Origin of the sequence: Paludibaculum fermentans (assembly GCF_051172195.1) — a bacterium.
Taxonomy (GTDB): domain Bacteria; phylum Acidobacteriota; class Terriglobia; order Bryobacterales; family Bryobacteraceae; genus Paludibaculum; species Paludibaculum fermentans_A.
Genome location: NZ_JBPJAQ010000004.1, coordinates 115,344 through 230,686, shown reverse-complemented (window position 1 = coordinate 230,686; position 115,343 = coordinate 115,344). Strand labels below are relative to the sequence as shown.

General features: G+C 62.7%; 96 protein-coding genes, 1 tRNA gene and 1 pseudogene (2 of these 98 cut by a window edge). 60 read left to right on the top strand and 38 right to left on the bottom strand.

What is annotated here, in order from left to right:
• Positions 1–323, top strand: the 3' portion of a protein-coding gene (locus ACR9Y2_RS37725; protein ID WP_435047081.1) for an OPT family oligopeptide transporter. 1,669 nt of this gene lie to the left of the window's left edge; 323 of the gene's 1,992 nt are visible here — the last part of the coding sequence; its start codon lies beyond the left edge, outside the window; the stop codon is at positions 321–323.
• Here the strand turns inward: ACR9Y2_RS37725 and ACR9Y2_RS37720 are convergent.
• Entirely contained in the window at positions 317–1,873 is a 1,557-nt protein-coding gene (locus ACR9Y2_RS37720) for a serine hydrolase (RefSeq protein WP_435047080.1), read from the bottom strand. The two genes, ACR9Y2_RS37725 and ACR9Y2_RS37720, sit on opposite strands and share 7 nt — an antisense overlap.
• A gap of 5 nt (positions 1,874–1,878) precedes the next feature.
• Positions 1,879–3,399, bottom strand: a complete 1,521-nt coding sequence (gene hutH / locus ACR9Y2_RS37715; protein WP_435047079.1) for a histidine ammonia-lyase — start codon at positions 3,397–3,399, stop codon at positions 1,879–1,881.
• A gap of 49 nt (positions 3,400–3,448) precedes the next feature.
• On the opposite strand from hutH, the gene ACR9Y2_RS37710 reads away from it, so the two are divergent.
• Genes ACR9Y2_RS37710 through ACR9Y2_RS37700 form a run of 3 tightly spaced genes read left to right on the top strand, consistent with a single transcriptional unit; the run spans position 3,449 to position 6,667 of the window.
• Positions 3,449–3,904 carry a TrmH family RNA methyltransferase gene (locus ACR9Y2_RS37710; protein ID WP_435047248.1) on the top strand — a complete coding sequence of 152 codons (456 nt, stop codon included), beginning with the start codon at positions 3,449–3,451 and terminating at the stop codon, positions 3,902–3,904.
• Complete coding sequence (locus tag ACR9Y2_RS37705; RefSeq protein WP_435047078.1) at positions 3,901–5,664, top strand: gamma-glutamyltransferase family protein; 1,764 nt, start codon at positions 3,901–3,903, stop codon at positions 5,662–5,664. The genes ACR9Y2_RS37710 and ACR9Y2_RS37705 overlap by 4 nt, the downstream gene beginning before the upstream one ends.
• Before the next feature lie 31 nt (positions 5,665–5,695).
• Complete coding sequence (locus tag ACR9Y2_RS37700) at positions 5,696–6,667, top strand: alpha/beta fold hydrolase (protein WP_435047077.1); 972 nt, start codon at positions 5,696–5,698, stop codon at positions 6,665–6,667.
• Between the two features lie 2 nt (positions 6,668–6,669).
• Here ACR9Y2_RS37700 and ACR9Y2_RS37695 read toward each other — a convergent pair whose 3' ends face one another.
• Positions 6,670–7,968, bottom strand: coding sequence for a sulfatase family protein (locus tag ACR9Y2_RS37695; protein ID WP_435047076.1), 1,299 nt, complete (start codon positions 7,966–7,968; stop codon positions 6,670–6,672).
• A gap of 27 nt (positions 7,969–7,995) precedes the next feature.
• A complete protein-coding gene (locus tag ACR9Y2_RS37690; RefSeq protein WP_435047075.1) occupies positions 7,996–8,832 on the bottom strand; it encodes an ABC transporter permease in 837 nt (278 codons plus the stop codon).
• 74 nt (positions 8,833–8,906) lie between these two features.
• On the opposite strand from ACR9Y2_RS37690, the gene ACR9Y2_RS37685 reads away from it, so the two are divergent.
• From ACR9Y2_RS37685 to ACR9Y2_RS37675, 3 genes are read left to right on the top strand one after another with little or no spacing between them, the layout of a single operon-like run.
• The gene (locus ACR9Y2_RS37685) at positions 8,907–9,263 is read left to right on the top strand and encodes an NADH-quinone oxidoreductase subunit A (protein WP_435047074.1); all 357 of its coding nucleotides are present in this window, start codon (positions 8,907–8,909) and stop codon (positions 9,261–9,263) included.
• Between the two features lie 41 nt (positions 9,264–9,304).
• Positions 9,305–10,972 (top strand): hypothetical protein, encoded by a 1,668-nt coding sequence (locus ACR9Y2_RS37680; RefSeq protein WP_435047073.1) that lies wholly within the window; start codon positions 9,305–9,307, stop codon positions 10,970–10,972.
• Positions 10,969–12,138: an alanyl-tRNA editing protein gene (locus tag ACR9Y2_RS37675; RefSeq protein WP_435047072.1), complete on the top strand. Its 1,170-nt coding sequence runs from the start codon at positions 10,969–10,971 to the stop codon at positions 12,136–12,138. Before ACR9Y2_RS37680 ends, ACR9Y2_RS37675 begins: the two co-directional genes overlap by 4 nt.
• Here ACR9Y2_RS37675 and ACR9Y2_RS37670 read toward each other — a convergent pair.
• Positions 12,135–13,229: a hypothetical protein gene (locus tag ACR9Y2_RS37670; protein ID WP_435047071.1), complete on the bottom strand. Its 1,095-nt coding sequence runs from the start codon at positions 13,227–13,229 to the stop codon at positions 12,135–12,137. The two genes, ACR9Y2_RS37675 and ACR9Y2_RS37670, sit on opposite strands and share 4 nt — an antisense overlap.
• A gap of 680 nt (positions 13,230–13,909) precedes the next feature.
• On the opposite strand from ACR9Y2_RS37670, the gene ACR9Y2_RS37665 reads away from it, so the two are divergent.
• The gene (locus ACR9Y2_RS37665; RefSeq protein WP_435047070.1) at positions 13,910–15,013 is read left to right on the top strand and encodes an acetate/propionate family kinase; all 1,104 of its coding nucleotides are present in this window, start codon (positions 13,910–13,912) and stop codon (positions 15,011–15,013) included.
• Between the two features lie 14 nt (positions 15,014–15,027).
• On the opposite strand, the gene nuoI is transcribed toward ACR9Y2_RS37665, so the two are convergent.
• The 4 genes from nuoI to ACR9Y2_RS37645 all read right to left on the bottom strand — a co-directional run bounded on the left by nuoI (position 15,028) and on the right by ACR9Y2_RS37645 (position 17,832).
• On the bottom strand, positions 15,028–15,537 hold the full coding sequence (gene nuoI / locus ACR9Y2_RS37660) for an NADH-quinone oxidoreductase subunit NuoI (protein WP_435047069.1): 510 nt from the start codon (positions 15,535–15,537) through the stop codon (positions 15,028–15,030).
• A 69-nt stretch (positions 15,538–15,606) separates the two neighbouring features.
• On the bottom strand, positions 15,607–16,125 hold the full coding sequence (locus ACR9Y2_RS37655) for a peroxiredoxin family protein (RefSeq protein WP_435047068.1): 519 nt from the start codon (positions 16,123–16,125) through the stop codon (positions 15,607–15,609).
• A 7-nt stretch (positions 16,126–16,132) separates the two neighbouring features.
• A complete protein-coding gene (locus ACR9Y2_RS37650; RefSeq protein ID WP_435047067.1) occupies positions 16,133–17,410 on the bottom strand; it encodes an FAD-dependent oxidoreductase in 1,278 nt (425 codons plus the stop codon).
• Positions 17,407–17,832 carry an STAS domain-containing protein gene (locus tag ACR9Y2_RS37645; protein WP_435047066.1) on the bottom strand — a complete coding sequence of 142 codons (426 nt, stop codon included), beginning with the start codon at positions 17,830–17,832 and terminating at the stop codon, positions 17,407–17,409. The genes ACR9Y2_RS37650 and ACR9Y2_RS37645 overlap by 4 nt, the downstream gene beginning before the upstream one ends.
• A 23-nt stretch (positions 17,833–17,855) precedes the next feature.
• Between ACR9Y2_RS37645 and ACR9Y2_RS37640 the strand changes: the two genes are divergently transcribed.
• Positions 17,856–19,853, top strand: coding sequence for a hypothetical protein (locus tag ACR9Y2_RS37640; RefSeq protein WP_435047065.1), 1,998 nt, complete (start codon positions 17,856–17,858; stop codon positions 19,851–19,853).
• 17 nt (positions 19,854–19,870) lie between these two features.
• A tRNA-Val gene (locus ACR9Y2_RS37635) sits at positions 19,871–19,947 on the top strand.
• A 73-nt stretch (positions 19,948–20,020) separates the two neighbouring features.
• On the opposite strand, the gene ACR9Y2_RS37630 is transcribed toward ACR9Y2_RS37635, so the two are convergent.
• Genes ACR9Y2_RS37630 through ACR9Y2_RS37605 form a run of 6 tightly spaced genes read right to left on the bottom strand, consistent with a single transcriptional unit; the run spans position 20,021 to position 27,100 of the window.
• A complete protein-coding gene (locus ACR9Y2_RS37630; RefSeq protein ID WP_435047064.1) occupies positions 20,021–20,869 on the bottom strand; it encodes a CheR family methyltransferase in 849 nt (282 codons plus the stop codon).
• 14 nt (positions 20,870–20,883) lie between these two features.
• Positions 20,884–21,969 carry a chemotaxis-specific protein-glutamate methyltransferase CheB gene (gene cheB / locus ACR9Y2_RS37625; protein WP_435047063.1) on the bottom strand — a complete coding sequence of 362 codons (1,086 nt, stop codon included), beginning with the start codon at positions 21,967–21,969 and terminating at the stop codon, positions 20,884–20,886.
• 5 nt (positions 21,970–21,974) lie between these two features.
• Positions 21,975–22,337 (bottom strand): response regulator, encoded by a 363-nt coding sequence (locus tag ACR9Y2_RS37620; RefSeq protein ID WP_435047247.1) that lies wholly within the window; start codon positions 22,335–22,337, stop codon positions 21,975–21,977.
• Between the two features lie 22 nt (positions 22,338–22,359).
• Entirely contained in the window at positions 22,360–24,336 is a 1,977-nt protein-coding gene (locus ACR9Y2_RS37615) for a methyl-accepting chemotaxis protein (RefSeq protein ID WP_435047062.1), read from the bottom strand.
• Positions 24,337–24,366: 30 nt separating this feature from the next.
• Positions 24,367–24,846, bottom strand: a complete 480-nt coding sequence (locus ACR9Y2_RS37610) for a chemotaxis protein CheW (protein ID WP_435047061.1) — start codon at positions 24,844–24,846, stop codon at positions 24,367–24,369.
• A gap of 4 nt (positions 24,847–24,850) precedes the next feature.
• Positions 24,851–27,100 (bottom strand): chemotaxis protein CheA, encoded by a 2,250-nt coding sequence (locus tag ACR9Y2_RS37605; protein ID WP_435047060.1) that lies wholly within the window; start codon positions 27,098–27,100, stop codon positions 24,851–24,853.
• A gap of 309 nt (positions 27,101–27,409) precedes the next feature.
• Here ACR9Y2_RS37605 and ACR9Y2_RS37600 point away from each other — a divergent pair, with 309 nt between their 5' ends.
• The gene (locus ACR9Y2_RS37600; RefSeq protein ID WP_435047059.1) at positions 27,410–28,939 is read left to right on the top strand and encodes a glycoside hydrolase; all 1,530 of its coding nucleotides are present in this window, start codon (positions 27,410–27,412) and stop codon (positions 28,937–28,939) included.
• A gap of 46 nt (positions 28,940–28,985) precedes the next feature.
• On the opposite strand, the gene ACR9Y2_RS37595 is transcribed toward ACR9Y2_RS37600, so the two are convergent.
• Positions 28,986–30,155, bottom strand: a complete 1,170-nt coding sequence (locus ACR9Y2_RS37595) for an esterase (protein ID WP_435047058.1) — start codon at positions 30,153–30,155, stop codon at positions 28,986–28,988.
• Between the two features lie 156 nt (positions 30,156–30,311).
• Between ACR9Y2_RS37595 and ACR9Y2_RS37590 the strand changes: the two genes are divergently transcribed.
• Entirely contained in the window at positions 30,312–31,448 is a 1,137-nt protein-coding gene (locus ACR9Y2_RS37590) for an MFS transporter (RefSeq protein ID WP_435047057.1), read from the top strand.
• Complete coding sequence (locus ACR9Y2_RS37585; RefSeq protein WP_435047056.1) at positions 31,445–32,851, top strand: class I adenylate-forming enzyme family protein; 1,407 nt, start codon at positions 31,445–31,447, stop codon at positions 32,849–32,851. The genes ACR9Y2_RS37590 and ACR9Y2_RS37585 overlap by 4 nt, the downstream gene beginning before the upstream one ends.
• A gap of 123 nt (positions 32,852–32,974) precedes the next feature.
• Here ACR9Y2_RS37585 and ACR9Y2_RS37580 read toward each other — a convergent pair whose 3' ends face one another.
• The 4 genes from ACR9Y2_RS37580 to ACR9Y2_RS37565 form a co-directional block, all read right to left on the bottom strand.
• Complete coding sequence (locus ACR9Y2_RS37580; RefSeq protein ID WP_435047055.1) at positions 32,975–33,580, bottom strand: hypothetical protein; 606 nt, start codon at positions 33,578–33,580, stop codon at positions 32,975–32,977.
• Between the two features lie 12 nt (positions 33,581–33,592).
• Complete coding sequence (locus ACR9Y2_RS37575) at positions 33,593–34,129, bottom strand: hypothetical protein (RefSeq protein ID WP_435047054.1); 537 nt, start codon at positions 34,127–34,129, stop codon at positions 33,593–33,595.
• Between the two features lie 12 nt (positions 34,130–34,141).
• Positions 34,142–34,333: a hypothetical protein gene (locus ACR9Y2_RS37570; protein WP_435047053.1), complete on the bottom strand. Its 192-nt coding sequence runs from the start codon at positions 34,331–34,333 to the stop codon at positions 34,142–34,144.
• Positions 34,334–34,607: 274 nt separating this feature from the next.
• Entirely contained in the window at positions 34,608–35,750 is a 1,143-nt protein-coding gene (locus ACR9Y2_RS37565; RefSeq protein ID WP_435047052.1) for an aminotransferase class V-fold PLP-dependent enzyme, read from the bottom strand.
• 701 nt (positions 35,751–36,451) lie between these two features.
• Here ACR9Y2_RS37565 and ACR9Y2_RS37560 point away from each other — a divergent pair.
• Positions 36,452–37,075, top strand: coding sequence for a redoxin family protein (locus ACR9Y2_RS37560; protein ID WP_435047051.1), 624 nt, complete (start codon positions 36,452–36,454; stop codon positions 37,073–37,075).
• A gap of 5 nt (positions 37,076–37,080) precedes the next feature.
• Complete coding sequence (locus ACR9Y2_RS37555) at positions 37,081–38,463, top strand: ascorbate-dependent monooxygenase (RefSeq protein ID WP_435047050.1); 1,383 nt, start codon at positions 37,081–37,083, stop codon at positions 38,461–38,463.
• Positions 38,464–38,580: 117 nt separating this feature from the next.
• Here the strand turns inward: ACR9Y2_RS37555 and ACR9Y2_RS37550 are convergent, their stop codons facing one another.
• Positions 38,581–39,777, bottom strand: a complete 1,197-nt coding sequence (locus ACR9Y2_RS37550) for a Gfo/Idh/MocA family protein (protein ID WP_435047049.1) — start codon at positions 39,775–39,777, stop codon at positions 38,581–38,583.
• 350 nt (positions 39,778–40,127) lie between these two features.
• Here ACR9Y2_RS37550 and ACR9Y2_RS37545 point away from each other — a divergent pair, with 350 nt between their 5' ends.
• Positions 40,128–41,429: a Gfo/Idh/MocA family protein gene (locus tag ACR9Y2_RS37545; RefSeq protein ID WP_435047048.1), complete on the top strand. Its 1,302-nt coding sequence runs from the start codon at positions 40,128–40,130 to the stop codon at positions 41,427–41,429.
• A gap of 79 nt (positions 41,430–41,508) precedes the next feature.
• Here the strand turns inward: ACR9Y2_RS37545 and ACR9Y2_RS37540 are convergent, their stop codons facing one another.
• A complete protein-coding gene (locus tag ACR9Y2_RS37540; protein ID WP_435047047.1) occupies positions 41,509–41,847 on the bottom strand; it encodes a P-II family nitrogen regulator in 339 nt (112 codons plus the stop codon).
• Between the two features lie 329 nt (positions 41,848–42,176).
• Here ACR9Y2_RS37540 and ACR9Y2_RS37535 point away from each other — a divergent pair, with 329 nt between their 5' ends.
• Positions 42,177–42,923, top strand: coding sequence for a class I SAM-dependent methyltransferase (locus ACR9Y2_RS37535; protein ID WP_435047046.1), 747 nt, complete (start codon positions 42,177–42,179; stop codon positions 42,921–42,923).
• 104 nt (positions 42,924–43,027) lie between these two features.
• Positions 43,028–45,748: a tetratricopeptide repeat protein gene (locus ACR9Y2_RS37530; RefSeq protein WP_435047045.1), complete on the top strand. Its 2,721-nt coding sequence runs from the start codon at positions 43,028–43,030 to the stop codon at positions 45,746–45,748.
• Between the two features lie 249 nt (positions 45,749–45,997).
• Here ACR9Y2_RS37530 and ACR9Y2_RS37525 read toward each other — a convergent pair whose 3' ends face one another.
• A complete protein-coding gene (locus ACR9Y2_RS37525; RefSeq protein ID WP_435047044.1) occupies positions 45,998–46,387 on the bottom strand; it encodes a TraR/DksA family transcriptional regulator in 390 nt (129 codons plus the stop codon).
• A gap of 239 nt (positions 46,388–46,626) precedes the next feature.
• Here ACR9Y2_RS37525 and ACR9Y2_RS37520 point away from each other — a divergent pair, with 239 nt between their 5' ends.
• The 5 genes from ACR9Y2_RS37520 (at position 46,627) to ACR9Y2_RS37500 (ending at position 52,266) form a co-directional block, all read left to right on the top strand.
• On the top strand, positions 46,627–48,822 hold the full coding sequence (locus tag ACR9Y2_RS37520) for a patatin-like phospholipase family protein (protein ID WP_435047043.1): 2,196 nt from the start codon (positions 46,627–46,629) through the stop codon (positions 48,820–48,822).
• 205 nt (positions 48,823–49,027) lie between these two features.
• Positions 49,028–49,411, top strand: coding sequence for a hypothetical protein (locus ACR9Y2_RS37515; protein WP_435047042.1), 384 nt, complete (start codon positions 49,028–49,030; stop codon positions 49,409–49,411).
• Positions 49,412–49,562: 151 nt separating this feature from the next.
• Positions 49,563–50,153, top strand: a complete 591-nt coding sequence (locus ACR9Y2_RS37510; protein WP_435047041.1) for an RNA polymerase sigma factor — start codon at positions 49,563–49,565, stop codon at positions 50,151–50,153.
• A 3-nt stretch (positions 50,154–50,156) separates the two neighbouring features.
• Complete coding sequence (locus tag ACR9Y2_RS37505; RefSeq protein ID WP_435047040.1) at positions 50,157–50,801, top strand: hypothetical protein; 645 nt, start codon at positions 50,157–50,159, stop codon at positions 50,799–50,801.
• Positions 50,773–52,266, top strand: a complete 1,494-nt coding sequence (locus tag ACR9Y2_RS37500; protein WP_435047039.1) for a hypothetical protein — start codon at positions 50,773–50,775, stop codon at positions 52,264–52,266. The genes ACR9Y2_RS37505 and ACR9Y2_RS37500 overlap by 29 nt, the downstream gene beginning before the upstream one ends.
• Before the next feature lie 130 nt (positions 52,267–52,396).
• Here ACR9Y2_RS37500 and ACR9Y2_RS37495 read toward each other — a convergent pair whose 3' ends face one another.
• The gene (locus ACR9Y2_RS37495; RefSeq protein WP_435047038.1) at positions 52,397–52,897 is read right to left on the bottom strand and encodes a hypothetical protein; all 501 of its coding nucleotides are present in this window, start codon (positions 52,895–52,897) and stop codon (positions 52,397–52,399) included.
• A 572-nt stretch (positions 52,898–53,469) separates the two neighbouring features.
• Here ACR9Y2_RS37495 and ACR9Y2_RS37490 point away from each other — a divergent pair.
• The 9 genes from ACR9Y2_RS37490 (at position 53,470) to ACR9Y2_RS37450 (ending at position 62,679) form a co-directional block, all read left to right on the top strand.
• Entirely contained in the window at positions 53,470–54,321 is an 852-nt protein-coding gene (locus ACR9Y2_RS37490) for an RNA polymerase sigma factor (protein WP_435047037.1), read from the top strand.
• A gap of 58 nt (positions 54,322–54,379) precedes the next feature.
• Positions 54,380–55,579 (top strand): hypothetical protein, encoded by a 1,200-nt coding sequence (locus ACR9Y2_RS37485; protein WP_435047036.1) that lies wholly within the window; start codon positions 54,380–54,382, stop codon positions 55,577–55,579.
• A 79-nt stretch (positions 55,580–55,658) separates the two neighbouring features.
• Complete coding sequence (locus ACR9Y2_RS37480) at positions 55,659–56,186, top strand: DinB family protein (protein WP_435047035.1); 528 nt, start codon at positions 55,659–55,661, stop codon at positions 56,184–56,186.
• A gap of 189 nt (positions 56,187–56,375) precedes the next feature.
• Positions 56,376–57,167: a 50S ribosomal protein L11 methyltransferase gene (locus ACR9Y2_RS37475; protein WP_435047034.1), complete on the top strand. Its 792-nt coding sequence runs from the start codon at positions 56,376–56,378 to the stop codon at positions 57,165–57,167.
• Positions 57,168–57,386: 219 nt separating this feature from the next.
• Entirely contained in the window at positions 57,387–58,124 is a 738-nt protein-coding gene (locus ACR9Y2_RS37470) for a PEP-CTERM sorting domain-containing protein (protein ID WP_435047033.1), read from the top strand.
• A complete protein-coding gene (locus ACR9Y2_RS37465) occupies positions 58,117–58,683 on the top strand; it encodes a hypothetical protein (protein WP_435047032.1) in 567 nt (188 codons plus the stop codon). Before ACR9Y2_RS37470 ends, ACR9Y2_RS37465 begins: the two co-directional genes overlap by 8 nt.
• Positions 58,684–59,076: 393 nt before the next feature.
• Positions 59,077–59,478: a BlaI/MecI/CopY family transcriptional regulator gene (locus ACR9Y2_RS37460; RefSeq protein ID WP_435047031.1), complete on the top strand. Its 402-nt coding sequence runs from the start codon at positions 59,077–59,079 to the stop codon at positions 59,476–59,478.
• A complete protein-coding gene (locus ACR9Y2_RS37455; RefSeq protein WP_435047030.1) occupies positions 59,475–61,208 on the top strand; it encodes a M56 family metallopeptidase in 1,734 nt (577 codons plus the stop codon). The genes ACR9Y2_RS37460 and ACR9Y2_RS37455 overlap by 4 nt, the downstream gene beginning before the upstream one ends.
• A 118-nt stretch (positions 61,209–61,326) precedes the next feature.
• The gene (locus ACR9Y2_RS37450) at positions 61,327–62,679 is read left to right on the top strand and encodes a S41 family peptidase (protein WP_435047029.1); all 1,353 of its coding nucleotides are present in this window, start codon (positions 61,327–61,329) and stop codon (positions 62,677–62,679) included.
• A gap of 85 nt (positions 62,680–62,764) precedes the next feature.
• Here ACR9Y2_RS37450 and ACR9Y2_RS37445 read toward each other — a convergent pair whose 3' ends face one another.
• The 4 genes from ACR9Y2_RS37445 to ACR9Y2_RS37430 form a co-directional block, all read right to left on the bottom strand.
• A complete protein-coding gene (locus ACR9Y2_RS37445; RefSeq protein ID WP_435047028.1) occupies positions 62,765–62,965 on the bottom strand; it encodes a hypothetical protein in 201 nt (66 codons plus the stop codon).
• A 43-nt stretch (positions 62,966–63,008) separates the two neighbouring features.
• Positions 63,009–64,550, bottom strand: coding sequence for a family 43 glycosylhydrolase (locus tag ACR9Y2_RS37440; RefSeq protein ID WP_435047027.1), 1,542 nt, complete (start codon positions 64,548–64,550; stop codon positions 63,009–63,011).
• Entirely contained in the window at positions 64,547–65,281 is a 735-nt protein-coding gene (locus tag ACR9Y2_RS37435; RefSeq protein WP_435047026.1) for an acetylxylan esterase, read from the bottom strand. The genes ACR9Y2_RS37440 and ACR9Y2_RS37435 overlap by 4 nt, the downstream gene beginning before the upstream one ends.
• A 307-nt stretch (positions 65,282–65,588) precedes the next feature.
• Entirely contained in the window at positions 65,589–66,899 is a 1,311-nt protein-coding gene (locus tag ACR9Y2_RS37430) for a glycoside hydrolase family 2 (RefSeq protein WP_435047025.1), read from the bottom strand.
• 38 nt (positions 66,900–66,937) lie between these two features.
• On the opposite strand from ACR9Y2_RS37430, the gene ACR9Y2_RS37425 reads away from it, so the two are divergent.
• The 20 genes and pseudogenes from ACR9Y2_RS37425 (at position 66,938) to ACR9Y2_RS37330 (ending at position 85,965) form a co-directional block, all read left to right on the top strand.
• Positions 66,938–67,561, top strand: a complete 624-nt coding sequence (locus ACR9Y2_RS37425; protein ID WP_435047024.1) for a CGNR zinc finger domain-containing protein — start codon at positions 66,938–66,940, stop codon at positions 67,559–67,561.
• Between the two features lie 533 nt (positions 67,562–68,094).
• Positions 68,095–69,399 carry an RHS repeat-associated core domain-containing protein gene (locus ACR9Y2_RS37420; RefSeq protein WP_435047023.1) on the top strand — a complete coding sequence of 435 codons (1,305 nt, stop codon included), beginning with the start codon at positions 68,095–68,097 and terminating at the stop codon, positions 69,397–69,399.
• Positions 69,400–69,608: 209 nt separating this feature from the next.
• The gene (locus ACR9Y2_RS37415; protein ID WP_435047022.1) at positions 69,609–69,833 is read left to right on the top strand and encodes a hypothetical protein; all 225 of its coding nucleotides are present in this window, start codon (positions 69,609–69,611) and stop codon (positions 69,831–69,833) included.
• A 25-nt stretch (positions 69,834–69,858) separates the two neighbouring features.
• Entirely contained in the window at positions 69,859–70,791 is a 933-nt protein-coding gene (locus tag ACR9Y2_RS37410; RefSeq protein WP_435047021.1) for an RHS repeat-associated core domain-containing protein, read from the top strand.
• On the top strand, positions 70,792–71,244 hold the full coding sequence (locus ACR9Y2_RS37405) for a hypothetical protein (RefSeq protein WP_435047020.1): 453 nt from the start codon (positions 70,792–70,794) through the stop codon (positions 71,242–71,244).
• Between the two features lie 2,010 nt (positions 71,245–73,254).
• Positions 73,255–73,929, top strand: a complete 675-nt coding sequence (locus ACR9Y2_RS37400) for an RNA polymerase sigma factor (protein ID WP_435047019.1) — start codon at positions 73,255–73,257, stop codon at positions 73,927–73,929.
• A gap of 15 nt (positions 73,930–73,944) precedes the next feature.
• Positions 73,945–74,040, top strand: a pseudogene (locus tag ACR9Y2_RS37395) (hypothetical protein); the annotation flags it as partial.
• A 36-nt stretch (positions 74,041–74,076) separates the two neighbouring features.
• Complete coding sequence (locus tag ACR9Y2_RS37390; protein WP_435047252.1) at positions 74,077–74,637, top strand: hypothetical protein; 561 nt, start codon at positions 74,077–74,079, stop codon at positions 74,635–74,637.
• A 9-nt stretch (positions 74,638–74,646) separates the two neighbouring features.
• Entirely contained in the window at positions 74,647–75,393 is a 747-nt protein-coding gene (gene rsmA / locus ACR9Y2_RS37385) for a 16S rRNA (adenine(1518)-N(6)/adenine(1519)-N(6))-dimethyltransferase RsmA (RefSeq protein ID WP_435047018.1), read from the top strand.
• 80 nt (positions 75,394–75,473) lie between these two features.
• Complete coding sequence (locus tag ACR9Y2_RS37380; protein WP_435047017.1) at positions 75,474–76,535, top strand: NAD(P)-dependent alcohol dehydrogenase; 1,062 nt, start codon at positions 75,474–75,476, stop codon at positions 76,533–76,535.
• A 3-nt stretch (positions 76,536–76,538) separates the two neighbouring features.
• A complete protein-coding gene (locus ACR9Y2_RS37375; RefSeq protein ID WP_435047016.1) occupies positions 76,539–77,552 on the top strand; it encodes an AraC family transcriptional regulator in 1,014 nt (337 codons plus the stop codon).
• 13 nt (positions 77,553–77,565) lie between these two features.
• The gene (locus ACR9Y2_RS37370; protein WP_435047015.1) at positions 77,566–77,907 is read left to right on the top strand and encodes an ArsR/SmtB family transcription factor; all 342 of its coding nucleotides are present in this window, start codon (positions 77,566–77,568) and stop codon (positions 77,905–77,907) included.
• Positions 77,908–77,947: 40 nt separating this feature from the next.
• A complete protein-coding gene (locus ACR9Y2_RS37365; protein WP_435047014.1) occupies positions 77,948–79,408 on the top strand; it encodes an alpha-L-fucosidase in 1,461 nt (486 codons plus the stop codon).
• A gap of 5 nt (positions 79,409–79,413) precedes the next feature.
• Complete coding sequence (locus ACR9Y2_RS37360; RefSeq protein ID WP_435047013.1) at positions 79,414–80,541, top strand: serine hydrolase domain-containing protein; 1,128 nt, start codon at positions 79,414–79,416, stop codon at positions 80,539–80,541.
• Between the two features lie 51 nt (positions 80,542–80,592).
• Complete coding sequence (locus ACR9Y2_RS37355) at positions 80,593–81,627, top strand: aldo/keto reductase (RefSeq protein ID WP_435047012.1); 1,035 nt, start codon at positions 80,593–80,595, stop codon at positions 81,625–81,627.
• Between the two features lie 213 nt (positions 81,628–81,840).
• Positions 81,841–82,629 (top strand): 3-methyl-2-oxobutanoate hydroxymethyltransferase, encoded by a 789-nt coding sequence (gene panB, locus ACR9Y2_RS37350; RefSeq protein ID WP_435047011.1) that lies wholly within the window; start codon positions 81,841–81,843, stop codon positions 82,627–82,629.
• Complete coding sequence (panC, locus tag ACR9Y2_RS37345; RefSeq protein ID WP_435047010.1) at positions 82,626–83,390, top strand: pantoate--beta-alanine ligase; 765 nt, start codon at positions 82,626–82,628, stop codon at positions 83,388–83,390. The genes panB and panC overlap by 4 nt, the downstream gene beginning before the upstream one ends.
• Position 83,391: 1 nt before the next feature.
• Positions 83,392–84,171 carry a type III pantothenate kinase gene (locus tag ACR9Y2_RS37340; RefSeq protein ID WP_435047009.1) on the top strand — a complete coding sequence of 260 codons (780 nt, stop codon included), beginning with the start codon at positions 83,392–83,394 and terminating at the stop codon, positions 84,169–84,171.
• A gap of 1 nt (position 84,172) precedes the next feature.
• Positions 84,173–84,529 (top strand): aspartate 1-decarboxylase, encoded by a 357-nt coding sequence (panD, locus tag ACR9Y2_RS37335; protein WP_435047008.1) that lies wholly within the window; start codon positions 84,173–84,175, stop codon positions 84,527–84,529.
• Between the two features lie 44 nt (positions 84,530–84,573).
• Entirely contained in the window at positions 84,574–85,965 is a 1,392-nt protein-coding gene (locus tag ACR9Y2_RS37330) for a C45 family autoproteolytic acyltransferase/hydolase (protein WP_435047007.1), read from the top strand.
• On the opposite strand, the gene ACR9Y2_RS37325 is transcribed toward ACR9Y2_RS37330, so the two are convergent.
• Positions 85,962–87,248, bottom strand: coding sequence for a hypothetical protein (locus ACR9Y2_RS37325; protein WP_435047006.1), 1,287 nt, complete (start codon positions 87,246–87,248; stop codon positions 85,962–85,964). The two genes, ACR9Y2_RS37330 and ACR9Y2_RS37325, sit on opposite strands and share 4 nt — an antisense overlap.
• Positions 87,249–87,430: 182 nt before the next feature.
• Between ACR9Y2_RS37325 and ACR9Y2_RS37320 the strand changes: the two genes are divergently transcribed.
• The gene (locus ACR9Y2_RS37320) at positions 87,431–87,868 is read left to right on the top strand and encodes a recombinase family protein (RefSeq protein ID WP_435047005.1); all 438 of its coding nucleotides are present in this window, start codon (positions 87,431–87,433) and stop codon (positions 87,866–87,868) included.
• 4 nt (positions 87,869–87,872) lie between these two features.
• On the opposite strand, the gene ACR9Y2_RS37315 is transcribed toward ACR9Y2_RS37320, so the two are convergent.
• Together ACR9Y2_RS37315 and lipA are read right to left on the bottom strand one after the other, a co-directional pair.
• Positions 87,873–88,790 (bottom strand): MBL fold metallo-hydrolase, encoded by a 918-nt coding sequence (locus ACR9Y2_RS37315; RefSeq protein ID WP_435047004.1) that lies wholly within the window; start codon positions 88,788–88,790, stop codon positions 87,873–87,875.
• A 19-nt stretch (positions 88,791–88,809) separates the two neighbouring features.
• Positions 88,810–89,745, bottom strand: a complete 936-nt coding sequence (gene lipA / locus ACR9Y2_RS37310) for a lipoyl synthase (protein ID WP_435047003.1) — start codon at positions 89,743–89,745, stop codon at positions 88,810–88,812.
• Positions 89,746–89,786: 41 nt separating this feature from the next.
• On the opposite strand from lipA, the gene ACR9Y2_RS37305 reads away from it, so the two are divergent.
• The 3 genes from ACR9Y2_RS37305 to ACR9Y2_RS37295 all read left to right on the top strand — a co-directional run bounded on the left by ACR9Y2_RS37305 (position 89,787) and on the right by ACR9Y2_RS37295 (position 98,245).
• On the top strand, positions 89,787–93,278 hold the full coding sequence (locus ACR9Y2_RS37305; protein WP_435047002.1) for an FAD-dependent oxidoreductase: 3,492 nt from the start codon (positions 89,787–89,789) through the stop codon (positions 93,276–93,278).
• A 185-nt stretch (positions 93,279–93,463) separates the two neighbouring features.
• Positions 93,464–96,796, top strand: coding sequence for a carboxypeptidase regulatory-like domain-containing protein (locus ACR9Y2_RS37300; protein ID WP_435047001.1), 3,333 nt, complete (start codon positions 93,464–93,466; stop codon positions 96,794–96,796).
• 6 nt (positions 96,797–96,802) lie between these two features.
• Entirely contained in the window at positions 96,803–98,245 is a 1,443-nt protein-coding gene (locus ACR9Y2_RS37295; protein WP_435047000.1) for a sulfatase, read from the top strand.
• A 51-nt stretch (positions 98,246–98,296) separates the two neighbouring features.
• Here ACR9Y2_RS37295 and ACR9Y2_RS37290 read toward each other — a convergent pair whose 3' ends face one another.
• Both ACR9Y2_RS37290 and ACR9Y2_RS37285 read right to left on the bottom strand, forming a co-directional pair.
• Complete coding sequence (locus ACR9Y2_RS37290; protein ID WP_435046999.1) at positions 98,297–100,801, bottom strand: ABC transporter permease; 2,505 nt, start codon at positions 100,799–100,801, stop codon at positions 98,297–98,299.
• A 127-nt stretch (positions 100,802–100,928) separates the two neighbouring features.
• Positions 100,929–102,278 carry a serine hydrolase domain-containing protein gene (locus ACR9Y2_RS37285; RefSeq protein ID WP_435046998.1) on the bottom strand — a complete coding sequence of 450 codons (1,350 nt, stop codon included), beginning with the start codon at positions 102,276–102,278 and terminating at the stop codon, positions 100,929–100,931.
• 68 nt (positions 102,279–102,346) lie between these two features.
• On the opposite strand from ACR9Y2_RS37285, the gene ACR9Y2_RS37280 reads away from it, so the two are divergent.
• A complete protein-coding gene (locus ACR9Y2_RS37280) occupies positions 102,347–102,700 on the top strand; it encodes a tRNA-binding protein (RefSeq protein WP_435046997.1) in 354 nt (117 codons plus the stop codon).
• A 72-nt stretch (positions 102,701–102,772) separates the two neighbouring features.
• Here ACR9Y2_RS37280 and ACR9Y2_RS37275 read toward each other — a convergent pair whose 3' ends face one another.
• Positions 102,773–104,983 (bottom strand): CotH kinase family protein, encoded by a 2,211-nt coding sequence (locus ACR9Y2_RS37275; protein ID WP_435046996.1) that lies wholly within the window; start codon positions 104,981–104,983, stop codon positions 102,773–102,775.
• A gap of 168 nt (positions 104,984–105,151) precedes the next feature.
• Positions 105,152–107,452 carry a M1 family aminopeptidase gene (locus ACR9Y2_RS37270; RefSeq protein ID WP_435046995.1) on the bottom strand — a complete coding sequence of 767 codons (2,301 nt, stop codon included), beginning with the start codon at positions 107,450–107,452 and terminating at the stop codon, positions 105,152–105,154.
• Between the two features lie 456 nt (positions 107,453–107,908).
• On the opposite strand from ACR9Y2_RS37270, the gene bfr reads away from it, so the two are divergent.
• The 3 genes from bfr (at position 107,909) to ACR9Y2_RS37255 (ending at position 111,563) form a co-directional block, all read left to right on the top strand.
• Positions 107,909–108,385 (top strand): bacterioferritin, encoded by a 477-nt coding sequence (bfr, locus tag ACR9Y2_RS37265; RefSeq protein WP_194448768.1) that lies wholly within the window; start codon positions 107,909–107,911, stop codon positions 108,383–108,385.
• Between the two features lie 188 nt (positions 108,386–108,573).
• Positions 108,574–108,918 (top strand): PadR family transcriptional regulator, encoded by a 345-nt coding sequence (locus ACR9Y2_RS37260; protein ID WP_435046994.1) that lies wholly within the window; start codon positions 108,574–108,576, stop codon positions 108,916–108,918.
• Positions 108,915–111,563 (top strand): ADOP family duplicated permease, encoded by a 2,649-nt coding sequence (locus ACR9Y2_RS37255; protein ID WP_435046993.1) that lies wholly within the window; start codon positions 108,915–108,917, stop codon positions 111,561–111,563. Before ACR9Y2_RS37260 ends, ACR9Y2_RS37255 begins: the two co-directional genes overlap by 4 nt.
• Positions 111,564–111,580: 17 nt before the next feature.
• Here ACR9Y2_RS37255 and ACR9Y2_RS37250 read toward each other — a convergent pair whose 3' ends face one another.
• The 3 genes from ACR9Y2_RS37250 to ACR9Y2_RS37240 form a co-directional block, all read right to left on the bottom strand.
• Positions 111,581–112,813 carry an aminotransferase class V-fold PLP-dependent enzyme gene (locus ACR9Y2_RS37250; RefSeq protein WP_435046992.1) on the bottom strand — a complete coding sequence of 411 codons (1,233 nt, stop codon included), beginning with the start codon at positions 112,811–112,813 and terminating at the stop codon, positions 111,581–111,583.
• Positions 112,814–112,928: 115 nt separating this feature from the next.
• Positions 112,929–114,500 (bottom strand): nucleoside hydrolase-like domain-containing protein, encoded by a 1,572-nt coding sequence (locus tag ACR9Y2_RS37245; protein ID WP_435046991.1) that lies wholly within the window; start codon positions 114,498–114,500, stop codon positions 112,929–112,931.
• 119 nt (positions 114,501–114,619) lie between these two features.
• Positions 114,620–115,343, bottom strand: the 3' portion of a protein-coding gene (locus ACR9Y2_RS37240) for an efflux transporter outer membrane subunit (protein ID WP_435046990.1). 749 nt of this gene lie beyond the right edge of the window; 724 of the gene's 1,473 nt are visible here — the last part of the coding sequence; the start codon falls outside the window, past its right edge; the stop codon is at positions 114,620–114,622.

Genomic DNA, 115,343 nt, shown 5'->3' with positions numbered 1-115,343 from the left:
TCGACACAAGCTCCGCCATCTTTCTGGGCGGGCTGATCAAGTGGGTGGCGGACAAGGTGATGACCTCCTACGGACCGGAGCTCAAATTGAAGGCGGAGGAGGCGGGCACGCTGCTGGCGTCCGGGCTAATAGCCGGGGAGGCCGTGGTGGGTATCCTGCTGGCTGTGCTGTTCCTGACGGGGGTCTCGTCGATCACCCACGTCTTTACAGGGACGGACCAGTTCTCGTGGTTCCCGGCCTGGGGCGGGTGGCTGTCGTGGCTGCCGATGGCGGCGATCGCCTGGATCCTGATCCGGGTGCCGATGCGGCGTTCGGGTCAATAGGGCTTGGCGTCGGCGGCGACTGGCCGCAGGAAGAGGTCGTGGAAGTCGAAGCTGAAGTCGGTGAGCGGCGAGACGGCGACCATCTTGGCGGAGTCGAGCTTGCCGTCGGGCTTCAACGTGAAGGTCATGTAGGCGTCCGCCAGCAGCGTGCGGTCGTTCCAGCGCGCCACGAAGGTATCGTACTGCCAGTGGACCAGCTCACCGGTCAATGACGGGGAGTGCGAGAAGCGGATCAGCAGCTTACCGTCTTTTTCTTCGATCAGCACATCGCCATACCAGGCATCGCGGAAGCGTCCGGCATAGCTGGCCAGCGGCAGGGAGGGCTTCGAATTCGTATTGCGGCCGGCTGCTGCTTTGCTGACGGTTTCGCCGGCTTCGGCCACACGCCCGGCCTGGTAGGTGGCGTAAGCACCCACCCAATCCTTGGCCGGGGCATTGAGGTAGTGGTCCAGCACGGTGTAGGTGATCGCGTTGAAAGCCGCGCCCACTTCCTGATTCGTGAAGACGAGCACGCCCAGCTTCAGGGACGGAAGCATGGTGACACGGGTGACCATGCCGGCCAGGCCGCCGGTGTGATGGATCATCTTCGTGCCGCGATAGTCGGACACCACCCAGCCCAGGCCGTACGCCTGGAAGTTCGGCTTGGCCTCGGAGAGTTCGCCGGGCGGATTGCCGACGGGCATCACGGTGTTGGCCGACCACATCTCCTGGTTCTGTTTGGCGCTGAAGAGCCGGGTGCCGTTGTACTCGCCGCCGTTCAGTTGGGCGACCACCCAATGGGCCATATCGTTGACGCTGGACTGAATGGCTCCGGCCGGCGCATTGTTGTCGAGATTTGTCAGGGCGATGGGCTCCAGTTTCCCTTCCGCGGCGGCATGTGGGGTAGCGTAGTCCATGCCGGGCTTCAAGACCGTGGAACTGGTGGTGGAGCGCGTCATGCCCAGCGGCTTGAAGAAGCGCTCGCGGACAAAGGCATCCCACGGTTTGCCGCTGACCGCTTCGATCACCTGGCCGGCCACCAAGTACAGGACATTGTCGTAGGCATAGCGGCTGCGGAAGCTGGTCGCCGGTCGTACCCAGCGCAGCCGCTTCACGATCTCAGCCGAACTCAGTGTGCTGGTGGGGAAGAACATCAGGTCGCCCGCACCCAGGCCCAGGCCGCTGCGATGGACCAGCAGGTCGCGAATGGTCATCTCCCGTGTGACGTAGGGATCGTACATCTGGAAGGCGGGCAGGTACTGGATCACGGGATCGTCCCACCGCAGCTTGCCCTCGTCCACCAGGATGGCCAGGGATGCGGCGGTGAAGGCCTTGGTGTTCGACGCGACTCCGAAGAGCGTATCCGGAGTTACCGGAGCAGGGTCGCCCAGCTTCCGCACGCCGTAGCCCTTCGCCAGTACCAACTGGCCGTCCTTGATGACGCCCACGGCGATGCCGGGGATGTTGAATTCCTTCAAGGCTCGCTCTACGGCGGAGTCGAGATTGGGCTGGGCCAAGCCGAACGAAGGTAGTGCGAAGGCGAGTGTGAGGAGGGCGGTTGCGAGACGCATTGGGACTATTGTGCGTCAATCGCGGCCACGGCGGGAGGCCGCACGGCTTGCCAGCGTTTCAGCCATTCGGCGGCGGCGGCCATGCCGGCGGAGAAGGGTTGGTCGTCCTTGCGCGGCGGACATACGGCGGTGAACGCGGTGCGAATCTCTTCCAACAGCGGACTGGTCTTCAACGGGCTGAGGCATTCGAGAGCCTGGGTGGCGGTCATGAGCTCGATCGCCAGCACTTGCCGGACAAGCTCCGCCATCTGGCTGAGTTTCAAAGCCGAAGTCATGCCCATGCTGACGAAATCCTCCTTGTTGCCGCTGGTGGTGATGCTGCCTGGCGAGGCCGGTGTGGCCAGCACGCGGCACTCGGCCACGAGGGCGGCGGCGGTCACCTGCAGCATCATGTAGCCGGATTCGAGGCCCGGGTGGTGGGCCAGGAAGGGCGGCAGGCCCTCGTTCAGGGCTGGATTCACCAGGCGGTCGATGCGGCGCTCGCTGATGCCGGCCAGGGCGGTGAGGGCGATTGCCAGGAAGTCCATGGCAAAGGCAAGGTGCTGGCCGTGGAAATTCCCGCCGGAGAGCGTCTCCTCGCCGAAGACCAACGGGTTGTCCGTGGCTGAGTTCAGTTCGATGCTGAAGACGCGCCGCGCCTCAGTGAGCGTGTCGCGGACGGCGCCGTGCACCTGCGGAGCGCAACGCAGGGAGTATGCGTCCTGGACGCGCCGGCAGGCCTGGTGCGAGGCGCGGATCTCGCTGCCTTCCAGCAACTGCCGCAGCAACTTCGCGCTGGCCACCTGGCCCGGATGCGGCCGGACCTCGTGGATGCGGGGATCGAATGCTTTGGGCGTACCGCGCAGGGCGTCCAGGGAGAGCGCGCAGGCGACATCGGCGGCTTGCGCCAGGTCTTCTGAGTCGAGCAGCGCGAGCGTGCCCAGCGCGAGCATGGCCTGGGTCCCATTGACCAGCGAGATGCCCTCTTTGGAATGCAATCGCAGCGGCTCCAGCAGGGCCGCCGAGAGCGCGGCTGCGCCACTCATCCGCTGGCCCTGGTAGATTGCCTCGCCTTCGCCGATCAGCACGAGGGCGATGTGGGCCAGGGGCGCGAGATCGCCGCTGGCGCCGACGCTGCCGCGGGAAGGAACCAGCGGCGTGACGCCTTTGTTCAACAGGCCGCAAATGCGCCGCGCCACGACGGGCCGGATGCCGGAGACGCCTTTGGCCAGGACGTTGGCCCGGATCAGCATGATGGCCCGAACCACCTCCAGCGGCAAGGGTTCGCCGACGCCGCAGGCATGCGAGCGCACGACATTGCGCTGCAACTGCTCGAGTTCCTCGGGCGCGACGCGGGTGTCCGCCAGCAGGCCGACGCCGGTATTCACGGCGTAGACGGGGGCGTCGCCGGCGGCCAGGCGGTCGATTACTTCGCGCGCGGCCCGCATGCGTTTGACGGCATGCGGGTCCAACTCCACCTCAGCGCCCTGGCGGGCTACCCGGGCGACATCTTCCAGGGTCAACACGGATCCGTTCAGACTAACCATACCTTCACGCTATCCTAGTCCTTTCATCGTGGATAGCCGATTGCCAGTCGTGGTCGTGCTCGATCATGTACGCAGCATGTACAACGTCGGAGCATTTTTCCGAACAGCGGACGCCGTGAGGCTCGAGCGCCTAGTGCTGTGCGGCATCACCGCGCACCCGCCGCAGGAGGGCATCGGCAAGACCGCGCTGGGCGCCGAGGAGACAGTGCCCTGGGAGTATCACACCGACGCGCTGGTGCCGCTGCGCATGATGCGAGCCCGGGGTTACCATGTGGCCGCTATCGAAACCGGCGACACTGCGACGGACATTTTCGACTGGCAACCGGCCTGGCCGGTGTGTGTTGTGTTCGGCAATGAGGTGGACGGGCTGGGCGAGGGCGTGCTCGCTTCCTGCGATGCCCACATCCGCCTTCCGATGAACGGTGTCAAAAACTCATTGAACGTCGCCACCGCGGGCGGCGTCGTGGTGTACGAACTGCTGCGCAAATTCCGGGAGAGACGATGAACCGACTTTTTCTGCTGTGCCCACTTTTCGTGATGCTTGCCGAAGCCCAGCCGGCCACCATGTTTCCGCCGGTACGCGGGACGCGGGAGATGGTGGGCGCCGGGAACAACTTCCAGGTTGAAGCCGGATGGCGGATGCTGACGACGGGCGGCAACGCTGTGGACGCTGGTGTCGCGGGGATCCTCACAGCCACGGTGACTGAGCAATCGCGCATTGGATTGGGCGGTGAGGTGCCGATGCTGATCCTGATGGCCGGCAAGCCTGCCATCGCCATCAGCGGAGTGGGTACAGCACCCGCCTTGGCTACGCCGGAGTTCTACCGGGTCCGCAAGCCGGAGGCGTGGGAGGAACCCAGCCGCATGGCGCCGATCCCTTCCATCGGGCTGAAGGCGGCCGTCGTCCCCGGCATGTTCGATGGACTGATTCTGGCGCTCTCGCAGCACGGCTCGAAGTCGTACTGTGAGGTGGTCCAGCCTGCGATTGAGGCTGCGCACGGCTTCCCCATTCCTGACGAGTATGCGCGGTTTATTGGGGAACTGCGCAACTTCCTGCATCTGTGGCCGGCCTCCGAGCAGTTCTTCCTGCCCGGCGGTGAGCCGCCCAAGCGGGGTGAGATCTTCCGATCGCCCACTCTTGCCGCCACGCTGGAGTCGCTCTGCACGGTGGAAAAGAATGCCAAGGGGGATCGGGCCGCCAAGCTCAAGGCGGTGCGCGACGAGTTCTACCAGGGCTCCATTGGACACAAGCTGGCCGAGTTTTCGCAGGCGAACGACGGGCTGCTGCGGTATGAGGACCTGGCGAAGTTCCACGCCGAGACGGATCAGCCGGCTGTTGGCACCTACCGCGGTTACGGCATTATCAAGCCGGGTTTTTGGACGCAGGGGCCGGTGATGATCCAGGCGCTGAACATCCTGGAGCGCTTCGACCTGAAAGCGATGCGGCACAACTCGCCGGAGTATCTACACACGGTGATCGAGGCTTTGAAGCTCGCCTTTGCCGACCGGGACCGGTACTACGGTGACCCCAAGTTCTCGAAGATCCCAGCCGAGGCGCTGCTCTCGAAGGAGTACGCCGCTGACCGCGCCAAGCTGATCGATCCCGAGCACGCCTCGATCGAGCACCGTCCCGGCAACCTGGGCGGTCCCATGGCGCTGGCTTCAAATACCCACGGTGAGCCGATCGATCACGACACGACCTGCATCAACGTGGTCGACCGGTTCGGCAATGTCTTTTCGGCGACACCCAGCGGCGCCTGGCTGCCATCGGTGATCGCCGGAGATACCGGCATCCCCTACAGTATGCGGCTGGAGTCGTTCGTCCTCACCGCGGGCCATGCCAACCTGCTGGAGCCGGGAAAGCGGCCGCGCGTGACGCTGAGTCCCACCATTGTGCTCAAAGACGGCAAGCCGTGGCTGGCGATGTCGACGCCTGGTGGAGATAACCAGGATCAGGCGATGCTGCAGGTGCTGCTGAACCTCATCGATTTCGGCATGAGTCCGCAGGAGGCGGTGGAAGTGCCGCGACTGCAGACGGAACACTTCTACGCCTCGTTTGGGAACCACGAGTTCAGCCCGGGGCGGGTCAACATCGAATCCCGGATACCGGAAGCCACCGCTAAGAAGCTGCTCGAAAAGGGGCACCGCTTGGCGATTCTGGGGCCGTGGTCCAACGGTTCAGCGCCAACCGTCATCCGCATCGACAATGGGGTGTTGGACGGCGGTGCGGACCCGCGCCGGTCGAGATTCATCTTCGGCCGTTAGCCCGGTGGGTGAGCTATGTTGGGAAGGAGCCATGCTGCTGCCGATTCTGGCGCTCCTGATGGTCAATCCGCCAGCCCAGACCGAACATATTGGGTCCGCCTACGGATTTGTCACCCTCTGGCGCAGTCATTCCCTATCCGGTGCCGCCCATCCCGGTGTTGAGCGCGCCTTCCTGCTGATCCACGGCGCCGGACGGAATGCCGAGGAGTACTACCGCTGGGCCCTGGCGTCGACCATGGCCGCGGGCGAGATCGAAAAGACCGTCGTCATTGCACCACACTTCAAGTCGAGGGCCGGCGGTGATTCCATCGAGGTGGGAGAACTGGAGTGGAACGGCGGCGGCTGGACCTCCGGAGAACCGGCCGTTGTCGGCCGGACAACGTCCTACGACGTGATTGATCAGATCCTGGAGAGCCTGAACTCTTCGGAACGGTTTCCCGATTTGAAGGAAGTGGTGGTGGCGGGACACTCGGCCGGTGGCCAGTTCGTCCAGCGTTACGCCGCGGTCAACCGCATGGAAGCTCGCATGCACGTTCCGGTGCGGTATGTGGCGGCCAACCCATCCAGCTATTTCTACCTGAACGAGATGCGGATGCAACTGGGCGCCACCTGTTCGGAGAACGGCCGGTGCTCCGGCAAGTTCGTCAAGTATTGGGACGCGGCCAACTGCACGACCTACAATCAGTACCGCTACGGTATGGAAAAGAGGACGGGTTATGCGGCAGGGAGCTCTGAGGAGAACATCCTGGAGCAGTATCCGCGCCGCAACGTTACCTACATCCTCGGCGCATTGGATACCCGTACCGACGACTCCAGCCTCGATCGCTCGTGCCGCGCCATCGCCCAGGGACCGAACCGCAAGGAGCGCGGCCTCATTTTCTTCAACTACATGAAAACGCAGTTCAACGCGGCGCACAGCCTGGAGATCGCCCCGGGCTGTGGACATTCCGCTGTCTGTGTCTTTGCCGGTCCGGCCGGCGTCAAAGCGGTCTTCGGGAAATAGGTTCAGGCGTAGGTCTGACGCCAATCGGCGAGGCTCTTGGCCATGTTGTCGCGGACCGTGACATAGCCCGGGTTATCGAAGCGGTTGTTCTTCTCCAGCGAATCCTGGCGAAGGTCGTAGAATTCGTTGGCGCCTTGGCCGCCGTCGCGCATGACCACCTTGTAGTAGTTGTCGCGTGCCATCTCCGTGTCGCCGAGGTCAGCAAAAATCAGGTCGGACCAAGCCTTCTTCTGGGCCGGAACGCGATTCATGACCACTTGCAGGAAGTCGCGGCCGCACAGGGATTTGGCGTCGGACTTCAGGCCGGCGGCTGAGCACAGGGTAGGGAAGACGTCGTAGGAGCTGACGACCTCGGGCCGCGCGGCCTGCACAGGGATCAAGCCCGGCCATTGCCAGATCATGGGGACGCCGACGGCTTCGTCGTACATATTGGCCGGATTGGAAGAACGCCCGTCACCCCAAAGCCCGTGGCGGCCCAGCAGGTGGCCCGAGGTGCCGGCGAAGACGATGAGGGTGTTGTCGAAGAGGCTCTTGGCCAGTAGCCTGCCGGGCAAGGCAGCGAGTTGGCCGTCCAGTTCGGTCAAGCCTGCCGCATATTTCCGCAGGCTGCCGAGGGTATCGGACAGATGCTCCTTACCGCGTGCGGCATGCGCCGCGACAGGCATCGTCCCATAGCTTTCGAACTTGGCGGAGGCGAAGCGGGCGTGGAACTGCCTGGCGCTGCTTTCCTGCAAGACCATCGGGCTGGGGTAGGAGAGGGCCAGGAAAAATGGAGCGTCCTTTTTCTGCTGGTCGAGGAACGACAGCGCTTCGCTGGTGACGGTTTCCGCCGCCGAGCCCTTACCCGAGATGGCGGTCGCGGCGGAGCTGAAGCCATGGCCGGGCGCACCGGAACCGGCATCCCACAAGCCGGCGTACCCGCAGTGGTAGCCATTCTGGGAAAGTACGTCGGAGAGCAGTTTCTCGCTGCCAAACGAGCCGGGGATTGCCGCCGCGGCGTCGTGCACGCCGTGCTGCCGCGGAGTCCGTCCGCTCATGATAGTGATCCGGTTGGGCGTTGCGACCGGCGTGCAGGCGAAGCTCCGGACGAAGCGCGATCCACCGGCCGCCATCCGGTCGATGTTCGGCGTGGGCATCTCCTGATTGCCGTAGCAGCCCAGGACCCAGGAGGGCACCTCATCCGCCATGATGAGCAGGATGTTGGGTTTGGGGCCGGGCGCATCGCCCTTCTTTCCGCGCCGTTGGGCGAAGAGGGGCGCGGCGGAGGCGCTGGTCAGGAATGTTCGTCGGGTCCAGTTCATCTTGCGAGCAACTCCAAACTATTTAGCCTACAGGACATCGGCAAAGCCGCGCTTCAAGTGGCGGAAGAACATGCCGCCGATAGCGAAGACGGCGATGGAAACGGCGGCCAGGTAGAGGAAATCTTCCAGGGAGGGGATGGTAGCGGTCAGCAGCCGCTCCCGATAGCCCTTCACGACATAAGCCAGCGGATTCCAGCGGATGAGGAAGCGGGCCCGGACGGGAAAGGCCGTTTCGTCGATGAAGATGGGTGTGATCCAGAACCAGGCGGTGAGCATCACGATGACGACCTGTGCCGTATCCCGCAGGTAGACCTGCAGGCTGGCGGCGATCCAGCCGACGCCGATGGCGAACAGCCCCAGGAAGATCGTATAGATGGGCAGCAGCAGGATCAGTACGCTGAAATGGCCGGTGGTGTAGCGCACTACCCCGATGGCGATGGCTACGGCGAAGAGGTGGCTGCCCAGCGAGGAAAGGAACAGGGTGACCGGCACGATCTCAGAGGGAAAGACTGTCTTCGTAATCAGGTTCGACTGATCGAGCAGCGCCGTGGCCGAGCGCTGGACGGTGTCGCTGAACAGCAGCCAGGGCAGATAGCCGCAGAAGAGACAAAGCGTGTAGTTGCCGCCGCAGGCCGCGCTGGGGGCGGGCGCCTTCATGCAGTATTGGAAGACGAATACCCAACTGGCCAGCGTGACCAGCGGGTGGATGAGGGTCCACAGCCAGCCGGCGGCGCTGCCGACGAAGCGCTGGCCGAAATCGCGCCGGACCATCTGATAGATCAGGGCCCTGCGCTCGACCAGGACGCGCAGGAACATCGCGCCGGGCAGACGCAGACGGGGAGACGGAATGGCTGCGGTGCTCAAACTTGAATTCTAGCAGGCCTGCTGAATACGGACCTTCAGGTCCTTTTGCAGGCAGTCGGTGATATATTGGTGTCATGCCCGAAGGGTATCTGCCAATCTTCATTTTCCTGATCGTTGCGACGCTGTTTCCTTTCATTCTTCTGCTCCTCGCTCGCTTCGTCCGCCCCCAGTTGCCATCGCTGGCCAAGCTGGAGGCATATGAGTGCGGAATCAAGGCGGCGTCGAACTCGCGCGGCAGGTACACGGTCCGTTTCTACATCGTGGCCATCCTCTTTGTGGTCTTCGACGTGGAAACAATTTTCCTATTCCCCTGGGCGGTCCAGTTCAAGCAACTCGGCTGGTTCGGAGTAGGGGAAGTGACCCTTTTCCTGGCGATCCTGGTGGTCGGATACATCTGGGCATTCAAAAAGGGAGCTCTTGAGTGGGTCTAATCAGAACTGGGTGGGTCCCCGCAGTCTGTCTTGCGCTGGGAATGGCTGGAAGTGTCTCCGCGGCCCCAAGGCTGCGCCTGAGTAGCGCGGCGGTGGGTCCGGTGAATACGGCGAGCGCCGCCGATGCGCCGGCCCAGATGGTGGAAGCCTACAACATCGGCGATGGTGAACTCGCCCTGCAACTCACCTCCAATGCGCCCTGGCTGGCCGGGTATCTGGGTGAGGCGGCTAATTGTACGCTCCGTGCCGGTTTGTGCACGCCCATCAACATCGCTTTATCCACCGCTTCCCTGGCAAAGGGCCGGTATACAGGCCTGATCACGGTTTCCGACCCGAATGCGGTCGATGCGCCGCAGACTGTCACTGTGACTGTGCAGGTGGGCGGCTCAGTGCCCGATTCCCTCGACTTCCATGTTGCGCCCGGCGGTTCGCAGGAGTATCTCATCCAGGCCAACAATTTGCTTGGGATGATCCCCGCCACCGATTCCGGTGGCAGTTGGCTGAGCCTCCCGTCCGACGGTGGCGGCAGTTTCCGGTTCAACTTCAACTACCGCGTTCTGGCCCGGCATCTGGAAGGCATGGCGGAAGGCCGCTACACGGGCAGTTTGAACGTATTCAATTCGGTTGTGAACGAGGAGAATAAGGTCGTTCCGGTTGCCCTCACTGTGACGAGCGGCCCCATCCTCGTAGTTCCGGATCAGTTGATGTTCCGGCTGGCTGCCGGCGGACCCGCTATGACGGGACTGCTCGCCCTCGGCAATCGGGGCGGCGGCGATCTGCAGGCCTCCGCTGTGACCTGGACAACCGCCAGCGGCGGCGATTGGCTGACTGCTGAACTGGCCAGCGACGGCAGGGCGATTGCCTATTCCGTCAAACAGGCTGGTTTGGAGCCGGGCCTCTACACGGGTTTCCTCGAAATCACTTCCAATGCATCGAAACCGGTGCATCAGTTGCCCATCCTCGTGGATGTGATGGCGACTGAATCGCCGGCTGTCGCGCCGGCGACCGTTCTGGACGTCACGACACTGGAATCCGGCGCCGCCATGGCTCCCGGATCCCTGGCCCGACTGCAGGGCACGCAGCTCTCAGCGCAGCCAAAAGCGATCAACGAAGGAGTTCCGCTACCGGATACGCTGGGCGGTGTTCGCGTACTGGTCAACGGCCTGCCTTCGGCCCTGTTCTCTGTGGCCCAGGACGAGATCCTGTTCCAGCTCCCCTATGGAATCGAGGCCGGGGAAGCACTGCTGCAGGTGGAACGCGATGGGCAATTGGGCAATCAGGTGGAATTGACGATCATTCCCAGGGCGCCGCGTGTCGAACTGGCCGGATCCGGTTCTTATGCCAAGGCGATGTTCGACGACGGCAGCCTGGCAGTGCCCGCCAGCCTGGGTGGACGGCCCGCGGTGAGTGGTGAAACCTTGAATATTGCCGTCACCGGCCTGGGTCGCACCGATCCGGAAACCGCGACCGGACAGGCGCCCGAGCCGGCGAACCGTGTGCCGGAGACGATTCTCGTATCGTTTGGCAGCAACCTCTTCAGCGAGGGTGTGGTGGCCACTGCGGTGAGTGCGGAACTGATCCCCGGCCTGCCCGGCCACTACAATGTGAAAGTGATTGTGCCGGAGGGCGTCACCCCCGGCGACAGCGTCAACCTTGTCGTGTACGCCGGCGGCGCTGGCAGCAATCGAGTCCAAGTCGCAATTCAATGACCGAACGGCTGTATTACGTGGATTCGTCGATCGCTGACTTTGCCGCCAGCATTGTGAGTGTCGACGGGAGCCGCACGCGCGTCGTCCTCGACAGGACCGCTTTCTACCCGGACTCCGGCGGCCAACCGAAGGACCACGGTCGGCTGAACGGTGTCGAGGTCATCGATCTCGTCGAGGAAGAAGGCGACCTGGTGCACGTCCTGGCCTCTGCACTTCCTCCAGGTGACGCAGTCCAGGGCAGCGTGGACATGGTTCGCCGCTTCGATCACATGCAGCAGCATAGCGGCCAGCACCTGCTCTCTGCCGTCTTTGATTCTCTCTTCGGCTTTGCCACGCTCAGCTTCCACATGGGCGCCGAATCCAGCACTATCGAACTGTCCGCCCAGGCGTTGGATTCCGGGCAGTGCCAGGCCGCGGAACGCCGTGCCAACGAGATCGTCTTCGAGAACAGGCCGCTGTCTGTGGCCTTTGAAGAGGCCGGCCAGGTGGAGGGCTTGCGCAAGGAGAGCAAACGCGAGGGCGTGCTGCGCATCGTATCGATCGAAGGCATCGACCGTTCGGCCTGCGGCGGAACTCACGTTTGCCGGACCGGGGAGATCGGCCCGATTCTGCTGCGTAAACTCGAGAAGATCCGCGGCAATGTGCGGGTGGAGTTTCTGTGCGGGCACCGCGCCGTGCGGCGTGCCCGGCTCGATTTCGATGCCCTCTCGCAGATCTCCCGGCTATTTTCATCGCCGCTGGATGACACGGCCCCGCTGGTGGCCGCGCAGTTGGAGTCGGCGAAGGAGACCGAGAAGGCTCGCCGCAAACTGGCCCTGGAAGTCGCCTCTTACCGTGGACGGGAACTTTACACGCAGGCCATTGCTGGGCCGGACGGCCTCAGGAAGTTTCTGGATCAGCGGGCGACCGGAACCCTGGATGACGAAGTCCGCGCCGTAGCCCAGAGCTTCTGTTCCCAACCGCATGCAATTTTCGCGGCCACATCCTCACAGCCTCCGGCCGTACTGGTGGTGGCTTCCACGGATTCAGGTGTGCATGCAGGGAATGTATTGAAACAGGCGCTGGCCGCGGCTGGTGGGCGGGGTGGCGGCAACGCTCAGGTAGCCCAAGGCAGCCTCCCCTCGGCTGAGGCGCTGGCTGCCTTGCTGGCTCAATTGGGTTTCTAACGGAGCGGGGCGAGCGAGAGCAGCCCTAGTCCGGCCACGAATAGCACAAGCATGAGGAGCAGGCGCGCCTTGACTCCGCCCTGGGCTCCGGCGAACTCCTTCCAGATCAGCAGGCCCCACAGCGTGCTCACCAGGGTAGCTCCTTGGCCCATCGCATAGCTGGTAGCGGGCCCAACGTTTACCGATTTCGGAGTGCTCGAGGCGACGAAATTGGCGATACAGCCGATGGTCCAGATGATGCCGCCCAGCAGGCCCAGCAGATGCTGCCGGCCAGTCCCCTGGAAGTAGTCGCGAATGCTGAGCGGCGCGCCTTCCACCGGCATGTTCATGAAGAAAATGTTGAACACAGGGGTGGAGAACAGGACACCGAGCGCGAACATGAACGCGGCTGTGTATGGTCCGAGCCCCAGATCACCCTTCTTGCTCAGTTCCACCAGCGGATAAAACAGGCCCATCAGGATGCCGGCGAACAGGCTGAGCATGATGCCCTTGAGCGGCCCCGCTTTCCGCGCCTTGGCCGTCGGCCGGTGAATGGCCCTCGCTCCTGGTACGGTCTTTAATTCCTCGACGGCGGCCACAGGGTTTCTGTTCGCGTTGTATGCGGCGTGAGCCATTGCGGTGGCAACGATGGCAAGCAGGATGAGAGCCATGCCGCTGAAGAGATAAACCGGGTTGCCGGTCGGCCGCAGGATGTGGTTTAGGACGGTTCCAACGATGAGCGCCAACCCTATTCCAACCGGGAATGCAACTGAGAGCCCTGCCACCGAGATGGCCGCCACCAGCAGGAGGTTGGCGAGATTGAAGATGACGCCTGCCGCTATCGCGTAGAGCATCATCAGCTTGGAAGCGACAGTGAGATTGTCTACAAAGGAAAAGGCCGGACCGCTGGAGTCGACGGTGACGCCGTCTATCGATCCAAACGTGAAGGCCGCGACCGTGGCGGCAATCAACACTCCGATTGAATAGTCGAAGTAATACAGCTCAAAACGCCATTTGCCGGCGGCCTTCAGGGTATTCGCCCACGAACCCCAGCAGACCATGGAAAGTACGGCCAGCAACAGCGCGACCGTGTAGGTGGAAGGAATCATCATATGGATTTAGTTCGTCTCGACGACTGCCTCAAACTCTGTACTATATAACAGCGAATCCGGGATGGCCGCGTCCGAAGCTCCAACTCCGAATTACGCCTCTCTTTTGACGGCGCCCGAATGGGGGCGGACACCGCCGTCCAGGCACAGGACGCCCAGGACTGCCCGAGCCCTCTTCTATATCTCCCGCCCGCTGCCGCCATTTCGTGGCGATACCCGCGAGCTTTCGAGGTAATCCCCAGAACCCCGATATTACCGAATGCCGCTTCCGCCGCCGGCCGCTCCGGCACACCGATCCGGCGTGCTAAGACTTAGCCGGATTCGCCGGTCCGAAACCAAGACGTGGTCCCGGGAGTGATCGCGGGAGCCCCACAGGGGTGCAGCCGCGATGCCTCCTCGCATACGACTGACCCAACATATTATTGCGCTTAATGGAGGCGGGGAAAAGCTGATCTTTATCGGAAGCGCGCAGGCACGGGAAAGAAGTTGGGGAGACGCCAATCCGTAGGGTAGAGAGGAGGCGTCTTTCGGCCGGCCGGCCAGCGCGGCCAGAGGCAAGTCCGGCCAGCCCACAACGGCGGGGTCCCACCGTGAAATACTTCTATGGATATGCCGCGACACCCGGCCGGTTCCGGATTTCGGTCAGGAACGGGCGTGGCGCCAGCGCGGCCGGCAGACAGTCTATGCACATCCTAGTTCCAAACCTCGGTTCCACTTCACTCAAGTACCAGATCCTGGACATGCCGGGCGAGCACGTGCTCGCCTGCGGGCGCTTTGAGCGCGTCACGGACTATCGTTCCGCCATCAGCGACATCCGGTCGGGCGACACTACGGTTGATGCCGTCGCCTTTAAGTCGGTCCACGCCGGGCCCCACTACCGCGGCACCTTCGTGATTGATGAGGGTGTCGAGGCGGCCATGCGGGAGTTCCTGCTGGCTGCTCCAGTACATAACGCGATCTATCTCACGGCCGTCGAAGCCTTCCGGGAAGCGATGCCCGGAGTGCCCCTGGTGGGCGCCTTCGAAACAGAATTCCACCGGACCATGCCGGAATTCGCGCGCTGGTACGGTGTGCCCGCCGACTGGCGTACTCAGTTCGGCATCGAGCGCTACGGTTTTCACGGCGCCTCTCACGAATTCATCAGCGGGCGGGTGCCGGAGTTTCTCGGGCGCGCGAAGGAGGATCTGCGCGTGATCAGCTGCCACCTGGGCGGCAGTTCCTCCATTTGTGCCATCGATCGCGGCGTCTCAGTCGATACCACCATGGGCTTCTCGCCCCAATCGGGCCTGGAGAATGCCACACGGCACGGCGATCTGGATGTCTTTGCCGTGTTGTACATGATGGACCGCAACCACTGGTCCACGGAAGAGGTACGCGGCCAGTTGGCGCGTACCAGCGGACTGGCCGGTCTTTCGGGCATCGCCTGTGGGGACGTGAGGGATATCTCCGCGGCCGCCGAGGCCGGCAGCCACGATGCGGCCCTGGCCCTGGATGTCTTTACCTATCAGGTCCGCAAGACGATTGGTGCCTACGCGGCGGCCATGGCGGGTGTCGATGTTGTTGCTTTCACCGGTGGCATCGGGGAAAACTCCCCCGAGCTGCGGCGGAAGTCCTGTGAAGGGTTGCAGCACCTGGGCATCGAACTGGATCCGGAGCGGAATGAAAAGGGCCAGGGCGACCGCCTTCTCTCCAGCGATGCATCGCGGGTGAAAGTGCTGGCCCTGGCCGCAAATGAAGAACTCGTGGTGGCTCGCCGCGCCTACCGGACACTCACTGCCCAGGCGTAGAGCGGCGGCGGGCCCTAATGCCCGCCTTCAGAAACGTTGACGGGGTGGTCGAGCTTCAGCTTGCCGTCCGTGCCCGCGGGCGGGGCGGCAAGCAGCTTCTCTTTCCGGTAGACGAGGGTCGAGGTGTTGTAGCTGGCCAGTTCGAAGCCATGCCCGTGGGTGATGGCGTCGGTGGGGCAGGCTTCCACACAGTAGCCGCAGAAGATGCAGCGGCTGTAGTCGATATTGTAGACCTCGGCGTAGCGCTCGCCGCCGCTGATGCGGACCTTTTCCGTGTTATCAGCCGCCTCAATGTAGATGCACTGCGTAGGGCAGGCGGCCGAGCACAGAAAACAGGCAACGCACTTTTCCAGGCCGTTTTCGTCGCGCTGCAGCACATGCAGCCCGCGATACCGTTCCTGGAACTTTGGCGGGGCGTCGGGATAATCGTCGGTGATGACGGGATTCATCATCTCTTTGAGAGTGATGCCCATGCCCTTGGCGATGGCCGCGGCACCGGAGAGAATGTCGTTGATCGTCGGCATATATTCCCAGCTACTGTCGGTCTCTTCTGCTTCCGTTCGGCTCCACCCGGGAGCCTAATTCTTCGATCCTCAACCAAACTTCGATTCCGGCACCTTGTCCGTTGGCCGGAAAATCGCCCTGCCCGCCCGCTCGGCGAGCGTCTCCAACTGGCGCTTGTGAAACCCGGTCCATGTCCAGGAGATCCGCCGGTCCGGCTCAATCAGGAACATGGTCGGCACATGCGTAATGCCGTAGGCGTTGCTCACCGGATAACCGTCATCCGCCCGGTCGAGCAAATTCGGTAGATCCACTTCGAACGCCTCATTAAACTCTCGCGCTCGGTCCGCTTCGTCCTGGCAGACCGCCACCACCCGGAACGTGCTGTCCTGCAAACGCTGCAGAAATGGCAGCGTCAACTGGCACGTGGGGCAGGACACCTTGTAAAAGGTGAGCAGGACAGGACCTTCAGCCAGGATCTGCTCCAGGGAGCGACTACCTCCGCCCGCGAGTTCCAGTTGGAAATCCGGTGCAGTCTCGCCAGTCTCCAGGGTGCGTTCAGGCCCCTTCCCCATACGCTTCCAGTCTAACAACTTGCGAAACAGGAGCATGGCCTCTTCAATCCAACGCCTTGCGCAGCTGATGGGCGGCTACCAGGAGCGGATCGTTCACTGTCGCGTAAGGCGGCGCGTATGCCAAATCGAGATCGGCGAAGTCTTCGACCCGCATCTTCGCAGTCAGGGCTGCTGCCACGACGTTGATGCGGCCGGCAGCGTCTTCGTCGCCCGCGATGGCCGCACCCAGCAGGCGCCGGGAATTGCGATCGGCGACAAGCTGCACCTGCAGCATCTTTCCGCGAAAGTACTTAGGCCGCGCCCGCGATTCGATCAGGGTATCCACGGGGGAGAAGCCGTCTCGCCGGGCCTGCTGCGTCGAGAGGCCGGTCATCGCTACCGCCATGCCGCCCACCCTCACGACGGAGGTGCCCGCGATGCCGCTGAAGCGTTCCCGCTGGCCGGCCGTGTTTGAGCCGGCGACTCGTCCCATTTTGTTCGCCGTCGTCCCCAGCGGCACCCAGACAGGGCGGCCGCTGACGACGTGTGTGGTCTCGCAGCAATCGCCGGCTGCATACACTCCGCTCAGCGTCGTCTCCTGCTGCTCCGTGACCCGCAGGGCGCCCGTGCGGCCCAGTTCCGCGCCGGCTTCGGCCATCACTTCCACATTGGGCTTAAGGCCCGTGGCGCACAACACCAGATCGTAGGGGAGTCCGGCCGGCGTTCCGGCCCGGGTGTTCAGCTTCACCTCAACCCGGCAGCGCTCCAGCCGCTCGACAAGCTTCTTGGTCAGCCAGTCCTCTTCCCGGTGCAGCAACTGCGTGCCTTCGTGGAACAGCGTGACCGCCAGTCCTCGCGCTCTCAGGGCCGTCGCCATCTCCAGCCCGATGTAGCCGCCGCCGATCACGGCAGCCGTCCGCGGTTGGCGGGTTCGCAGGAACTCCTGCAGCCGTTCAGCGTCGACATCGGTGTGCAGGGTGAAGACGCGCTCATTCTGGATTCTCTCGGCCGGCCGCGCGCCAGCAGCCCAGACCAGGCGGTCGTACCGGATGCGTTCGCCACTGCGCAGGGCCACTTCGCGGCGCGAATGCTGCACGGCGGTCACTTCGCAACCAGTGCGGATCCGGATATCGCGCTCACGCTCGAAGAACTCGGGTTTGTAGACGGTGAGCTCTTCCATCGAGCGCACCTGACCCTCCACCCAGTACGGCATGCCGCAGGCTCCGTAAGAGATGCGATTGCCCTTCTCGAGGACGACGATTTCGAGGGATCTGTCCAGCCGCCGGGCTCGTGACGCCGCGCTGAGGCCCGCCGCCACACCGCCCACCACCACCAGTCTCATTCGCGGGCGCCGCCCTTCTTGCGGGCGCGCTGCTCCTCGACGAAATTGAGGATGTCGAAAGGCTTGGAATCGCGATCGGGGAAGCAGAGGTTCACCGCTTCGATCTCGCTCTCGGCGATGCGGAAGACGGTCGCCAGTTTCGTGATCACCAGCAGTTCGATCGTGCGCCGGTTCAGCCCGAACATGGGCATCGCTCCGCCGGCCTTGTGGAACTTGGTGTGGGCTACGACCAGGCAGCCCAGGGCGCTGGAGTCGATGTAGTCGACGTCGTTGAAGTCGAGCACCACCTGCGTTTGCCCCTGCGCATACAACGCGTCGAGCGTGTTGCGGAACTTCTCCACCGATTCGCCGATCATCAGCCGGCCGTGCGGGGCCAGGATTACGACTCCGTCGCGCTCTCTGCGTTCTATTTCGAATGGCATCGGAAACCTATATTGTATGTGCTATGCAGTCTACCGCCATCACCCGCCGCCAGTTTGGGGCCTTGCTGGCCGCTTCGGCCGTTTCCACCGCCGACGCTGCTCCCACGCGCCTGCGCCGCTCGGAAAGCTATTTCGGTCTCCACTTCGATCTTCATCCGAATGAAAAGGATACCGTCCTGGGGCGCGATGTGACAGAGGCGATGGTGGAAAATCTATTGGTCCATGCCCGGCCCGACTTCGTCCAGTACGATTCCAAGGGGCATCCCGGCTGGCTCGGGTGGCCCTCGAAGGTCGGGCCCTCGGCGCCTGGCATCGTGCAGGATTCGCTGGCCGTCTGGCGGAAAGTGACGGCACGCCGTGGCGTGGCGCTCTATATCCATTTTTCGGGCGTCTGGGACAGCGAGGCGGTGAAGCGCCATCCGGAGTGGGCGCGCGTCGGTCCCAAAGGTGAGCCCGAACCGAATCAGACATCCACCTTCGGCCCTTATGTCGACCAGTTGTTGATCCCTGAGTTGCGGGAAGCGGCCAGCAAGTATGAACTCGATGGGGCCTGGGTGGATGGCGAGTGCTGGGCGACGAATCCCGACTACTGCGAGGCGGCACTGAAGGCCTATGGCAAGCCGGCGCCCCGGTCTGCCCGCGAACCCGGGTGGAACGAGTGGCTCGAATTCCAGCGCGGGCAATTCCGCAAGTACGTGCGCCATTACATCGACGAGGTACACAAGACGAATCCTGGTTTTCAGATCGCCAGCAACTGGCTGTACTCCACGTTTGTTCCGGAAGAGCCCGATCTGCCCGTCGATTTCCTCTCCGGCGACTACCTGGGCAATGCCAGCATCTCAACGGCGCGGCTGGAGGCGCGCTATATGGGACAGACCGGGCGCCCCTGGGACCTGATGGCGTGGGGCTTCCAACAGGCGCAGTCCAACACCATCGGCCACGTCCATAAACCGGCCGCGCAGTTGCAGCAGGAAGCGTCCGTGGTGCTCGCGCAAAGCGGCGGCTTCCAGATCTACTACGTCCCCACGCGCGCCGGGTACTTCGAGGAAAGCCACGTCAAAACGATGTCGCAGGTGGGTAAGTACTGCCGTTCTGTACAATCCGTCTCGCAGCATACTGAGACGGTGCCGCAGATCGGCGTGGTGTTCTCGAAGGAGACTCTCTACCAGACTTCGAACAAGCTCTTCGGCGGTTGGGGGAAGGCGTCCGACCCGGCGCGGGGTTGGCTCGATCTGTTGCTGGGGTGCCAGTGGTCCGTGGACGTCCTGCCGGACTGGAAGTTGGACCGGTTGGCGGCCCGCTACCCGTGCATCGTCCTTCCGGACTGGGCGGCGCCAGGGCAGCAGGTGAAGGATTTGTTGGTTCAGTATGTACGGGACGGCGGGAGGCTGGTAGTCTCCGGCGCGGCAAACGCACAGCTTTTCGGGCCGGAAGCCGGCCTGCAGCCTTTGGGGCCCGCGGCAGACGTGCCCGCCTTCGTGCCGGGCGAGATCCTGGGCAATGTGACCGGCCGGTGGTTGGATTTTGACGCCGGATCCGCTCGTGTGGTGGCCCGTCGTTTCCCCGAACTCGATACTCGTTCCCAGGGTGCTCCGGCAGCGGTCTCCGTGCGGTTGGGGAAGGGCACGCTGGTGGTGTGTGCCGGACCCATCGGCGCTGTCTACGCGGCCACCCACGCCACGCCCGTGCGGAAGTTCGCGCAGGCACTCGTTGCTCCCTTGTTCCAGCCGTTGGTGAGGGTGGACGCCCCGCCGTCGGTTGAGGTTGTCCTGCGCCGCAAGAACGGGCAGCTTCTGGTGCACCTGCTGAATGCGACCGGCATGCAGGTGGCAGGCGATTATTCCACAATCGACTTTGTCCCGCCGCTCACCGCTGTGCAACTGTCGTTTGGAGCGAACAAACCCAAGTCTGTGCGGCTGGAGCCGGCGGGGCAAGTGATGGAGCCAGTCCTGAAGGACGGGCATTGGACAGTCGGAATTCCGCTCCTGGAGATGCATCTCGTGGCGGTCGTGGTAACATAGAAACGTCCGCGCAAGACGGGCCTGTAGCTCAGTTGGTTAGAGCGCTACCTTGACACGGTAGAGGTCACAGATTCGAGTTCTGTCAGGCCCACCACCCTTCCCTTTCACTTCCACTGCATCAGGCGAATCCCGCCTTTTCGGCCGGTGGATTCTCGCCCAATCAGCAGCTACGGAACGCGATAGAGCACGGTCCCGCAGGCAGGCACCAATTCGTAGCCGTCATCCAGGCCGAGCGTCGTCTCACTGCCTCCCAATAGCAGATGCCCGCCACGGAAGAGAGTACTCCGGATCTCACCCAGGATTCGTTTCTTCGTGCAGACGTCGAAGTAGATCAGGACGTTCCGGCAGAAGACAACGTCGAAAGGACCCATGGCGCCCATGCCCTGCCGCAGATCAAAGCGCTCGAACCGGACCATATTGCGGATCTCATCCCGGATGATCCAGTCCATTCCGTCACGCCGGAAATACTTCACCAGGTACTGTACGGGCAACCCGCGGTTGACCTCAATCTGGAGAAACCGGCCTTGCCTGGCCCTTTCCAGGATCTGCGTGGAAAGATCCGTTGCGTTGATCTGGATGTACCAGTCCTCGAGCCCCATTTCACGCAGCATCATGGCGAGGCTGTACGCTTCCTGGCCGCTGGAAGCCGCTGCTGACCAGAAGTTCAGTCTCCGGCGATCCCGCCTCTGCTCCATCAGTCGGGGTAGAACGACTTTGCGCAGGGCGTCGTACTGTACGGGTTCCCGGAAAAACATCGTCTCGTTCGTGGTCATTGAGTCCACCACCTGTTGACGCAAGCCGGAAGGACCGGCTGCCTTCAGGGCCCGGCAGAGCTCGTTCAACGAGCCCAGGCGCTGTTGGGCCACAATCGGGCTCAGCCGGGCCTCCATCAGGTAGTGTTTGTCGCGGTCCAGGACGATGCCGGATTCCCGATAAACAAACTCCTGCAGGAATTGGTAGTTCTCGGGATCCAGCCGGATGGAGGCCCGTTCCGGCCCAGTCAGCGTCGTGCTCATGTTGTAATTGGTCCTTAGGCCTTCCGAGTTCGCCGGATGATCTCCGGCACCACCGAATCCAGGGGAACGATGGCATTTGCCAGACCGGCCTGGGCCACGGCGCCCGGCATGCCCCAGACGACACTGCTCGCTTCGTCCTGTGCCAGGACCGTGGCGCCCAGGGCTTTCAAAGTGGCGGCCCCGCGAAGCCCGTCCAGGCCCATCCCGGTGAGTACAGCGGCCAGCACGCCGGCGCCGTATACCTCGCCAGCCGACCGGAAGAGCACATCCACCGAGGGCCTGCAGGAGTTCTCCGGCGGCGCTTGATCCAGCCGCACCGTAGCGCGCCCGTTCTCCCGCTTCACGCGCATGTGAAAGTCGCCGGGCGCCAGCACCACGGCTCCTTTTCTAACAGGTTCGCCTTCTACCGCCTCGACGACCGGCAACGCGCACAGCCCGGACAGCCTGTTCGCCAGCAGCTTGGTGAATTGCGCCGGCATGTGCTGGACGATCAGGATTGGCAACGCAAAGTTAGGGGGGAAACTCGGCAGAATGCTGGCCAGCGCGGCCGGCCCACCCGTCGAGACCCCGATGACCACGGCCTGTCCCAGCGTGCGCTCTACCTGGACCGAAGCCCGCGGCGCCCCGCCCTGCGCAATGCTCGGGGCCGCCGGCGCCATACGAAAAAATTGCCGGATCTTCGGGACCAGTTCCCCTCGAAGCCGGGCCGCGTCCTGGCCTGGCTGCGCCTCCTGCTGCGGTTTCGAAACATAGTCATCCACTCCCTGCGCCAGCGCTTCGAGTGTCGCTGGAGCGCCACGTTCCAGGGAGGTACTAATCAGAATCACGCGCATCTCCGGATATAGGCAACGGACCCTCCGCAGTGTCTCCATTCCCTCCGTATCCCTGACTTCCAGGTCCAGCGTCAGTACGTCTGGATTCACCTGCGGAATCCTCTCCAGGGCGACAGCGCCCGTGGACGCTGCGCCCACTACCTCGATGAACGGGTCATTCTCCAGGGCGTGCGTCAGCAGTCGGCGCACGACGACAGATCTATCCACCACAAGCACTCGGATTCTTGCGCCGGGTGCCAGTTCCTTTCGCGCACGGGACGCATGCATGGGCTCTACTCCAGCAACCCGAGGATGCGCAGCTTATCCGCGATCATCTCGCGGGTGAACGGCTTCATGAGGTATTCGTTCGCCCCAGCCTCCATGGCTCGAACCATCTGCCCCATGCCCGTCTCCGTCGTGACCATGAGAAGGGCCGTGGCGGCGGCTTCGGGCTTCGTCCTCACCGCCTCCACGAACTCCAATCCTGTGATGCCCGGCATGTTCCAGTCGACCAGGACGAGACTTGGACACATAAGAGGCGGCTCCAGTAGCTTCAACGCTTCAGTGCCGCTGGCCGCCTGGGTTACCTCGAACCCTAGCGCGGCCAGTTCCCTGGACAGAATCATTCTCATTGCGCGTGAGTCATCGACCACCATTGCGTGCATCGCCAGCTCCTGTTCAGATCGTGAATTCGCCAACCAGCTTCTGGAGGTGGGCGGCCATCTGGCTCAACGAGCGTGCGGCCTTCTCTGAATCGGCCGTACCGGCAGTCGTGCTGCGGGCCGCTTCCGCCACTCCGGCATTGTTCTTGGCGATCTCGTTCGTCCCCTTCGACGCCTCCATTACATTGCGGCCGATCTCGTTCGTGGTCACCGTCTGCTCTTCCACAGCGGACGCAATTGTGTTCGAGATGTCGTTGATCTGCGCAATGATGGCTGTGATCTCGCCGATCGCCTTGACTGCGCCCACCGTGTCGCCCTGAATGGCCTCGATCTTCTGGCCGATCTCTTCTGTCGCCTTGGCGGTCTCCTTCGCGAGCTCCTTCACTTCGTTGGCAACCACCGCGAACCCCTTGCCCGCTTCCCCTGCCCGCGCCGCTTCAATGGTCGCGTTGAGGGCCAACAGGTTGGTCTGCTGTGCAATGGAGGTGATCACCTTGATCACTTGGCCGATCTCGATGCTCGACTCGCCCAGTTTGGTAATTGTCTGATTCGTGGTTTCCGCGGTGCTGACGGCATTGCGGGCTACACGCGCTGCTTCATTCGCGTTTTTGGCAATCTCGCGAATCGAGGACTGCATCTGTTCGCTGCCCGACGCGACAACCGAGACGTTCTTGGACACCTGCTCGCTGGCCGCCGACACCACATTCGCCTGTGTGGCCGTTTCCTCGGCATTGCCGGCCAGTTGCTGGCTGATCGAACTCAGCTGTTCCGAGGCTGTCGAGAGCGAGTTGGCGTTCTGCGCAATCTGATGCAGGCTGCTGCGCAGATCGTCCGCCATTTTGTTGATGTTGTCCTTGATGCTGGCGTGGTCGCCCTTGTACTGTCCGGTGACGCGCGCTGTCATGTCCTTGCGCGCAATGCGTTCCAGTACCACTGCTGCTTCATTCACTGGCGCCAGTACCGCGTCGAGAGTCTTGTTTACGCCCTCGACGATCAACCGGTAGCCGCCCTCGAATCGCGCAGAGTCGCCACGAGTGGAGAGCTTGCCTTCGACCGCGGCTTGGGTGAGCGTCTCTGTCTCAGTGGAAAGGCGCCGCACTGCGTCCACAACTTGCGTAAAGCTCTTGCCGAGAACATCTCTTTCGGAACTGGCGGTGATCTTGACCGCGAAGTCGCCGGCGGCGATGCGCTGTGCCTGGTCGGCTCTCTCCCGGGTCACAGCGGTCATGGTCCGGAATGCACGGGCCAGCGACCCCAGTTCGTCCTTGCTATCAAGCTCCACGTTGACGCTGGCATCACCCTCGGCCAATTGCGCGGCGGCGCTCTGCATGGCGCGGAGCGGCCGGCCGATCATGACCGCGAACACCATCCCTAGCCCGATGGAACTCAATACGCCCAGCGCCAGGAATCCGAGTATCTTGACTCTCGCCGTGGCCGCGGCGGCCTCATTGGTCTTGCTGTCCTTCTCCGCCAGCTTCGCATTCAGGTCAATCAGGTTTTGCAGTCCGGTCCGCACGTCCGACTGCAACTGGCGCAGTTGGCCGAACATGAGGTCCTTGGCCTGGGCGTCACGCCCGGCTAGAACCAGGGCAACCATCTGATCACGCCCACGTTTATAGGGCGCCCAGTTCTGCTTGAACTTCGCAAGGATAGCCTTCTCCTCGTCTGTCAACGCCAGTTTCGAATAGCTTTCCATGAGGTTCTCGAGCTTGTCGTTGTCTTCCTGGATTGCGGCCACGGCACGCTGCCGCTCTTCCGGGCCATTGCTAAGCAGCAGGTTCCGGACCTCTGTCCTGATGTTGAGCACCGCTGCGTTTGAGTAGCCGAGATCCCGGATGGGCACCAGTCGCTCTGCATAAAGCGAGGAAGACCTCTGATTGATTTCGCTGAGACCGGACAGCCCAACCCAACCGATGAGCCCGGCAATACACGCCACCAAGGCAAACCCGGCCTGGAGCTTGGCGCCGATTTTCAAGTCATTGAACCATTTCATGAATGTTCCCTTTTCGATCCTGTGTCCGGCCTAGCCGGCCAATTGCCCAACCATTGCGTCGAGATTCAGCGTCTGACGAATATCCAGCACCAGCAGCAGCCGGCCCTTGAGTTTGTAAATGCCGCTCACCAGGCTCCGCAGCACCGGGTCCAGGCTTTCTGGAGGCGCTTCAAACAGTTGCGGTTCGCCTTCCACCACGTCACCAATCTCGTCAACCAGCAGGCTGACGACTCCGTCCTCTGTCCTGACGACGACATTCATCGATTCCTCCTGGTCTGCCCTTTCGGGCAATCCCAGGCGCTGGCGCATCTCGATGGCGGTGACAATCTGCCCCCTGAGGTTGATGAGCCCCTGGATGACAGGCGGAGCCAGCGGTACCGGTGTCATCGCCTGATGACGCAGCACCTCCTGGACCTGCGTCACATCGGTGCCGAAGTAGTGGCCCGCCACCACGAACGTGGCGTAGCGGATAGCAGCCGTGCTGTCGGTGAGTTTGCATGCTGACGTCATGGAATCAGGCGTTCTCCTTTGCGAGTTCGTTGATCCGGGTGGCCGGATCGATGGCGGCGACTAGACTACCCAGGCCTGCGTTGGAAGAAACAGGGGTGCCGTTGATCCAGTCGTCCCAGCCAACTTTCAGAACTGTTTCCAGGTCGAGCAGATCGGTAAACCGCTGGTCGATGACCGCGGAACCCAGCAGGCCGCGGCGTCCGCTGGCCTGGGTCATGCTCGCTGTGTCATCCACAATGTCAGCCAGGCCGTCAATTACCAGCCCCAGCGTACGCTCGCCCGATTGGAAAACCACGGCTTGTACTGGGTCCTTTTGCGACGCTGTGTCGGCACTGCCCGGATCGAGGATCTGCGCCAGCGGAATCAGTGGAAGAATGCGGCCGCGATACTGTACGGCAAGCCGTCCGCCCGCCCGCTCCAGTTGTGTTTGAGGGAACTCCTCGAGTCTCGAGACCGTGGACAATGGAACCGCCAGCCGCTCGAATCGCCCCGAGCGGAAGAGCAGGAAGGCCTGCTTCCCGGGAATCGCCTGGTCCGACTGTTCGGCCTGCCCGCTCTGCTCCCGGTCGCGGCTGCCGTTCACCACCTCACCGCATCGCTGGGCAATGCCCAGAACGTCGAGGATGAGTGCTACGCGTCCGTCCCCCATAATGGTGGCCCCTGCATAGCAAGTCAGTCCCTTCAGGTGCTTGCCCAACGGCTTGACTACAATCTCCTGGGTGTCGCGGATCCCGTCCACTACCAGGCCGAATTGGCGATCCCCCGCTTGCAGCACCGCAATGTTCACAACTTCGGAGTCTTCCCTCTGCCCTTCACTGCCCAGCACGGCGTGCAGGTAGACAATTGGTAGTAAATTGCCTCGCAGACGGTAGACCGCCGTGTCGCGAATTCTCTCAATGGAGTGACGCGCAGTATCCCCTTCCAGCCTGACCAGTTCGATCAGGTTCACCTGCGGAATAATGAAGTGCATCGTGCCGCTCTCGCGGCCGGCCCGCGTGGGCCTTGGCGCGGATCGCCGTTCTCCCAGCGCAACCACCAGGCCCGGGATGATGGCCAGCGTGAGAGGGATCTTCAGGCGGATCGTCGTCCCCGTGCCCGACTGGCTCGCGACCTCGACAGCGCCGCCAATCCTTTCAATATTGGTGCGAACCACATCCATGCCGACCCCGCGGCCGGAGACGCTGGTGACCATCCGGGCGGTGGACAATCCGGGTTCGAAGAGCAGGTTCAGCGCGTCCCGTTCTGACAGCGACTCGGCCTGTGCCGCCCGCAGAAGGCCTGCCGCTATCGCCTTTGCCTTCACCGCAGCAATGTCAACTCCTCCCCCGTCGTCGGCGATCTCGATGATCACCTGGCCGCCTTCGTGGAAGGCCCGCAAGGAAAGTCGCCCCTCAATCGGCTTGCCTCGCGTCTTCCTGAGTTGCGGCTTCTCAATGCCGTGGTCACAGCAGTTCCGCACGATATGGGTGATGGGATCCTTGATCGCCTCAATGATCGTCTTGTCGAGTTCAGTGCCGGCGCCATCCATGTCGAGGGCAATCCGCTTCCCACAAGCCATGGCTACATCGCGCACCAGTCGCGGCATCTTGTTCCAGACCACGCCAATGGGCTGCATCCGCGTCTTCATGACGCTTTCCTGCAACTCCGAGGTGATCAGGTTCAGGCGCTGCGAAGACGAGATCAATGCCGCGCCTTCCTGGCTGGAGGTGAACTGAAGGATTTGGTTTCTGGTGAGCACCAATTCGCCCACCAGGTTCATCAGCTTATCCAGCAGGTGCACATCCACCCGGATGGCGGAGTCGGCCACGCCATTCTGTCCACGCGGCGGGGCGGTTTCCAAATCCGCAATGGGTCGGGCCGCCGCCGGCTTGCCAGCCTCCGTGGCCGCTCTCAGCGCGCCGCAGAGTTCGTCGTCGCTTGTTTCGGCCTCTTTCGCTGTTGCTTCAATTGCCGCCAGATGGACCCGCATGGCATCGACCGCCCGCAGGATCAGCGAAATCAGCTCAGGGGTGAGTTCCAACTCGAATGCGCGCAGGCGGCAGAGGATACTCTCCGCCTGATGCGCAACTCGCTCCAGCCTGCCAAAACCCAGAAACCCGCAGGTTCCCTTTATCGTATGGAATGTGCGAAAGACGCCAGCCAGAAGCTCCGGCTCACAGGGATTCCGCTCCAGTTCAACCAGTTCCTGGTCCAGGCGGCTGAGGTTCTCACTGCTCTCGATCAAAAACTCTTTGATTACTTCCTGGTCTTCCATGGGCCCTGCTCGTTCAAATGGTTGCCGACCGGCTGTGCCGCCGGCCTGCCAGCCATCACGTCAACCGGGAAGGCCGGACTGAATCAATCTGATTCCAGATACGCATATCGGATTCGGCTTGGACTTCATGAAAAAGAATGCGATTTGCGACGTATCTGGCCGTGAGCCCAGTAGGTAAAGATTCCGCCATTTCGTGGGACTGCCCAGGGCCGTCGGCGGCAAGTGGTTCACCCGGCGACCCTTGGAAGCAATGCGTCATACACGGTGTTAGAGTTCTTAATAGCCGATTCAGACTGCTTTGAGGACGCCATGTACCGAGCACTCAGTACGCTTCTGCTGCTAGCCCTTCCGCTCTCCGCGCTGGCCCAGCGCATCGACACCGTCACGCTGGATACCACCTATCAGCGGATAGATAGTTTCGGTGCCTCCGACTGCTGGACCATGCAGAAACTCGCCCAGTGGAGCCTGCCGTCCCGCCAGCGGGTGGCCGAACTGCTCTTCTCTCAGGCCAAGGGTATCGGGCTCAGTTGCTGGCGTTTCAATATCGGTGGGGGTGTCAACCAGAAAATCACTCACCCCTGGCGTAGCCCGGAGACTTTCGAAGTGTCAGAAGGCAGGTATGACTGGACGCGCCAGGCAGGCGAGCGCTGGTTCCTGGGGGCGGCCAAGGCCCACGGAGTCCCCCAATTCCTGGCTTTCGTGAACAGCCCGCCCGGACGGATGACCCGCAACGGCCTCACATTCACCACCAAGGGCGAAGGCAGTTCGAATCTGAAGCCGGGCTTCGAGCCGCAGTATGCGCGCTACCTGTCCGATATCCTCAGCCACTTTCGCACCAACCCCGATGCAAAGGAGCGCATAGATTTCCAGTACATCAGCCCGATCAACGAACCGCAGTGGCAGTGGGACGGCACTTCCCAGGAAGGAACGCGGGCCAGCAATGCCGACATCAAGGCCATCACGCGTGCTTTGGCCGCCGAACTCCGCAGCAGGAAGCTGGACACCCGCATAGCGCTCATCGAGAGCGGCAGCCTGCCGGATATGGTCCGGCCGAATCCGGAAATGACCAGACAATACGGATCCACCTATGGTGACTACATCGGCGAGTTTCTGGGCGACAGCACCATGGCTTCGCTGCTCGCCCCGATGTTCGGGTACCACGCCTACGGCTCCGATCGCTTGAATGGCGCCATTGTTTCCGATCGGGTCGCGCTGGCCGAACGGATGAAGAAATTTCCGGAAACACGGCTCTGGCAAACGGAATACTGCATCCTGGTGGGACCAGAGGGCAAGGGGGGGAATAAGCGCGACTTGACCATGACGACGGCGCTCGACGTGGCCCGCATCATCCACTTGGACCTGGCGGTGGCGAATGCCTCTGCCTGGCAGTGGTGGACAGCCATGTCGCCGGAAGACTACAAGGACGGCCTCATCTATACCGACTACAAAAAGCCGGGGGATCCTGAGTCCATTCTGCCGTCGAGGCTGCTTTGGGCCCTGGGCAATTACAGCCGATTTGTGCGCCCGGGGATGCAGCGCGTTGGCGTGACCGGCGAGCCCGATGATATCCGGGGGCTCATGCGGACTGCCTATGTTGACGCGCAGGCACGCCGCGTCGTTGTGGTCTATGTAAATATGGCGCAAACGCCCCAGGGCATTTCAACCAGGATCGACCTGGCGAATCGAGGATGGCGGCTGCGGCAAACGACGCCCTGGGTGACTTCCGATCGTGAGGGCGATGAACTGAAACCCTATCCGCCCCTCAAGGCCGGCGAGCCGTTCCAGTTGCCCGGCCGTTCCGTTGTCACCCTCGTCTCAGAATTCGCCGCCGGAAAATAGGCGCTAACGCCAGCCGGCCCATCGGAGGGATTCCGGAGCGATTCCTCTATTCATTCCGCCACAGCTTTGGCAGAAAGCGGTAGTAGAGCAGATGCCGCCAGGTGGCCCAGTCGTGCCCTCCATTGCCGCCGACATAGTATTCGTGGACGATTTTGTGGTTGAGCAGGGCCTGGTGCAGCGCTACGCATCGTTCCCCAATCCGCTCGGATGCCTCACCCGTGCCCTGGCCCACGAACAGATAAGACACCTTCCGGTTGACGTCCGGATCGTTCAGAAACTTGCTGCTGGTCTTCTCACTCTCCGTGTCGCCGGCGCTCAGCACTCCGAAGGAAGCGAAAAGATCCAGGCTGTTGAAGCCGGCGAACTGGGTGTGCCGTCCACCCATCGAGAGGCCCGAAAGCGCCCGGCCCCGAGGTTCCTTGCGCGTACTGTATTGGCTGTCCACCAGCGGAATGATGTTCTGCCGCAGCTCCGCCTCGAACAGCGGAAACGTCAGTTCGGTGTGCTTGGGGTGGTTCCGGTGGACCATCTGGTTGTTCGGGATAGCGATGATCATGGGCAGCGCTTTCCCTTCAGCCAGCAGGTTGTCCATGATGAAATTCACGCGGCCGTCGTAGATCCAATTGTGAGCCATCTCACCGCTGCCGCCCAGCAGATACAGCACCGGATACCGCTTTCCACGGTCATACCCAGGCGGAGTGTAGACATACATTTCTCGTTCACCGTTCGTGACTCCGGAGTGGTACACATGCCTGGTCACATTGCCATGGGGCACGTTGCGCGCGTCATAGTAGGACGGGCCGTCGCCGGGCACTACCAGTTGGCTGAAGGCTGGTTGGGCCGCCGTACCCGCGATCGTATTGTTCGGATCAGCCATCCGTACGCCGTCCACCGTGAGCGAGTACACATACATGTCCGGTTTCAAGGGGCCCACCGTCAGGGTCCACAGCCCGCCTTCGCCGCGCACGAAAGGCACTGGCTTATTGGTCGCACCCAGGGCGATCAGCAGCGCTGAACCGGACAGCTGTACTTCGTGCGCCTGCGGAGCCTTCAGGCGAAACGTGACGGTGCGGTCGTCCCGCACTTCCGGTGAAAGAACAGACGCTCCGAACGGGAGTAGGTTCTCAGTGTTCTTCTGCGGGTTGTAATCGAGATTCACATTTGCCTGTTGCGCGAACAGGGCAGGCAGGAAGGCAATCAGCAGGAGCGATCGCACAATTGGTCACCTCAGGTTGAAATGTTCACTCGTAACGGTATACCCTCCCGGCCGTCGCTTGCTCACCCCGCGAACTGCCGGCAAGCCTCGCAAACCAGTCGCTGGCAACCCACAGGGAAGGCCTGCCGCGCAGTGGTAGACTGTTGCGACGATCTTATGAACAAACGCGCCCTGGCTGCTGGTTGTGCTGTCGGCTTTGCCTTCTCCGCGAACTATACGAATCATGCGCCAATGGTTCCTGCCCTCCGCGGAGAGTTCGGCTTCGACAATACCAGCGCGGGATTGCTGACCACCGGGATCTTCCTGACTCATGCGCTTATGCAGATCCCGGGTGGACGCCTGGCTGACCGCTTTGGACCCGTTCGCGTCCTCACCCTCGCCCTCGCCTGGGTTGCAGCGGCCAACCTGGCCATCGCCTTCGCCAGTTCCTATTGGTTGTTGCTGTTCTGGAAGGCCTTTGCCGGCATTGGTACAGGCGCCTGCTTCACCGCCGGGGCACGCTACATCGTCTCGTCCTTCGAAGGACGCGCACTCCATGTCGCGCAGGGCTTCTTTGGCGGCTCTGTTGTTCTGGGATCCGGCTTCGTCCTCTTCGCCATTCCCCAGTTGCTGGGCGCCTTTGGATGGCGGGGCGGTTTTGTCGGCTCGGCCATTGTGGCGTCCCTTGTGTGGCTGGGCTGGATCCTCTCGGCGCCACCAGTTGCAGCGAAATCCATTGCAACGGGCAGTCTCATCGAAATGCTGCGCAGCCGCCAGTTGTGGCTCTTGGGCCTCATCCAGATGGCCTCGTTCGGCTTGGTCATCGTCGTGGGCACCTGGATCACCACACTGTTGAAGACGGCCTTCCAGATGCCGCTCAGGCAGGCCGGCCTGATGGGATCCGCGGTGCTGTTGCTCGGCATTGTCTCCCGGCCCCTGGGGGGCTGGCTGCTGCATCGAACGCGCATCCGCATTCTCGTGCAATGTGCCCTCCTGGCCAATGCGGCCGCCTGTTGTGCCCTCGCTTGGGGGCAGTGGCTCGAACTGACCCTTGCGGCCATCATCGTCCTCGGGATAGGCTGCGGATTACCCTATGCGGGCCTGTTCAATCGTGCGGCCGCACTCTTCCCGGGCCGCGCGGGTGCAGCAATGGGTCTCGTCAACATGGTGGGCATTCTCATGATTCTGGCCGGCGCTCCAGCGGTAGGTTACCTGGCCGATTGGAGCGGCCAGTTCCGATCCAGCTTTCTTGCGCTGGGTGGATTTTCCATCGTGGCTGCCCTCGCGGCTACGGCAATTTCGGAGAAGCAATGAATCTCATCCAACTGTTCGATCTCTCCTTGCAGGGCCGCCGCGACCACGTTGCGCTGGAATTTGGCGGCAGCTCCTATCCCTTCGGTGAGATCGATGCGCGCAGCAACCGCATGGCCGCGCTCTTCCAGGCCCGCGGTCTCCGCATGGGCGACCGCCTGTGCGTCTACCTTTCCAATTGCGTGGAACTCATCGACATCTACCTTGCCTGCCTCAAACTCGGTGTAATCTTCGTCCCCATCAACATCCTCTACCGCGAGCGCGAGATTCTTCACATTCTGGCCGATTCGGACCCCAAAGCCGTCATCGCAGCCCAGCCGATGCCGGGCACCGTGCCGCTGTGGCTCGCCCACGAGTTGATTCCGCCAGTGGAAGCCGCCAGGCCCTCCAGTTCGCTCGACGGCGATTCTCCGGCCGCGTTGGTCTACACTTCGGGGACCACTGGCGTGTCCAAGGGCGCCATCCTGACCCACAATAACTTCGCGGTCAATGCGATCAACCTGAATGCCTGCTGGGATATCTCCAAGTCAGATCGCTTCCTGCTGGCCCTGCCGCTGTTCCACGTGCACGCGCTCGGCAACGGTTTGCATTGCTGGCTCACCAGCGGCTGCCGCATGCGTCTGCTGGAGCGTTTCGAGCATCAGAAAGCCTCCGCGGAGTTTCTGGATTTCCGGCCCACCCTGTTTTTCGGAGTGCCGACAATCTATGTACGTCTTCTTGATTTCCCTCCCGCTGTAGCACGTGAGGTAGGCGGCTTCATGCGGTTATTTGTGTCCGGCTCAGCCCCTCTCTCACCCCAGGTGTTTGAGGAGTTCCACTCGCGATTTGGCCATGCAATCCTGGAACGCTATGGCATGACCGAGACCCTGATGAATGTCTCCAATCCCTATTCGGGTGAACGCCGGCCCGGGACGGTAGGCCTCCCTCTACCCGGGATCTCGGTTCGCATCGTGAATGGAGAACTGCAGTTGCGCGGCCCCAATGTGTGTGCCGGATACTGGCGGCGGGAAGAGGCGACAGCGGCTGCCTTCGAGGATGGCTGGTTCAGGACCGGGGATATCGCGGAACGTTCAGAGGATGGTTACTACACCCTGCTGGGCCGCAAGAGCGACCTCATCATCTCCGGCGGCTTCAATATCTATCCACGGGAGATCGAGGAGTTTCTGCTGGAGCAGGCAGAAATAGCGGAAGCCGCGGTGGTTGGGGTGCCCGACAAACTGAGAGGGGAAATCCCCGTCGCCTACATCGTGGTCCGGACGCCGATCGATGCCGCCGCGCTTGACACCCGCTGCCGCGAGAAGCTCGCCTCGTTCAAGGTGCCGCGTGATTTTGTCATGGTCGAGAAGTTGCCCCGGACGGCGCTGGGCAAGATCCAGAAGCACCTTCTACCTCCCTGGACGGCGTAACGAACGCGGAGTTGTCCGCCTGGCCTGCCGGGCCCGCGCTGTATCGCGGACCCGGAAGGCCGTGCGGCTCTTCAACCCCGAACCGGCGCGACCGGGTCTAGCGGCCGCCCCAGCGGGCTCCGGTCAGTTCTTGCTGACGACGAACTCGCCATACTCGTTTCCGCATTCGATGCCTTTGGTTTGCACAGTGCGGAACGTCCTGATGCCCTTTTTACCGGTCACGTCGTACGGGCCGCCGTAGGCCAGGTCCATGAACGCGGCCGAGATCCCTTGCAGCATATAGGCGCCGGGCTTGCTGGCTGCTCCATATTCGACAACATCGGCCTCGTAATAGTCGTAAGCCCGCACTACCATCCTCTCGCCCGGCACCAGTTCCGTAATCTCGCACTTCGCCCAACCCCATGCGGTGAGTACGGCAAAAGCGCCGTGCAGGATGTCCTCCGGCACTTGCTCCACCATCGGCGCGATCACCGCCTTCCACTCTTCCGACGTGATAATGCCATAGCCGGTGTGGTAACCACACTCATGCGCGGCATTCACCAGCAGGAACTCCGCCGCTTCGGTCAGGTCCACCCCCACCTGCCTGGTAAGCCTCTCCGCGAATGAATTCCAGAAGACGGCGGGGAGTTGATTCACAAACACCCCAAACGCGGGAATCAGACCCTCGTCGTTGCCCCCAATGTCGATCTTCGACAGGTTCTCGATGACTTTCTTGCGGTTGATTGACATAGTCTGCCTCCCTTAGCTCACAACCACCTCAAACCGCGAACGTTCCGCACCGGCCACAATGCTGGCGACTTCATTCACCTTGAACGACCGCCGTTCCACTCCGAACACCGCGGCAAATAGCGCCGAGACGTAGCCGCACGTCACATGGTTCACGGCATGGTCCCGCTGGCCGAATTTCTTGACCCAGCCAGCATCCACGTGCGAGGTCAGCAGTTCCACTTCTCCACCGCCTGCGCCCGCGCACACCACTTTCATTTGCCCCAATCCACTGAAGGCATAGTATTGCTCGCCGATTGTGATGCGATCGGCAATCGTCTCGATGCCGTTCTTGCGATAGTAGTCCGACAGAATGTGGAAGAACGCGTCTTCGCTCACTTCCCGCAGGAGTTTCTTTCCATCCAGGAACGCGCAGTCCTCTGCCAGTTGCGTGTAGAGCGTCACATAGTGATGGCAGTGCAGCACATGCGTCACACCATTAACGCTGTGCCGCGAACGGACTGGATCGAAGGTCCGTTCAATCACGAGCTCAGTCTTTTTGTTGATAGGCATTACTTCTCCTCCTCACACATTGGGGGCTTCCTGGCCCGTGACCTCTCGAATGGCAACCCGGAATTTCTCAATGATTTCCGGTGTATCCGGAGTCTGTTCCGCCTTCGCGGACGGGACCAATGTCTTCATGGCGACGCGCATCTTCGCGGTGGCGCCCCCATGCTCGTTAATGAATTCGTAAAGTTTTACTAGCTTTTGTGCCACAAGCACTCCTCCACTGTTGCCTCAAGTGCTCTATCCCAGGTCCGCCGGATCTCTTCTTGATCGCGGCGTGGAAACGTCACCCGGCAATTCGCTTCGCTCTCCACTCCCTGCACGATCAGCCCGCGTGGGGATCGCAGCCTGAAGTAGGGACGCGGAAAACTGGGGAAGTATTGGACTTCCCCCATTGAACGTAGAGCCAGGATCTTCTCCCTGGTCCACTCGGAATCAAACCGGTATCGATAAACGGCGCTGCCATCAAAGCAGTCCTCCAGCTTCAGGCGCTCAATGATGTGCATCGCGATACCCGTGCTACGGCGTCAATGGTTTCACCAATCTCCCGTTCGGTAGTGAAGCCGGAAACACTGAATCGAACCGTTCCCTCCGGCGCTGTTCCCATGGCCTGGTGGATCAGCGGCGCGCAGTGCAGGCCGCTCCTGCAGATGAGGCCGAAGCTCTCCTGCAGGCAGTGGCCCAGTTCTTCCGGCCTCCACCCTTCCAGGCGGAACGAAACTATTCCGCCGCCGCGATCATCGTCTGGGATCAGGGCTAATCCCGGGACCCCTCTTAACCCGTCTCTGAGCGCGAGGGCAATTGCTCTCTCCCTCTGGCGATGCTCTGCGCCCCGCTGCTCATGCCAGGCGAGTGCCGCCTCCAATCCCGCCAATCCCGTTAGGTTCGGAGTGCCCGCTTCGAGGCGTGTCGGCATCTCAGGGGGATGGGCAGGCAAGTCACTCCGAGAGCCTGTGCCCCCGACAATCGTCTGGTCCAGTTCCAGTCCGGGTGCGACATACAGCACGCCAACCCCCGGAGGTCCGTGCAATCCCTTGTGTCCACTGAAAGCGATCATATCGGCGTGCAACTCGCCGGCCCTGCAATCCAGATGGCCCACGGATTGGGCTGCGTCCAGTAGGGTTCGCGCCCCTGCGGCGCGGGCCTGCTCGAAGAGAACAGGAATGTCTTCGACATGTCCAGTTACATTCGATCGATGGCCAAGAACCACCAGGCTCGGCTCGCACTGCAACGCCTCGGCATAGTCGTCTGCGTCCACTCCGCCTGCTGGGTTGGTTCTCACAATGCGCAGGGAGATGCCGGTTCCACGCCGCAGTCGCTCCAGGGGCCGCAGCACCGCATTGTGGGCGGCCGAACTCGTTACAACCAGCGATCCCTCACGCAGGGGCAACCCAAGAATCGCGATATTCAGCGCGTGGGTCGCATTCAAGGTGAACAAAACCCTGGTGGCGTCCGTGGTGCCCAGCAGGGCAGCGACCCGCTGTCTGCATGTGCCCACCAGCCCTGGGGTATGTCCCGCGTCTCTTTCTGACTCGCGGCATGGGGCGGCGAGCGAGTCTGCAATGGCTTCAATGACGCCAGGAGCCTTAGGCCAGCCTTCAGCAGCATTATTGAGATAGCACGACACGCTTTCCTCGCTGCAGAGTTATCGGGATGATTGGGTTTTAACTTTAGCGGTACAAGTTTGTAAGAGATGAAAGTGGAAGGATGAGTCTCCTTCGAATCTATGAAACAAAGTTAGGTAAGTTCCTATGCGGGCCGTTACTGTATCGCTGTTATATGATTCCAGGCGTTTCAGAAACGTCAAGTTGATAGAGCGCCGTCTCTGTGGACGACGGGCAGTTGTCGGCGCTCTGCCTGTATGGTTCGAAGGCGCTAAGGCCCGCCGCAGTCGCTGTGTGAGTCAGCGCGGCTGTTGTTTCCGTCAAAGGGAAGAGAAGCGCAATTTGATTATCTAGTCAAGAAGTAGGGATGGTGGAAATTCGTAGGTATCCAGACTGGCATGCCAAAAGAGCCATTAGCGAGCGCAAAGATGTAGGTCTTAATGGTGCATTTTTGTAATTTGTGATTAATGCCAAAGGCTGTTGTTGGCCAATTAAGCTCGTCGAGAGGCATACGGCGAGGAGTTGCTTTCACCCCGGGTAGCCCATCAATTACCTGTCAAACCTTAGGCAATGCGACCGGCGGCGCTCAGTCCTCGAGCCTCTGGAGGCCCCCGGGTAGGGCCGCGAACCTTCTCAGCGGCGACAAATTCTGACAATTGGCGGACAGAATCATTCATCAGCGCCGTCTATCCCGGTTCAATCTCGAGATGGGAGGGTTGCCCGGGTGTATCTTCCAATTGGGCGGAAATCATACGTATCAAGCGGCATTGCCGCCTGGCTCACCATCGTGATGCCCGGTTGGTGTCCGTCCACTCTCGCCGCGGCGCATAAGCCCCTCCCCTTTGTTTTCTACGACACAGAGGGTGCTCCTCATGCGGCAAGTGGCTGGTCTTCAGCGAAAGCCGTGGTCCTCTTCTTCCTCACCACCGATTGCCCTCTCAGCAACGGCTACGTGCCGGAGATGAACCGGATCGCCCGGGAGTATGCATCCAGGGGCGTGCTGCTCTACGGCGTACTCGGCGACGCAACGGTCCACCCTGCCGACGCAACTCGGCACGTCCGCGATTTCGAGTATCGCTTCCCGGTACTCCTCGATCCGGATCAGAATCTGGCTCAGTACACCGGAGCCACCGTCACCCCGGAAGTTGCGGTCCTCAATGGCGCCGGCACTCTGCTCTACTTGGGGCGCATCGACAATTCCGTGGAGCGCTTTGGAACCAGGCGCTTCAAGCCATCCCGCCTCGATCTGCGTGATGCCCTCGATTCCGTGCTCGCTGGCCGGCCTGTTGTCCACCCACGCACCACCGCCTTTGGCTGTGCCATCACCTATGCCCGGAAAGGGAACTAGACACTGTGAGACGCTTCGCTCCGTTTCTGCTCATCTCTGCGCTCAGTCCTTCAGCCTTTTCCGCGCCGCCGACGTTCAATCGCGACATTGCCCCGATTCTCTACCGCCACTGCACTGCCTGTCACCGGCCCGGTGAGGTTGCGCCCTTTCCCTTGCTCACTCACAGGGATGCCGCTAAGCGGGCGCGGTTGATTGCATCGGTAACGCAGGCCCGGATTATGCCGCCCTGGAAGGCCGAACCCGGGCACGGCGATTTCGCTGGCGAACGCCGCCTGACGCCCGTTGAGATCGAGCGGATCCAGAAGTGGGCCAGGGCGGGAGCGCCGGAAGGCGACCCCCAACATCGGCTCCCTCTGCCGGCATTCCCCGACGGGTGGCAACTCGGCCAGCCAGACGAGGTGTTGACCATGGCGTCGGCCGTTCAACTACCACCTGATGGCCCAGACCAGTTCCGTTGCTTGGTCCTGCCGCGGAATGCAGTCAGCGATATCTTCGTCCGCGGCGTGGAGTTCAGGCCGGGCAATCGCCGTCTCGTCCATCACGCACTTGTGTTTCTCGATTCTTCCGGAACTGCACGGAAGCTTGCTGCTGGTTCGCAGGACGGGAGCTACGCCTGCTTCGGCGGACCGGGCTTCCGGCCTGCCGGCATGTTGGCCGGATGGGCCCCCGGGGCTACGCCTGTCCTCGATCCCCCGGATTGGGCTCAGGCAATTCCAGAAGGTACTGACGTGGTTCTGCAGGTCCACTACCACCCGACCGGGAAACGGGAATTGGATCAGTCTTCGCTCGGCCTTACATACTCCACCCCGCCCACGAAGGGGAGAGCGGCGATCACCCTCTTCAACCGCCGCATCGATATTCTCCCGGGGGACCCGCACTATGTGGTGCGCGCTTCCGTTGTTGTGCCGCGCGACGTGGAACTGTTCGGCATTGCCCCGCATGCGCACTATCTCGCCACCCAGATGAAGGTGGATGCCCACCTGCCCGATGGAACCATCACACCGCTCATCTGGATCAGGGACTGGGACTTCAACTGGCAAGGGCAGTATCGATACAAACAGCCTCTCCATCTGCCGAAAGGGACGCGCCTTGCGTTGGAATACGTCTACGACAACTCAAAGAATAATCCTCACAATTCAGCTGATCCTCCCGTGCGCGTCACCTGGGGAGAGGAGACCAGGAATGAGATGGCCGTGGCATTCCTCGGCGTCGTCCTGCCCTCGATCGCCGACGTGCCTTCTTTCCGCCGCGAAATGAGGCTTCAGTATTTGGATTCCCTGTTGCCCACTGGGTTCAGTCCGGACGATTTGCCCACTGGGGTACAACCCGCTGCGGTGAAAGGCCCAGGCGGCAAGAGCACGCCCCGGACGCGGACTGTTTCGAAGTGACGGGTTCCGCCGCAAGGCGGTGAGACGCCCTCACCGCCTTGCGGTTTGAAGCCAATCCCGGGGCCTCGGGGCGGCGTTCTGATCGGGAACTATGTACTTCCCAGCGAAACCGGCGGGCTAGACGATCTTCCCGTCCGCCGTTCGCTTCACCCTGCGTTCCTCCCGGAACGCCAGATTCGCCATATGCGGGCCCGCCACCGCCGCTGCCGCAATCTCAATCGGGCAGTTCGGTTCCTGCCGGGTGCGAATGCAATCCAGGAAGTTCTGCTGGTGCGCCTCGGCCTGGTCCGTGTCGCTCAGCTCCTGGCTCGGCTCCGTGGGTACCTTTTGGGTCCAGGGTGTCCCGGACGCGCCCGCGTCCTTATATACCCTCAGCCCCTTCCGGTCGAGCATCAGCGTCGCCGCTTCGCCCTGGAACCGGATAGACCAGTCGAAGTCATAGGTGCTCCGGTAATCCAGCGTCCAGGTCGCCAGGAACTCCGGATACTCGAAGCTGGCATTGAAAATATTGGGGACTTCGACGCCGGTGGCCTCAGTGATCCGGCCCTGGCACACCGCGGAAAGAGGTGCGCCGGAGTTCGTCATCCACTGCACCACGTCCATCAGGTGCGTTCCCTGATCTGTCATGTTCCCGCCGGAGTAATCCCAGAAGCCGCGCCACCAGCGGAATCTCATTGGGTCCAGCGGCCGCTTCGGCGCCGAACCGAGAAATCGCGTCCAGTCCAATTCACCAGGCAGCGGGGACTTGTCCAACGGCAGGTCGAAATGCCAGTTCCATCGCGCCTGCACCAGCGAGATCCGGCCGATGACGCCATCTTCGATCATCTTCTTGGCTTGACGCACAAAGCCCATGCTCCGCCGCTGCATGCCGATCTGCACCACCTGCTTCGTCTTGCGGACCGCCGCAATCATCTCATCGCTTTGGCTCAGGGAGAGCGACAACGGCTTCTCGAGGTAGACGTCCTTTCGCGCCGCCAATGCCTTCTTCAACATTGGGCAGTGTTGGTGATCGGGCGTGGCCACAACAATGAAATCCAGCCCGGGCTGCGCCAGCAACTCCTCATAGTCGCGATAAGTCTTCACGCCCGCCGGCGATTCACTCCGCGCCTTTTCCAGATACGGTTGGTACACATCGCACAGCGCGGCGCACTGCGCGCCGATCTTCTGGAAGGCGCGGTTCATTCCACCGCCCCGGTTGCCTGTCCCGATCAGTCCATAGGCTGGCCGGTCATTGGCGCCCCACGCGCTCGCGGGCACAATCATGGGTGCGGCGCTAATGGCGCCTGCCAGGAATTCGCGTCTGCTGGATGACATGACAACTCCCTCTCTCTCGGCCGCGGGCCGCTCGGCGCCTCCGCTGGGCACTTCGAAAATATCAGATAGCCGCGGCGGCTACAGCCCGCTTAGCCCCCCGTCTCCCTGATCTGCTGCAGCGGTCTGCAGGATAAGATGAGGAGGAACCAGCAACCTCGAGTGCCATCGCAGAATTCCATCTACGTGGATTACACCCTGCCCGCCGCGGGCCACTGGCTGTGTAGGATTCCTGGCTGTAGACCCCGTCGCCTCGATAACGGGCGCCAGGCTCGGCGCACCCGGCTTGGCCGCCTTTCCAGTTCTCACGCTCTTCTCGCATTTCAGCGCGTAATCGACCGAAAGTGGGATCAATGAATCGTCGCTATTTCTTCATGGCTCCACTGGCCGCCGCCGCGTGTCGCCGGCTCGCCGCCGCGCCCAGCGACAAAGTGCGCGTCGCCTGTGTCGGTGTGCGCAGCCAGGGCTGGGTGCATGTCCGCAAATACGCCCAGCGGCAGGATGTCGAAATCGTCGGCTTGTGCGATGTCGACGACTCCATCCTCAATGGCCGCCTGGCTGAAGTCGAAAAGATGGGACGCAAACGCCCCCAGGCCTTCAGCGACGTCCGCAAACTCCTCGAGGACAAGAGTATCGACGCCATCTCCATCGCCACCCCCAACCACCACCACACCCTCCAGACAATCTGGGGCTGCCAGGCGGGCAAGCATGTCTACGTCGAGAAGCCTTGTTCCCACGACATGTTCGAAGCCCGCCAGATCACTGCTGCCGCCAGGAAGTACGGGCGCCTGGTTCAGCACGGCACCAACAGCCGTTCCAGCATCGCCCGTGAAGCCGTGAGCCATTTGCATAGCGGGCTCATCGGCGATGTCTATATGGCCCGCGGGCTGTGCTTCAAGCGTCGCGACACCATCGGACATGCACCCGTGGAGCCCGTGCCTCCCGGTGTTCATTACGACCTCTGGCAGGGGCCCGCTCCTCAGCACGAGTTCACGCGCAATCGCTTCCATTACAACTGGCACTGGTTCTGGGACTACGGCAATGGCGATCTCGGCAACCAGGGCATCCATCAGCTCGACGTCGCCCGCTGGGGTCTCGGGGTTAAATATCCAACCCGGGTCACCGCCGCCGGCGGCCACTTTATGTTCGACGATGATCAGGAAACGCCCAACACCCTCAATGCCACTTTCGAATTCAACGACGGTGGCAGGAAGAAACTGTTGGTCTTCGAAGTCCGGCATTGGATCAGCAATCACGAATCCGGTATTGGGGAAGATGAGCCTGGCTCCACCAATACTGTGGGCGCCGTCTTCTATGGCAGCAAGGGCAATCTCTCCGTGTGGGATGAAGACCACGGCCGCTACGAATCACACCTCGGGAAAGAGCGTGCGCCCGGCCCCTCCGGCCGCGACACGGGTAACAACTGGAGCAACTTCATCGACGCCGTACACAGTGGCAAACAATCCGACCTCAACGCCCCCATTGAAGAAGGCGCCATCTCCACCACCCTGGTTCATCTGGCCAATATTGCCTATCGCGTCAATCGCTCCATTACGTTCGACCCCCAGTCCTGGACCTGTCCGGGAGACAAGGAAGCGACCGCGCTCTTCCGGCGCCAGTATCGAGCCCCGTTCGTTGTACCTGAGCTGGCTTGAAACCTCGTGTGAACTTGAGCTGACACGCTCAAAGGGGCGACTCGCGTCCGACTATCCGGCTCGCGCCGTGGCCGCTCGCCTAAACTGCCGCCTCGTCTCGCTGGTCGTTTCGAATTCGGATCGCTTCCACAACATCCGAAACGAAGATCTTCCCGTCGCCAGACCGGCCGGTCCACGCCGCCTGCCGGATGGCCGCGAGCACTTCCGCCAGGTCACGGTCTCCGACGACAACTTCGATCTTCAGTTTCGCCGTGGGCCACGTCTCGCTTTCGACGCCCCGGTATAACAGGCCCGTCTCATGCTGTGAGCCCCGGCCCCTTACTTCGAGGACGGTCATGCCGCTCACACCTGCATCCACCAGGCTCTGCCTCACTTCGTCCAGCTTAAATGGTTGGATTACTGCCTCAATCTTCTTCAATTGCTCCCCCCAGTGAATTGGAACTGCCAGGCAGATCTCACCCCCCCCCCACTTGAACGGAAACAAGGCCTGTGGCTTACCGGAACAGCCTCGTCGCCTGGCCGCGGGCAGCCTCCCAGGTGCCTCCCCCGGGGATGGACATCGACGGAAATCCGGGCCGGCCGACTCCCGGGCCAGGCCCGCGATCACGCAATCCACCGCGAATTCCCAGTGTATCGAACCGTTCACTCATTCCGGCCATGCCCGGTCGGGCGACCGACTTTGGAGATGTCGCACCTTCACCACTTGTTCTACTAGTAGAGACGCAGCTATCCTGTGTGGTATTCCGCATGAATCTGCGACAAAGCCTAAGCTCCGCCCTATCCCCCTTCCTGCCAGAGCCCTTCATTCGGTGGTATCAGCGTCGAACCGGTCACCCGAACGGGCAGGAGCGCTTCGAGAACCTCTCTCTCCTCGAAACCTTCTCAATCGTCTATCGCGAAGGGATCTGGGGACAGGCCGCGGGACAGGGCTTCTACTCAGGCGAAGGATCCGAGGATGAACTTGCAGTTCCCTATACCGCCGCGATCCAGGGCTTCCTCAGGCAGCACGGGATCCGTAGCGTAGCTGACCTCGGTTGCGGCGACTTCCGCATCGGGCGCCGCCTGTCTACCCTCGTCGATCACTACAATGGCGTCGATTGCGTACCTGAACTCATCGCCCACCTCTCTCAAACCGAGGCCCGCGAGGGCATATCCTTCCATTGCCGCGACCTCACCACGGATCCGCTGCCCCCAGCCGGAGCGGCCCTTATCCGCCAGGTCTTCCAGCACCTTTCTAACCGGGAGATTGCCAGTGTTCTCCAGCAATGCGCCCACTATCCATTCATCATCGTCACGGAACATGTCCCAGCCGGCCCCTGCGCCCACCCCAATCTCGACTATCCGCACGGTCCGAATACACGGCTCGTCTTCGATTCCGGCGTCTTCCTGGACCGGCCGCCCTTCTCGCGCAAAAGTACCGTGCTTCTCGAGATTCCCTATGAAGGAGACACCGTAATTCGCACCATCGCTATCGATAACCGCCTATCCAATTAGGCATTCCGCATCGCCCACGCCTCACCTGTCATCTGGGATGCTCGCCAGGTTGCCGCCTTCGCTCCCAAACCGGTGCCGTTCGCGCCCTATGGTAATACTCAATAATGCGGCACCTTCTCCTCGGGCTCGTAGTGTGTCTCGCTTTTCCACTGGCAGGTCAAAATAACCCTCTGGTCGATAGCCTGAATCGGCTCGATTCCGGCAATTTCGCGGAATCCGCCCGCATTCTCGAGCAGTCTGGAGCCCGCGCCGGGTCCGACGCCCGTGTCCTCCTCACCCTCGGAGTGGCCTTGACTCTCTCCGGCCGCTTCGAAGAGGCCATCGATCCGCTCCAGCGCGCCATCCAACTCAAGCGCCTGGATGAGGCCACCCTCTGGCTTTACGCTTGCGAACGCATGTCCGGCATCGTCACAGAGGGGCACGCCTACGGCATCCGCCGGCCCGGTATGCCTCTTCGCCTGGAAGGCAGTCCCCGCTACCAGTCCTCCGAATACCCCAGCAACTACGCCTCGTTTGTCTACGACTCCATGGCCAGCCGCTATATCTCCGCGCGCCTGCATCAACAGCTCACCGACACCACGGAAATCAACGCGCTCAAACGCGAGGCCGCCCGCCGCTTCGCCGCGTTGCGCTTCGCCGAACCGGATCTCGCCCGCGTTGTCAGCCAAGCTCGCCCCGCCCTCGATCAGGAAACCGACTTCCCCCAGCGCATGGTCCGCATGCTTCAGGCCGGCCAGTTCTCCGACCCTGCCTGGCTCAACGAGTTCGGTAAACTCAACCTCACCATCGGCCGCTATATCTCTGCCCGGCGCTACTCCACGCTCCTGCTCAACGATCAGCCCGCCAGCGCACCCGCCCTCCTCCGCCGCGCCTGGTGCGCCGCTCGCATGGGCGATGCGGCCCGCACTGCGGCCGATCTTGAGTCTGCCGCCCGCTCCGACGCCACGGCCACCGCCCAACTGCGCCCCCGCATAGAGGCCGACTTGGCCGCCAACCGCGCCTCCGGCTCCGTCGAAAGCTACCTCACCACCCTCGATACCGCGGTCCGCTCCGGCCAGCCCCTCGGCCAATTGATCCAACGGGCCCGCATGGTACACGCCGCCTTCACAGCTCAACGCCTCGTCTACGAAGAAAAATACACATCGGACCGTGCCGCGTTCGAGGCCGCTCTACGCACCCAGTCAGCTTCCGCCGACACCCGAGCCAATTACGCCCGCTTTCTCGTCACGGAAGCCGATCTCAACCGCCGCGCCTACTCTGTCGAGCCCCGCCCCGTCATTGAGGCCTTGCGCATTGGCATGAACCCCAAGCGGGAACTGGCCCGCGCCCTCACTGTCGTCGATCAGGCCCTCGCCGCGAACCCAAACCATGTCCGCGCCCTTCTCATGAAGGCCATCATCCTCGACCGCCTCGGCCGCTTCGAAGAAGGTAGCCCGTTCGTCGACCGTGCCCTTCGGCTCGCTCCCGCCAACCCCGAGGCGCTCCGCCTCCGTAGCGAATACCTCTGGAGCGCCAATTTCGATGCGCTCGACAGGGCCACCGCCCTCCGCACACCCACCATCGAAGGCATTCGCACCTACGATGAGGGCGATACCCGGGTCACCGAAACCACCTACCGCAATCCTTCCTCCTACGACCAGGGTCGCGCCGCCGCCCTCGAAGCCTCCGCTCGCGAACTCCGCACAGGCGCGCGTGCTGCCCTTGAGGCGGCCATCCGGGCCTCCGCCGGTACGCCCGAGGGCTTCGCACTCCAGGCCGAAGCTCACTCCGCCAACAAGCGCTTCCAGGAGGCCCGGGCCGCTCTGCAACAGGGACTCGCCCGCTTCCCGCGTTCCCTCGCAATCTACGAAGCCCTCGTTCGGCTTGCGAAACGCACCGCCGATCTCGACCTCGAGGACGACGCTCAATCCTCCGCCTTCAATCTCTTCGAATCGACAGCCGGACCCAAGCTCCACAAAGCCTGGCGGGCCATCCTTCGCTCAGATTGGGCAGCCACCGACGCCGCGCTCAACGACGCCGTCCGCCTCGATCCCACCGACGCCCGCATACCCGCCTATCGCGCCGTCGCACTCGAGCGCCAGGGCCGCCGGGCCGATGCCGTCTTCGCCTGGTTTACAGCTCTCGCGCTCGAAGAGGCCCGCCTCTCCTACGACGATTCCTCCGTCTCCATCGGCGTCTCCCGCTCACCTACTTCCCTGGGGCTCGTACTCGCTCTCCGCCATCGCGCCATCGGCGCGGTGAACGATCCCGCCGCTATCCTGGACCTGGCGAAAGGCGCGGCCTTGTACGCCCAGCGCATCCAGATCGGTGACCGGTCCATGCTTGTCTGGCGCTATCTCCTGCCGGATCCCGCCATTGAATCCACGCCCGGTCGCGACCGTGCCGGCCTCTACCGCTGGGCTCCCAATGCAGCCACTGTCGCAGCCGCCGCGCATGTCGCCTATGGACGCGCTCTTGCCGCCTCCGGCGACGCAACCGCGGCTCGCGCCGAGTTCGACCAAGCTCTTCTCTGGGGCCAGCCCGCCGGTGTCGATATCCCGCGCTCCGCCGGTATCTCTTCCCCCGCCGAGCTGGAGCGTGACTTCAACAACGGCGTCGCCACCGGAGCCATCGCCGAGGCCTATCTCGAAATGGCTCGCCTTGCCGCTGCCTCCAGGGATATGCGAACTGCCTTGGACTACTACAACCAGGCGGTCAACTCCAAACCCTCTCCCGCCGTTAGGCAACAGTTGGACCAGGTGCTCGAAAGCATCCGCAATCCCAATCAGCCCAATCCGCAGGATCGGCGCCGCCCCAATCCTTTCGGCCGGAAGAAGAACCCTTAGTCACTCAAAGAGGCCGTGGAGCCTGGGCTGGACTTGCATCCCCAGGACTACTGCTTGGCGCCCTCCCGACCGTATTTGGTCAGGTGACACCGATTCGTCAGCTGCGGAAACTCGCGCTGCATGCGCCAGGCCGGTGCACACCGCAGAGCCACAGGCCCGATTTCGGAACCCTTCCGCTCCCTGCCGCCCATCCCTCTCGGGTCTGCCATCGACCAATCTGGGCCGGGCTCTTCCCACCGCTTGCATCACTCAATCGGCCAGCGTGAAACTGTCCGCCTCCGTCGCCGTACCCTCGCGCGCCGCACGATCCAACGCATCCTGGCAGTGGACACAGCACGAGGCCCACGGCACTACCGCCAGTCGCTTCGCGCTGATCTCTTCGTCGCATTCCAGGCAAATCCCAATCGTGCCCGCCTGCACTCGCCGCAGGGCCGCCCTCACCTCGCGCAGCACCAGGGACTCGCGGTGCGCGTTCTGTATCGCAAGATCGCGCTCCGAGGCGTATTGGATCTCGTCCATCTGGTCCGCACTCTTTTCAATCGCAATCCCGTCACGGATCTTCAGGTCGCCCAGCAGCGCCGCTTCTTTGCGCTCCAGGACCGCCTTCAGTTCAATCGCCATGCTCGTAGCCATTTCCATACTGATCTCCAGGCAGCGCCTCTCTGCTGCACCTGTTCCTTGCACGCACCGGCCCAACTCACTGCTCCGGACCAGCTAAGCCCGGTTCCTTTCGCCGCGGGAAGCCAGACCGCCAGCTTCGGCCCTCGGCATGCTTCCTTGTCTTCGGATACTCGCGACCAGGCCGCCAGAGTCTGGCCGGTCCTGCTTCGGACTCTCCCGTCTCAAATGGCGCGGAGCCCAATCCACTGAGGAGATAGGTGAGAGCGTCAATATTCATCCTGACCGTGGCCGTATTGACATCGGCCAGCCCCGCCCTGCCGCAGGCGTCGCCCCAGTCGACGCCCCGGCCCAGGGTGGGCCTCGTCCTTGCCGGCGGCTCCGCCAATGGGCTGGTCCATGTCGGCGTCATCCGCTGGCTCGATGAGCACCACATCCCGGTAGACTACATCGCCGGCACGAGCATGGGCGCACTCATGGGAGCCCTCTACGCTACTGGCCGTTCGCCCGAAGAGATCACCGCCTTCGTCGACGCCATCGATTGGCCCGCTACCCTCCGCGTCAATACTCCCTTTCAAAGCCTCTCCTTCCGCCGCAAAGAGGACCGCCGCCAATTTCCCACCGCCATCGAAGTTGGCTTGAAGGGTGGCTTCAAGTTGCCCATGGGCCTCTCCCCGGGGCATGGCGTGGGGTTGGTCATCAGCCGCGCCACCTCGCCCTACGAGCAAATGAAGAGCTTTGATCTTCTGCCCATCCCCTTCCGTTCCGTGGCCACCGATCTCGTCCGCGGCCAGGAGGTCATCTTCTCCTCCGGTTCCTTGTTCGATGCCCTCCGCGCCACCATGTCGATCCCCGGCGTGTTCGCCCCGCTTCGGCTGGGCAGCCAGGTGTTGGTCGACGGCGGGGTGGTCAACAACCTGCCCGTGGATGTCGTGCGCGGGATGGGTGCTGACGTGGTAATCGCCGTTGGCCTCGACACCTCCGAAACCGATGGCGGCTACGACAACCTGCTCTCGGCCGTACGGCGCTCCCTCGGCATCATGGTTTCCGCCAACGAAAAACGCAATATGAAGAACCTGGGCAAGGCCGATCTCATTCTCCTTCCAGATCTCGCCGGTTTCTCAGGCAGCAGCTACAGCCAAAGCACCGAACTGGCCGATCGCGGCTACGAAGAGGCCGACCGCAAGCGGCGCTTCCTCCAAACCCTCGCCGTCAGCGAGCCGGAATGGGCCGCTCTCCAGGCCGTTCGCGCCAGCCGCCGCCGGCCGGAATGGATCCAGCCCGAGTTTCTTGAGGTGCGCGGCATGGTCGGTATCCGCGACGAACGTCTCCCCGATAGCCTCAGCGGCAAACTCGGCGTGCCCCTCACCCAGCCGGACCTCGAGGATCAGCTCACGCAGATCAGCGGCCTAGGTCGCTACAAATCGGCCGACTACGGCTTCCTGCAGCGGGACGGTCGCCAGGGCATTCAGGTCAGGGTTCACCCCAAACACTACGGCCCGCCGTTTCTCAACACCGGCGTATTCGTCTCCGGCTCCAACTCGGAAGGCCTGAAACTAGGCATCGCGGGCCGCCTCACCATCATGGACCTGCTGATTCCAAATTCTGAATGGCGCACCGATTTCAGCCTCGGCACCGACAACCGCGCCGCCACCGAATACTACGCTCGCCTCAGGCAATCCCGCTTCTTCATGGCCCCAGGCTGGTTCCTCACCCAGCGATCGCAGGATTTCTACAACCATGGCAGCACCTCCCTCTACTCGTACAAGGTCAGGGAGACCGGCGGCACCTTCGACCTTGGCTACTCCGCCGGCCGGTTCGGGGAAGTTCGCGTGGGCTACAAGGTCAGCAGGCTCCACACCTATGTCACCAGCGGGACCTCCGGCGCCCAACCGCTCAGCGGCCAGGCCAGGGCCGCGCGCGTGCGCTTCGCCTATGACCGCATGGACCACATCGTGCCCACTCGCGGGCTCAGCTTTACCTTCGATGGGCAGTGGGTCGATCGCTGGCCCGGTGCACGGAAGCAGTTCCCCATCCTCGAAACGCGCATCGCCTATGCCCGGCAGCTCAGCGAATCCTACTCGATTGTCGAATCGGCCAGCGGCGGCACCACCGTCAGCAATGGCCAGGGCTGGCCGCCCTTCACTTTGGGAGGTCCAAATCGCCTTGCCGCGCTCGCCCACTACCAGCTCATCGGCAATCACTACTACTACAACGGGTTCTATGTGATGCACTCGCTCGCCAAGGAGCGGGTCTCGTTCCTGAAAGGCTTTCGCGCCGTCGTAGGTTACGAAACAGGCAATGCCTTCAATGCGGGCGACCCTCTGCGGCCCTTCAACGATGGCGTGGCCGGACTCATTCGCGAGACCCCCATCGGGGTCGTCTTCCTGGGTGGCAGCGTGGGTGAACGTGGCGAGCGCAAGATCTTCATCAGCATCGGCCGGTTCTTCTACTAGCCGGCAGGGCCATCACAACCACCGCCAGGCCGCTTGTTCGGCCGCGCGAACGAGTTTTACAGGGAAAGGAGGCGGACATCACGACGGCGACTACATCTCTACGGATCCACGGCCGGCCTCCGCTGCCTCCGGGCACCCGACCTCCCACCCAACCGACTCCCCACCGCACCGCCCAGGCCCTGGATCCCCGAATTCCGGCCCGGCCATGACCCTTCGCGCCTTCGCCAGAATTCTCATCGCCATGTCGTTCTTCCTCTCCGGCCTGGCGGAAACCCTCAGCGCCACCGGCTTCGTCATCGAGGTCTCCCCCAGGGCCAACTGGGACACCGACATCCACACCTTGGCGCTGGGCGGCGTCGTCCAGATGTCCGCTGCCGCCATGATCGTCTTCGGCCACAAAACGCACTGGGCCTTGGCCGCGCTCATTGCCTACCTCGCGTTAGGCAGCATCTTCGGCATCCTCCCCCGCTTCTTTACGCCCGATGCGGGAGGCAGTCCCATCGCCAGCCTGCTCAGCAATATGGCCATCATCGGAGGACTCCTCCACTGGTTCCACCTGGAGCGTGACGCGCACCGCCCGCCGGAATAGCACTGAATCCACCCCCCACCTCAGCCGGCGAATCTCCCCACCCGGAACACTGCTGTGGAATCCCCCGCCCGCCATGCGCTAATAGAAAAGTACACTCACCCGTCGAACACTTCCGCCCCCTCAACCGTCTGTAGGGCGGAACGAAATGAGCATGGTCACTTTAGCCATGCCGGTGACGGCAGCCAATCGATTGTCAGGACCACCCCAATCCGGCCCTCCTGAGGACGCCCCGCTGGCTCAGCGCTGCCGCCTGCGCGAAGTCTCCGCCTTCGAGGAGCTCTTCCGTCTGCATAGCCCTCGCCTCAAATCGGTCGCCTGGAACCTCCTCCGGCGCCGTCAGGACGCCGAGGATGCCGTCCAGGAAACCTTCCTGAAAGCCTATCGCCACATCGGTACCTTTCACGGCAACTGCACGCTCGCCACCTGGCTCTGCCGCATTCTTATCAATACCTGCCGCGATATGGCCAGCCGCCATAGCCGCCGCTTCGAACACTCTTCCGACGAGCTCGATGTCCACTCCTCTCCGGGCGTCGATCCCACGCTCACCCTCGTCCTCGAACAGGCCCTCACCTGTCTCAGCCCCATCCTGCGCGAGGTCTTTCTCCTCGCCGAAAGCGAAGGCTTCTCCCACCCCGAGATCGCCTCCATCCTCGACATCGATTCCGGAACTTCGCGCAGCCGCCTCTGCGAAGCCCGGCGCCAGCTCCGCCAGGCGCTTCTCACCCGGCGGGAGGACTACTAACCCATGCACGACATCGATTGCGCCCGCTTCCAACTCGCTCTCGACACTGCGTCGCCCGATGACCTCGCCGCCGCCCGCCGCCACGCGGAACACTGCGACCCCTGCCGCCGCGAACTCGAAGCCTTTGAACAGGTCGCCCAATGGGCCGCCGCCCGCCGCCGCCAGTGGGACGCCCCGGATCTCTGGACCCGTGTCGAATCCGCCATCCAGTCCGAACCCGCCCGGCCCGTGCGCAGCCTTCGCCCCTCCTATCGCGTCTGGGCCGCCATCGCCGCGCTGCTGCTCCTCGCGCTCCCGGTCCTCTGGTACGTCCGCCGTGGTGGCGCACAGCCCGGGCTCAGCAGGGACTTCATCACCGCCCAGACCCTTCAGCAGGTCGAGACCTCCCGCTCCGCTTATGTCCAGTCCATCGAGAAGCTCAATCAGTTGGCCCAACCCGCCCTCAATGACGATCGCCTGCAGGCCATGTCTGCTTACCGCGACAAACTCCTCCTGCTCGATCAGGCCATCGCCGAAACACGCGCCGCCGCCGCCGGAAACCGTCTGAACGCCCAGGTCCAAAACCAGCTCGCAGCCCTGCTTCACGAGAAGCAGCGCACCCTTCAAGAGGTTCTGAATTATGCCGGTTCGAAACAGAATAGTCTTTAGCGCCGCCTTTGTCGCTTGCGCATTTGCCTTCGGAGCCCAGCAGGAGGTCTCCCGGGAAGTCAGCAAGACCCTCGTTCTCAAGCCCGGTCAACGGCTTCGCGTCGAAAACAAATTCGGCCCGGTGAATGTGCGCGGCGCCGCCCGCGGAGACGTCTCGGTCCGCGCCACCATCCGTGTCGCCGCCGAGGATCGCGCGCAGGCTGACGCCCTCCTCAACGAGATCCGCATCGAGGCCGGAGCCACCGCCGACGGCGCCCGTGTCGCCACCGTCTACCCGGACGACTCCGCCCAGGGCGGCCTCTTCCGCCGCCTGCGCCGCAACAATATCTCATACTCCGTCAGTTATGACATCGAGATGCCGCAATCGGCCTCCCTCGATGTCTCGAATGCCTTCGGCTCCATCGCCGCCTCCGGCATGAACGCTGGTGTCCAGATCTCCGGCGCCAACGGAGCCGTCCGCCTCGACGACAGCGGCGGCAATGCCGGCATCGAAAACCGGTTTGGTGCCGTCGACGTCACCCGCCACAAAGGCGATGTCACCGTCCGCAGCACCAACGGTGCCGTCACCATCACCGATGCCGCCGGGCTCGCCAATGTCACCAACGGCTTCGGCGCCGTCCGCCTCACCCGCATCGGCAAAACCACCACCGTCGTCAACAAGAACGGCGAGATCGTCCTCGACGACAGCGGCCCGGCTAACCTGTCGAACTCTTTCGCCCAGGTCACCGCCCGCCAGGTGAAGGGGGACCTCACCGTCAACTCCACCAATGCCGCCATCGATGCCAGTTCCGTCGCGGGTGCCGCCAACCTGCGCACCACCTTTGGGAAGATCACCCTCCGTCACGTGGCCCGCCATGCCTACCTGGTAAACCAGAACGGCGAAATCGACGTGGAAGACGCCGCCTCGGCCGATCTCACCACCACCTTTGCCCCCGTGGTCGTCCGTCAGGTCAAGGGCTTCCTGAAAGTCAGCTCCGGCAATGGAGCCGTCAACGCTTCCTCCATCGGCGGTTCGGCCGCCGTCCAGACCTCCTTTGGGCAGGTCGATCTCCAATCCGTAACCGGCGAGGTCACCGTGACAGACAACAATGGAGGCGTGACCGTGGACAACGCCGGAGGCAAGATCACAGTTAAGAACTCCTTCGGCTCGGTCAACCTGAGAGGCGCCAAAGGTCCAGTCTCCGTCCAATCCCAAAACGGAGCCGTCTCCGCCCAACTCGCCGGCCGTGGTTGCCAACCCGCCGACATCCGGACTTCCTTCGCCCAGGTCCGCCTCACCCTGCCGGAATCCGCCAATTACGATGTAGTGGCCAGCACCAGCTTCGGAGGCATCCGCTCCGACTTCCCCCTCAGTATCCAAGGGGAACTCAACCAGTCCTCCGTCCGGGGCAAACTCGGCCAGGGCGGCTGCAGTCTCCAGGTCACCAATAACAATGGCGGCATTGAGTTGCTGAAGGGCCGGTAGCCACCCGGCCGGCCCTCCAGCACGATAGCAGGTGGCCCTGGAACCACCATCCGTATGACCGCTGGATACGGGTATCTCGGCTGATACCGGATCCTGCAGTCCTGGTCAACACACTTTCATCCGTCTCAATTCAGTTCGTCTGTTGCCGTTCAGATTGCCGGAGCTTGAGGAGCCTCAGGATTGCCAGGAATAACATTCCTCCTCCGCAGACGATTCCACTCCCCGGCTCCGGCACGGTGAGTAGGTCCAAGCTCTTGAGAGTGAATGTTGCCGTTATCCTTCCGCCAATCGGCAGCAGAGGAGATATCTCTGCACCGAAGTGCACTGGAGGCGTAACCGCGCCGCCGGCTGCACCTAGAAATGGGCCGGTTCGCACACGCACTACATGGTGTTGAAAGCGTTTGTTCGGGTCAACTTCCAGAATAGGCACGCCCTCCACATAGACTTGGCCGGAGGAGAATGCGCTGTCCCAGTCGGAATCAACCAGATAGGTGAGGTCGAGCGCGTAGAGTTTCCCGATGTCCAATCCTGGGTACAGCATCGAAAACCACGCACTGGCCATGGCATCTGGGTGGCTCGTGCCCCCGGCGAAAACCATCATAGTCAGGCCGAAAGGCAAAGCATTTACCACGCTCGCCTCCCCCCACGCCAGAGAGTCCGAGAAGGGAACGTCCGGCCGCAGGTCGCACGGTGCCATTGAATACGAAGCCGCGGTCGTGCCTTGCGAAGTCCCGGGAGTGCAACTTGAACCCCAGGCGGGATCCACAAAAACACTCACGGTTGCGCTCGAATACAGGGTTGCTCCGCTCAGCCAGGAGGCGATAGCGGAGAAGACCAATAATCGATAGATAGCCCTCATATCTTTGCGAGTTTAGCCGATCAAAAATGACAGGACAAGCCCGCGCGATCTCATTTGAATCCGGGGTTCGAGGGCAGTTGCTGTTTTTTCGCCAGGATAAAAAGCTCTTCGAGACGCCCCGATTTACAGCCGTTCGCGCCAAATGGGACAAAGGCTGCCCGATTCTTTCGCCCTGAATTGGTGAGCGCCAGAGAAACAGCGTAAGTCCCAGATTGGGGTATGCCCACTCCATCCTGGACGTCGGTACGGCTTCGGGCATCCGTGCCCTGGCGGCTACACTATCTCTTCCACCCGCGAGCAATCCGCAGCGCTACTCTACGGTCAGGCCGGCAGCGGTGCACTTCATGCAACACCAGCAAAAACAGGAAAGCCCTCTCCCCCTCGAGGACGAAGCCCGGCTCGCCGTCGCCGGACACCGTGACGCCCTCGAACGCCTGGTCCGCGCCCTGCAAGGCGACATCTACGGCCTGTCTCTGCGCATGTTATGCAACCGCGAGGACGCCGAAGATGCCACACAGGAAATCCTCGTCCGCATCATCACCCGCCTCTCGCAGTTCGACTTCCGCAGCAAATTGAAGACCTGGGCTTACCGCGTGGCGGTCAATTACATCCTGGACGTCCGGAAAAGCACCGTCGAACGCCTGCACTTGAGCTTCGAGAGTTTCGCGGAGGATCTCAGTGGGGCGCTCAACCTGGCCGCGCCGAGCGACGCCGAGCAATCGCTTCTGCTCGAAGAAGTGAAGGTGGGCTGCACTCTTGGCATGCTGCAATGCCTCGACCGCCCCCATCGCCTGGCGTATGTCCTGGGTGAGATCCTGGAGTTGCCGGGATCCGACGCCGCCGAGGCCCTCGACATCGCCCCCGCTCTCTTCCGCAAACACCTCCAGCACGCGCGCGAAGCGATCCTCCAGTTCACGCGCCGCTATTGCGGTCTCGCGTCGGACGACGCGCCGTGCACCTGCAATCGCCAGTTGCCCGCCGCGCTGCGCGCCGGCAAGGTTCGCGCGGATTCCTGTGACTTTGCAGGGACCCCCTCTTCTTTCCAGCAAACCCGCACCCTGGTCCGTCAGGTCGATCAGGCCGGCTGGGCCTTGGAAGTGCACCGCACCAGCCACCCGCGCTGCTCTTCCGTCGATTTCGCGCGCCGGTTGATCGATGCCCTCGACGCCGGCGGCCATCCGGCTCTCGACTCCTGATCCCTGCGCTTTCACAAACCCGCTCCGCCCCTCGTCCAATGGACGGAGATACCACTTCATGAACAGACGTCAGCTCATGCAATCCGGCCTCGGTGCCGCCGGACTCGCCTCCGTGTTTCGCTCAGCGCCGCTGGCGGCCCACCAGGCGAGCTCCTCCGTCCCAACGGCATCAGGAGATGCGCTCTATCTGAATCCGGCCGTGGGCGCCGACTCGAACCCTGGCACAAAAACCAGCCCCCTCCGCACCCTCGCAGAGGCAGCGCGCCGGGTCAACAGCCATAACGGATCGGGCCCCCTCACGGTGGTGCTCTCCGAAGGCATCTACACCGTCGGCGAGACCACCCTGCTCAAGCCGGAACGGCGCACGTTCTCCAGGGCGGGCCGCTTGACCCTTCGCGCCGAGGTGCTGCCGGACGACCCCGAATGGCACACGGGCCGCATGCCAACCCTCATCCACACCATGCCGCTGCCCAAGACCTGGAACGGGCGGCCCGATCCGCTGGGCGGCGCGGCCGACGGCATGATGATCGAGACCAGCCACGTCACCATTCAGGGCTTGAAGATCCTGGGCCTGCCCGTAGTCGAGACGCCAAAACCCGGCCTGATTCAACGCCTCTACGCCATCAGCCGGCTCCGCAGGGACCTGGAAGACCTGGAGATCGCCCAGTGCGCGTTCCTGGGTGACGACCTCACCAACCCCAATCACGTCACCATCATCGCCAACGGAAACGGCGTCAATGTGCATCACTGCATCTTCCGCGGCCTGAAGATCTCGGTGGTCTATTGGACTGGTGGCAGCAGCGGACATGCCATGCGCAACTGCTTCTGCGACGGTGTCTACGGTAGCGGGGTTTGGACCGCCGGCATTAAAGACGACTTCGACTACCGCAACAACGTAATCGCAAACGGCAACTACGCCTGGACCTATCAGGGTGGAGCCTCGGCTCTGGCCGATGCCGGAGGCCGTGCCGGCAGGCAGGGCGGACCGCCGGCGCCGTCCGCGCCCCGGGAACTGGTGCACTACAAGGTGATCGATAGCTATTTCGCCGCAAACCGCAGGGTGGCCGGTTCCGGTACGGGGGCTCGCCTCGAATACCAGGATATGGATCCGTCCTTCCTCGAAATGGTCAGCACCAAGGTCACAGACCAGCCCGTCGTCATCGAGCGCGACCAGACGAAGCGCAACTACCTGCATCCTGTGGCCGGATCGGAAGCGGCGAAAATCGGCGCGGGCCTGTTCCTGAAGCCGGGTGCCTGAAACGGGATTCTGCCTTTTCACACCCCACTGACCGCCGTCGTCTAGAGAACGCATCAACAGACAGGAAAGGAACAAGAACATGATGAAGATCCGAATCGGAACCATCGCGTGCGCGCTGGCCATCATGGCCGCCAACCTCACTCCGTGCGCGCAGGCTCAGCCCGCGGAGCAGGCCGTACAGGCGGCTCTGGCCAGGGAGGCTGGGACATTGTCCGATAAATTCACCGGACTGGCGCGCGTCATGGCCGGAAAATACGATTGGAAACCCGGCCAGGGCGTCCGCTCGGCGGGTGATGTATTCAACCTGATCGTGATGGAGAACGGACTGCTCGCCTCCACCCTGACAGGCACGGCGGGCGGCGCCCGGCCAGCCCCGGTGACCGATCCCGAGAAGTTGCAGGAAGCCCTCCGCTCCTCCTACGCCAACCTCCAAAAGACCATCACCAGCCTGTCGAATGCCGATCTCAAGGCGCCTGTGAAGCTCTTCGGCATGGACATGACAAAAGAAGGCGCCATCCGGTTCCTCTTCGGCGATCAGCACGAGCACCTCGGCCAATCCATCGCATATGCCCGCTCCAACGGCGTGGTCCCGCCCTGGTCGAAATAATCACGCTGCAGCCAGCCTCATGTGAGGGGGACGCCGAAGGTGTCCTCCTCCCGTTGTTGACCATCCTTCCACGGGGAAGGCCGCGAAGCGCCTCTCAAACGGCCGCTATGAACGGGGCCGGAAAGATCACACACTAGCCACGCCGAACCTTCATCCGCAGCCAGTCCCTGCAGTGCGCTACCCTGCAAGGTGCCCTATCGCATTGACATCGCCGGCCCCCCGGAAGACGCCCTCGATATCCTCATCGGCCTCGGTGCTCTCGACGTGGAGTCCAGCCCCCGCGGCCTCGCCGCCATCCTCCCCGACTCCGTCCCCCCGGATTCCGTCGCTCACGCCTTGCGCGGAGCCCCCCTCACCGTCGCCCCCGCCCACGGCCGTGACAGCGAATCGGTTTGGCTCCTGTCCCCCCGCACCCTGCAATCCGGCGGAATTCTCGTCGTGCCCCCCGGTGTCGATGCCCCGCCAGGGGCGCTCCGCCTCGCCGACTCTGGCGCCTTCGGCACCGGACATCACCCCACCACCGCACTCTGTCTCGACGCACTCGCCGAAATCATCGCCGGCGAACACCCGCCATCCATCCTGGACGTCGGTACGGGATCGGGCATCCTCGCCCTGGCGGCACTGCTGCTGGGAGTGGAGAAGGCGACCGGCATCGACATCGACTCAGCCGCCGTCCAGTCCGCCGCCGCCAATGCCCGCCTGAATCAGTTGCACCACCGCCTTCGCCTCCTCACCGGCGGACCCGAGGCGGCCGAAGGAACCTGGCCTCTGGTGGTGGCCAACATCCTGGCCGCGCCCCTCATTGACATGGCGCCCATGCTGGTGCGCCGCCTCGGACACCGCGGCCGCCTCATTCTCTCGGGAATCCCCACCTCGCTCGAAGCCGAGGTCCGCCAGGCCTACCGCCACCTCGGTGTCTATTGCAACGAAGTGCGAACCCGCGACGGCTGGATAGCTCTGCTAGGGCAGTCGTCCTGGTAGTGCCGGGGGGAGATCGAGTGCCGTAGGATCGCTTCCGTACTCGCCCTGTCTTTCATAGTGAAGGTCCCCCTCTGATGAATGGAACCGAAACCCAAAAAGCCATTGTTCGTGAGCAGTTGCGTGCTACACTGTCAAGTGCTCTTACTGGGGTGTTAAGGCAAATTCTGGGGCAGTCCTAGCGCCTTTACTCACCCACAGCTTCACTTTGACGGAGGGGAAATGACTACACAAAACAGACCTGCATATCTGATGAACCGGCTGGCTTCACGCGCCCTGCTGACCGCTTTTGTCCTTGTGGCTTCTTTCGCGGCCACAGCCAGCGCGGCAATCCTTACCATTCAGCCGATTAAGATCTGCGACGACGGCGGGCTGAATTGTGCGAACGATACCGAACAGACTTTCCTGGCTGAGACCAACAAAATCTGGGCTCAGGCCGGAATCACTTTCAGCTATCTTCCCTTCACGACCACGAATTCTACTACCTTCCTCAGTCTCGACGACCAGGGCGAGGTGACTTCGTTGTTCGCCACCGCGCCAGGCGCGGCAGTAAACCCCCTCGTGATCAGCATGTGGTTTGTGGCTAACCACTTCGATGCGTACGGCGAAGTAAATACGATCGGCGGCAACAAAATCGTCATTGATTCGGTGATCTTTGGTGTCAACCGTTTGGACACCATCGCTCATGAAGTCGGACACCTGCTCGGCCTGCTGCACAACGACCCAGGCGTCGATATGGACTTCCTCATGCGCAGCGGCTCCGATCGCCTCACGCCCAGCGTGATTGGCGACATCACGCCCGATGGCGCCGGTCTCGACAAGCTGACCACCGCCCAAATCCAGACGGCCCTCGCCGATCCGAAGATCAGTGCGGTGCCCGAACCGGCGACTGCCGCGCTGGTTCTCTTCGGGCTGGGCGGTCTGGCTCTGGCGCGCCGCCGGAACCAGTCCCGTGCGTAGCAGGCGCAGCCTCCTCCTCCTGGGCGTGCCGTTCTTCATAGTCCCTTCCGGCATGGACGCCTCGTCACAACGGGATGGGAAGACGCTCCCGCCGGAGTTACGCACCTTCTCATCGCCGGCCGGCGCCTACGTTCTTGAGTTGCGCGGGCCGGAGGGCTGGAAACGGCCCCAGGCGCAAGCAGAACTGTTCGCGGCCCGGCCCGGTGGGCGGCGCAGTGTCTGGACAAAGACTCTGCCCCATCGCTATGGACCCGCCCTCGCCGTAGTCTCCGACCAAGGCGTTGTCCTGCTCATCGATGAAGGCGTGAGGACACCCGGCCCTCTGGCTGCTGTAATCATCGCGCGGGATGGCCGGGAGACAGCCCGGTACTCCACTGCCGAAATCGCCAAGCTGGCCGGAGTCACGATCGTAGCGCTGGCTAAATCAGCGCGAGTCGCGACCTGGCTCTCTGCTCCGCCCGCCATCACGTCTGGCGGGGGCGTTGTGGTCCTGGAGGCGGCGAGCGTCCCGTTGGAACTCGACCTGAACTCCGGCCATCTCCGCCGTACAGGGAAATAGCCCGGCGCTCTCACCCAAAGCCCCCGAACACGCGCAGAGCCCCTCTTCGGTGGGGCAAGCGCCCACGCTTGCGGGCCGGCAATCGTGCCGGCCATCCTCTCCGAAACCACAACCTCCGTACACCCAACCCCCCCCGAGCACGCCCTGAGCCTCTCATCCGTGGGGTACGCCTCCAGGCTTGCGGCCGGCATTCGTGCCAGCCTTCCGCCCCGCGGGTGCCATCCACGGAGATACCGGAAGCAATTGGTGTCAAAGGGCCGACCAGCCATGATGGATCGCAGCTTCGTGAACTCAATGGCGCAACTATTGGGCAAATGGTGAGGTGAGACCCATATTCGCCATTGACGGATCTTACTATTCGATAGTAAGATCATCGCAACATCGTCAGCACGCATGAAACGTCCTAAGCTCGCGAAACTGGAAGTTCGGATTCTGGAAGTTCTGTGGGCCAAGGGGAGTGCCTCCATGAGAGAGATTCAACAGGCGTTTCCAGATCCCCGCCCCGCCTACACGACCATTACGAACACCATCTACCGGATGGAAATCAAGAAAGTCGTGCTGCGCGCTCGCAAGGTCGGCACCGCCGATATTTTTGAACCGCTCATCGCCAGGGACGCGGCTCGCGAGAATCTGCTGGACGAGATTCTGGGCTTCTTCGGCGGACGGGCGCAACCCATGATGGCGCAACTCATTGAGTCCGGAAAGCTCACACTGGACGATATTCGCGAGCTGGAGAAAGCCGCTGTGGAAGCAGACAGAAAACGCACAGCGGACAGGCGACGGAATTCGAAATGAGTACTTCGTCCATCATCAACCATCTCTGGCAATCATCGTTCTTTGTCCTCTTTGCCGGATTGCTGGCCTTCGCGCTTCGCCAGAATGCGCCGAAGATCCGCTACTGGGTTTGGCTCAGCGCGTCGCTAAAATTCCTCATACCCTTCGCATTGCTGGTGAGCGTCGGAAGTGTGGTGCCGCGTCCAGCCCGATACCCGGCATTCGTGGCGGCTCCGATACTCCCGGACACAATCGTTCAAATCGCACAACCGTTCTCGACGGCCTCCAGGACCACCGCGCCACAGGGCACCCCACTGGATTGGGTGCCTGTCGCCATCGGCGTTGTCTGGGCCCTCGGGTTCTTGGCAATCACGGTGGCGCGTACCCGCAGTTGGTTGGGTGTCCGGGCAGCCCTGCGCGGCGGCACGCCCATCGAACTGCCAATCCCCATACCGGCGCTCATCACGCCTGGTGCGGAGGAGCCGGGTGTTGTTGGCTTTCTGCGCCCTGTCTTGGTTCTACCGGCTCAGCTCTTGGAGCACCTCACGCCTCGACAGCTCAGCGCTATTCTCACGCACGAGATGTGTCACGTCCGCCGCCAGGACAATCTCTTCGCCGCGGTTCACATGATAGTGGAGTCGATCTTCTGGTTCCATCCGCTGGTGTGGTGGATCGGCTCTCGGCTTGTGGAAGAACGGGAATTGGCGTGCGATGAGGAAGTCCTGCGAATGGGCTGCGAGCCGGCAGACTATATGCAGGGGATATTGACAGTCTGCCGTTTCTACACTGAATCCCCGTCACCCTGCATTTCAGGTGTGACAGGCGCGGATATCAGGAAGCGTCTGCAGGCGATTCTCGCAGGCGCCACTGCCCGCGAGCTGAGCGGCGGAAAGAAGGCGATTCTGGCGTCGATCGGCCTGTCGGCTCTCGCCGTTCCTATCCTGATCGGCGCGCTGAACGCGCCTGCAATCCGTACCCAAAGTGCGCTCGCCTTTACGCCGAGATTCGAAGTCGCTTCGATCAGGCCCAATGGCCGGCAGGGAGGCGGAAACATGCGGCCCTTCCCCGGACGGCTCACGGCGAGTGCTCCGCTGCAAGTGCTGATGCAGGCTGCGTATCATGTGCCGCCTTTCCAGATCGAGGGCGGCCCCCAATGGATGAAGTCGGACCAATTCGAGCTCGACGCGAGAGCAACCGGCAATCCAGGCCATGCGCAGATGATGCTGATGCTGCAATCTCTGCTGGCGGATCGGTTCCAATTGCGCATCCATCGCGAGTTGCGCGAAATGCCGGTCTTCACCTTGGAGCCCGCCCGCGGCGGGCTCAAGCTACCGCCTCCGCGGGAGGGAACCTGCCTTGAGGAGAATGCCGGCCCGGCCGCCCGGGTGCAGCCTCCGCGCCAGGGGCCCACACCCGCGCAAATAGTGGAAAAACACCCGGATTACGTAGTGTATGAATCTGCGCCGAGATGTGGCGGGATGGACATGCTGCGGGAAGCCGGAGGCTGGCATATCCGGGGCGGCAAAGTCCCGATGGCCGAGTTCGTGCGCATGCTCTCAGGGCAACTCGGGCGCACGGTGACAGATCGAACGTCGTTTTCCGGCGCATTCGATGTCGATCTGCGTTTCCGGGCCGACGAGACGGTTTTCAACGCGGTCCAACAACTGGGACTGCGACTGGAATCGACCCAGGGGAAGGTCGAAGTGCTCGTGATCGATCATGTGGAGCGACTGTCGGCCAACTGGAACTGAATGGGCTCGGGCGACTTCCATTCCGTTCCACTCTTGCGCAAAGAAGAAGGCCCGCCCGCTACGAAAACATGGCGTGTGATTCATTCCCGACCTCGGTGAAACGGAGACTCCTTGTTCTATGCCCGATCCAATGCGCAACCCAATCATCTTGCGACGTCTGGCACCGGCTCTCTTTGGGCTAGCTCTCTTCGCTGCGAGCATCGCCCCCGGGTTTGCCCAGCCGGCGACTCCGGCAGGGCCGGCCGGCGAAGTCCTGCAGGCGTTTCTGAAGGCCTTCAATAGCGGCGACCGTTCTTCTCTCGAGACATTCGTCAGCAGCTACCAGCCGCCAGATACAGCTGAAGGCCTTCTCTCTCTTCGGAAGCTGACTGGCGGGTTCACGCTTCTTTCGATTGAGCAAAGCGCCGCCGATGCCATCAGGATCCGCGTCAGGGGGAACGGTGACAACCTCGAGGCTTATGGCCGGATCCTCCTCGCCACCACCGCGCCACCTCGGGTCAACTGGCTGGGCTTTCGCCTCATCCCGCCCGGCGGCGTGATCGAAGACCTTCCGTTGGATGCGGCCGGGCGGAAGCGCGTCATCGAGGCCGTTCTTTCGGCTTTGAAGCGGAACTACGTCTATCCGGAGACCGCCGAGAAGATGGCCGCAGCCATCAACAGCCATCAGGAAAAAGGCAGGTACGACACCATCACGGATGGTGGGCTGCTGGCGAACCAGATTGGCGAGGATCTCAACGCCGTCAGTCATGATCGCCATCTGCGCGTCGAGTGGAGTCCCTTCCAGCGACCTCAGCAACGGCCAGGTCCCGATCCCGCTGATGAAGCCCGAATCAAGCGGGAACTTGAGCGCAACAATTGCACCTTCGAGAAGCTTGAGATTCTCCCAAACAACGTGGGCTACCTCAAATTCAACGCGTTCGCTGCGCCCGCAATCTGCGGTCCGACTGTCGCAGCGGCGATGAGTTTCCTGGCGCACGTCGATGCCCTCGTTTTTGATCTGCGTGACAACCGCGGCGGTGATCCGCGCATGGTTGCGCTCATCGCGACTTACCTCTTTGATCACCCGGTTCATCTCAGCGACATCTATAACCGCCGGGAGAACTCGACTACCCAATACTGGACCCTGCCATCTGTCCCCGGAAAGCGGCTGCCGTCAACGCCTACCTTTGTCTTGACCTCCAGCCGCACTTTCTCAGGGGCCGAGGATTTTGCCTATAACCTGCAGGCCATCCAAAGGGTGACCGTCATCGGCGAAACCACTGGAGGCGGCGCTCATCCCACGATGCTTCAACCCGTCGACGCCCATTTTAGTGTCGCGGTGCCCTTTGCGCGTTCGATCAATCTCGCCACGAAAACAAATTGGGAGGGCACGGGCGTCATCCCGGATGTCCAGGTCCAGAGTGCGGCGGCGCTCGAGGTAGCCCATCGACGCGCAATTGACGAAATCCGAGCCAAGCGCACGTCAAATTAGGCGCCATTCTCTCTTTGACGTGCAGCAGTCCGTCGGCAGAAGTCCCGCGAGACCTGTAGCTGCCAAACACCGCCCCATCGCCCATCTACGCCTTCTCTTGGGAACCCAAGGTTCGTACGCCCGGAAAACCCAGCAGCCGGACAGCCATCGCGTAAAGATACTGCGTCCGCGACACGCCGATGCCGAAGGGAAACCAGATGCCCGGTATAACAATCGAATCGAACACCTCGCCGCCGAACCATGCGGCCACAATCGACGCTAACGTGCCGATCGCCAGGATCCGCATTCGTCCTATGTAGACAATGCGGGCGCCCAAGTAGCCGGCAGTCTCACGGTCTCCTAAAGTTCCAGCGCGCCTTATCGCTCTTGGGATCGAACTTGGTCAATGTCGGCGTACTGTGGCCCACCGCGGTCAATGCCAGCGGTTCGGTGGAATTGGGCACCGCTTTTGGCATGATACGGAAGGTGCCGTCGGTCAACTGGTCGATGCGCCATAGCTGTTCGGGAGCGCCGGTAAACTTGGGAACCACAACCACCTCAGCATCGGCGGTGGCCGCGAGCGCGCGATCGGTGCCGGCGATCACGATCTTGAAGTAGGGCGAGCCGGGATAGCCGCCGGAGCCGGCCACCGGTGTGATGGTCCAGATCTGATGGGGCCGCATCATAAAGTCGCCGAGGCGAATCTCAAGCTCACCGGCGGGCCAGTTACCCGAAACATCGGCAAGCTGCTGGGCCGGCACGGGTTTCACCGGTGGAGGGGGCGTTGCGCCGCGTGCTCCACCGGGAGGGCCGAAGCCGCCGGTGCGTGCCATGCGCACGAACTCCACGCCCAATTCCAGTGCGAAACCGCTGCGCTCGGCCTGTATCTGGTAGGTGCCCTCCTGGAAATTGTCGCCGCCTACGGGCCATCCGTCTCTCCACAGCAGCGGGCGGATGTCGAGGACGCTGCGGCCGCTCCGGTCGAGGTCGGCTTCGTAATGGCAGGAGAACTTCTCGACGCCGTCGCCTAACTCCATGCGGCCGAAGTGGCCGGGCCCGACGAATCGGCCGCTTGCCCCGACGACGAGTTTCCCGCCGCCCCGCAGCGCGTCGATGCCCATGTTGTCGAGGTAGGGGCCGGTGACTTTTCTGGAGCGCGCCACGCGGATGTTGTAGGTGGAGTTAGCGCCGTCGCAGCAGGTGCCGTGTGTGCCGAGCAGGTAGTACCAGCCATCGCGGTAGATCAGGACGGTGGCTTCCATGTCGATCCCAATGTTCAGGGCTTTGTTGCCCGCAACGCGATGTCCCGTCTTGGGATCCAGTTCGATCAGACGGATGTAGCCGAAGTAAGTCCCGTAGGTGAGCCACAGCCGCCCGGTGGTGGGATCGAGCAGGAAAGACGAATCGATGGCGTCGCAATCCTCGACGCCGTCAGAGGAGGCGACCAGGGTCTCGTCTTTGAATCCGAAGTCGGGTGATTTGGGGTCGAGCGTCTTGGTCCACATCACGTAGACGTTGCTCGCGTGCCCTCCCGACATTCCGCCGCCGCCTTTGGCGTAGGTCATATAGTAGCGATCGCCGATGTGAATGACGTCGGGCGCCACTCCACCTCCCGGGCGCTGGGCCCCGCCATGCCAGGTCCAGCCGTCTTCCGAGATCAGACCGCCGCCGCCGGTGCCGTAGGTGTAATACTTGCCCTCGCAGAACGCGACAGTGGAGGGATCGTGTATGTAGGGCTCGCCATTCAGCGCCGGCCCTGGACCCGGATTCGACGGGGCCTGGGAGAGCAACGCGGGAACCGCTGCCGTGAGGAGGATAGCTGCTGCGCGAAGAAGAGATTTCACAAGAGCTCCGTGATGAAACAAGGATGACGAAAGCGGCACGATGATCATTCTCCAGCAAGGGTGATCGTGAGGCCCTTGATGGGCTGGCCATTCGCGTCGACAAAGCGAACGCAGAAATCGCTCATGCCTGGACCGTTGATGACGGCGCCGCGGAGGATGTTCCGGCCCTTGTGGATGGTGAGGCGTTTGGAAACGACATCATCCATCACCATGCGACGGTCGGTAAAGAGGTCGACCGTTTCCTTCCCGTTGAACCACCAGATTGAGGCTGCATTGGACCCCGCGGCCAGGCGGGCGTTCTGAATCTCACGCGGACTATTGACGACCGTGACGGCCCAGAAGATGACGCCATAAGTGGGCTTGTTGAGGCCATGGGCGAAGCGAAACAGCTTGACGTTGAAGTTTGTGGAATCCAGTGCGTGCCAGGCGAGTTCCTCTCCGGCAACCGTCACCTTGTCGCCGTCGCGCGGAACGACGGTGAACTGGTTGGGAAAGTACTCGGTAGCGAAGGCGTTCCGCACGTAGCTGTCGGTGAACACGGTGTTGGTGCGGTTTGGTTTCTTGATCGGCTCGAGCAGGAGCCAGCGTCGAAGGAATCCGTCGGCGTCCGGCGCCGAGGGCGAAGACGATGCCGGCTGGAAGTAGGGCGCGATGGTGGTGCGCGGGGCAGTGCCTGGCGCGGCGGGGGAGCCTGTCTTGGTAGGGGCGGGTACCTGAGCGGCGACGTGAAACGCAAAACAGCACAGGGCGCACAGCGCCATTTTCCGAAGCGTGTTCATATTGGGCCTATTCTACTAGAAAATTGATGAAAGCGATTGCATGATGGGTATCCACTCCGGTGTAGTTCCGGCGGCATCCATAAGTCGCATTTTGAGCTTTCTACAGCCATGCAGGGCCCGGTGGTCGAGAGTGGAACGGGGCGCCTGTCAGTGCAATCGCTTTCATGGAGCACCTGATGAAACGCACTTCGCTATCCGGTTTGTCCATCGCGATTCTGAACTGTGTATTCGATCCGGCCCCGGAGGTCAGCGTCTGTCGCACGACGATATCGCGACATCAACTGCGAAACACCGCCCCGTCGCCCATCTATGCATTCTCTTCGGAAGGCAAGGTTCGTACGATCAGAAAGGCTAGCAACGGGACAGCCATCGCGTAAACATACTGTGTCCGCGACACACCGATGCCGAACGGAAACCAGATGCCCGGTACACCCATCGGATCGAGCAGCTCGCCGCCGAATAACGCAGCCATAATCGAGGCCAACGTGCCAAGCGCCAGGATCCGCCTTGGTCCCGTGCGGGCAATGCGCGCGCCGATCACGACCAGCACCGCGATCGACCCCAGCCGGCTGCCGCTGCTGACACTCGCCGCATGAGTCACGGCGCCGAGGGCCCCTGCGACCGCCAGCACGACAGCCAACACATCGATGCTGCGCCACGGACGCAGGCCCCAACGGTTCCAGGCCAGCGTCCAGGCCGCCACCATCGGCACCCACATCACGGAGGCCAGCCACGCATAGGTAGCCAGGTCCAACAGATCGGTCCAGGCTACGAGCGCATTGTTGAGCCGCCTCTCGGCCATGAGCGCCAGCGCAATGCAGGCAAGGATCAGGAAACTCTTGTGGCTGCTGCGGGACCAGCACCAGAGTGCCAAGCCAATGACCGCGAACATAACGGCCGGCTCTATCACGTCAACGATATAACCGGCGATGGTGCGAGCCCATTGCACGCGGTGGAGCGCTTCGCTTACCGGCCGCGGAGCCAGTATCGGCGCGCTGTGCAGGCCGCCGCCGTCCGCGCTGCCACCAGACCCGGGCCGCATGTACGCGCGGACAGCGATCACGCCACGGGTGCCCGCCGCATCCGCGGGAAGGGCGAACCGCAGCGGCCGAGTGCCGGTGAGGCGCGGAGCTGGGCCCAGCCGGCCCGACCCGCCCAACAAGCGGCCGTTCCAATAAAGCTCGTAGCCGTCCTCGACGAGGGTCGGCCCCAGGATCTCCCACGCCGCGCGTCCGGCCGGCACCATCACCGCGCGCCGGTACCAGGCGTAGCCGTGATAGCCGGGATGACCGTGCGCCATCCACCCGCCTACGTAGTCGGGCAGGCCCACGTCGCCATCGTGGCTACCCGGCAAGGCGGTCAGATCGACCGTCTCCCAACTGCGATCATCCGCATGGACGTCTGCCCAGTGTGGGTCATCGCCGGTCTGGAATCGCCAGGAACCATCGAGGAGCACAGCCGCGGCGCGCAGCGCCGGCGGATCAGGGCGGCCGCCGCTCGCCAGGTCGGCGGTCACGATGGCCACTGCCATCAGCGTCGTGATCACAATGCCGGCGATCAGTTTGCGTTGTGTTGCATCGCTTGAGGTCGCTGGCGTCCTAACCGTATACTCGGCCATTATACGGTTAGACTAACATAACCGTGTAAAATCGGATCATGCGGTTAGATGTGACGGCCGTCATGGACACCGGCCATTACACATATCAATTTGTCGCCGGAAACCTTGCCCTCGATTTCGTGAACACGGTCGCATATCGAGCGGATCCCGGGAAGAAGATCGACCATCTGCAATGTGCCGCGGAGGTGCGCCAGTGGGCGAGCGAGGCTCAGTTGCCGGATCGGGCTGCAATCCACTCTTGTCCCCTGATGGGGACCGCGGCACTGCGGCGCATCCGCGCAGTCCGCGAACAACTGTTTGCGGTTTTCCATGCAATCGCAATCGATGACCCGATCCCGGCAGACACACTGGCCCAGGTTGGGAATGCGTTGCACGATTGTTGCGCCAAGCGCTGTTTGGCCCTGCAGGGAGCGGATGTTCGCTGGACTTGGCGGCCTGCTGCGCGGTGTACAGACTATCTCCTCCATCCCGTCCTAGTGGCAGCAACCGATCTTCTTACCTCGGATGCCCACGGTTTGGTCCGTCAATGCGAAGATGCAGGCTGCGGCTGGCTCTTCTTGGACCGTTCCAACGCCCGCAAGAGGCGGTGGTGCAGCATGGCGGACTGTGGCAACCGCAATAAGGCCCGCCAATACTACCGGCGCGAGGCCGGCTTGCTCTAGACAGGAGACCGGCTCAACGTCTGTACCGGTCTCGCGGCTATCCCCCGGAGCAATCCCCCGCATCGCGGAGTATTCCAGATCACCGCCAACCAGCCGAAATCCCCTCATCCGTGGGGCAACCGCCCTCATCCGTGGGGCAACCGCCCTCTTCCGTGGGGCAAGCGCCCACGCTTGCGGGCCGGCAATCGTGCCGGCCATCTTCTCCGAAACCACAACCCCAGTCCACCCAAAGCCCCCAAACCCAATCAGAGCCCCTCCTCCGTGGGGTATGCCCCCAGGCTTGCGGGCCGGCAGTCGTGCCGGCCTTCCGCCCCCCAGTTTCCCATCAACGGGAACATCAGAAGGAATTGGCCTCATAAGCCTGACCTGCCCGAGGCATCACCCCTCCGCGAACCCAATGGCAACCACGCCATCCGCTGGATCAATCCACTGAATCATGGAGAATTCCAGATCAACACCAAGGAGATGGTTTATCCGCAAGACCAATTTGGGAACCGAGCAGTAGTCCATCTCCCGCCACAGGAGTTCCGCAGGTGGCGCAGGACATCACTTCACTGGTGACGGGGTTGCTGACGAAGTACCCGGATCCTGTGAGCCTGCAAACTGCGGGGAAGAACCAATGGGCCGCTTCTGGTGTCGATGCTGCCGGCAACGGATCCCTCCCCGCATCGAGTGGCGATCCTGTCGACTTGGCGTACGATGGAGAGAATCGGATGCTGAGCGGCAGGACCAGCGCAAGCGGAACAAGGTCCGCCGAGTACGACGGAGAGGGGTACCGGGTCAAGCGGACTGTGAGCGGTGCGACCATAGTGTACGTGTATGACGCACAGGGCGGCTTGGCGCAGGAATATGGCGCAGGTTCAACCGCGAGCGGCCGTCAGTATCTGATCCCGGATCATCTGGGCAGCACGCGCCTGATGAGGTCCAACAGTGGTACAGTGCGATCGAGAACCGATGACTTCCCCTTTGGACAGGAAATAGAGGCGGACACCACGAATCGCACGGCAGCACTGGGCTACCAAACCAAGGCGGCCGCGGACGCGGACTGGCAGAGGGTGCGGTTCACCGGCAAAGAACGGGATGCCGAGACCGGACTCGATTACTTCGGGGCTCGCTACTTCAGTGCGGCGCAGGGGAGATTCACATCACCGGACTGGTCGGAGGATCCCGAGCCGATACCGTATGCTGACTTGGGCGATCCCCAGACGCTCAATTTGTACGGTTACGTTCGCAATAATCCCCTTGCGAGAAACGATCCTGATGGGCACTTCTGGCACATTGTGGCAGGGTCCGGAGGTGGATACTTGGCAGGTGCAGGCTTTGAATTGGGTAGGCAGTGGATCAAGGGAGAAAACATTGACCTTCAAAAGGTCAATGCAAAGGGCGTGAATGGCGCGATCTTCGGCGGTACGGTCGCGGCCACCGGTGGGTTAGGGCTGTTGGGGACCGCTGGAGCCTACACCGCCGCCAGTGTTGTGGGCGGAGCGACGGAGAGGGCGATAGACGGGGATTCTAGGACGAAGGTGCTCGATAAGAAGGCCGTAACGGTCGATGTGCTCACTGGGGTGGCGACTGGGTTAGTGGGAGGGGCCGCGAAAGAGTTGGCCAAGGACAGTATAGCTGCCACATCAAAGCAGGCGACAACCAGAGCTGAGAGCCTCTTGAAACAAGCTGTTGAATCCGGTGATCCTGCCAAGATCGCGAAGCGCGAAGCCCAGGCTGGGGCCGCGCAGCAAAGCATCAATAATCAAGCTACGGCCGCTGCTGCCGTACAGCGAACCGTCGTGAAGTCTCCTGTCGGTGCAGTCCTGAAGCCGAAGGAAGAGCAGCAACCGTGAAGGGATTACCTGGCTCCGGTCCCGCCCCCGAGTCCTTTGATGCTCGGTACGGCACTCCATTCAGGCTTGCGCTCTCTGCGCTTGCTGCCGCGGCAACTGCTATTGTGGCTGGCGCTGCCCTCACAGACTTGAGCGGACCTGCTGACGCTGAACCTATGTTCACCATCACAGCTGTTCTGTTCTCGCTTCTAGTCGGTGGATTGCTACTGGTGATCTGGAGGACCCGAATCTGCTTCACGAAGGACGGCATCCTCTGCCGCGGTCCGTTCCGCACGGTCCGGCACAGCTATGCGGATATTGCCACCGCGGTCCAAAGTCACCAGAAAGTGGATGTGCGATTCACGGACGGATCTTCTCTCACCGCTAATCGGCACATGGCGGAGCTATCGAAAGTAGTGGAACTGCTGGCTTCCAGGGCACAGGGGAAAAGGTGACAGACGCGTTCATGATTGAAGCTGCATGGGTAGGACAGCTTGGCGCGGTGTCGAAAACGCGCAAGTGCTGCGCGTGGCCGTCCAATCCACGGCTATGACGTACCCGTCCCGCGAACTTCGGCCGGAGGGTACACCGTCCACGCCGCATTCCACCGGCAAAGAACGGGATGCGGAGACGGGGTTGGATTCCTTTGGGGCGAGGTACTACAGTGGGGCGCAGGGGAGGTTCACGTCGTCAGACGAGTTTACCGGCGGCATCGTAGATCCATTCACCGGCCAGCAGGTCGGCCAACCTGGCCCCTTGCCGTACGCGGACATCACCGACCCGCAGACTTTGAACAAGTATGTTTACGTTCGGAACAACCCGCTTCGCTACATCGATCCGGATGGGCATGACTTTTGGGACTACGTTAAGCGCGCGATAAACGCATTCACGAGCGACGACACCGCTGGCGGAGGTCGCATTGATGGGGGAAATGGAGATTTTCAGAGAGGCCAGGCAATCGGCGATGCCGTCGCAACTATTACCGGCACACTCGAAGCTCTGGGCGGCGGGGCTGAGACCATCGTAACATCACCAGCCGCGGCAACGGGCGTCGGTGTCCTTGTCCCAGCCTCGGGTGCGGCAGTCGCAGCCCATGGAACCGTGACAGCAACCGTTGCGGGTGGGCACCTTGCAAATGCAGCGTTTTCAAGTTCAAAGCCAAGCCTGAGCGATCACAAGGAAGCGCTGGGCAAAGTTCATGCTGAAGTTGGAAAGCAGCCGAAGGGTGAACCGGTCAAGTTTGGGGGTCCACAGGCCGGCAACAAAAAAACAGGGTATCGGCTTGATCCTGCACATCCTAATGCCAAACAAGGTACTCCCGAGACTCAGACACACTTCAACTGGTGGGACTTTACAAAAGGGAAAAGGAACAAAGGCGCTGTCCCTGTTGGCAAACCTGAGGGGAGTCAATAGATGGAGTTCTTTAAGATCGAAAGTCTTTTACGAAAGAATCCTGGCGCCTTGCCGCCTCAGTTCGCGTCGTTGACTGAAGACCAGGAGCGAGAGGTAATAGATAGATTACTCTCCAGCGCTGGCCGTCCAGAAGGGCCGCCTCAAGTGGTCCTTACGCATATCCTGCAACAATCCAAACCGCTAGCCGGCGTGGACCTTGACAAACAGGAAATCGACTTGAGTCAGGTATTTGAAAAATGTGGCGTTGTCCCGAGGCCAACGATTTATGTGGAATGGGGGCCGCTTCGGGAGATCGACCGCTTCCAAACGGAAGACCTAATTAAGCATTTTTATGATGTGTGGTACCCGAGCGCGGATGATATAGAACTGTTCGACGAAACATTCAGCTGGATAGTATTTGTGCGCCACTTCGGAGGCGTGCAGGTGTGGCGTCCTTCATCCTCGGGCGCATAGCTTGTCCGGAAGCAATCTGTGGCCGGGGTCGAGAGCAAGAGGGTTACGACCCGACTCAAGAGTCCAACCGACTTGAGCCTGGGGCAATTGTAGAGGACTGGGAGTGTATCCTGCAAATCCGGGGTGGCGATCCGCTCCGCGTCAGTTCGTGTGGGGTCCGGTGACGCGTATGCGTCTCAGCTTCCCATCCTATGCGCATTCCGACGAAGCCGATCACCGATTCCAATCTGATGGCGATCAGGATTCCAAGGCATGCCGATCACTTTCGGAGCGAAGCGACGCTGGGTTGTTCATATCATCGTGAACTCATCGCGTTCAGTCAATCAATTTGGTTTTGAGCGGGAGTAGGGGTGCGGGGCGAGGGGCGGCGTTTGAGCCCCTTGCCCCGCTCAACAATGGAGAAACCTACTGGACGGCGCCTCTTCACGCACACTCCCTCCCGGCCTTCGGGCCGCGCTTCTGGCGCATCGATTCGCCCTGCAGTTCGATGCGGTGGGCGTTGTGCCCTCTTGAATGGCCGGACCGTCGAAGGTCTGAATTAGATGCCCTTCAGCCTGACCCGTCCCACCGCGAATCACCAGAACTGACCCTCCAATTGGGCGTAATGCCCCAGGAACACAGCCAAACCCGCCCGGCCCTCTCTCCAATTCCATCGGTCCGCCATACCCCGAGCCCAAAACGGAGGCGCCCACCCTACGAGCAGACCTATCTCTGCGCCAAATCCCACAAAAGTACAAAATAGTCTGCAATCAAGAAGGCAAAAACCTCGCCGGGACGGGTACCACTGTCCCCGATTTCTCGCCCACCCCAGCCGTTCCCAACAGCGCCCACGCCCCTCCCCTCCGCACGACTCGCCCGGAATCGCCCAACCAAGGCCAATCCCGACGCTCCTGAGGACGCCCGCAGCCGCACAAATCCACGCACACCCCACCCGGCCGCGGCAGTTCTCCCCCATTTTGCCCATGAGGCCAGATGCGGTCCGCGCCCAATCAAGTATATTCGCTGCCTGTTTTCATCGTGTTGCCGACGCATGCTCCAAAACATGGACTATCCATCCGTACGATGCGGGCGCACGAATCTCGGGCTCTCTCGCGATTCGGCCGGGTCTTTGAAATCCAAACCGCCGCCCCCACCGGCCGCACCTCGATCGCGGGCGTTCCTCTCTCTCATCCACGCCAATGGACTCTCCAAAAATCCGCATGGAATCTCTTGCCGCGAACGCCCGCCCGGCCGGACCTTGTCAGCGAAGACGGAATTTGAGTGAACAAACCCACTGCGGCCCCGGAGGTCCTTCCTGGCAGCTTCCCCTCTCCGTGGTCGAACAAACCCACTACGCTCCGGAAGCCTCTCCGCCCCAGACCCGACCGCAACCTATTCAACTCTCCGTGAGTGATCAAAGCCACCACAGTCCGGAAGCCCGTCCGCCCCGACCCCTCCTGCAACCCATTCCTCTCTCTGTGAGTGATCAAAGCCACCACAGTTCGGAAGCCCGCCCGCCACGGACCCAACCGCAACCCATTCCGCTCTCCGTGAGGGATCAAACCCACCACAGTCCGGAAGCCCGTCCGCCACGGGCCCTCCCGCACCCCATTCCTCTCTCCGTGAGTGATCAAAGCCACCACGGTCCGGAAGCTCTTCTACCCCAGCCTTCTCAGTCCCTTTCCACTCTCCGTGGCTGAACAAACCCACCATAGGAATCCGATTGTGATCCCCGTAAACTCACCCCGCTCAACCGCGCGTCTACCTCTTCCGAGCCTCACCGCACCTTGAGGAAGACAACTAAGACCAACAAAATCTGCAACATAAGCCACAATGGAAAAACGACCGGGCCCGTCGGCCCTCCGATCCCCCCTTACTTCTATCCGTCCGATCGCTCCGTACTCAGCTCCGCCCGCTGGAACCCTCCACTAGTACCCCTAAACCCGTCAGGAACTTTTTTCTTCGCCGGGGTGTCTCTATATACAACGGCGCTGATGTGAACGGCGCTACAATGGCTCTGCGGAGGCACCCATGGAACCGGCTCCAAACATGCCAGAGCTCGGTAATGAAGTGGCTCCCCCGGAATGGCCGGGGTGGCCCGACGAGGGGTGTCTTCTCGAGAGTCTTCGGTCTGGTTCTGAATCAGCTTACGAGGCTCTCCTGGAACGCTTCCAGTTGCCGGTCTTTAATCTGGTTCAACGCCTTATTGACGACTCCAGCGAAGCGGGCGACGTCACTCAGGATGTATTCCTGAAAGTCTTTCGTAACGTCACTGCCTTCCGCGGCCAAAGTTCACTGAAGACCTGGATCTACCGCATTGCGGTCAACGAGGCGCACAATCGCCGCCGTTGGTTCGGTCGCCATAAACGCGCCGAAGTAGGTCTGGAAGCCGAAGGTGATGGCCTGGGCTACCTCGATCACCTGAGCGATGCCGCTCGCTCGCCCTACGATCTCGCCCTCAATGAGGAGTGGAGATCGGCGATCGAAAAAGCCTTGGAAGGCTTGAATCCTGTGTTCCGGTCGGCTGTTGTGCTACGGGACCTCGAGGATCTGAGCTACGAAGAGATTGCCGACGTCCTTGATGTCTCGCTCGGCACGGTAAAGTCCCGGATCCTGCGCGGTCGCGAATCGCTCCGCAAGGCTCTGGTTGAACAGTTGGAACCGTCCAGGGGGTTGCACTTCACCCCTCAGACGGCCGCCGACTAAGAGGTCTGGATCGTTATGGACTGCCAACAAACAAGGTTGATGCTCTCCGCGCTCCAGGACGGCTGTGTAGTCGAATCTGAGCGGCGACTGCTCCTCTCGCATCTCAAACACTGCGCTGGGTGCTCCCTGCTCCAGGCGGAATTGGATATGGTCCGGCAGTCCGTGCGCTCGGTCAAACCCCGGCCCATGCCGTCCCATGTAGCCCTGTCCCTGCGCGCCCTGGCTTCCCGCGAAGCGTCCCGCCGCCGCCGCTATGTCGATCTCCGTACCTGGGTCCGCCACTTCGGAGAACACGCCGCCCTATCCATCAATAACCTGATGCGGCCCATCGCCCTGCCTGCCTTCGGTGGCCTGGCTTCCGCCGTCTTCCTGTTCTCCATGGTCATGACGAACTTCCAGGGCATCATCGTCAGCCACCCGAACGACGTATCCATCGCCATCGCCACCATGCCCTCCGTCCGGGCCACTTTGCTGGATATGTCCGAAGCTGAGATCACCGTCGATGTCTTCGTCGACGAACAGGGCCGCGTCATCGACTACTCCTTCCCTGACGGCTACGGCTCCGCCAATACCGCCAGCCAGCGCCGCAAACTGGAGAATTCCCTGCTGTTCATGGAATTCAATCCAGCCACCACGTTCGGCATGCCCACTTCCGGGTGGGTCCGCGTGAAATTTACCGGCCGCAGCCAGATCGACGTCAAGGGTTAGTCTCCACTCTTGGGCCGCCCTCTAGGTCAGCATTTTCTCTTTCAGCACTCGATCCTCGCTCGCATCGCCGAGGCCGCCTGCCCCCAGCAGGTCGGCCTCTGCATCGAGATCGGCCCCGGGCCCGGCGGCCTCACCGAGTTCCTTCACCCCCGCGCTAAACGCCTCATCGCCGTCGAACTCGACTCCACCCTCGCCGCCAAGCTTCGCGAACGCTACACGGAAAACCCCACCGTCGAAATCGTCCAGGCCGACGTCCTTTCCACCAATCTCGCCCAATGGGGACCCGCCACCGTCTGCGGCAACCTGCCCTACTACATCACCTCTCCCATCGTCGAACAGGTCCTCGCCATGGGTCCTGCCCTCGAACGCGCTGTCTTCCTCGTCCAGAAGGAAGTGGCCGACCGCCTCGCCGCCCCCCACGGCAATCGCGACTACGGCTACCTCTCCGTGGCCACCCAACTCTTCTGCACCGTCGAACGCCTCTTCCTCGTCAAGCCTGCCTCCTTTAGGCCGCCTCCCAAGGTCGATAGCGCCGTCGTCCGCCTCACCCCCCGGCCGTCTCTTCCCGTCGCCGACACCAAGGCCTTCCTGCGCTTCGCTTCCGCCTGCTTCCGGCAGAAACGCAAGACCTTACGCAACAACCTCTCCTCCCATTACCCGCCTGACCTCGTTGCCAGCCTGCCCGAAGCCGGCCTCCGCGCCGAACAGCTCAGCCTGCCCGACCTCATCCGCCTCTTCCACGTCCTCAACCCCTAATCTCTACACTGGCGCACTTTGCATAGAGCTTGGCGCGTTCTGCATGCGGCAAATCGCGCCTTACCCTTTACCTTGGATACATGCACGACGTCAAAGCTTACTCCGCAGTCAACCAAACCTCTCCTCTTGCCGCTGCTTCCATCCCGCGCCGCGAACCCACCACTAACGACATTGAAATCGAAATCCTCTACTGCGGTGTCTGCCACTCGGACCTCCACCAGGCTCGCAACGAATGGCACAGCACCCTCTACCCTTGCGTCCCCGGCCATGAAATCGTCGGCCGCGTGAAGAACGTCGGTTCCGATGTCACAAAGTTCAAGGTCGGCGACCTCGCCGCCGTCGGTTGCATGGTCGACTCCTGCGGCGTCTGCCCCGAATGCCAACAGCACCTCGAACAGTTCTGCGAAAAAGGAGCCACCTGGACCTATAACGGCACCGACAAATACACCGGAAACCAGACGTTTGGCGGCTACTCCGAAAGCATCGTCGTGGACCAGGGCTTTGCCCTTCGGGTGCCGGCCAATCTCGACCTCGCCGGCGTCGCTCCGCTCCTCTGCGCCGGTATCACTACTTACTCGCCCCTTCGCCACTGGAAGGCGGGTCCCGGCAAAAAGGTCGGCGTCGTCGGTCTCGGCGGCCTCGGCCATATGGCCGTCAAGTTCGCCAGCGCCTTCGGCGCCCATGTCGTCCTCTTCACCACCTCTCCTAATAAGAAGGACGATGCCCTCCGCCTCGGCGCCCACGAAGTGGTTCTCTCCCGCAATCCTGAAGAGATGGCCGCCCACGCCGGCAGCTTCGACTTCATCCTCGATTGCGTCTCAGCCGATCACGACCTGAACGCCTACCTCCAGTTGCTCAAGCGCGACGGCACTCTCACCCTTGTCGGTGTACCCGAAAAGCCGCTCCCCATTGCCAGCTTCAATCTCATCCTCGGCCGCCGCAGCCTCTCCGGTTCGCCCATCGGCAGCATCCCGGAGACCCAGGAGATGCTCGACTTCTGCGGCGAACACGGCATCACCTCCGACATCGAGATCATCCCCATTCAGAAGATCAACGATGCCTACGACCGCCTGCTCAAGCAGGACGTGAAGTACCGTTTCGTCATCGATATGGCTAGCCTGAAACAGGAGACCTCCGCCTGAGCTATGGCCAAACGCTTTCGTGTCAATTCGCTCCTTGCAGGCAAACTGGAAGAACTCGGAGTGCCGCCCGCCGCCGTCCTCAGGCAGGCGGGCCTGCCCTCCGGCCTTCTGGAACACCCCAAGCCATCGGTCAGCACCGAGGAGTTCTTTGCCTTCTGGCAGGCGATCGGGGCCGTCAGCCAGGATCCCGCCATCGGGCTCAGGATCGGCACTGAGCAGCGCATCGAGCGCTACGACCCCATCGCCATCGCCGCCCTCTACGCCCCCAACTTCGCCGAGGCCCTGCAGCGCATGGCCCGCTACAAGCAGCTCACCTGCCCGGAAGAGATCCGCATCGTTACCGATGCCCGGGAAACCAGCGTGCAATTCCTCTGGTTGCTCGCCACTGCCGCCGAGCCCTCCCTTCTGGTCGACCTCTGCTTCGCCTGGGTCGTCACCATCGGCAGCCGCGGCACCGGAGCGCAGTTGTCACCGGCCCGCCTCCGCCTCGCCCGCGCCCGCGATGGCCAGACTCACCTGGAGCAATACTTCAATTGCCCCATCGAGTACGAGGCCGGAGAGAACGCCATTTTCTTCCATAACGAAGACCTGGCCCGCCCCTTCCTCACCCACAATGCCGAATTGTTCTCCATGATCGCGCCCCAGCTCGAACAGGAGCTGAACCAGCGTGATGCCGAAATCAGCTTCCTGGAACGGGTCCGTACGACACTCAAACAGCAACTCGCCGGCCAGCGCCCCACCGTCCACATCCTGGCCCGGGCCCTCAACATGAGCGTCCGCTCCCTGCAGCGCCGCCTCACCACCGACGGCTCTAGCTTCCAGCAGGTCCTCGAGGATGCCCGCCGCGAACTGGCCCGCCACTACCTGGTCCACTCCTCCCTGGAATTGAACGAAACGGCCTACCTGCTGGGCTACGAGGACGCCAACTCCTTCGTGCGCGCCTTCCGCTGCTGGGAAGGCACCCCGCCCGCCCACTGGCGCGAACGGCAGCGCGCCGAGCGGATTCCATGCTACTGATATCATCGAATTAGTGGCCGCTCCACAGAACGATCCGACAGCCCGCTTCGCTGACATGCTCGCCGCCCTCGGCGCCGAGCCCCGCCTCCGCATCCTGCGCCTGCTGCTCACCGCGCACCCCGGCGGCCTCGTCGTCGGCGACATCCAGGCTGAACTCGGCATCCCTCCCTCCACCCTCTCCCACCATCTCGAGAAGCTCAAGAATGAGGAACTCGTGAAGGTCCGCCGCGAAAGCACCTTCCTCCGCTATACCGCCAACACCGAAGGGCTGAAGGAGATGCTCGACTTCCTCTACGCCGAGTGCTGCACCCGCAACAACGTCATCGCCCCCGGCGACATTGCACCGGCCCGTTAATCCCTCAGCGCCGCGAGCCGAGAGAGGGAATAATGGACACATGCAGAAGTTGGCTCTCTTTCTGTTTGCATCCTCCACTGTCTTTGCACAGACCTATCAACCCAATTGGGAATCCATCGACAAACGGCCCACCCCGGCCTGGTTTCAGGACGCCAAGTTCGGCATCTTCATCCACTGGGGCGTCTACTCCGTGCCTGCCTACGCTCCGGTGATTCCCGGCAAACTCGCTTACGCCGAGTGGTATTGGAACGCCATGACCAATGGCCAGAAGCCCGGCGCCAACGCCATTCAATCCGGCACCTGGGAATACCACAAGAAGATGTATGGCGCGGACTACCCCTACCAGAACTTCGCGCCCCAGTTCCGGGCTGAGCTGTTCGACCCCGACCATTGGGCCGACGTCTTCCATCGCTCCGGCGCGAAGTATGTCGCCCTCACTTCCAAGCACCATGAGGGCTTCACGCTCTGGCCCAACAAGGAGGCCTCCGCCACCTGGGGCCGGCCCTGGAACGCCGCCGAGATCGGGCCCAAACGCGACGTGCTGGGCGACCTCACCGAAGCCGTCCGCCGCAAGGGCCTCAAGATGGGCTTCTACTATTCGCTCTACGAGTGGTACAACCCCCTGTGGCTCACCGACAAGCCGCGCTACATTCGCGAACACATGTTCCCCCAGTTCAAAGACCTGGTGAACCGTTACCACCCCGCCATCATCTTCAGCGACGGCGAGTGGGACCTGCCCTCCTCTGAGTGGCATACACCGGAGCTCATGGCCTGGCTGTTGAACGAATCGCCCGTCAAGGAAGAGGTGGTCATCAACGACCGCTGGGGCAAGGACAGCCGCCACAAGCACGGCGGGTATTGGACCACTGAGTACACGCCCGGCATGAGCGGCATGGACCATCCCTGGGAAGAGAGCCGCGGCATGGGCTTCTCCTACGGCTACAACCGCGCCGAGAACCTGTCCCATTACCACTCCGGCAAGGAGCTGGTCATCATGCTGGTCGACCTCGTCAGCCGCGGCGGAAACCTGCTTCTCGACATCGGCCCCGATGCCGACGGCACCATCCCCGTCGTGATGGAAGAGCGTCTCATCCAGATCGGCGACTTCCTGCGCGTCAACGGTGATGCCATCTACGGCACGAAGCCCTGGACCACGTCGCGCCAGTGGAGCGCCGGTGAAGTGCCCAAGGTCGAGTACAACAAGGAGTACGAGACCGCCTATGACCTGTCGAAGCTGGTGGCCAAGCCCGCTGCCGGTAAGGCTTCCATCGATGCCTTCTTCACGGTCAAGGGCAACAACGTCTATGCCATCATGCCCCGCTGGCCCGGCCGCCGCTTCGTGCTGCAATCGAAGGCGGCACTGAAGCCCAAGGCCGTGGAACTGCTCGGCGGCGGCGCCCTCAAATGGCAGCCCACCCCCGCCGGCCTGGCCATCACCCTGCCCGACGTTCCGGAAGACCTGATGCAGCAGCCCGCCTGGGTCATCAAGGTCAGCCAGTAACCCAAATGCTCAAACACCTACCCTGGCTGTTGCTCGTGCCCGTCCTGGCCATGGCTGCCGATGATCCGGTTGCCGCCCGCCTCGACGCCGTCTTCGCTCCACTCGTGCAGGGCCGCTCTCCCGGCCTGGCCGTGCTGGTGCGCCAGGACGGCCGGACCCTGTTTCAGCGAGGGTACGGTGTGACGGATCTCCGTTCCGCTACGCCCATCGACCCTGAGACCAACTTTCGCCTGGCGTCCTTCACCAAGCAGTTCACGGCCATGTCCGTCATGCTGCTGGTGAAGGACGGCAAGCTCCGCTACGACGACCCGCTCACCAAGGTCTTCCCCGACTTTCCGGCCTATGGACAGGCCATCACCATTCGCCATCTGCTGACACACACCTCGGGCCTGCCGGACTACGAGGAAGTGATGGAGGCCGGTGCGCAGCGCTGGACGGCGCAGGACCAGATCCGGGATGACGAAGTTCTAAAGCTCCTCAAAGCGCAAACCAAGGCCCGGTTCGCCGCCGGAACCAGTTGGTCGTACAGCAACTCCGGCTACGTTGTCCTTGGCCTGGTAGTCGCCAAGGTGTCCCGCATGCCCTTCGGCGAGTTCCTGCAGAAGCGCATCTTCGCCCCGCTGCGTATGGATCACACCCTCGCCTACCGCGCCGGCAGCAACAACATCGTCCACCGCGCTTACGGTCATTCGAAGCAGCAGGACCACTTCGTCGAGCGCGACCAAAGCTCCACCTCCGCCACGCTTGGCGACGGCGGCATCTACTCCAACCTGACTGACCTAGCCAAATGGGATGAGGCGCTCGCCCGCAACACCCTGTTGGACGCGTCGGCGATGAAGGAGGCCTGGACCCCGGCCAAGCTGGCTAACGGCGCACCCACTCGCTGGCCGCGGGAGAAGAACGAGGACAACCTGAACCCCGGCAAGCCGGTCTCCTACGGATTCGGGTGGTTTCTCGATCCCTACAAAGACCAGAAGCGCATGTGGCACACCGGCAGTACCACCGGCTTTCGGACCGTCATCCAGCGTTTCTCCCAGCACAAGCTGACAGTCATCCTCCTCTGTAACCGGACCGATCTCGACGCGGCACAGCTCTCACTGAAGGCGGCAGACGCCGTGTTGGCCGCGCATTAAGACAGACCGTTCCCGAAGCGTCGTCCGCGCCTGCCGCATCTATTCAGGGGAATGGAATACAGACAGCTAGGCCATTCCGGCCTCAAAGTCCCAGCCCTCAGTTTCGGTGCGGGCACCTTCGGTGGTACCAACGACTTCTTCAAAGCCTGGGGCGATACAGGCGTACCTGAAGCCAAGCGGATTGTGGACCTCTGCCTCGACGCCGGCCTCAATCTTTTCGATACGGCCGATGTCTATTCTGATGGCCACTCGGAAGACATCCTGGGCAAGGCCCTTGAGGGCAAACGCAACCAGGTCCTCATCTCCACCAAGGCCACCTTTGCGATGGGCAAGGGACCGAATGACCTGGGCTCCTCCCGCCATCATCTCACCGAGTCGCTGGAGGGCAGTCTGCGCCGCCTGGGCACGGACTACGTGGACATCTATCACATGCATGCCTTCGACGCCACGACGCCCGTCGAAGAGACGCTGGCCACGCTCGACGGCTTCGTCAAGAGCGGCAAAGTCCGCTACATCGCCTGCTCGAACTTCTCGGGCTGGCACCTCATGAAGTCGCTCTCGGCCTCGGAACGCTACGGCTGGGCGCGCTATGTGGGCCATCAGGTCTACTACTCGCTGATCGGCCGCGACTACGAATGGGAACTGATGCCGCTGGCGTTGGACCAGAAGGTCTCCGCGCTGGTGTGGAGCCCGCTGGGCTGGGGCCGTTTGACCGGCAAGATTCGGCGCGGCCAGCCGCTGCCCGAAGTCAGCCGCCTGCATTCGACTGCGGAAAAGGGACCGCCCGTGCCGGATGAGCACGTCTACAACGTGGTGGACGCGCTGGATGAAGTGGCAAAGGAGACGGGCAAGACTGTCGCGCAGATCGCCTTGAACTGGCTGCTGCAGCGGCCCTCGGTTGCCACCGTGATCATCGGTGCCCGCAACGAAGAGCAGCTCAAACAGAACCTGGCCGCCGCCGGCTGGAACCTGACGCCGCAGCAGGTGGAGAAGCTGGACAAGGCCAGCCAGACCCAGAAGACCTATCCCTACTGGCACCAGGTCCAATTCGCCTCGCGCAACCCGCTGCCTGTGCCGCAGTACTGATCCCGTTTGAAGGGCGGGTCGAGCGGCCCGCCCTCTGATAAACTCAAAGTGCGCTGACCAACTGGCAGCGACCACCGTACGATGACGCCCTTCGGGGCGCATGTAAGTCCGGGGACTTGATCGAATCCGACAGGTACCAAGGCGATGCTGAGACAATCCATTCCTTCCCTCGCGTCGAGCCCGCGTCCACCTGTCCCATGGGGGCAGTGAACGATGCAGGCTGGACACTTTCTCAACGCAAAACAGGAACAACGGCGGCTCTCGATGGTGACGTGCTACGACTACACGTTCGCCCGTCTGCTGGCCCGCAGTTCCATTGACGGCATCCTGGTGGGCGACAGCGCCGCCATGGTGATGCACGGCCACCCCTCGACCATTGCGGCCCGGGTGGAGATGATGAAGCTCCATACGGAGGCGGTGGCCCGCGGCGCCGGCGACAAGCTGATCGTGGCGGACATGCCCTTCCTGTCCTACCGCATGGGCTGGACGGCGGCCCTGGATGCGGCCCATGTGCTGATGAGTGCGGGCGCCCAGGCCGTGAAGCTGGAAGGCGTCGATGGTCACGAGGACGTCGTGCAGCGCCTGGTCGAGAGCGGTATCCCGGTGATGGGCCACCTCGGCCTCCAGCCGCAATCCATCCACGCCTTCGGCGGCTACAAGGTGCAGGGACGGGGCGATGAAGCAGCGCAGAGGATCCTGCGGCAAGCCGTCATGCTCGAACAGTTGGGCGCGTTCTCCATCGTGCTGGAGTGCATCCCGGCTCCGCTCGCCTCTGAGGTCACCGCCGCGCTGAAGGTTCCGACAATCGGTATCGGCGCGGGCGCCGGGTGCGACGGGCAGATCCTCGTCCTGCAGGATCTGCTCGGCATGAACACTGACTTCCACCCGCGCTTCGTGCGGCACTTCCTGGAAGGCGCTAACGCCATCGTGGAGGCGCTGGACGGCTATGACCAGGCGGTGAAGAGCGGAGACTTCCCCAGCATCGAGGAGAGCTACACATGAAGACCTGGACGACCGTGCGCGAGTGGCAGGCTCGCCGCACGGAACTGAAAGGCAGCATCGGCCTCGTGCCGACCATGGGCGCGTTGCATGCCGGCCACGGCGCGCTGGTGGAACGCTGCCGCCGCGAGAACGACATCGTGGTGGTCAGCATCTTCGTGAACCCCACGCAGTTCAACAACCCCAGCGACCTGGAGCGCTACCCGCGCACCGTGGAGCAGGACCTGAAGCTGCTGGCATCGCTCGGCACTGACGACGTGCTGATGCCGGCGGCGGGGGAGCTTTACCCTGACGGCTACCGGCTGCGGATCGAGGGCGGCTCCGCCGTGGAGGGCATGGAGGGCGCACACCGCCCCGGCCACTTTCAGGGTGTGATGACCATCGTGCTGAAGCTGCTGAACCTGGTGCGGGCGGACCGTGCCTACTTCGGCGAGAAAGACTACCAGCAGCTCCAGGTGATCCGGGAGATGGTGAGGGACTTCTTCGTCCCCACTGAGGTCATCCCCTGCGAGACCGTTCGTGCCGCGTCTGGCTTGGCCTTGAGCTCGCGCAATACCCTGCTATCCGATGCGGGCAGGGAAGGGGCGGCGAGCGTCTACCGTTCCCTGACTACGGCCGCGACCGCCGAAGAAGCCCGGCGCATGTTGGACGCTGAAGGCTTCGCGGTGGACTACGTGGAAGAGCGCTGGGGCCGGCGCTTCGCGGCGGCCGTATTGGAAGGTGTACGCCTGATCGACAACGTCCCAGTGGGGGAGGAGAAGTAAGATGCTGCTTTGCGTGGACGTGGGCAATACACAGATCTTCGCCGGGGTATATGACGGTGAGGAGCTGAAAGTGACGTTCCGGCGGACCTCCAACATCCGGTCGTCCTCCGATGAGTTCGGCCTCTTCTTCCGCAGCATGCTCCGCGAGAACGGCATCGATCCGGCACGGGTGGAGATGGCCGCCGTGTGCGCCGTGGTGCCCGACATCGTGCACTCGCTGCGCAACTGCTTCCGCAAGTACTTCCAGTTGGAGCCGTTCGTGCTGGGTCCGGGTGTCAAGACGGGTCTTAAGATCCGCTACCGCAATCCGCTGGAAGTGGGCGCCGACAAGATCGCGAACTCCATCGGCGCGCTGCTGCGCTTCCCAGGCCGCAATCTTTTGATCGTCGACTTCGGGACGGCAACCACGCTTTGCGCGGTGAGCAAAGACAAGGAGTACCTCGGCGGGATCATCACGCCGGGCATCTACACGTCGATGGAGATGCTGGAGTCGAAGACGGCGCGGCTGCCGGCGGTGGAGATCGTCAAGCCGGCCGAGGTGCTGGGACGGTCGACCGTGGAGAGCATCCAGGCGGGCCTGTTCTACGGCACCGCGGCGACGGTGCGGTTTCTGGCCGAGGCCGTGACGGCGAACTACTTCGCCCAGGAGCGGCCGCTGGTGATCTCGACCGGCGGCTTTGGCGCGCTGTTCAAGGGCGAGGGTTTGTTCGACGCTACCGTGCCGGAACTGCCCCTGCTGGGCTTGCGGAGAGCAGTCGAACTGTCGAAAGGGCAGGCTTGAGATGCTGCGGAAGCTACTGAAGTCGAAGCTGCACCGGGCGACGCTGACTGGTGCGGAACTGCACTACGAAGGCAGCCTGGGCGTGGACGAAGACCTGATGAAGGCGGCTGGGCTGCAGCCGAATGAGGCCGTTCATGTCTGGAATGTGAACAACGGAGCGCGGCTGCAGACGTACGTCGTGCCGGCTCCGGCGGGTTCGGGCGCGGTCTGTCTGTATGGTTCAGCCGCCCGGAAAGGGCAGGTCGGAGACCTGGTGATCATTGCGGCCTTCGGCTGGATGGACGAAGAGGAAGCGCGGGTCCACCGCCCCCAGGTTGTGCTGCTGGGGGATGGGAACGCCGTGAAGGCGGTGCGCTGAGGCCGAACGGCCGGAGGGAAATGCGGCTATAATTGGCCATTCCCATGAAGATTCGAGCTTGCCTTTCCGTCGCTCTGCTCATCGCCTCGGCGGCCAGTCTGATGTCCTGGCAGCCCAAGGCGGACCCGCGGTTGGCCGGTGCGTTCCGGGGACCGGAGAAGGAGGGGTGGATCCCCGTCCGTCTCCAGGGGACGCCTTCCGAGATCGGGTTCCAGCACGGCTACCTGCTCTCTTCCGAGATCGACGATGCGCTGAAGGTGACGAAGCTGTCGTTGACCCACGACTCGGGCCACGACTGGAACTTCTACCGGACGGCGGCGGAGAAGGTCTTCTGGCCGCACATCGAGACCGAATACCGGCAGGAGCTGCAGGGCATTGCCGATGGCTTGAAGGCGAAGGGTGTGAAGGCGGATCTGTACGATGTGGTGGTGCTGAACGCCAACATCGAGATGAGCTACTACACGGGCGTGCTGGACCGGAAGAAGGAGTCGAACGCTCCGGACCGCTGCAGCGCGTTTGTGGCGACGGGTTCGATGACCAGGGATGGCCAGATCGTGATCGGCCACAACAACTGGTCGGGCTACCTGGAAGGCGCGCGCTGGAACATCATGTTCGACATCCGGCCATCGCAGGGCCACCGGATCCTGATGGATGGCTTCCCGGGCTTCATCCACAGCGGCGACGACTTTGGCATCAACTCGGCCGGCATCGTGATCACGGAGACGACCATCACGCAGTTCCACGGGTTCGATACGAACGGGATCCCCGAGTTTGTACGCGGCCGCAAGGCGATGCAGTACTCGTCGAGCATCGACGACTTCAACCGCATCATGCGCGAAGGCAACAACGGCGGCTACGCCAACACGTGGCTGGTGGCGGACCTGAACAAGAACGAGATTGGGCGGCTGGAACTGGGCCTCAAGCACGTGACGCTGGACCGCAAGAAGGACGGCTACTTCGTGGGCGCCAACTTCCCCATCGATCCGGCGCTGACCGCGGAAGAGACGGACTTCCCGGCGCAGAACCAGTCTGTCAGCGCGAATGCGCGGCGCATGCGGTGGGAGCAACTGATGGCGGAGTACAAGGGCAAGGTGGATGTGGCGAGCGGCAAGTCGTTCCTGTCGGACCACTACGATGCCTATGCCAAGCAGGCGAATTCGCCGAACGAGCGGACGCTGTGCGGGCACGTCGACCTGTCGGCGCGCGGGTTGAAGCCGTGGCAGAACGAGCACGGTCCGGCCGGCGCGGTGCAGGCCAAGATCACTGATGCCACGATGGCCCGGCAGATGACAATGGAAGCGGCGATGGGCCACCCCTGCGGTGTCGGGTTCAAGGCGGCCGAGCACCTGAAGAAGAACCCGGAATTCGCCTGGATGAAGCCGCTGCTGAAGGATCTGCCTTCGCATCCCTGGGCGCGCTTCCAGGCCGTTCGCTAGAGTTTCGCCAGTTCGAGCGTGTAGCCGCCCTGCCGTTCGCAGGCGGGGTTGAGCAGGTAAGACGCGACCAGCCAGTAAAGCGCGATGACGGGGATGAGCATAAAGGCCCCGTCAACCGCACACACCACCATGTAGATAGTGAGCGAGATGAGCGCCGCCCGGCGCAGCGGCCCCAGTGCGTTCAGGCCTTCCGCGGTGAGGCAGGCGGCCACCGGTGCGCCGAGCCAGGCCACAAAGGCGAGCAGGCCGGCTAGGCCGAAGTTCTGCAGAAAGCTGGTGTAGGTGAGTTCGCCAATACCCAGGAACGGCATGTCGGGCCCGAAGAGGGTGAACTCCACGTCGGGCAGCGCCTGCAGGCGTCCGCCCAGGTTCTGATCGAAGAGGAAGCCGGTGCCGGTGCTGAGCACGAAGATGCCGGCCGCACCCAGGGCGACCGCCGTTAGCAGATGGATGGGCGACCGCAGCAGCATGGACACGGGGCGGCGGCGGAAGATGGGTTCCCACAGCACCAGCCAGATGAGCATACCGGCCCAGACGGTGCGCGAGAGGGTGAGGAAGAGGGCGGCGACGAAGACCAGGCGCCAGGCGCGGGCCGGCCGCAAGGCCCAGAAGATGGGGCCCAGGATCAGCATGCAGATGCCGAATATGTTGCCGTTGTTGTAGGTGGAGACCAGCTTGACGAGGTTGGTCCGTTGGTTGTGCTTCTCCCAGATGCGGCCGACGTCATCGGAGTTCACCGTGATGTAGGGCACCTCGATGGGCGAGCCGAGGAAGTTGCGGGAGACGAACTCGACCAGGCCAAACAGAGTGACCAGGGCGATGCAGAGGACGAGCAGGCGCTGGGTGCGGCGGTGCACCAGGGCGGGGCCGAGGGCGCGGAAACAGACGAGGAAGACGAAGGGCAGGACACAGACATTCGTGATGAGGGCGAGGGCGAAACCCTGCTCGTAGTAGCCCCAGCGCGTCACCTTGAGGATGGTCATGACGGTGAGGGGGAGCGTCATGAGAATGCAGACGACGGTGGGGCGGTTCCAGGTGGAGGTGCGCACACTGGCGGCGAGGCAGGGGACGGCGGCCAGGCCCAGGGCCAGGTAGCTGAACGTGATGGGGATGCGCTCGAACTTGATGCCGCCCTTGGGCATGGCGACCAGCAGGAACAGGACGATGGCGGTGGTGAGCAGGGCTGCCCGCGAGGGTGCGGGCGAGCTGGGGATAGCGTAATAGATGCGGGGCGGACGGCAGTGGCCGGTGGCATACGCGGCCGGCTTGGTGGAAGCATGCATGGGCGCCCGGGTCTCTCCATTTCGTTAGTGCCGGAAAGGTGTAAATCTTCTCTCGGAGATGGCGTCCCGTTCGTGGACGGTGGCGTTGCGCTAGCGGACACTCACAAGCCTGGCCCAGTCAATGAAATGCTGGAGATACGCTGGCCAGCGGCGTGCGCAATGGCGCGCAGGGAGGCTTCCAAATGGGAAAGTCGGAGCGCGTGCGCGAAGTGCTGACAGGCCCGTTGACGGCCGGTGAGCTGGACCGGAGGGCCGCCGAAGGGTGGCAACCGGTGGCGGTGGAGTGGGAACGGCTGGTGGATTCAGCCGACGAGTGGCGGCCGCCGGTACAGGAGGTGCCCTATGGCTGGAGGGTCGCCGCCGACAACAAACATCTGGAAGAGAACCCGGAGGAGGTCGAGATCATGCTCGGCATCCTGGAAGGGATTGTCGAGGATCGTTCGATGTCCCGCATCGCGGATGAGCTGAACAGGCGCGGGTTCCGGATGCGGACGGACGAGGCGTGGACGCAGTCGGGCGTGTTTGAGCTGCTGCCGCGGCTGATCGACTCGAGTCCGCGGCTGTTCAAGCGCGAGGAGTGGATTGAACGGCGGCGCAAGCTGCGGCCTGCCACCGTTTAACTGTCTAGGCCACGCGGCGGCCGTGTTCCAGGTAAGCGAGCACCGAGGTGAGCGCCAACTGGTATTCCATGGGCCGCAGTTCGCGCGGCCAGAGTCGTTTGATGAGGTCGTCGGCCACGTCCGCGCCATCACTTTGGAACTGGGCGATGTCGCGGCCGCGGGCGGCGTGGTGTTCGCGCGTGCGGGCGGTCCAGTCGCGGAGGTCGGAGAACGGGGCGCCGTGGGCCGGCAGCACCTTCTGCACTTCCAGTTCGTCGAGGCGGTTCAGGCTGTTGAGGTAGTGGCCGAGGTGGTCCTCGATTGAGCCGTCAGGCTCCGGCAGCCAGCCGATGTGCGGGGTGATGTCTTCGATGACATGGTCACTGGAGAAGAGGTAGCCAAACTCCTGCGAGTAGAGGCAGCAGAGGCCGGGGGCATGGCCGGGTGTCCAGATGACCTGCAGCGGGCCGAGCCAGCTCTCCAGGGTATCGCCGTCCTCCAGGTAGGAATCCGGGCTGAGGGCGGGGAAGGTGCGCAGCAGGCGGTCGTAGCTGGAGAGCACGGCGGGCCGGAAGGAGTCGGGCGTGCCGGCGTGCTTCATGGCCTCTTCCAGGAGTTCCTGGGGGCGGCGTGTGCCGGTGAGCCGCATGAGCAGTTCGGCGTCGGCGCGGTGCATCCAGACGGTGGCGCCGCTGGCGTCGCGGAGCCGCGCGGCCAGGCCGCAGTGATCCGGGTGTAGATGGGTGACGACGATCTGGCGAAGCTGTCCGGGGGCGACTCCGGCATCGTTCATGGCCGCCGTGAGGGCGTTCCAGCACTCGGGTGTATCCATGCCGGTGTCGATGAGCATCCAGCCGTCGGGGCAGGGCAGCAGATAGACATTCACATGGGGCGGGCCGAAGGGCAGGGGCAGCGGGATGCGCCAGATGCCGCCGTCTAGCAACTCAGATGGGAGTGACAGTTTAGAGAGCCTCCGCTGCGTGATAACTGCTGCGAACCAGTGGACCGGATTCGATGTGCGAGAAGCCCAGGTCCCGGCCAGCCTGCTTGTACTCAGCGAATTCCGCCGGGGTGACATAGCGTAACACGGGCAAATGCTGGGGGGTAGGACGCAGATACTGGCCGATAGTGGCGAAGTCGACGTGATGGGTCCGCAGGTCGCGCAGGGTGGCGACCACTTCCTCGTTGGTCTCTCCCAAGCCCACCATGAGGCCCGATTTCGTGGGGATCTCCGGCCGTAGGGCTTTCGCCCAGGCCAGCATCTCGAGCGAACGTTCGTAGCGGGCGCCGATGCGCACCTGCTGGTAGAGGCGGGGCACGGTTTCGATGTTGTGGTTGAGGACGTCGGGTGCGGCATCCATGACGATGGCCATGGCGTCCTTATTGCCCTGGAAGTCGGGGACCAGGACCTCGACTTTGCAGCCCGGAATGCGCTGGCGGATGGCGCGGATGGTGAGGGCGAAGAGCTCGGCTCCGCCGTCCTTGCGGTCGTCGCGATTGACGCTGGTGATGACGGCGTACTTCAGGCCGAGGATCTCACAGGCTTCGGCGACGCGATCGGGCTCGCCGTAGTCGACCTCCAGAGGTTGACCCTTCTGGACAGCGCAGAAGCCGCAGCGGCGGGTGCAGAAGTTGCCCAGAATCATGAAGGTAGCGGTGCGGTGGTTCCAGCACTCGCCGATGTTGGGGCAGGCCGCGCTGTCGCAGACGGTGTGGAGCTTGAGGCGGTCCACCAAACCCTTCAAATCGCGGTAGTTATCCCCGACGGGCGCGGGCGCTTTGAGCCACTGCGGCCGTTTGGGTTTAGTCTCGATGGAAACCAGCACAGTTAATCTGATGATATCGCGGGCCAGGGACGATGCAATGAAGGTCCGATGCAACGCAAGCGGCGCGGGCATCGTATCCTCAAAGTAGATCAACAAAAAGCAACGGAGCGCGCATGAGCTTAGTGGAGGGGTCCCTCGACCTCGGATTCGGCGTGGTCTTTGAAGAGCTTTACGGGCGGGATGGACTGGGCAAGCTGGACGAACGTTTCACGCAGTACCTGCGGAGCGGAGACAGTGAGTTGTGTGCCCGGTTCGAGACGGCGCGGGCCATGCCCACGTCGCTGACGCCCAAGGAACAATCAGCTCTCATTCTGGCCATCGCCCCGCATTTCGAAGATTTTCTAGGTGAGCTGTTCGGCATCGGACCGGAGTTGCAGGCCTTGCGGCAGCGGCATCACCGGCTGGCGCCGATGCTGGCGCTGAAGCGGCAGTTTGTCGTCAAGAAGGCGATCTCGGGTGTTTCGCCGGAGATGGCTGAGGCGATTGACGGCCCCGCGCTGGCGGCTGAGCTGGCGGCTCTGTTTGGCGAGCCTGCGACGGATGACTCGTTCACGAAGCATGTGAGCGGGTGGCTGGCGGCCGAGGAGCAGCACGTGCCGGAACTGGCGCTGGCTGCCCAATATGCGGCGTGGGCCGCGCTGTCGACGGAGGGTCGGAAGCAGAACTACAAGGGCGTCCTGTTCCGTACACCGCACAAGCTGGTGATGGAGCATCTCGTCGACGTCGAAATCGAGGAGAAGGACGGCATTCCCAGGTTCCGGCTGCCGGACGAGGAGTTGAGGCACCGCGACGGATTCGCGCTGACCGATGCCGGGATGGATCTGCCGCGGGCGGTGGGCCAGGCTCACTACTGCATCAAATGCCACAACCAGGGTAAAGACAGCTGTTCGACCGGGCTGCGCGAGAAGTCTGGCGAGTTCAAGAAGACTGTATTCGGAGTGACCCTGGCGGGCTGCCCGCTGGAGGAGAAGATCTCCGAGATGAACGTGTTGAAGGAGCAGGGCTGTCCCATCGGCGCGCTGGCGACGGTGGCGATCGACAACCCTCTCACGGCGGCCACGGGGCACCGCATCTGCAACGACTGCATGAAGTCGTGCATTTACCAGAAGCAGGAGCCGGTGGACATCCCGCAGGTGGAGACGCGGACGTTGAAGGACGTGCTCGACCTGCCTTGGGGCTTTGAGATCTACAGCCTGCTGACGCGCTGGAATCCGCTGAACTTCGACCGGCCGCTACCGCGGACGGCTACGGGGTACAAGGTGCTGGTGGTGGGGCTGGGGCCGGCCGGTTTCGGGCTGGCGCACCACCTGATGAACGACGGCCACAGCGTGGTGGCGGTGGACGGGCTGAAGATCGAACCGCTGCCGGCGCCGGTGAGCGGCGTGGACGCACTGGGGCAGCGGCACCGGTTTCATCCGATCCGCGACATCCGCGAGCTGTACGAAGGCCTGGGCGAGAGAGCGATGGCCGGGTTTGGCGGTGTTGCGGAGTATGGCATCACGGTCCGCTGGGACAAGAACTTCCTCAAAATTGTGAGGCTCCTGTTGGAGCGGCGGGCGGAGTTTAGCATGTTCGGCGGGGTGCGGTTTGGCGGGACGCTGACCATTGAGAGCGCGTTTGCCATGGGCTTCGATCACATCGCGCTGTGCATGGGCGCGGGCAAGCCGACGGTGATCCCGATGAAGAACGGGCTGGCGCGCGGTGTGCGGCAGGCGTCGGATTTCCTGATGGCGCTGCAGTTGACTGGAGCGGCCAAGAGAGACTCCGTAGCCAACCTGCAGGTGCAGTTGCCGGTGGTGGTGATTGGCGGCGGATTGACGGCGGTCGATACGGCGACGGAGTCGTTGGCGTACTACCCGGTGCAGGTGGAGAAGTTCCTGCAACGGTACGAGACGCTGGTGGCGGAACGCGGCGAAGCGGCGGTTCGCGCGGGTTGGAACGAGGAAGAGCGGCTCACTGGCGAGGAGTTCCTGCAGCATGCGCGGGCGCTGCGCCAGGAGCGGGCGCTGGCCGAGCAGGAGGGCCGCGAGCCGAACTTCATTCCGCTGCTGAATGAGTGGGGCGGGGTGACGATTGCTTACCGGCGGCGGCTGATCGATGCGCCGAGCTACACGCTGAATCACGAAGAGGTGGCGCTGGCCCTGCAGGAAGGCATCCGGTTCGCTGAGCTGTTGACGCCCACTGAGGTGGGGGTCGACCAGTTCGGCCACTGCTCCGCGCTGCATCTGAAGCGCGACGGGCAAACCGTGGTATTGCCGGCCAAGACGATCCTGGTGGCGGCGGGCACGCAGCCGAATACGGTGCTGGGCCGCGAGGATCCGGTGAACGTGACGATCCAGGGGCGGAACTTCCAGGCCGTGGACGAGGACGGGCATCCGGTGAAGCCGGAGATCGTGTCGAAGCCGGCGGTGTCCCGCGTGCTGACCTCGATCCGCGCGGACGGGCGGGCGATCAGCTTCTTCGGCGACCTGCATCCGTCCTATGCGGGCAATGTGGTGAAGGCGATGGGCGGAGCGAAGCAGGGCTACCCCGTGGTGACGAAGATCCTGTCGCGGCGTGTGTCGAACGGGCCCACGCCGGAGGCTCTGTTCGCGCGGCTGAACGATGAGCTAAGGGCCACGGTGGACGAGGTGATCCGGCTGACGCCGAACATTGTCGAGGTGGTGGTGCGGGCGCCCCTGGCGGCGCGCGCGTTCCTGCCCGGGCAGTTCTACCGGCTGCAGAACTACGAGACGCTGGCGGCGCGGGTGGAGGATACGACGCTGGCCATGGAAGGGCTTGCGCTGACGGGCGCCTCAGTGGATGTGGAGAAGGGCCTGCTATCGACGATTGTGCTGGAGATGGGCGGATCGTCGGACCTGTGCGCGTTGTTGAAACCAGGCGAGCCTGTGATCCTGATGGGACCGACGGGCACGCCGACCGAGACTCCGGAGAGCGAGACGGCGCTGCTGGTAGGCGGCGGACTGGGCAATGCGGTGCTGTTCTCGATTGGCCAGGCGCTGCGGCGGAAGGGCTCGCGAGTGGTGTATTTCGCCGGCTATAAGAAGCTGGCGGACCGCTACAAAGTGGAAGAGATCGAGCAGGCGGCGGATGTGATTGTGTGGTGCTGCGACGAGGCTCCGGGGTTTGCGCCGGGCCGGCCGGGCGACCACACGTTCGTCGGCAATATCGTCGAGGCGATGCTGGCCTATGCGCGCGGGTCGCTGGGCGAAGCGCAGATCCCGTTGACGGAAGTGGACCGCGTGGTGGCGATCGGGTCCGATGGCATGATGCGGGCGGTGGCGGAGTCGAGGCACGGCGTGCTGGCTCCGTATTTGAAGAAGGACCACCATGCGATCGGGAGTATCAACTCGCCGATGCAGTGCATGATGAAGGAGATCTGCGCGCAGTGCCTGCAGCAGCACAAGAACCCGCTGACGGGTGAAGAGACGGTGGTGTTCTCGTGTTTCAACCAGGACCAATCGCTGGATTCTGTTGATTTCGGGAACCTGCGGGCGCGGTTGGCGCAGAACGGCGTGCAGGAGAAACTCACGCGTCTGTGGATTGACCGGAGCCTGGTGGCTGGCGGACACCGGGACATATCCCGTTACAAACCTGTTAGTTAGAGATAGCAGAGTAAGTCGGTAGACAAATACTACTTTCCTATTGACACGCGTGGGCGGAGCGGCCTATCATGCCAGTGATAGCTTCAGAATTCAGACTCGCTCGTCTCTGTTGACCTGCACCGCCCGCGCGATGGCTCCCCCGGTATAAGAAGCCGCAAAGTCGCCGGAAATCCAAAAGGGAGCCTATGTCCGAACGCAGTTTTCCACTCAATACCCGAGGTGTGTTTACACTTCTGGGACGGGCCGCTCTGGCCGTTTCCCTCTCTCTTCTGTTTGCCCACATTGCACGGGCGCAATCGGCCAGCGGGCTGACCGGCGTAGTGCTGGATCCCAGCGCTTTGCGGTTGGCGAATGTAAAGGTCACTGTCCAGGCTCTGGACACGGGCGATACGCGCTCGCTGCTGACGAATGCGGAGGGCGAGTATAGCGTGGCGCCGCTCCAGCCGGGCCGCTATGAGATCTCGGCGGAACTGCCGGGCTTCCAGCGTTACAGCCAGAAGGGCATCACGCTGGAACTGGGGCGTGTGGCGAGGATCGACATCACGCTGCAGGTGGGGCACGTCAGCGAGTCGGTGGATGTCGTGGCGGAGAACCAGCTGATTGAGTCCGAGACGGCGACGGTGGGGCAGTTCATTGAGAACAAAACGGTTCGGGATATGCCGATCAATGGGCGGCGGGTGGGTGACCTGCTCAAGCTGATGGGGAATGCGGTGTATATCACGGGCGACGTGATCCGGCCGCGTGTAACGGTGGCGGGCAGCAGGGGTGATCAGCAGCAGTGGCTGCTGGACGGTGTAAATGCCTCGAACGTGGCCCTGGAGATTCCGCAGGCGTTGTTCAATCCGCCTGTGGAGTCGGTGCAGGAGGTGCGGGTCCAGCAGAACAACTACTCGGCGGAGTTCGGGAACACGGCGGGCGGGGTGGTGAGCGTCATCACGCGTTCAGGCACGAATCAGTTCCACGGCAGCGCGTATGAGTTTTTCCGCAACGATGCTATGGACGCGAGGAATTTCTTCTCGGCGCAGAAGGCTCCGCTGCGGTACAACATTTTCGGATTGACGGCGGGCGGGCCGATTATCAAGAACAAGACGTTCTTCTTCAGTTCGAACGAGTGGCAGATCCAGCGCATCGGGCTGACCCGTGTTTACACAGTGCCGACGGCGGCGCAGAAGGCGGGGGACTTCTCGCAGACGCTGACGGCGGCGGGCGCGCTGGTGCCGATCTACGATCCGGCGACGACGCGTGTGGATCCGGCGAATCCGACGCGGACGATTCGGGACCCGTTCGTGGGCAACATCATTCCGTCGAACCGGCTGGACCCCGTGGGCGCGAAGATTGCGGGCTACTATCCGGCGGCGACGCGGGCGGCGGCGAACCTGGCGGGGGCGAACAATTTCGCGCGGAACGGGTCGACGAACCTCAATCTGACGACGTGGACGACGAAGGTGGATCACATTCTGAACGACAATTCGCGGCTGGGATTCCGGATGGTGCTGCACAACTTCCCGACGGATACGGCGGCGACGTTCGACAACCCGGCGGCGGATCCGGACGGCTCGATCACGACGCGGCGGGCATACAGCTTCCTGGGGACGTACACGCGCAATTTCGGCAGCCGGGCGGTGAACGACTTCCGGTTCAACTATCAGCCGCGGCGGTTCCGCCAGGACACCTTGAGCATCGGCGGCAACTGGCCGGCGCAACTGGGCTTGAAGGGCGTGACGGGGTCGGCCTTCCCGCAGGTGACGGCGTCGGGCTATGTCAATTTGGGGGCGGGGACGCAGCAGCGCATCCAAACTCCGATCCGGGATACGGACATTGTGGATGTGTACAGCCTGCTGCTGGGCAAGCACTCGATCAAGATTGGCGGAGAGGCGCGGTTCGGCCAGAACCAGGACGACCTAAACAGCCTGACGTCGGGTTCGATCGGGTTCGGCCCGCAGTTGACGGCGCTATCGGGCACGACCAGCGGCGGCAACGCGATTGCGAGCCTGCTGCTGGGTGCGGCGCTCTCGGGAAAGATCCAGGACACCGACATTCTCGACCGGCGGGCGGCGTACTATGCGGCCTTCGTACAGGACGACTGGAAAGTGACGCGCAGTTTCACGTTGAACCTGGGTGTGCGCTGGGAGACGCACACGCCGCGCGTGGATGAGAACAACCGTCAGAACTCATTTGATACGGCGAAGATCAATCCGGTCTCGGGGACGCCGGGGGTGGTGACGTTCGCCGGGCGGGACGGCTTGGGCTCGAAGGTCTACAACTCGGATTACGTGAACTTCGGTCCGCGCATCGGGTTTGCGTGGAAGCCTTCTGAGCGGCGGAGCCTGGTGGTGCGCTCCGGGTATGGAGTGTACTTCGGACCGCCGGTTCCGGGGTCGAATACGGCCAGTGCCGGGTTTGAGACCAGCGGCGACTACAGTTCGCCGGATAGCGGGAATACGGCTGCGTTCCTGCTGAGCAACGGCTTCCCGGCGACGGTGCCGCAGGTGCTGAACAGCGGGTTTGGGGCGGTGGCGGTGGGGTCGGCTGTCCGTCTGGCTCCGGTGTATATCGGGCAGGACCGGGCACTGGGGTACTCGCAGCAGTGGAATTTCTCGGTGCAGCAGGAGCTGAAGGGGAACATCGTGGCGGAGGTGTCGTACCTGGGCAACGTGGGGCACAAGCTGCCTGCTCCGGACACGAGCATTAACCAGGTGCGGCCGGAGTTGTTGTTGGGCGCGGGTTCGGCGCAGACGCGGCGGCCGTTCCCGCAGTTCGGCAATGTCACACTGCTGACGCCGATGTGGGGCAACTCCAGTTATCACGGGCTGAATGTGAAGGTGGAGAAGCGGTTCTCGAACGGGCTGAACTTCCTGACGAACTACACCTGGTCGAAGTTCATTGACGATGTAGCGTCGAGCTTCGAAGTGGGCGCGGTGCCGTCGGGCTACCAGGACTTCTACAATCGCCGGGCGGACAAGTCGCTGGCGGGGAACGATGTACGGAACCGGCTGGCGGTGAGTTCGGTGTATGAACTGCCGTGGGGCCGCGGACGGAAGCTGCTGAATCGGGGGTTGTTGTCGAACCTGGTGGGTGGCTGGAACCTGGGTGCGATCCTGATTGCGCAGGCGGGCAGTCCGTTCGGGCTGGTGACGCAGACGAACACAAGCAACTCGTTCAACCCGGGGCCGCAGCGGGTGAACGTCCTGAAGGATCCTTCGCTCCCGGCCGAGCAACGGTCGGTGGCGCGTTGGTTTGATACGACGGCGGTGGCGGCTCCGGCGGCGTACACGTTCGGCAACTCGTCCCGGGCGCTGTTGACGGGGCCGGGTCTGCTGAACCTGGACATTTCTCTGCTGAAGAACTTCAGGTTTAAGGAGACGGGCAATGTGCAGTTCCGGGCGGAGTCGTTGAACGTGGCCAACCACACGAACTTCCAGGCGCCCGGGCGGTCGTTGGGCGCGGCGAATTTCGGTGCGATCAGTTCGGCGCTGCCGGCGCGTGTGATGCAGTTGGGTTTGAAGGTGGAGTTCTAGATGCCGATGGAGCGCCGTCAATTTCTAAGACAGCTGGCTGGTGCGGCCGCGGCCTTGCCGGCTGCGGCCTTCCAGGCGAGGAAGAAGCCGCTGAACTTCGTGTTCATACTGGCTGACGATTTGGGCTGGACCGACCTGTCCTCGTTTGGGAGCCAGTTTTACGAGACGCCGAACATCGATCGTCTCGCGCAGCAGGGTACGAGGTTCACCAATGCATACGCCGCCTGTCCGGTGTGTTCGCCTACGCGGGCGAGCATCATGACCGGGAAATATCCGGCGCGGCTGGGCATTACGAACTACCTGCCGGGCAAGCATCCGACGCCCTATTCAAAGCTGATCGGCGTGGATTGCGTGCAGCAATTGCCGCTGGAAGAGAAGACGATCGCCGAGGTGTTGAAGCCGGCCGGTTACCGCACCGGGCAGTTCGGCAAATGGCACCTGGGCGGGGAGGGCTTCGGGCCGGACCGCCAGGGGTTCGACGCCACCTTTGCCGCGCAGGGCGGGGTGGGCAGCTACTTCTATCCCGGGTGGCGCGGCAAGAGTCCGGTGATTGAGGGCAAGCCGGGCGAGTACATCACGGACCGGCTGGGCGACGAGGCGGCGGCGTTCATTCAGGCGAACCGGGCGAATCCGTTCTTCGTGTATCTGCCGCATTTTGCTCCGCACGTGCCGCTGGAGTCGAAGAAGGAGTACATCCGGAAGTACAGCGCGAAAATTCGCAGCGGAGCGCGGCATTACGATCCCGTCTATGCGGGCATGATCCAGAGCCTGGATGACAGCGTGGGCCGGGTGGTGAAGGCGGTGGAGGAGAATGGCTTGGCGGAAAACACGATTGTTGTCTTCAATTCGGACAATGGCGGGTTGAGCGCGCCGGAGTGGCTGTTGAAGCCGACCACCTCGAACTGGCCGCTGCGAGAGGGGAAGGGCCACGTGTACGAAGGCGGCATTCGGGTGCCGCTGATCATCCGGGGTCCGGGTGTGCGGAAGGGCGCGTTGGACGACACGCCGATCTCGAGTATCGACTACCTGCCGACATTCGCCGAGTTGGCCGGGGTGCCTGCGCCGGAGGGTGTGGATGGGCGGAGTTTCGCCGCGCTTTTACCGGCGGGACGCCGTCTGCCGCAGAGGCCGCTGTACTGGCACTATCCGCACTACAGCAACCAGCTGGGGCGGCCGGCTAGCGCGGTGCGGTTGGGCGAATACAAGCTGATCCGCTTCCACGAAGACAATCACGTCGAACTGTACCGGGTGACCACGGACATCGGGGAGCAGGCGGATCTTGCAGAAACGCAGAAGGCCAGGGTGCAGGAGCTGACACGGCTGCTGGATGCGTGGCTGAAAGAGGTGGATGCGAAGTTCCCTGTGCCGAATCCGAACTACGATCCGGTGCGGGAAGCGGAGGGGTATTGGTGGAAGCAGCCGGGCGCTTACGAGCGATTTGGCAAGTGAGGGGCAACGCGGGGCGGTTCCGGTGGGATCCGCCCCGCGTGAGGCTTTGGGTTATTCGTAACGCAGTGCTTCGACGGGGTTGATGCGGGTGGCGCGGCGGGCGGGCAGGTAGCCGGCGGTCATGGCTGCGATGGCCAGGGCGATGATGGCCAGCAGGACGACGATGGGGTCGTTCGCCTTCACGCCGAACAACTGGCTTTCGGCGAAGCGGGCGAGGCCGAGGGCGCAGGGCACTCCGAGGACAGTACCGATGGCGAGCACGATGGTGACTTCGTGCAGGACCATGGAGCGGATGCGGCTGGAGCCGGCGCCGAGGGCCATGCGGATGCCGATTTCGCGGGTACGGCGGGCCACATTGAAGGCCATGACGCCGTAGAGGCCGAGCATGGCGAGCAGGGTGGCGAGAATGGCGAAGGCCGAGGCGAGCTGCATGACGAGCTTGTCGGAGCGGATGTTGCGCTGCACCTGGTCGTCGAGCGTACGCAGGCTTTCGATGGGGAGGTCAGGATCGAGGCCGGAGATGACGCGGCGGATCTGGCTGGCGACCTGGTCGGTGGGCAAGGGTGAGCGCACATAGAAGGATACAGAGCCGGGCTCCTTATCCTGCCGGTAGGGGATGTAGTAGATGCGCGGCACCACCTGGCGGACACCGGAGTATTTCGAGTCCTTCACGACGCCGACAACTTCGATGTTGAGGGGATCCTTGCCTCCGCTGCCCAGCTTGAAGCGGCGGCCGATGGGGCTGGCGTCCTTGAAGAAGTGGCGCGCCCAGGTTTCATTCACGATGGCGACCTGGGGGCTGGACAAGGTGTCGCTGTCGCTGAATTCACGGCCGCTGACGAGGGCGACTCCCATTTTGCCGAAGAAGCCGGGGCCGACGGCGTTGTACATGGAGTGGGTATTGTCATCCACCTCCTTGCCGAAGCCTTCGACAGTGATGTTGTTGCCCCAGTTGCTGCCCGAGATGAGGGGGACCATGGAGGCGGCGACGTTGACGACGCCGGGGATGGCGGCGACTTCCTGCTCCACGCGCTCAAAGAGTTGGCGAGAGCGGTCGGGCTTGTAGCCGTTGAGGTCGGGCGACAGGCGGAAGGTGACGACGTTTTCCGTCCTGATGCCCAGATTCTCGTGCATCAGATTGACCAGGCTCTTCAGGAACAGGCCCATGGGGATGAGCAGGAGCAGGGAGATGGCGACCTGCGCCGCTACCAGGCCTTTGCGCACGCGGACGCCGCCGCGGCTGGCGGAGGAGTTGTTGGAATCCTCCTTGAGAACGCCGGAGACGGAATTGCGAGCCGCGGCCCAGGCGGGGTAGAGGCCGAAGAGGAGGCCGGTGAGCAGGGCGGCGACCACGGAGAAGAGGAGGACCATGGGGTCGAGGCGGGCGGTGATGGAATACGAATTTGTCTCCGGATCGTTGATGCCGCTGATGAGGGCATCGAGCACCCAACTGCCGAGGATGATGCCGACGACGCCGCCGGCGACGGAGAGCAGCATGGCTTCGGTGAGGAGCTGGCCCATGATCTGCATTTTTCCGGCGCCGAGGGCTGAGCGGATGGAAAGCTCGCGATTGCGCTGGGCCGCGCGGGCCAACAGGAGGTTGGCGGCATTGGCGGCGGCGATGAGCAGGACCAGCGCCGTGCAGACGATGAGCACGAGGAGCGGGGTCTTCATGAATTCGCGCGTTTCGCTCTGGCCCAGGGCGCCGGGCTCCAGTTTCATGCGGGCATTGCGGTACCGCTTCCGGAAGTTCTCGTTGCGGCCCGGATCCGCCTTGAGTTGCTCCTCAACGAGGGCGCTGAAGGTGCCGTTGAGCGCGCTTTGAGCCTGTTCGCGGGAGGTGCCGGGCGCGAGGCGGGCAAAGGAGTAGATCCAGAAGTCGGTCCATTTGTCGCGGCCGTCCCAGCCGGGGGTCATGGCGGGCTTGAAGACGAGGGGGACGAAGACATCGGGTTCGTCGCCGAGGGTCACCCCGGTGAAGCCTTTGGGGGCGACGCCGACAATGGTGAAGACCTGGCCGTTGACGCGCATGGGCTGGTTGAGGACGTCGGGGCGTGAGCCAAGGCGGTCCTGCCAGTAGCCGTAGCTGAGCACGGCGACGGGCTGGCCGGCCCCTTTGTCGTCGTCATAAGAGATCATGCGGCCCATCAGCGGCTGGACGTTCAGGGTGGGGAAGAAGCCTCCGGAGACCACCTCGACGCCGCCGTCGAGGGTTTTGCCCTGGAAGGCGATGTTGGCGCCCAGCAGACGGTAGCCGGCCATGTCCTTTAACCCGTTGTGGTTGCGTTCCAAGCCGCGGAACATCGGGTAGCTGAAGATGTAGTCCATGCCGCCCGAGTTGTTGGTGGAGTTACGGCCGCCCTTGAAATCACCGGGGGAGGTGAGAACGACGAGTTCCTGGGGCTTATCCACCGGCAGGGAGCGGAGGAGGATCTGGTGCAGCAGCGAGAAGATGGCGGTGTTGGCGCCAATGCCGAGGGCAAGGGAAAGGACGACGACCAGGCTGACCACCGGGGTCCTGGCGAGTGCTCGGAGGGAGTAGCGAATGCCGTTCATGATCGCGTTTGGAAGGGCACGGACTGTGCCAGAGGGTAAGTGATTGATTTTTAACTATTGTTTCAACCAAGGCGGTGAGACAAGTGTCCGGAAGGCGCGCCGGGCCGTCCCAGAAGCGGACACCTGGTTACAGGATTTTGCGCAAAGTCCTGAGTTCGACGTGCAGATAGCGGATGGCGCCGTCGGGCCCGGGGACGAAGACGAAGTCGCTGAGGGGGCCCTCGGTGGTGAAGCGGACGCCGGGGGCTGGTTGAGCGGGATACGATTTGCCTTCAAAGGTGAGCACGAGGTGGCCGGCCTCCTGGGTGATGGCAATGCGCCAACCGCCTCCGGCATAGGTGCCTGTATAGCTTTTGAGGGTCTCCTCGGGAATGGCTGAGGGCGCCGGCGGCTGGGGTTCCTCGGGACCGAGGGGTAGGGCCAGTTCCAGGGCTTTCTGGACGACGGATGACAGGGTGGAGCCGCTGCGGTTGGTGACCACGAGGACGGCGGCCTGCTGCTGGGGCGCCAGGACGATGAGGGAACCGAAGCCGACGCGGGCTCCGCCGTGGGAGAGGGTGAAGACGCCGCGATCGTCGGAGGCGACGAGGCCGTAAGTGTAGTGCTCGCTGCCTCCGGGTATGGCGGCATGGGGCTGCGTCATGGCGGCGATGACAGCGGCGGGCAGCACCTGTTTGCCATCGAGTTTCCCCTGTTGCAGGAAGGCGAGGGCGAAGCGCGACAGCTCATGCGCACTGGAGAAGAGGCTGCCGCCGGGCCAGGTGGAGGAGTCGTCGGCGAAGGGGCGCAGGAGCCGAGGCACTTGTTTGGCGCTGCCTTCGTGTTGCTGGGCGAAGGGGTAAGTCATGGCCGTGAGGGGGCGGAAGGTTGTGCGAGTCATGCCGAGAGGCTGGAAGACGCGCTCCGCGACGGCGTCGGCGAAGGGCTTACCGGAGACCGATTCGAGCACGAGGCCAGCGATCCAATAACCGAGGCTGGAGTAGGAGTAGACGGCGCCGGGGTCGAGTTCGACGATTTCGGGCGGCAAGGCGCGGATGGCGTCGCCGAGGGCGGAGTCGTCGTGGCGGCCGTGGCCGGAACCGCGGTCCCCCAGGCCGGCGGTGTGGGAAAGGAGTTGGCGGAGGGTCAGAGTGCCGATTTTCGCCGGCAGGGCTGGCACGTAGGTGGCGATGGGCTTGTCGAGGTCGACGCGGCCTTCCTCCACCAGCGTGAGCACCGCAGCGGCGGTGAACATCTTGGTGGTGGAGCCGATGCGGAAGAGGGTCTGTGGTGTGACTCGGGCCTGGGTTTCGACATCGGAGACGCCGAAGGCCTTTTCGTAGACCACCTGGCCATGATGGATGACGGCGATGGCTGCGCCGGGGGTACCGGAGTCCTGCATGGCGCGTTGGGCAAGCCCATCCAGGATCGAGAAGTCCGGGGTCTGGGCAAGGGCGGGCAGCGCACGGAGGAAGGCGAGCAGAAGGATCAGCCGCATGAGTCCACTATCACAGACTGAGACGGCAGGTCCGGCGGAAGGTCACCTAAATTGCCGAAACTGGAAGCATGACACCCGCACCTATCAAGCCATTGATTGCCATGTCCGTACTGGACCAGGTGGACGTCCGAGTGGGGACGATTCTGTCGATTGAGGAGGTGCCGGGATCGGACAAGCTGATGCAGTTGCGGGTCTCATTTGGCGACCACCAGCGGACGATTGTGGCCGGCATCCGCGGCGAGCGGGAGACGCCGGAGGAGATTGTGGGCCGGCAATGCCTGTTTGTTGTGAATCTGGAGCCGCGCAAGATGAGGGGGGTGGTGAGCGAGGGGATGCTGTTCGATATCGGCTTTGGCGACGGGCTGCGGCCGGTGCTGGCGACGCCGGAAGCCCCCGTGCCTGATGGAACGAGGGCTTCGTAGCGAGTTGAGCCCGGCGCACCCCCGCGCAGGGTCACGCTCCGCGCGGGGGGTAAGGAGAAGGGCCGCGCCGGTCTACGGGGCCGCGGAGGCGTTGGCCAGGCCAGGGGTGGGGGAGGACAGGATAGACCACACCTGGAGGTCGGACGGTACGCGGCCGTAGGAGATGTCGGAAGTCTGTTTGCCGAAGGTGACGGTGTCGATGGCGGTCACCCCATCGGCGGCGAAGAGGCCCAATTCTTCGCCGTCGGCGCTGAGTTTGAAGGCGGCGTGGAGGGCCCCGAGAGCAGCCTGGTCGTCAGCCCAGAACACCAGGTAGCCGCCCGCCGGAACAATGACGCCCTCGGGGATCTTGTATTTCGTGGGATTGGCCAGGTTGTCGGTGAGATAGAGACCGCTGAGGTTTACTTCGGTGTCACCGGGGTTGTAGAGCTCGAACCAGTCGTCGTAGGCGCCGGCATGGTCGGCGTTGGCGAGAGTCGTCTTATTGTCGGCCATGATCTCGTTGATGTAGATGACGAACGAGCCGGTGGCGGGCTCGGTTGTGCCGGCGGCCGGGTTGTCCGCGCCGGGTGTGGGCTGGTTGGTGAGCTCCCAGTTCAGGCCGGAATCGCCGATGCGGATGTAGGAGTGACCGGCGGTGAGTTCCGGGTAGTCGACGCTGTCGATGATGGTGCTGCCGGAGGAGCTGTCGGTGGTGTAGTACAGGTACAGCGTGCCGCCCGCGGCCTGGAGGGTGAAGGGCGCATGCGTGTCGCCCTGGGCCGTGTCTCCATCGAGCCAGAGAAGCAGGTGTTGCCCATCGGCCAGTTTGCCCGCCGGCAGCGCCCATTTCGTGGGGTTAGCCGAGGAGTCGGTGAGGTAGAGGCTGGCGAGGTCGACCGTGCCCGGGCCCAGGTTGTGGATCTCGATCCACGGTTTATAGTTGCCGGCGGCGTCCTTGATGGTGGACGGATTGACGGTCATCACCTCGTTGATGCGCAGGTCGGCCGGGCGGGCATAGGTGTCGAGCACGGGGCGCAGATAGGCAACACGGCGGGTGACGAAATCGGTGAGGCCGAGGACGGTGGTCTGGCCCGTGTTGACTGACTTGCTGAGTGCGTTCTCAAAGTCGGTGTTCGAGTAGAACTTGTTGGGGTCGGAGTAGACGTCGGGCCGGATGATGTCGGCCAGTTCCTGGATACGCGCCTGCATGGTGGCGGTGTCGAAGCCTTCGCGCAGCATGCGGGCCAACTGGCGGAGGTAGACGCGCTTGTAGGTGGCGTCGGCCCAGAGTTTGGTCATCAGCGGCCGGGCGTTATTGCCGCCCATGCCGCCCCCTGCTGGCCCGGAGGTAGTGGTCGGCAGCCAGAAGGGGTCGAGCGTGGGCGGATTCGAGATGCGCGGCGAGCCGTCACCGGTGGTTCCGAACGACTCATTCAGATCCCAGTGGATGTGGATGAACTGTCCGGTGTCCTGGCGGTGGTAGAGCATGAACTCGGAGGCAGAGCCGGCATAGGAGTCGAGGTTCACAAAGAGGATATTGAGCGCGATGCCATACAGCATGTTGTTGACGTCGCAGATGGCCTCGAGCTTGGCGGGCAGTTCCGCCGTGGGGGTGTTGTTGAGGATGTCGAGGAATTGAATGAGATCGGAGTAGTCGTTGGCCTCCTCGTTGGTTTTGAGCTCGTAGAGCGATTGATAGCTGGTGGGATTGGCGCCGAGGTAGGAGAGTGTGGCGTTGGACTCTCCGGCCTCGAAGAGATTGCCGTCTTCGTCGTCGCCGAAGCGGCTCTGCATCATGGTCTTGTCCGGCTCCTCGACGGCGATATAGAGGCCCCAGTACTCGTCGTTCACATAGACACGGGTGTGGACGGCGCGCATGGCCGGGATGTAGCGGGCGGCGAAATCGAGGAAGAGTTTCTCGCGCAGGAAATCGGGCTGCAGGTCGCCGTTGTTCAGATTTAACTTTTTGAGGCCGAGGAATTTGGCTTCGGAATCATATTCATTGAAGTCCAGTTTGAATGATTTCTTGACGCTGGAAGAACGGCGGAAGGAAGCGTTGCCTTTGAAACGTGCTCCGATGCTGGGGATGACGGTGTCGCCGTACTGAAACCGTGCGGGGAAGTAGGGATCTTCCACATTGGTGGAATGGCCTTTGTAAAGGGTGTTGTACCAGTCGGGATTGTCGAAATAGAGCCGAATTTCCTTGACCTGGGTGGAGTCGAAGAAGGACGCCGCCTGATCCGCCGAGAGGGTCGTGATTCCTGACAAAAGCAGAAACGTTACGAGAAATGTAGAGCGCATCACAAAGTGCTTCTGTCGGTAGAACGCGGCCATCCGACGATGCGTTGCTGTGGGGATTGTAAAGGTAGGTAAAGGGCGGGGCGCAATTTGCTAAGCGGGGCTCTGCAGAGGTGGGAGAGGGCGGCCGCAGCCTTGCGGGGCGCCCACTCCAGCAACCGATAGACGCGGCTACTTCTTCTTCAGGTCCACTTCACCCAGCAGTTCGAGGGTGGGATTGAACTCGACGGATTCGGGGATCTCGGGCAAGGCGGCCTTCAACTGTCCGCCGGGCGCGACCATGCGGAAGCGGCCTACGCGCGTACCGCTCTTAAACTTCAGGGCGACAGGGATCTCCAGGCGGAAGCCGGCCGGTACACCGGTGATCTGCGAATCGAGGACGAGCATCGTCTTTCCCTCTTCCTGCGTGAAGCTGTACTGGCCCTTCACCTTTGGCACCGCGGATGCATAAACCCACTGATTGAAAAAGTAGGACATGTCTTCGCCCGCGTGTTTCGAGACAAGTGCGGCGAAATCCGCGGTGGATGCAGGTTTGTCGGAGTAGGCTGTGACGAATTCGCGCATGAGGTTGAGGAAACGGGCATCACTGCCCGTGTTGTAGTCGTGCAGCGACATGCGGATCATGTGCAGCACGTAAGCCCCTTTGGTGTAGATGAGCTGTCCTGCCTGGGGGCAGTCGGTGCCGCCGAGGCGGTAGCCCAGGGAGAGCGGCCCGGCGTCGTTGGCCGAGATGGCGGTGCCCACTGGAACCAGGATGTGTTCCTGCTGGTGCTTCAAGTACTGAAGAAAGGGCTTCATGCCTTTGGTGGCCTGGAGGTACAGAGCGGAAGAGTAGTCGGCAAAGCCCTCGGAAAGCCACTGGTCGCGGTAGTCGCGCCAGACCACGGCGTGACCCCACCACTGGTGCGCGATCTCGTGCGGCCCCACTTCTTCCAGGAACGACCGCATGCTGCCCCTGTCGAGTTTCAACTGGTTGCGGGCCGTGCCGTCCAGGAACGAAGTATAGGGGAGGAAGAGCAGGCCAGGCCAGGATTGCCCGAAAAAGCCGTCAGGCTGCTGGGTGACGCGAAGGAACTTATCCGGCAATTCGCCGAACAGGCGGGTGTAGAGATTGAGCGCCTGCAGGGCTTCCGCGGCTGCCTTGGTCGACATGCCGGTCGTGTTGAGGGCGCCCGAGGAGATACCGATCTGGGCGGCCGCGGCCGGATTGCTTTCCAGCAGCATTCTCAACTCGTTGAGCTCGTCGGCGAGGCCGGAATTCGCATAGACGCTGACCTGAAAGCCATTGGCCTCCATCGACTTTATGGAGAACTTGCCGTAATTGAAGCCGGCGACGGTGGCGGGCCGCTGGCTATCCCACTCAGTGACTTCCTCTTTGCCTTCGATGGCGCGGCGCACCTCTTTGCCCGTTCCGACCAGCGAGAAGCTCTTGGGGATGCGGAACTTCGTGTGGAAGATGGCGCGGTCAGCGAAATCCTCACCGGCAGTGGAGGGGCGGGGAAACCAGGACGAGCGGGCGCCAACGAAGAAATTGCCCTCGCCGGCCTTTTGGATGACGTCCTTGCCTGCGTAGGAGAAGGTCCATTGGTAAGCTCTGCCCGCTTCGAGCGGAGCCGGAGCGATGACCCACAGTGCTCCATCGCGCTTCTCATTCTCCTGGATGAATCCGAGCGCGGCACCGGACTGATCCTTGATCTCCTTGACGCGCAGGGTGGAGGCGAGATTGATCCGAATCAGCTGATCGCCGGCCAGTTTTGCGTCGAAGCTAACAACGGCGGTGGCCGCCAGACTGGCGTTGCCGGCAATAGCTGTATCCACATCAATCTGTTTGGAGTCGAGGATAGTCTTGGGGATTGGAGCCACCTCCGTCTTTTTGCCCAGGTCGCTGAGTGGGAACGAATTCCAGATCTCGCTCGAGTCGGCACTTTTCACACGAAGCAGCGAGATCTCTTCCGCATCGGCAGGTGCGAATTCATACAGCATGTAGCCGAACTGCTTCGTCTTGACCAGAGCCAGGCAGTAGGCGCCGGCCGGCCTGGTGAGATAGCGCAGGACGCTGGCCTCGGCGTTGAAATGAAGCTGCTCGCGAAACAGTTCCCGAGCCGATTTCAGGGTTGAACCCAGACTATCGGTTGCGCCCGGCGCGGCCTTGCCCTGCTTGAGTAGTTCGGCTTCGGTGGCGTCGGAAAACAGGAGAAGCAATTCAGTGAATGAATCTTCAAGCTCCTCTGATTTGCGGGAGCGGCGACGAGTCTCCGCCCGTTCTGAAGGAGTTTGTGCGGCAAATCGGAAGGTGCCCTGTCCCTGGAAAATCGCTCCGTAGGTGCGGCCCGCCATGGGTGGGAGGAAGGCAAGCTTGCCGGAGTCGAGCGTGATGGTGGCTGCCGGCCGGCGGAGCTCAATCTTCTCGCAGGTGACAACCCGGCTGGCGTCCAGGGCCGCTTCGCGCGCAGCCCGGTAGTCCGTGAGCAAGGCCGCCGGATCAGCCGCGAACAGTAGGGCAGAAGCTAGACAAATTGATAAGACCAGACGCAAGAAACGCATACAGCACGGGCGGACGAGCGGTGGATGACTATGCCGGGCGACCGGGACCGAGACCTTTCCTGGCGGCAATCCCGAGGCAGGCCGCCGCCACTATCCTCAATAGAGGGCAATAATGTCAAGAATTACCCTGCCTGGCTGGCAGTATATCATCGCAAATGATGACCACAGGAAAGATAAATGAGAATTCATGTAGCGGTTTTTGGGTCAGATTGGAGTGGAGGACTTCCGGCTGGACCCCCGGCGGGCGCTGAGGCGGAGGGGCCCAGTGGATCCGCGACGTCCTCCGGAGGGGGCTGGTGTTGTTGCCCGGGGCGGGAAGAGGCTACAATTCGGGATGTCTGGGTTACACCATCGGCATTGCCAGGGGCATAAGGAGAAGGATTCATGAAGGGTGACGCAAAGGTTATCGAGTATCTGCAGGAAGTCCTGACGGCCGAGTTGACGGCCATCAATCAGTACTTTCTTCATGCGGAAATGATGGAGAACTGGGGCTATGAGCGGTTGGCCAAGATCACCCGCAAGGAATCGATCGAGGAGATGGTGCACGCGGAGAAGCTGCTGCACCGCATGCTCTATCTCGATGCTTCGCCGAATATGAGCGAGCTGTTCCCGCTGCGCATCGGACAGACGGTGAAGGAGCAGATCGAGAACGACCTCGCGGTGGAGTACGATGCGGTGCCGCGCCTGAACAAAGCCATCAATGCGGCTGTGGCCGCCGGCGACAATGGTTCACGTGACCTCTTCGAGTCGATCCTGAAGGACGAAGAGCACCATGTCGACTATCTGGAAGCGCAGCTCCACATGATCAAGGAAATGGGCTATGAGAACTACCTCGCCCAGAACATGAAGGAACACGAGTAAGGCTTTCGCGAGTTCGATCGGTTAGTGAAAGAGGGCGTTTCCCTGGTGGAGGCGCCCTCTTTTGTATTGGTGGTCCGAGCCAGCCTCTACCCGGCGCCGGCAAGTTTGTTGCAGCCGTCAACTTCCGCAAGGATACCTTGTACTTCTACACGTGCCTGTGTAATATGTAGAAGCGCAAAGTATCCACCATGCCGCCAAAATCCGATCTCCCACAAGGCACGCTCGACCTGCTGATCCTGAAGACTGTGGCCATGGGGCCTGTGCACGGCTACGCCATCGGGCAGCGGCTGCAGCAGGTTTCCCGGGATGTGGTGCAGGTCCCGCAGGGCTCTCTCTATCCGGCCCTGCACCGGTTGGAGACGCGCGGCTACCTGGCCGCGGACTGGAAACTGACTGACACCGGCCGGGAGGCGAAGTTCTATCAACTCACCCGCAAAGGGCGCGTCCAGTTGGATGCGGAAGCCGAGAGTTGGAAGCGCCTAGCGGAGGCCGTCGGCCTGATCCTGCAGGTGCCGGAAGGAGCGGCCGAATGAGCCGCTGGCGGCATCTGTGGTTCCGGTCCCGATCAGAGCAACAGCTGGAAAAGGAGCTCCAGTTCCACATGGCCCTGTATGCGGATGAGCTCATCGCACAGGGGCAGGAGCCCGGTGAGGCTCGGCGGTTGGCGCGGCTGGAACTGGGCGGTCCAGAGCAGGTGAAGGAAGCGTGCCGCGATGCCAGGGGTACGCGGTGGGTTGAGGATTTCGTACTGGATGTCCGATACGCCGTGCGGGGGCTGCGACGCCAGCCGGGCTTCTCCACGGTGGCGCTGTTGACCCTGGCGCTGGGCATTGGGGCGGCTACGGTGATGTTCACCATCGTGCATGGAGTGCTGCTGAAGCCGTTGGCTTACCCGCAGGCTGACAGTCTGGTTTCGCTCCACGAGCAGACGGAGTTTTCCACGCGTTTCGGGAATCAGTGGGCCTTCGCCTACCCGAATTTCCAGGACGTGCAGCGAGCCAGCCAGTCACTGCAGATGGCGGCGTGGCGATTCAGCGGAGGGACGTTTGGCAGCCGTGGCGACGCCGAGTATGTGTCCGCCCGTCAGATTTCGGCCGGCCTGTTCGCGGTTTTGCGCCTGCCTCCCGCATTGGGCCGGGAGTTTGAGTCGAAGGATGATCAGCGCGGCTCCGCGCCTGTGTTGATTCTGGGCCAGGGATTCTGGCACCGCCGGTTCGCCGGCAACCCGGGTGTGCTGGGCACGGCGATCCTCTACGAAGGCAAGCCGCATACCGTGGTGGGTATCGCGCCCGGGGGGTTCAGGCTCGACGACGAGGAGGTGGAGGTGTTCACCCCACTCGGACAGAATACTGAGCCTGTGATGACGATCCGCAAAGCGCATCCCGGTATTAACGTAGTGGCGCGCCTGCGTGAAGGTTCGAGTATTGCTCAAGCGCGGGCGGAGCTGTCGTTACTCGGTAGCCAACTGGCCCGCCAATATCCGGATTCGAACAAGGGGCGCAGTTTCGTGGGCGCACCGCTGAAACCGCAAGTGGACGATGTTCGATCCACGTTGTGGCTGCTGCTGGGTGCGGCCGGCATCCTGCTGCTGATCGCCTGCGCGAATGTGGCGAGCCTGCTGCTGGTTCGGGCCGTGGCCCGCGAGCGGGAGCTGGCGATGCGTGTGGCGCTGGGCGCAGGCCGCGCGCGACTGATCCGGCAGTGCCTGACGGAGAGCGCGGTGCTGGGGCTCGCCGGGGGCTTATCCGGTGTGGTGCTGGCGGCTTTTGGAGTTCGTCCGTTCCTGCATTTCTGGCCCGGCAGCATGCCGCGCGTCGACGAGATCCGTCTGGACTGGCGTGTGGTGTTGGTAGCCGTCGGAGTCTCGCTGGCGTGCGGCTTCCTCTTTGGCATGCTGCCTGCATTGCGCGCACCGGTCCGCGGACTGGACCGCACCTTGCGCGCCGGCGGGCGCAGCATGACCGGAGGCTCGCGCCGGGTTCATGGCAGTTTTGTGATTGTTCAACTCGCACTGGCGGTAGTGCTGCTGGTCTCCGCCGGAATCCTCGGACGCACACTGTTGCGGCTCTCAGCTTTGGACCCCGGCCTGAATATCAGGAATGTGCTTGTGACGCGAATGGCGTTATCGCCCACGGCCACGACGGATCCAGCGAAGATGCGAGCCAACTGGCGCGACGTGCTCGACCGCGCCAGCCAGGTGCCCGGCGTGGAGGCGGTCTCGCTGGTCGACACGGTGCCGATGCGTGAGGGCAACAATCAGCTTGGGTATTCCGCCACTCCTGGTGTCACCGCGCCCAACGACCAGAACATTGCCCTGGCAACGAGCGTCACCCCTGAGTACTTGAAGGTGATGGGTATCGCGTTGCGTCAGGGCCGCTTCTTTACTGAGCAGGACCAGCTCACCAGCGCTCCGGTGATTGTGATCGACGAGGTGATGTCCGCACGGGCATTTCCGCGCCAGCAGGCGGTGGGCAAGCACCTCTGGATACCTGACATGGCTGAGGGCGCCCTGCTGGTGATTGGAGTGGTGAGCCACGTCCGGCATTGGGGGCCGGCGATCGACGATCAGGCTGGCGTCCGGGCTCAGTTTTACTATCCCTTTGCCCAGGTTCCTGACCGGTTTGTGCGGCGATGGTCGGAACTGATGTCGGTTGCGGTGCGGACCAACCGTCCTCCCATGAGCGTGGTGGAGCCGCTGACCAACGCCGTGCGCGGTTCTACGGGAGACCAGGTGCTGTACGAGGTCCGCACGATGGAGCAGTTGGCCGCCAGCATGCTTGGGCGGCAGCGTTTCCTGGTATTCCTGTTCGGGCTCTTCGCCGGCGCGGCCTTGCTGCTGGCGTGCATCGGCATCTACGGGGTGATGGCTTACCTCACGGGCCGCCGCATTCCGGAGTTCGGTGTTCGCATCGCAATGGGAGCCACGGCGGGCGACCTGATGCGGCTTGTTCTCAGGCAGGGCCTGGCGATGATCCTTGGCGGGGTCCTGCTCGGTCTTGGCGCCGCGTGGGGCGCCGTCCGGCTCCTGCAGCATCTGGTGGACGGTGTGCAGAGGGCTGAGCCAGCCACCCTGGCGGCGATGACTGCGCTCCTCGTCGCGGCCGCTGTGCTGGCCACCTATCTACCTGCCCGGAGGGCCAGCCGCACCGATCCCGTCGGCGCCCTGCGCCAGGATTGATCCGGAAGCTATCCCGATTAAGCCAAGGCTCGCAGCAGCCGCTCGATGTCTTCCTGATCGTTATAGACGGAAGGCGAAACGCGCATACGGTGGTCTGTTATGGCCACGTCCACCTTGGCTTGCTTCAGCTTTTTCGCGATGAGTTCAGGGTTCTCCAGCTGGAAGGCGATGAGCGGGCCCGTCGAGCCGCGCGGTGTGATGAGCTGGTGGCCCAGCTTGGGCACCTCCTGCCGGAGATGAGCGATCAGCGACTGGCTGTGTTTGTGGATGTTCTCCACCCCGAGCGTCTGGATGTACTTCAGCGAATAGGCCAGTGTTTCTGAAACGGCGCTGGCGAGGGTGCCCTGTTCAAAGTAGCCAGCCGCTGAATTATCCTGCTGCCAGGTCACCGGTGCGGGATCCGGGCTGTCGTAGGGAAACATGTGGTTTGAGAAGCCGCGCAGTTGGCGGTAGCTGTAAACCGTTCGCTTCAACCGTTCGCCCAGGACGTCCTTGCGGGCATAGAGGAACCCGAGCCCGAAGTCCCCCATCAGCCACTTGTAGCTGGCCGTGGCGCAGAAGTCGACCCCGGATGCTTTGACATCCAGGGGCATGGCGCCGGCCGCTTGCACGATGTCGGCGTAGACCAGGGCTCCGTTGGCGTGGGCGATGTCACAGATCCGTTTCAGATCGTGCTGGAAGCCGTTGATGTAGGAGACCAGCGAGACAGCGACGAGTCGTGTCTGCTTGTTGATGGCCTGTTCGAGTTCCCTCATCTCGATGCGCCAATTTCTCGGCTTCACGATGCGCACGTCCATGCCCTGCTTCCGGAGTGCATCGTAGAGGTAGAGCGAGCCTTCAAAATGCAGGCCGTCCGTCACGATATTAGCCCCACTGGAGGGCAATCCCAGGGACTGCACCACCAGGTTCTCCGCCGCCGTGGTGCTCTGGACAAAGGCAATCTCTTCCGGTGAGGCGTTGACCAGTTGGGCGAATAGCTGCTTCGCCTCGACCTGGGAGCCACCGTGGGCATTGGGGTTCGTGCCTGAGCGCAGGCCGTCGCGATCCCAGATGCCGCGCTGCTTGTACTCCTGATACAGGTCGGCCGCCGCGCGGGCGCCATTGCTCAACGGGTGCCAGCGTCCGGCGTTCAGGCAGGTCTGGAACTCCTGTACACGGAAATTGGCTTTGTCGGGCAGCGAGGGAATGGTGGCGGCGGAGCCGAGCGCAACCGCTCCCGAACTCTGGAAGAAACCGCGGCGCGAAAGCATGGGCAGGACCTCCGGTCATCAGCAATGAGTGTTGGAATCCAAACAGGGTGGCGGAACGGGGCCTGGCTCCACGCGGAGAGCCTTGGACTCCAGCATAGCTCTGCCCGGCCGCTCCTTACCGGTTGTTGGCCGGACGCACATTGAGAATCACGCGCCGGTAGGAGGTCAGCCTGGGCGAGCCTTCATCCGTCACGGCCAGGATGATATGAGCGACGCCGGCGCCCGCGCACCTCGCCCTGCCCGCGAACCACTGCGGCCGGCAGGCTGCCGTTGGCGTGACGACGGCCTTGGCGGTATCCGCTCCGGTGATCGCCACAGCGGCCAGGCTGGTTCCGGTCCCGCCCGCTTCCCCATAGTGGAACCAGGCGAAATGCAGCTTCTGCCCGTCGGGGTCCGTACTGCCCGCGGCATCGAGTTCCAGTGGTTGGCCCACCACGGTATCCAGCACCACTGGCGCCGTACCTGACTGTCCGTTCACTGTGAGCCGCGGGTTGTGGTTGGCATGCGCGAAGTCGGCCGAGGTCCAATCCATGCGCGCCGCGAAGTCGTTCTGGTAGGCGTCACGCCAGCGCCAGATGGTCGCGTGGTCCGAGATGTACTCCTTGCCGTCCACGCCCTTCACAGTGTCCTGCGAAGTCACGCGGGAGAACATGTCGCCGCCCTGTGTCCAGATGGCGTGTTTCTCACCATAGGGTTGCCTGTATACATAGCGCCCGCCCCAGCCGCCCCAATCGGGCCGGCGGTAGGCGTTGAGCCCGTTGTTGATGAGTCCCAGGAAGGACGGAGTATCGCCTTCCATGATGAACATGAACTTCGGATAGAGCTTACCCAGCGGGCCCTTGCTGCGGATGTTGGCATCCAGCCATTCGTTGGTGACGAGGGCTCCGTCGGCGCCGGCGCAGTTGCGGTAGTACACATCGCCGCTGATGCCGGTCCAGGTGGCGTAGTAGTACTCGCCGCTGGTAGGCGTGGATGGCATGACGACGTAGGCCAGGGCGGGGAATTCGCGCCGGATCCATGGGCCCGCGTCGTCCTGGTCGGAGATCGAGTAGACTCGCAGCTTCTCGACAAACTTCTGAACAGCGGCCGGTTCGCGGGTCGACCGCACCTGAATCAGTGCCTGCGCCAGCGTATTCGCTCCACCCCACACGCTGATCCACAGCGGTCGCGGATCGTCGCGGTCGGCCGCACGGATGATCGCCTGTGCGCCCTCTGACGTTTTGCCGGCGCCGGTTGCTGCCATGCCATAAGCGGTTTGGCCAGAGGAGACGAGCTTGTCGAGCTCCTCCGCGGCCGGCCATCCGCCAGCGTGCTTCTGCAGGTTGGACCGCACCGTGCCATAGGCCTGCACCAGCGTGTGCATGGTTTCCGGATGCACCACCTGCTTCTGCCAGGTGGAGGTGGTTGCGACAATGCCCTCCACATCGAGCTCATTGGAATAGAGCAGGAACCGGATCAGCGACATCTGATCGTCCGGCTCGTTGCCAATGTCACTCAGAACAATGACGCGCGGATGTCCGCTGAAGTTGTCCACCAGCGGCGCGGCCGGCGGCTGGGCAGGCAGAGCTTGGATCCCTGCCAGAGCGAGAACGGCGGCCAAAGTCCAAAACCGGGCCCGCGGCGACCGTTGGCGGCGCTGCTGTGTCCGCTCTCCCTGAATTCTGCACGCATCCTGATCCAGCCGCATTGAGTTTCCGCTCCCGTGGTTCCAGCGCTCACACGGGCTTACTCTATGACATCCACGGGAGCAATTCCACAGCCAGGTGCAGAAACCCTCTTCCCGCGCTTCACTGGTCCTGCAGGCGCCTAGTGCACCTTCGTCAACTGTGGAAGCCGCGACGCCTCCCAGCCTCCGCCCAGCGCCTTCACCAGCAGGATGTGTGCTTCAATCCGCCGCCTGAAAATGTCGATCTCGTTGCGCTGGTTCTGCAATGCGGCCGTCTGTGAAGTGATCACCTGCAGGTAGGTATCGACGCCTCCTTCGTAGCGGACTTTGAATATATCCAGGGACTTCAGGGCGGATTCCGTGGCGGCGGTCTGCTGCCGCGCCTCCTTCTCCAATTCGCGCAGGGCGGCGAGGTTGTCCTCCACTTGTTGAAACGCCGTCAGCGCCGACTGGCGGTAGTTCGCCACGGTCGCCTCGTAGCCGGCCTTGGCCGACTCTGAGTTTGCCCGGCGCAAGCCATGATCGAACAACGTCTGGGACACCGCCGGTCCCACGGCCCACATCCGGCTTGGCCAGCTGAACCAGTTCACTGCGGATGTGCCTGCGAAACCGGCTATGGCGGAGAGGCTGATCGTCGGGAAGTAAGCTGTGCGCGCAATGCCGATCTGCTCATTTGCCGCGGCCATGCGGCGCTCAGCGGCTGCAATATCCGGCCTGCGTTCCAGAAGCTGCGCAGGAAGAATCCCCGGGATGCCGGGCAGGCTGGGCTGCTGTATGGTGAGCGGCATAGGGGTGAGACTGAGGGCGGCTGGAGGTTTCCCCACCAGGATTGCGATGGCGTGTTCATAGCGAGCGCGATCCACC

Coding starts and splice junctions, on each gene's coding strand:
- ACR9Y2_RS37590 (WP_435047057.1), top strand. CDS start 30,312: ATGAACAAACGCGCCCTGGCTGCTGGTTGTGCTGTCGGCTTTGCCTTC.
- ACR9Y2_RS37490 (WP_435047037.1), top strand. CDS start 53,470: ATGCAACACCAGCAAAAACAGGAAAGCCCTCTCCCCCTCGAGGACGAA.
- ACR9Y2_RS37610 (WP_435047061.1), bottom strand. CDS start 24,846: ATGACGTCAGCATGCAAACTCACCGACAGCACGGCTGCTATCCGCTAC.
- ACR9Y2_RS37440 (WP_435047027.1), bottom strand. CDS start 64,550: ATGATCATCGTGCCGCTTTCGTCATCCTTGTTTCATCACGGAGCTCTT.
- ACR9Y2_RS37510 (WP_435047041.1), top strand. CDS start 49,563: ATGGTCACTTTAGCCATGCCGGTGACGGCAGCCAATCGATTGTCAGGA.
- panD (WP_435047008.1), top strand. CDS start 84,173: ATGCTGCGGAAGCTACTGAAGTCGAAGCTGCACCGGGCGACGCTGACT.
- ACR9Y2_RS37245 (WP_435046991.1), bottom strand. CDS start 114,500: ATGCGGCTGGATCAGGATGCGTGCAGAATTCAGGGAGAGCGGACACAG.
- ACR9Y2_RS37580 (WP_435047055.1), bottom strand. CDS start 33,580: ATGTCAATCAACCGCAAGAAAGTCATCGAGAACCTGTCGAAGATCGAC.
- ACR9Y2_RS37275 (WP_435046996.1), bottom strand. CDS start 104,983: ATGCGCTCTACATTTCTCGTAACGTTTCTGCTTTTGTCAGGAATCACG.
- ACR9Y2_RS37655 (WP_435047068.1), bottom strand. CDS start 16,125: ATGCTCCTGTTTCGCAAGTTGTTAGACTGGAAGCGTATGGGGAAGGGG.
- ACR9Y2_RS37325 (WP_435047006.1), bottom strand. CDS start 87,248: ATGCATGCTTCCACCAAGCCGGCCGCGTATGCCACCGGCCACTGCCGT.
- ACR9Y2_RS37290 (WP_435046999.1), bottom strand. CDS start 100,801: ATGAACGGCATTCGCTACTCCCTCCGAGCACTCGCCAGGACCCCGGTG.
- ACR9Y2_RS37320 (WP_435047005.1), top strand. CDS start 87,431: ATGGGAAAGTCGGAGCGCGTGCGCGAAGTGCTGACAGGCCCGTTGACG.
- ACR9Y2_RS37685 (WP_435047074.1), top strand. CDS start 8,907: ATGCCCGAAGGGTATCTGCCAATCTTCATTTTCCTGATCGTTGCGACG.
- ACR9Y2_RS37630 (WP_435047064.1), bottom strand. CDS start 20,869: ATGAGCACGACGCTGACTGGGCCGGAACGGGCCTCCATCCGGCTGGAT.
- ACR9Y2_RS37250 (WP_435046992.1), bottom strand. CDS start 112,813: ATGCTTTCGCGCCGCGGTTTCTTCCAGAGTTCGGGAGCGGTTGCGCTC.
- ACR9Y2_RS37390 (WP_435047252.1), top strand. CDS start 74,077: ATGGTCCGGCAGTCCGTGCGCTCGGTCAAACCCCGGCCCATGCCGTCC.
- ACR9Y2_RS37600 (WP_435047059.1), top strand. CDS start 27,410: ATGTACCGAGCACTCAGTACGCTTCTGCTGCTAGCCCTTCCGCTCTCC.
- ACR9Y2_RS37295 (WP_435047000.1), top strand. CDS start 96,803: ATGGAGCGCCGTCAATTTCTAAGACAGCTGGCTGGTGCGGCCGCGGCC.
- ACR9Y2_RS37535 (WP_435047046.1), top strand. CDS start 42,177: ATGAATCTGCGACAAAGCCTAAGCTCCGCCCTATCCCCCTTCCTGCCA.
- ACR9Y2_RS37445 (WP_435047028.1), bottom strand. CDS start 62,965: ATGCGGATCCTGGCGATCGGCACGTTAGCGTCGATTGTGGCCGCATGG.
- ACR9Y2_RS37380 (WP_435047017.1), top strand. CDS start 75,474: ATGCACGACGTCAAAGCTTACTCCGCAGTCAACCAAACCTCTCCTCTT.
- ACR9Y2_RS37525 (WP_435047044.1), bottom strand. CDS start 46,387: ATGGAAATGGCTACGAGCATGGCGATTGAACTGAAGGCGGTCCTGGAG.
- nuoI (WP_435047069.1), bottom strand. CDS start 15,537: ATGCCGACGATCAACGACATTCTCTCCGGTGCCGCGGCCATCGCCAAG.
- ACR9Y2_RS37700 (WP_435047077.1), top strand. CDS start 5,696: ATGCTGCTGCCGATTCTGGCGCTCCTGATGGTCAATCCGCCAGCCCAG.
- ACR9Y2_RS37645 (WP_435047066.1), bottom strand. CDS start 17,832: ATGCCATTCGAAATAGAACGCAGAGAGCGCGACGGAGTCGTAATCCTG.
- ACR9Y2_RS37365 (WP_435047014.1), top strand. CDS start 77,948: ATGCAGAAGTTGGCTCTCTTTCTGTTTGCATCCTCCACTGTCTTTGCA.
- ACR9Y2_RS37460 (WP_435047031.1), top strand. CDS start 59,077: ATGAAACGTCCTAAGCTCGCGAAACTGGAAGTTCGGATTCTGGAAGTT.
- ACR9Y2_RS37695 (WP_435047076.1), bottom strand. CDS start 7,968: ATGAACTGGACCCGACGAACATTCCTGACCAGCGCCTCCGCCGCGCCC.
- ACR9Y2_RS37260 (WP_435046994.1), top strand. CDS start 108,574: ATGCCGCCAAAATCCGATCTCCCACAAGGCACGCTCGACCTGCTGATC.
- ACR9Y2_RS37410 (WP_435047021.1), top strand. CDS start 69,859: ATGGGTAGGACAGCTTGGCGCGGTGTCGAAAACGCGCAAGTGCTGCGC.
- ACR9Y2_RS37480 (WP_435047035.1), top strand. CDS start 55,659: ATGATGAAGATCCGAATCGGAACCATCGCGTGCGCGCTGGCCATCATG.
- ACR9Y2_RS37400 (WP_435047019.1), top strand. CDS start 73,255: ATGGAACCGGCTCCAAACATGCCAGAGCTCGGTAATGAAGTGGCTCCC.
- lipA (WP_435047003.1), bottom strand. CDS start 89,745: ATGCCCGCGCCGCTTGCGTTGCATCGGACCTTCATTGCATCGTCCCTG.
- ACR9Y2_RS37375 (WP_435047016.1), top strand. CDS start 76,539: ATGGCCAAACGCTTTCGTGTCAATTCGCTCCTTGCAGGCAAACTGGAA.
- ACR9Y2_RS37435 (WP_435047026.1), bottom strand. CDS start 65,281: ATGAACACGCTTCGGAAAATGGCGCTGTGCGCCCTGTGCTGTTTTGCG.
- ACR9Y2_RS37455 (WP_435047030.1), top strand. CDS start 59,475: ATGAGTACTTCGTCCATCATCAACCATCTCTGGCAATCATCGTTCTTT.
- ACR9Y2_RS37300 (WP_435047001.1), top strand. CDS start 93,464: ATGTCCGAACGCAGTTTTCCACTCAATACCCGAGGTGTGTTTACACTT.
- ACR9Y2_RS37530 (WP_435047045.1), top strand. CDS start 43,028: ATGCGGCACCTTCTCCTCGGGCTCGTAGTGTGTCTCGCTTTTCCACTG.
- ACR9Y2_RS37550 (WP_435047049.1), bottom strand. CDS start 39,777: ATGTCATCCAGCAGACGCGAATTCCTGGCAGGCGCCATTAGCGCCGCA.
- bfr (WP_194448768.1), top strand. CDS start 107,909: ATGAAGGGTGACGCAAAGGTTATCGAGTATCTGCAGGAAGTCCTGACG.
- ACR9Y2_RS37360 (WP_435047013.1), top strand. CDS start 79,414: ATGCTCAAACACCTACCCTGGCTGTTGCTCGTGCCCGTCCTGGCCATG.
- panC (WP_435047010.1), top strand. CDS start 82,626: ATGAAGACCTGGACGACCGTGCGCGAGTGGCAGGCTCGCCGCACGGAA.
- cheB (WP_435047063.1), bottom strand. CDS start 21,969: ATGCATGCGTCCCGTGCGCGAAAGGAACTGGCACCCGGCGCAAGAATC.
- ACR9Y2_RS37450 (WP_435047029.1), top strand. CDS start 61,327: ATGCCCGATCCAATGCGCAACCCAATCATCTTGCGACGTCTGGCACCG.
- ACR9Y2_RS37430 (WP_435047025.1), bottom strand. CDS start 66,899: ATGGCCGAGTATACGGTTAGGACGCCAGCGACCTCAAGCGATGCAACA.
- ACR9Y2_RS37605 (WP_435047060.1), bottom strand. CDS start 27,100: ATGGAAGACCAGGAAGTAATCAAAGAGTTTTTGATCGAGAGCAGTGAG.
- ACR9Y2_RS37585 (WP_435047056.1), top strand. CDS start 31,445: ATGAATCTCATCCAACTGTTCGATCTCTCCTTGCAGGGCCGCCGCGAC.
- ACR9Y2_RS37255 (WP_435046993.1), top strand. CDS start 108,915: ATGAGCCGCTGGCGGCATCTGTGGTTCCGGTCCCGATCAGAGCAACAG.
- ACR9Y2_RS37670 (WP_435047071.1), bottom strand. CDS start 13,229: ATGATGATTCCTTCCACCTACACGGTCGCGCTGTTGCTGGCCGTACTT.
- ACR9Y2_RS37545 (WP_435047048.1), top strand. CDS start 40,128: ATGAATCGTCGCTATTTCTTCATGGCTCCACTGGCCGCCGCCGCGTGT.
- ACR9Y2_RS37705 (WP_435047078.1), top strand. CDS start 3,901: ATGAACCGACTTTTTCTGCTGTGCCCACTTTTCGTGATGCTTGCCGAA.
- ACR9Y2_RS37305 (WP_435047002.1), top strand. CDS start 89,787: ATGAGCTTAGTGGAGGGGTCCCTCGACCTCGGATTCGGCGTGGTCTTT.
- ACR9Y2_RS37505 (WP_435047040.1), top strand. CDS start 50,157: ATGCACGACATCGATTGCGCCCGCTTCCAACTCGCTCTCGACACTGCG.
- ACR9Y2_RS37355 (WP_435047012.1), top strand. CDS start 80,593: ATGGAATACAGACAGCTAGGCCATTCCGGCCTCAAAGTCCCAGCCCTC.
- ACR9Y2_RS37575 (WP_435047054.1), bottom strand. CDS start 34,129: ATGCCTATCAACAAAAAGACTGAGCTCGTGATTGAACGGACCTTCGAT.
- panB (WP_435047011.1), top strand. CDS start 81,841: ATGCAGGCTGGACACTTTCTCAACGCAAAACAGGAACAACGGCGGCTC.
- ACR9Y2_RS37425 (WP_435047024.1), top strand. CDS start 66,938: ATGCGGTTAGATGTGACGGCCGTCATGGACACCGGCCATTACACATAT.
- ACR9Y2_RS37620 (WP_435047247.1), bottom strand. CDS start 22,337: ATGGTGGTCGATGACTCACGCGCAATGAGAATGATTCTGTCCAGGGAA.
- ACR9Y2_RS37500 (WP_435047039.1), top strand. CDS start 50,773: ATGCCGGTTCGAAACAGAATAGTCTTTAGCGCCGCCTTTGTCGCTTGC.
- ACR9Y2_RS37405 (WP_435047020.1), top strand. CDS start 70,792: ATGGAGTTCTTTAAGATCGAAAGTCTTTTACGAAAGAATCCTGGCGCC.
- ACR9Y2_RS37330 (WP_435047007.1), top strand. CDS start 84,574: ATGAAGATTCGAGCTTGCCTTTCCGTCGCTCTGCTCATCGCCTCGGCG.
- ACR9Y2_RS37680 (WP_435047073.1), top strand. CDS start 9,305: ATGGCTGGAAGTGTCTCCGCGGCCCCAAGGCTGCGCCTGAGTAGCGCG.
- ACR9Y2_RS37675 (WP_435047072.1), top strand. CDS start 10,969: ATGACCGAACGGCTGTATTACGTGGATTCGTCGATCGCTGACTTTGCC.
- ACR9Y2_RS37615 (WP_435047062.1), bottom strand. CDS start 24,336: ATGAAATGGTTCAATGACTTGAAAATCGGCGCCAAGCTCCAGGCCGGG.
- ACR9Y2_RS37280 (WP_435046997.1), top strand. CDS start 102,347: ATGACACCCGCACCTATCAAGCCATTGATTGCCATGTCCGTACTGGAC.
- ACR9Y2_RS37640 (WP_435047065.1), top strand. CDS start 17,856: ATGCAGTCTACCGCCATCACCCGCCGCCAGTTTGGGGCCTTGCTGGCC.
- ACR9Y2_RS37285 (WP_435046998.1), bottom strand. CDS start 102,278: ATGCGGCTGATCCTTCTGCTCGCCTTCCTCCGTGCGCTGCCCGCCCTT.
- ACR9Y2_RS37485 (WP_435047036.1), top strand. CDS start 54,380: ATGAACAGACGTCAGCTCATGCAATCCGGCCTCGGTGCCGCCGGACTC.
- hutH (WP_435047079.1), bottom strand. CDS start 3,399: ATGGTTAGTCTGAACGGATCCGTGTTGACCCTGGAAGATGTCGCCCGG.
- ACR9Y2_RS37720 (WP_435047080.1), bottom strand. CDS start 1,873: ATGCGTCTCGCAACCGCCCTCCTCACACTCGCCTTCGCACTACCTTCG.
- ACR9Y2_RS37515 (WP_435047042.1), top strand. CDS start 49,028: ATGACCCTTCGCGCCTTCGCCAGAATTCTCATCGCCATGTCGTTCTTC.
- ACR9Y2_RS37470 (WP_435047033.1), top strand. CDS start 57,387: ATGACTACACAAAACAGACCTGCATATCTGATGAACCGGCTGGCTTCA.
- ACR9Y2_RS37650 (WP_435047067.1), bottom strand. CDS start 17,410: ATGAGACTGGTGGTGGTGGGCGGTGTGGCGGCGGGCCTCAGCGCGGCG.
- ACR9Y2_RS37665 (WP_435047070.1), top strand. CDS start 13,910: ATGCACATCCTAGTTCCAAACCTCGGTTCCACTTCACTCAAGTACCAG.
- ACR9Y2_RS37340 (WP_435047009.1), top strand. CDS start 83,392: ATGCTGCTTTGCGTGGACGTGGGCAATACACAGATCTTCGCCGGGGTA.